The sequence below is a fragment of the Pedobacter cryoconitis genome, from assembly GCF_014207135.1.
Taxonomy (GTDB): Bacteria; Bacteroidota; Bacteroidia; order Sphingobacteriales; family Sphingobacteriaceae; genus Pedobacter; species Pedobacter cryoconitis_D.
In genome coordinates, this window is sequence record NZ_JACHCC010000002.1 from 288,357 (window position 1) to 403,699 (window position 115,343).

A 115,343-nucleotide genomic window follows, 5' to 3' on the forward strand; every position below is an offset into this window, starting at 1 on the left:
ACACGAAGACCCGCGTAAAGGAGGAGCGCACAAGGCACCCTTCCTTTACAGCTTCGATCCTCATCAATATCATGAGTCGCTACAGGGACTCGACTGGTAGCTGGTTATTTCCAGCCACCACCTAATGCACGGTAAAGATTAACTACAGCCTGTAATTTCTGCAGGTGATCGCTTACACCACTTAATTGCGCTGCCAGCAAACTCTGTTCAGAAGTCAATACATCTGTATAATTAGTCGCTGAGCTATAGCGTAATAAATCCTGTGTATAATCTACAGCTTTAACTAATGCGGCTATTTGTTTTGCTCTTGAATCTTGTTTTTCTACTGCTGTTTCATAAGCGTAAAGCGCATTGGAAACTTCCTGACCGGCTACATACAGGCTTTGCTGAAAGTTATTCATAGCCTGTATTTGCGCAGACTGTGCTGTCTTCAAACGTGCTTTATTCTGCCCCTGGTTGAAAATTGGCTGAGTCAAACCACCAACTAAATTATAGAAGACAGAATGGTCAAAGAAATCTTTCAACTGCAAATTAGAAAATCCGCCAGTGGCACTTAAAGTCAAAGTCGGATAGAAATAGGTCCTGGCCAGGTTCGTGTTCTCAAAAGCACTTCTGAAAGCAAATTCTGCCTGCTGAACATCAGGACGGTTCTGCAATAATTGCGCAGGAACACCTACTGTCAATGTAGTTGGTACAGTCTGCTGATCCATTGTACTTCTGTCAATAGAACCTGGATTCTGAGCTAATAAGATACTCATGGCATTCTCTGTCTCGCGGATACTTCTCTTTAAATCAGGGATAGTTACTTCAGTCGCGTAACGGCTGGCTTCACTTTGTACCACGGCTGCACCGTTAACAACAGCTCCTTCTTTTAAGCTTTTCATGGTCTCTACACTTGCAATCCTGCTTTTAAGGGTTGCCTGCGTAATTGCCAGCTGTTGATCCAGAGCCAGTAAATTATAATAATTATTAGCAATATCGGCGATTAACTGAGTCTGGATAGCCTTTTTAGCTGCATCAGTCCCCAGGTACTGAGCCAGGGCCGCTCTTTTAGAGCTACTCAGCTTACCCCATATATCAGCTTCCCATGAAGTAGTCATGGAGAGCTGGTAGGTATTGGTCAAAGTATTGATATTGATCCCCGGAGGAAAATTCAGACCAGCCGATGATTGTTTACTTCTGGTGTAATTCGCCCCTGCACTCAAACTAGGTAAAAAGGCCATTTTAGCCTTTTGTACAGTCGCCTGAGCCTGTAAAATGTTTTGTATCGCATTTTTCAGGTTGATGTTCTGATCAAGACCTCTCTGAATCAAAACTTTGAGTTTCTCATCAGTAAACAAACTCTGCCATGGCTGGGTAGCTATGGTTGCAGAATCTGTTGAGTTTTGTCCGCGATACAGACCATCGGTCTGCATCTTAGGTTTTTCATAAGTTTTCGTCACCGAGCAAGCGCTGAAAAGGGCTGCGGCCGCCAGGAGTGCAAAAACCTGTTTGTTATATTTATGAGTCATTTTCTTCTGTTCTATGTGTTAAAATCAGCTATGCCTTTGGTGAATCAATCGCTTTTTGCTCTTCTGTGCTATTTAATTCTTCTTCATCATCATAGTCATAACTTGCTCTGGCCGGACCACTGATCTTCTCCTGTAAAGTCTGGAAGATGATAAACAATACGGGAATTACAAAAACCCCTAAGATTGTTCCGATCAACATCCCACCTACTGCACCAGTACCGATAGATTTATTACCGATCGCACCAGCACCACTAGAGAACATCAAAGGCATCAATCCAAAGATAAAGGCAAATGAAGTCATCAGAATAGGTCTCAAACGGGCAACAGCTCCTTCAACAGCAGATTGTATAATCGGCATACCTTTTCTTCTTCTGTCCAGTGCAAACTCTACAATCAAAATACCATTCTTGGCCAATAGACCGATAAGCATGATCAATGAAATCTGCAGATAGATATTACTGTTCAGTTTAAAGATGATTGAGAAAATATAGGCTCCCGCCAATCCAAACGGAATAGATAACAATACCGCAAAAGGAAGGATATAACTTTCATACTGCGCACTCAATAAGAAATACACGAAAACCAGACAAAGGATAAAGATAAATACGGTCTCACTTCCTGAAGCCAGCTCTTCACGGGTAAGACCCGAAAAGTCATATCCATATCCCTGAGGCAGAGACTGTGCTGCTACTTCCTGAATAGCCTTGATGGCATCTCCAGAACTATAACCCGGATTCGGTGCACCGGTGATACCAATTGAACTGAATAAGTTAAACCTCGAAATAGATTCAGGGCCATATACCCTGGTCATTTTCACAAATTCAGTTATCGGTGCCATATTACCTGCACTATTACGTACAAATATTTTATTCAGCCCTTCAGGATTAGAACGGTATTGGTCAGCTGCCTGAACCATTACCCTGTACTGCTTACCATATTTGTTAAAGTTCGAAGCATATAAACCACCATAATACCCCTGCATAGTTTGCAAAACCGTGCTCACACTCACACCGGCATCTTTACATTTTTCCAGATTTACATCCATCATATACTGAGGGAAGTTAGGATTGAAGGATGTCGTTGCGTACTGAATCTCCGGACGTTTACTCAGGTTAGCCAGGAACTCATTGTTGATTTTGAAGAAATCGGCTGTGCTATGTCCACCTTTATCCTGTAACTGGAATTCAAATCCACCACTCTGACCAAAACCCTGGATGGTTGGTGGAGAAATAAAGAAGATACTTGCTTCGCGGATTCCGGCAGTTTTACCAAACAGCTCACCCACTACATCATCAACTGTACGTTTACGCTGATCCCATGTTTTCAGTTTCAGGATAACCATACTATAAGCACTACCGGCACCAGCTGTAAAGTTCTGTCCTACTATACGCAGTGTATTCTGTACCTCTGGTATCGTATTGGCAATACTATCTACTTTCACAGTTACTGCTGCTGTCCGCTCCATCGAAGCAGAAGGCGGCAAACTGATATTGGCAAAGATAGTACCCTGATCTTCCGCCGGAACAAAGGCCGAAGGTGTAGTTTTCATCATATAATACAACCCTGCACCAGCAATTACAATTGCGCCCAGAACAATCCATTTCCTACCGGCAAGGAATTGTACCGAACGTTTATACCGGTTAGTCAGGCTCTCAAAAGCTACGTTAAAAGCAGTATAGAAGCGTTGCAGGAAACTCTTGTGTTTATGATCGTCTTTATGTGGTTTAAGCAACAGCGCACATAAGGCCGGACTTAAAGTTAAAGCGTTAATTGCAGATAAGATAATCGCTACTGCAAGGGTGATACCAAACTGCTTATAAAACACTCCTGTAGAACCAGTAATGAAAGTTACCGGGATAAATACAGCAGCCATAACAAGAGTGATAGAGATAATCGCCCCAGATATCTCATCCATAGCATCAATTGTGGCTTTACGGGCAGATTTATAGCCATGATCTAATTTCGCATGGACTGCCTCGACCACTACAATCGCATCATCGACCACAATACCAATGGCCAGCACCAGTGCAAAAAGTGTTAACAGGTTGATCGTAAAACCAAATAAATTCAGGAAAAAGAAAGTACCTACAATTGCTACCGGAACAGCGATCGCTGGTACCAGTGTAGATCTGAAATCCTGAAGGAAAATAAATACCACGATGAATACCAGGATAAAAGCTTCAATCAGGGTATGGATTACTTTATCAATAGAAGCATCCAGGTTTTCATTCACGTCTACCAATGTGGTATACTGAATTCCCTTAGGGAAGGTTTTGGCAGCTTCTTCAATGATCTTTTTAGATTGATTAATTACATCCCTGGCATTGGATCCTGGAGTCTGACTGATCGCCATCGCTACAGATTCTTTACCATTGGTCTCAATCGTAGAGGCATAACTTAAAGAACCCAGTTCAACTTTAGCCACATCTTTCAAACGTAATAACTGTCCGTTACCAGCCGATTTAATGACGATATTCTCGAATTCACTGACCTGGCTTAAACGCCCCTTATAACGGATAACATACTGGAAAGACTGATTACTGTTTTCTCCAAACTTTCCGGGAGCAGCCTCCACATTCTGTTCTGCCAGGGCAGCCGTAATATCACTGGGAATCAATCCATACTGCTGCATCAGATCTGGTTTTAGCCAGATACGCATCGAATAATCTTTAGCACCGAATACCGAAGCATTACCTACTCCCGTAACACGTTGTAACTGTGGCACTAGGTTGATCTTGGCGAAATTCTGCAAAAAGGTCTGGTCATAAGCTTTATTGTCACTATACAACGAGAAAATCAATAAGTTACTACTCTGACTTTTAGTTACCGTTACACCAGCCAGTGTAACCTCGGCAGGTAATAAACTGGTAGCCCTTGAAACTCTGTTCTGCACGTTTACAGCTGCCAGATCCGGGTCGGTACCTACTTTAAAATAGATACTGATACTCACCGTACCATCGTTGGCAGAGGTCGAGGTCATATAAGTCATGTTCTCTACCCCATTAATCTGTTCTTCGAGTGGGATAACCACACTTTTTAAAACCACATCGGCACTTGCTCCAGTATAACTGGCAGAAACGTTAACCGTAGGCGGCGCAATATCCGGGTACTGCGCAATGGGCAGGGACGTGAGCCCCAGGATACCCAGAATAACAATAATCACAGAGATTACTGTCGAGAGAACTGGTCTCTGTATAAATATTTTAAACATCTGTTCTTATTTTAAGTCTGCGTAAACAGTTTCTGGATTCTCGGCATTCGCTTTAATCTGCGTGCCATCTTTTAAAGTTGCGACACCTTCTAATACGATCTGATCACCGGCTTTCAGACCAGTCTGCACTACATAGAAGTTACCAGCAGTATTCTCCATGATTGATATGGCTACATTTTTGGTTTTACTATCTGCCCCTACTACTACCACAAAACGTTTATCCTGCAATTCAAAAGTTGCACTCTGAGGAACCAGTATAACGTCTTTTAAAGCGTTCGGAATTCTAACCGTTGCACTGCTTCCACTACGGATAATACCTTTAGGATTAGGGAAACGTGCCCTGATATTCGCAGAACCTGTAGCTGTATTAATTAATCCGTTTACTGTTTCTATACGACCTTCTTCAGTATAAGGAGAACCATCAGAAAGTAATAAAGAAACTTTAGGAAGTTTAGCTAGTTTCTGCGCAAAAGTTCCACTGCCGTCTTTTGTAAAATCAAGCAATAATTTCTCATTTAATGCAAAATAAGCATATACATTTCCTATACTCGAGACAGTAGTTAAAGGATCAGCGGTTGTGCTGCTTACCAGACTTCCTAAACGATAAGGGATTGAACCTACTACTCCGTTAACAGGACTATAAACAGTAGTATAACCCAGGTTGGTTTTAGCATTTGCTAAAGCAGCCTTTGCCGTATTTACCGCTGCCTGAGCTGATTCATAAGTGTACTGTGCAGATTCCAGTTCATATTTACTGACAATGTCCTTTTCCACTAAAGGTTTTACCTTATTTACAGCCAGTTTTGCCGCATTTAACTGTGCCATCGCATTCGCAATACTTGCATTTGCCGTTCTCACATCCTGTTCATATTGTGGTGCATTGATTTTAAACAATGGCTGACCAGTCTTAACAATAGCCCCCTCATCTACAAAGATCTTATCGATATAGCCATCAACTCTCGGCCTGATTTCAATATTCTGCTGTCCTTGTATACTTGCAGGATAATCGGTGTTTAAAGTAGCAGATCTTGGCTCCAGTTTCAGGACTTTAAATTCCTTCACCTGACCAGCTGCCGCTGCAGCCTGTGCGGCTTTGTTTTTATTGTTGCCACATGAGGCGAGGGTCAATCCTGTCAAAAGCAGGAGCCCAATCTGTATTGTTGTTTTCATATTTATTCTAATGCTGAGGGGTTTCTATATTTAATTATTACGATTTATTTATTCGGATAGATCATTTCAAAAATCAGTTGCTTTCTTTGTTTCATCATCTGTATATATTCATGATCGCTTATTCTCATAAAGCCTTTACTTAAGGTACTTGCTAACAAAGGATAAGCCATTAATGAAAAAAGATTAATCATAAACTGCCGGGGGTCCATGACGGTAATATTTCCTTTGTCCATCTCTTCTTTGATATCGGCCAGAAAAGGTTTAACATGCGTATCATGTACCTGGTCCTCAAGCCCCTGGTTATGTCGGTTAGTTTCCGTAATCAGGAACAATTCCCGATATGGCAGCGCGCTCGTTTCATCTATAAAAACACTGATCAGTTTTTTTAATTTTTCTTTAAAGCTTAGTTTACCAATAAATATAGAAGACATAATCTGGCGCAGCTCTTCTAATGCTTCTTCGGCAACCTGTTCGAACAAAATTTTTCTGGAGCGGAAATAGTAATGAACCAGCGTTCTGTTGACACCAGCTGCATCAGCTATATCCTGCGTAGTTGCATGTAATTTCCCTTCAGCAAAGAATATTTTCTTAGCAGTGTCCTTAATCAATTGTTCCGTGCCCTTATCCTTAACCATTGTCTTCAATATTTTTAATATTAATATTTAACATTTTTGTTAAATAAAGATATCAGGAGACCTATTAAATTATATCATTTCAATGCAATCTAAATGTGGCCTTTATTTCAATATAAACTGAGTGTAGTCCGAAATTACCAAAACAGTATCCATTAAAAAAAAGAAATTGACCAGGAGGCCAAACACACCGACGAACAGCAGGTTTAACCAGATTTACGTTTTTCACGTTTTAGCAGCTTACTCACATGACTTTCATCGGTAAGTCCAAATTCGGCAGCAATTTGTTTCAGGCTGTAATGCCCGCTTTCCATACGTTTACGAATTAGAGTTTTGCGGTAATCACCGATATAATCCCGGAGTGTCAAACCAGTATTTCGCTTAAAATAGGGTCCGATATAATCGGCGGTGGTATGGAACTGTTTAGCCATTATTTCCGCTTTCAATTTACCGGGGTTATAAATATATTCATGAATATAAGCAAATACTGCTTCCATTTCCCTGTTTTTCTGAGGAGTAGCAGTAATTTCAGGTAAATTTCTTTTCAATAAGGTGGCGATTGCCATAATCTGGAGCCAAACTAGGCGCTCATTAGCTACCAAAGAGTGCTTGAGTGAAATGATCACTTCGTAAATCTGGCCTATAACCAGCTGATCTTGCACATTGAGTTCAAATCTGGACAAACGGGTTTCCCTGTTTTTGATCAGGTATTCCATCTCCCGCACCCATTGTTCTTTGAACTGCTCCTCTCCATGCAGATAAAGGTCAGTAAACTTCAAAAAAACAAAATGTGTACTTTCCCTGATTTTGAAATAATGTTCATCTTCAGGCCCCAGCAAAAACAGGTTTCCCTGAGCATAGGTAATAATCTCTTTATTGAGATAATGATCTCCAGATCCTTTTTTAATATAGATCAGTTCGTAATGATTATGATTATGTACCGGATGCGCCCATTTCTTCACTTCAAAAGAAGAGATAATGACAGGTTGAAACTGGCGGTAACGTTTCATAACGGAAAGATACAAAATCTTGTTAGTATTCTACCTATAACCACCCCGAGATTCTGCCCAACTTTGGTCTATAAAACAGATACAAATGAAAACAGCATTGATTGTAGGTGCCAATGGCGTAATTGGAAGTAACCTGATTAAACATCTATCTGGTCTGGACGACTGGCATATCATAGGTCTATCCCGTCGTGGTGGAATAAATAAAGACAGACTGAAGTTTATTTCCGTTGACCTGCTTGATCCCCAGGACACCCTCAGAAAGCTCAGTAAATTGAGCGAAGTAACACATATTTTTTACACCGCTTATCAGGACCGTCCCAGCTGGGCACAAATGGTAGCCCCAAACCTGGCTATGCTGGTCAATGTAGTAAATGCAATAGAACCCGTAGCCCTAAATCTCAAACATATTAGTCTGATGCAGGGCTACAAAGTATATGGTGCCCACCTGGGCCCTTTCAAAACCCCGGCAAAAGAAACTGATGCAGGACATATGCCTCCTGAATTCAATGTAGATCAGCAACACTTCCTGGAACAACGCCAGCAAGGGAAGAGCTGGACCTGGTCGGCGATCAGACCCTCAGTAGTAGGTGGAACTGCACTGGGCAATCCGATGAACCTCGCGCTGGTTATTGCTGTTTATGCTTCTATTTCAAAAGAACTGGGTATTCCTTTAAGATTCCCTGGCAAACCTGGCGCCTACGATAAGTTAATAGAAGTCACAGATGCGGGTTTACTGGCAGATGCAACAGTATGGGCGGCTACCCAGCCTCAGGGTGCAAACCAGGCTTTTAATATCAATAACGGTGATTTATTTCGCTGGAATGAACTCTGGCCAAAAATCGCCGCTTTTTTTGAAATGGAGACTGCCCCTCCTCTTCAACTCTCCCTGCAAACCGTGATGGCAGATAAAGCAGATTTATGGAGCAGTATTCAGGAAAAATATAGCCTGCAAAGACATGATTACGCTGATTTGTCATCATGGGCTTTTGGCGACTTCGTATTTTCCTGGGACTATGATTTCTTTGCAGACGGCTCAAAAGCCCGTCGTGCCGGATTTCACCGGTATGAAGATACTGAAGAAATGTTCTTCCGTTTATTCAGGGAACTTCGTCAGCAAAAAGTTATTCCTTAGATTTTAATAAATTCGGAATGAGCAATTTATTCCAGATTTGATAACCAGTGGCATTCATATGCAGCATATCCTCTTTAAAGAGTTTAGGCTGCATATCTCCCTTACTATCCAGCATAGGCTGATAAACGTCAATGAAGGTTGTATTTTGCTCCCCCTTTAAAAACTGCTGCACCAATAGATTAGCCCTTTTTCCCTTTTCCAGATATTTTGCTCTTGAAGGACTTGCTTTAATAGCTAAATAGACAATAGGTATAACTGGTAGTCTAGCTCTGATATCAGTGTACATTTTTTTGAAATCCTGAAAAACGGCGTCACCATCAGGAGCCTGAATCAGATCATTTTCGCCTACATAAATAACCAGCTGTTTTGGATGATATGGAAATACGATATCTTCCAGATAACGATCCACGTCGGCAGTTACCGCACCACCAATCCCGCGGTTCAATACCGTATAATCTTTAAAAGCTTTATTAAAATCAACCCACAAACGAATAGAAGAGCTTCCTATAAACAAAATAGGATTTTTTGGAGGGGCATAAATCTGATCATATGCTTTTATAGTTTGAATATCGTTCCAAAATGCAGGTTTGTCCTGTGAAAAGGAATTAAAATTAAATAATAAAAGAAATGCAGAGCCAAGCGCAGCTGTTTTAAATACTTTTAACATATTTTTTATCAGTATATATTGTTTTTTATAAAATTATGAACTAAGACCGGTAAAATTAAAGTATCAAATTATATTTTGCGCGTGATTAGTACTATTTCTCTTAAAGACAGGGGCTAATTACATTTAAAGCAGTATTCTTTGCTATTAACTGTTTAAACAACCACATCATTGTTTTGTCATTTTAATGTAATCCAACTTGTGAATATTCAGTGATGTATTACATTTGGCCAAAATGCAGCCTTAACAGGATACAAAGCAAAAACAATTTGGCGTTTTTGTTGCTTTCATATAAATGGAATAAATAAATCCTGATTTAAATTATATTTGGCTGCATCAAACCTTAAGAATGGATCCTAACACAGAAAATCCGAATATCACGCCCCACAAATATGTCGTCTCTAAAAGACTCGACAATATGTTCTTCAGTATTTATCATGCCTACCAGTTTGTACTTCGTTTTTTCAAGGAAGTTTTAGTGCCTCCCTACGAGTTTAAAGAAATCATTCATCAATGTTATGAGGTGGGTTATAAATCATTACCCCTGATTTCACTCACAGGTTTCATTACCGGAGTGGTGTTCACCAATCAATCCCGACCTTCACTGGCCAATTTTGGAGCAACTTCCTGGTTACCCTCACTAATTTCTATTGCGATTATACGGGCACTGGCACCGCTGGTTACCGCATTAATTGCTGCCGGAAAAGTAGGTTCCAATATGGGGGCCGAACTGGGTTCCATGAAAGTTACCGAGCAGATTGACGCCATGGAAGTATCAGCAACAAATCCATTTAAGTATCTGGTAGTCAGTAGAATATTAGCTACCACCTTTATGATACCTATACTTGTGATGTATACTGCCTGTGTTGCACTGATGGGTGCTTTTTTAAGTGTTCATAGTAACGAGCAAACCAGTTTTGCTATGTTCTTCTCACAGGTATTTGATACGATCAGTTTTCTTGATATATTTTCTACTACCTTTAAGTCTACCGTATTTGGTTTTACTATAGGTGTAGTTGGATGTTATCATGGCTATAACTCTTCAAAAGGTACAGAGGGTGTAGGAAGAGCGGCCAACTCGGCTGTGGTTGCAGCCATGTTCCTGATCTTTGTGGAAGAAATTGTTATTGTTCAAATTGTAAACGCTTTCCGTTAAGATGGTCAAAAAACAGAAGCTGATTGACAGGACAAACGCTGTTATCTCAATCAAGGATTTAAAAAAGTCTTTTGGTGATCTTGCTGTATTGAGAGGTGTTGACCTTGAAGTTTATCAAGGTGAAAACCTGGTTGTTCTTGGCCGTTCTGGTACAGGAAAATCAGTATTGATTAAAATTATATCAGGCCTGCTCCTTCCCGATCACGGGGATGTGGATGTTCTGGGACAAAGTGTTGAGCATTTAAGCACTAAAGAACTAATGGAACTCCGTCTTAAAGTAGGTTTTTCTTTTCAAAACAGTGCCTTATATGATAGTATGACTGTCCGTCAGAACCTTGAATTTCCTTTAGTAAGGAACTCCAGAAATCTGAAACGTAAACAGATCAATGTTGAAGTAGAAAGCGTACTGGAAGCAGTTGGTTTATCACAAACTATTGAGCAGATGCCTTCGGAACTCTCCGGTGGACAACGTAAAAGGATTGGTATTGCAAGGACTTTAATCCTTCGTCCGGAAATTATGCTTTACGATGAGCCTACCGCCGGTCTTGACCCGATAACCTGTATTGAAATCAACAACCTGATTAATGAAGTTCAGGAAAAATATAAAACAACTTCTATCATTATCACACACGATTTAACCTGTGCTAAAGAAACTGGCGACAGAATTGCTATGCTTCTGGATGGTCAGTTTGCTATACAAGGAACATTTGATGAGGTCTTCGCCAGCCAGGATGACCGTATTCAATCTTTTTACAATTATAATTTTACACAATAAATGAGCGCTACAGAAAACAAAAGATCCATAGTTGTAGGAATTTTCATCTTTATCGGACTCCTTATCTTCATTGCCGGGGTACTTACATTGGGTGGGAAGCAAAAACGGTTTGTCAGCAGTATTACACTTAAAGCTATTTTCAATAATGTCAATGGTATACAGGCGGGTAACAATATTTTCTTTTCAGGAGTAAAAATTGGTACTGTCAGCAAAATTAACTTTTATGGGAATGCACAGGTCGAAGTGACCATGCATATTGAAGAGTCTGCCCAAAAATATATACACAAAAATGCTTTAGCCAAACAAGGCTCTGAAGGGTTCATTGGTAATAAAATGATTGAGATCATAGCTGGTAGCGGTGAAGCTCCGGAAGTAGAAGACGGCGACCGCTTAAATGTAGTTTCTGCCCTGGGCCCGGATGACATCATGAAAACATTACAGGCTAATAATAAAAACATCCTGGCTATTACTGATGATTTTAAAAAGGTAACCACTAATATGCTTCAGGGAAAAGGTACTTTGGGTACTTTACTGGCGGATACCGCGATGGCAGCCCGCTTACGTCAGATGACCGTTAACCTCGAGAATGCTTCTGCAAGTACAGCAAGAGTCACATCTGCCGTTGCTTTATACACTTCTAAATTAAATACTAAAGGGACATTGACTAATGAACTGTTAACTGACACTACAGTATTCGCTAACCTTAAAAAAGCAGTGAAAAGTCTGCAAAACACAGCAGCTTCAGCTTCAGAAATGACCAATAACCTGAAAGTAACCAGTAATAAACTGAATTCAGATAAAAACGCTGTGGGTGTATTATTGAATGATGAACAGACAGCAACCAAATTGAAAAATACAGTAAGCAACCTTGAATCGAGCACTAAAAAACTGGATGAGAATATGGAAGCCTTACAACATAACTTCCTGTTAAGAGGCTTCTTTAAAAAGAAAGCTAAAACAGAAGCTGCCGAAAAAGAAAAGGCACAGCAGCAGCAGGAACAAAAATAAAGCTGAGGATAATCAGCACACAAAAAAGCCCGTTTATCAAATGATAAACGGGCTTTTTATATTATATAAAAGCTTATTCAGGAGAATAAACGATAGTACCAACGTGTTTGTCGATTTGCCATCTTCCTGTACCCTCTTCACCAATAACGTCAAATAATTCCAACGCACGTCTTGCTTTGTATTCTTCTTCACGTTGCTCTTTAAAGAACCAGTTCAGAAACTCTACAGTTACAAAATCTTGTTCTTTGTAACAGTTAGCAGCGATATTTTTCAAGGATTGTGTTACACTGATCTCTTGTTCAAGGGCTTCTTCAAAAACCTCTCTGAAAGAGTTATACTCAATTTTGATATTAGTTACTTCAGGAGAAATCGCTGATCCACCCATATCTAAAACATATTTGTAAAGTTTTAACTGGTGTTGTCTTTCTTCGTCTGATTGTTTAAAGAAGTAATCAGAAGAGAAATCATAACCATGCTGGTTACACCAGGCTGCCATTGCTAAATATGCTGATGCCGATTGAGCTTCTTTTTTTATTTGTTGATTTAAGAGTTTTTCTACATCAGTAGAAAGCAAACACTTAACACGAGTGATATCTTTCATATGGTTGAGTTTAATTAATACCTATTTGAGTAAGACAAAAATAGTGCTATAAATTAACTTCGTTGCATTTAAAAGAAATATGGAAAGATTCTAAGTCTAAAGAAAATTAAACAGTCAGGCGGTACACCCTGTCGTGGATAATACGGTTAAGTTCAAGCATTACAAAAGTACCTTCTATCAGTTCTTTAAAAGCAATGATCTCCATTAGAGTTAATACGTAGCAATGATCACAGGCACAGATAAAAACAATTTCCAGATCCGGAGCTTTATCAGAATTGAGTAGTAAACTCTCGATATCGATGCCGTAGATAGCTTTTCTGAGCTTCATCATCGAGCGGTAATCAAATCGGTTATTTCTGCCTGCAAAATCAACATACCAGCAATTTTCAACGTCTGACTGAAAAACAGATCCATTTTTGGTTTGGAATACTTCTAATAAATCTACTGAAGGTGCTACGGCTACGTTTTGCATTAACATGTATTTATATTACAAAGATTGGGATTATTTAGACTTGATACAAATAAATTAACAAAATAATTTTATTTTTTTTCAAAAGGTCATCCAGGAATCTTCTTTAAACAGGTCAGTTAGGAGCTAAATTATATACATCTCTTCGGCTATTTAAAAACAATTCGACATTTTTCGTTTAGTTGTCGAAATATTATATATATTTGTATCATTAAAAACTCTACATATGTCGAACAGCGGTCCTACTAAAGAAGATTTAATACAGCAGCAGATTTTGGGAGAGGCTAAACGTCTCTTTCAGGTGTATGGCTTAGCTAAGGTGACTATGGATGATGTAGCTAAAGCTATTGGAAAAGGCCGAAGCTCGCTTTATTATTATTACAAAAGCAAGGATGAGATTTTTGATGCGGTTATGATCATAGAAATACGCGAAATGCTGACGGCAATGACCCGGGCTGTTGATCAGGCAACCGGTACTGAACAAAAGCTTCATGCCTTCTTTCTCACCAAACTTGAAGTGGTTCGTGAAAAAAGAGCTTTTTTTAAAATGCTCGATGTAGGTATGGATGCTGATACCTTATCAGATTTCAACAAAACTAAGATCGTTCATCATCACCAGATCATCAGGCAGGAAAGCGCTTTACTGGAACGCTTGTTTAGCGATGGCATGAATAAAGGCGAAATACGTAAAATGCCCGCTTCAGAGCTGGAGACACTCATCTTTGTTCTGCTTAGTGGTCTGCGTGGATTAAAACGCGAACTGGAACTGGAAAGTCATTCTGAAAAGCTTGCCCCTGCAGTTGATCTGTTTACCCACTTGACTATGTACGGGCTGAAATACTAATTTTTTTTGCCCTTGTTTCGACAAATTGACAAATTTTGTCCAAAAGAAGAATATGAGAAAAGAACAAGCCGCGGATACTTTCCGCGCATTCCGGAACCGAAACTATACCTTATTTTTTGCAGGACAGTCTGTTTCCCAGATTGGAACATGGATGCAACGGACGGCCGTCATCTGGGTCATCTATTCGCTAACCCATTCGGCCGCCATGATTGGTTTCACAGTATTTGCACAGCAATTCCCTTCCTTTTTATTGTCGCTGGCAGGCGGTGTAGTTGCCGACCGTTACAGCCGTTACCGGATATTACTGATTACACAAACAGCCTCCATGCTGCAGGCTGTTTTGTTAGCAGTCCTGGTACTGAGTGGCCACCATGTTATCTGGGAAATACTTTCGCTGAGTGCGATTTTAGGTGTTATCAATGCTTTTGACGTTCCGGCCCGGCAGCCGATGGTGCACGAGATGGTCGATAATAAGGAAGATCTGGCAAATGCTATTTCGCTCAACTCGGCTATGGTAAATCTGGCCCGGCTGGTAGGCCCCGCCCTATCAGGAATCGTTCTGCAGCAATTTGGTGCTGGCATTTGTTTTATTATCAATGCTCTGAGCTTTCTGGCGGTCATCACATCCCTCCTGCTGATGCATTTTGCACCTTTCAGTCCGCCAGCCATAAAGAAAAAAATTACCGCTGAACTGGCCGAAGGATTACGTTACCTGAAGCAAACACGCAGTATTACCATACTTATTTTTCTTCTGGCATGTCTTAGCTTACTGATTTTGCCATATGACACCATGATACCAGTTTTTGCCAAAACTATTTTTGAAGGCAATGCTGCTACCTATGGCTACCTTACCGGCGCTATCGGGCTGGGTGCACTGGGTGGTACTTTTTTTCTCGCTTCAGCCAAAAGAGGTGCTGATCTCCGGAAGTTCCTTTTGGGCAGTATAGTCGTGCTGGGCATAGGACTAATTCTGTTTTCACGCATTGCTTATTTCCCAGTTGCCCTTCCTTTTGCCATTATTATAGGCATAGGGTCCATCACCCCTATGGCAGCCAGTATTACAGTCATCCAAACAGAAGCTGCTATCCACATGAGAGGTCGTGTCATGAGCTATGTGGCAATGGCATATTTTGGTATGATGCCCATGGGCAGTCTGCTAATCGGCAGCATCTCACAGAAAATAGGTGCCCAACTCACTATGTTTTGCCAGGGCATTCTGGCGATATTAATCGCCCTGTTATTTGGCAAACTGTTATATAAAAAACCAATTAAAGAAACAACCGACTATTCATCAATAAATTAATCAAAATGGAACAGCAAAATAACACCGCCCTCCTGGTTATGGACATGCAAGTAGGTATCATCGCCATGTTACCTGATGCAGCAACTATTCTGAACAACACAGCCAAAGCTATTGCGAAAGCCCGCGAGCAGAAAATCCCGGTTATCTATGTAGTCGTTGGTTTCCGACAAGGTGCACCAGAGATCAACCTGAACAATAAAGCCTTCGCCTCCAGCAAGGAACTATTTGCAGGCATTAATATGACTGAGTTTATGGCGGTACATGAAAATTTAAAACCGCAGGATGATGAAGTTGTTGTTATCAAGCGACGTGTCAGTGCATTTACTGGCAGCGATCTGGAAGTTATCTTACGTACCTACGGTATCCAGCACCTGATCCTAACCGGTATAGCTACCAGTGGAGTAGTTTTGTCCACCTTGCGGGAAGCAGCCGATAAGGATTACAGATTAACTGTATTAGCCGACTGCTGTGCAGATGGCGACGAGGAAGTACACCGTGTACTGACCACCAAAGTTTTTCCGCGCCAGGCCGATGTACTGACCCTTGAGGAATGGCATACTGTGTAGTGGTATAAGTTTAATTCTGTACAACCGTTTTTAGAATTTTTAAAATATTCTGGTTTTGTGTATGATAAAAACAAATTTCCTTATATTGAAAGACCTAAACAAAAACCGGTATTTATTGGGATTCAGGTCCCACTAAACAGAATGAAGAACAAAATTTAAACCCTTACCCCTATGTACCGTAGTATTGAAGACTTCGAAAATGACTGGAAAAATGAGGAGAATAGTACGCTTCAGATATTCCGAAACATTACGGATGAAACTAAATCGATCAAGATCCATGACAATGTAAGATCCCTGGGAAGGCTGGCCTGGCATATTACCCAGACTATGCCCGAAATGGGACATCATGCCGGATTAATGACCGAGAACCTACTTGAAGGTCTACCGATTCCCGATAGTATGGAAGAAATTATCAGAATTTACCAGGATTATAACAAGACCCTGCTGAAAAGAGTAAAATCAAAATGGACCGATTCTACATTGAGTGACCCTGTAGAGATGTATGGTCAACAATGGACAAAGGGCCAGGTACTTTCTGTATTTATCGCCCATGAAGCACATCATCGTGCTCAAATGACGATTATCATGCGCATGGTTGGTTTACCTGTACCAGGTGTCTATGGTCCCTCCAGAGAAGAATGGGTGAATATGGGGCTGCCCGCGATGGACTAAAAAAACAAAAGAGGGTGTATCCCTATAATGATACACCCTTCTATTTCATTCAATTCGTTTTACAAACAACCCTGAGATCATGGAGACATCTGATCAGAACGGAAGACTACATCTGCCAGATCCATCACTCCGTGAAATTATCAGTCATTTCTATCATATTTATAACACAGCTGACACCATTCCGGTCCTGAAGCATCTCTCTCCTAACCTTGAAATGCTGTTGGCATTCAATTTTGGTTCTCCCATATCCATCTCTTTTAATCATGAGCAGCCTGGAAATTTTATAGTTAACCGGGTCGTTATAATTGGCCCACTCCGCAAAATGCTGAATTATGAGCTGCATGCCGGAGCAGATGCCATCATCGTTAATTTCAAACTCGATGGTTTCTACCGCTTGTTCCATCAGTCATTAGATGAGCTAACTGGCGATGGAATTCTCGACCCTGTCATTTTAACCAATAACAATTATCTCAATGAACTCTGGGAAGAGCTGGCAACATTGCCTGATCTCAAAGAGAGATTACAAATGCTGAATAATTATATCAGTTCTCTTATTCACACACCTGAAGAAGCTGCTAAGCCCTTACTAGCCGCTGAGCCTTATTTTCACAATCCCCGCTTGCAACCTGTAAAAGCTATTGCGGCAGATACCAATCTGACAGAACGCAGTATCCAGTTAAGATTTAAAAAATACACGGGTTATTCACCCAAAGAATTATTACGGTTTCTGCGATTCAAAGCTGTCATCCATGAAATGCTAAAACAACCTGCACAACACTTAACCGTATTTGATCTGATCAATAAATACAATTATCACGATCAAAGTCATCTGATTAAGGATTTTAAAACCTTTTTGGGCACTACCCCACTTAAATTCATCAAAAGCTTAAAAAACAATCAATTTTGTGTTTCAGGTCAGGCTGAACCCTAATAATTACTGGACAAAAGCTCCCGAATAATCCCTCACAAATGATTTAAAGGAAAATGGGTCTTTACCAGTCACCACTTTAATTGCCGAAGTTATGACAGCTGCTTCCCCTCTTGAATAATGTGCAAAATCTTCAATTAGTCCATCTGCTTGCCATTCCGGCATACCCACAGACAGTACAGCCTGCCTCATTTCTTCTGGTGATACATTAACGAACTGAATATTATTTCCGGTTGCTTCAGAAAGGTAAGTTGCCATCTGACTATGTGTCAATGCCTCAGGACCGGTAAGATCGTAGATTTTCCCCTCATGTTTATCATCTGTCAATGCTATAGCTGCCATTGCGGCGATATCACGTATGTCAACTATACTGATTTTTGCATCACCCACTGGAGCAAAGAATTTACCTTGATATTTAATGGCATCCTGAAGAAGTAATAACCCCTGCATAAAAAGATTGGGGCGCAGAAAAGTATAGGAAATGCCCAATTCGATAATCCTTTGTTCAACAGCAGCATGATATCGTAGGAAACGAACCGGTGAGTCTATACGTGCTGCAAACTGGGAGAGTTTAACAATATGTTTTACACCCGCTTTTTTTGCAGAATCTACAAAAGTCAGCTGTTGTTTTTCGGCCATTTCAGTTGAATTGGTCAATAAGAAAGCCCGTTCAACCCCTGCCAGCGCACCGGCAATACTTTCAGGATCATTAAAATCACCCTTGACCAATTCTACGCCAGGTAATTGAGAAATAGAACTGATATCAGCACCCGCACGCACCATAGCGCGGAAAGTGAACCCTTTTGCGGAGAGTTGTCTGGCCAGTTCAGAGCCGATAGTACCGGTCGCACCGGTAATTAAAACCGAAGATCTTCTTTGAGTGTTCATGATATAAAAATTTAAAAGGTGAGATTATTGTTTTTCAGCAGTGGCTTTAAGTGCCCCCAGCCATTTATCCAGCGATGTATCCAGTCCGGTTTGAAATTGATGTGACAGCACACTGACCAGCCAGCCTTCCATACTTTCCTCTACATCGACTCTTGTGCTACCGTCAATCAGCGTAGTAAATGTCCAGATATGTACAGCAAATGCTCCCAGTGCCGGTCCGCACCAGCCAATTTTTGTAAGAGGTGTTGCAATCTGTATATCCGACCGGATATTGAGCCCGCCACTTTTCCAGGTAAAAGAATGACCTGGGCGAAAAGCCCCCTTTAACTCAGGATTTTTGATGTCGCTTTGCCATTCTGCCCAATGGTTAACATCGGCCAGAATTGTCCAGACTTTCTTTTGGTCTGCATGGATAACAATCGATTTTTTGGTTTGAACCGGTGCATCAAGGTGGATACTTATTGAGGGTTTATAAGAACTGAAGAGCTCCAGTCCGCCTACTAAAAGGCCTATCGAGACAACAAAAACGATAATGGAATAAATTAACTTTTTCATATAAAAAAATTATTAGTGTTTTTCTATAATCCAAAATTAGGTCTTTGGTTATCCCGGAAATTGTAAGAAAACGAAAGGCTCTTTAAACTTAGATCTATCTCCTCCCCACTCTGTCTTTAGTAATTTCTATAGCATTTATATCACTAATTTAAGCCACTTTATACGGATCTTTGAAAGATACATAGAACCTAAACCAAAAAAATATTCTGTCAGTAAATGACATGAGAAAACTCAGTCCTTTCAATTTTTACTAAAATCAAACACTTCTGAAACGTCCGGGAGTATAAGCCGTTTGCTTTTTGAAAAAGTTATTGAAGTGTGCTGCCTCTTCAAATCCCAGGCAATAGCCAATTTCTGAAATGTTCCAGTCAGTATGCTTCAATAAAGACTTAGCTTCTGTTAATACACGCTCAGAGATTAAATCTGTGGTCGTTTTACCAGTAGTTATCTTGATAGACCTGTTTAAATGATTTACATGCACCGCAAGCTTCTCAGCGAAGTCTTTAGCAGAGCGAAGTGCAAATCTTTGAGAAGGCGTTTCAATTGGAAACTGACGCTCTAGTAATTCAGTGAATACAGCAGTTATTCTGGATTGTGCATTTGGATGTTGATACAGATTTTCTGATGGTTCTGATTTCAGTGCATAATGGGTTAATTCAGTTACATAATTACGTAGCAAATCATATTTGAATACATAATCAGAATTGATTTCCTCCAGCATTTTTTCATATATCGTAGCAACGAATTGCTCCTGCGTATCATTTAAAAAGTAAGCAGGCTTCCCTCCTATACTAAACATCGGTAGTTCATTGAGGCTTCCACGGATTTTTTCCGTAAAAAAAGACTCAGTAAAAATGCAGAAGTACCCCGTAGTATTATCAGATAATGCCTGAACGGTATAAGGAACATTAGGATTGAAAAATATTAAGGTTGTGCCCTTGATCACTATACTTTTATCCGCATAATGATACATATAATCACCCCGTACCAGACTAACTTTATAAAAGTCCCGTCGGCTGTAGGTTACAGGAACTGCACTCGGCCCATGGCAATCCTCTATACGAAAAACATTAAAATGACCAACCTCATTTTGCAGAGTTTGTGGAATACTGTTAAATTTTTGCTGATAAAAGTTTTCCAGCGTTTGGGTCTTATCCATGATGCGAAATATTTACAACAACAAAAGTAACATATGCTGTGTTTTCAGAATTACGTTAATCAAACTGTTAATTGCAAAATTCAAACAATTCATTTTGTAACCCAATCATCATATTAAAATTAGTAAAATCTATATTCATTACTTTCACGTTTATGTTTATATAAATTATAATGTTATGAAACAGACAGTTAGTATAGCAGTTATAGCCCTGATGAGTTTAAGTGCATGCGCACAACAGCCAGCGCCTAAAAAATATCCTATTACCAAAACAAACACAGAGTGGAAAAAGATCCTGAGTCCTACTGCTTACCAGATTATGGTGATGCGAGGAACAGAGACTCCATATAAAAATGCCTATTACAATAATCACCAGAAAGGCATATATGTGAGCGCAGCCACAGGAGAACCCTTGTTCAGTTCGGACGATAAATACGATTCGGGAACCGGTTGGCCAAGTTTCACCAAACCCATCAATAAAGATGCAGTCGAAGTTGTTAAAGACAATAGCGACGGCATGTCAAGAGATGAGATTGTAGAGAAAAAAACAGGATTACATTTGGGCCACGTTTTCGATGACGGACCTGCTGACAGAGGTGGTCTACGCTATTGTATGAACTCCGGAGCCTTTAAATTCATCAAAAAATAGGTTTTTAAGCAGTTTTTCAAAAAAAATACAATTCATAATGAGGGGATTAAACAATAGTTCATCCCCTTTGTTTGTAGAAATGAACATTATTTGTACTTTTGTCTCGGAGAGTTGTCAGAGTGGTCGATTGAGGCAGTCTTGAAAACTGTTGACCTGTCAAAGGGTCCGCGGGTTCGAATCCCCCACTCTCCGCTAAGTATAAAAACCTACAAAAGTCCTGCAAATCGAAAGATTAGCAGGACTTTTGCATTTTTAAGGGTTACAATTTTCACACGAATTCCAATTCTACACCTTTTTATCTGCGATATAGGTCTGTAACCTGTCCCTCCCCCTTTTTTCGAACTGGTTTAGGAGGCGAGAATTCAAATAGATTCAATGCTTCTTTATTGTGATTCATTTTAGGATGAACATAGGGAAATATTCCTTAAATTTAATTTCAATAAATATCATAAAAATGATGAAACAAGCATTACTCGGTGAATTCATGCATGAAGCAGAAAGCACAAGAAAGTTATTATCAATGATTCCGGACAGTGCATTAGAATACCGTCCGCAACCACATCTTTGGTCAGTAGGTCAGTTAGCTTCGCATATTGCCGAAGTATACAACTGGTATGGACCTACATTTACCCAGGATGAATTTGATATGGGATCTTATAAATATGATAAGGGTGATATCACCAAGGCCTCAAACATTCTGGAAAAGTTTGAAGAAAACGTTGCAAATGCAAAGACTGTAATAGAAAATTCTGATGAATCACAGTATATGAATAACTGGACAATGTCTGCAGGTGGTACCCCTCTTATGCCACCAATGCCGAAGGTTCAGGTGATCAGGGGATTTCTTTATAATCATTTGTATCATCATCGTGGAGAACTTATCGCACACCTCAGAGCAACGGGAAATAAAGTGCCGTCTTTATACGGCCCTAATTATGAAGAATCCCAACGCTCCTAAATTTTGTAAAACGAAGTTGAATTGTCTAACTTTTTGCTGGAGATTGGTAATCCCTGCTTTTTCACCCCCACTCTCCACCTCCTCATACAACAGCCTGGGCAACAAAATTTGATATGACCCGCCAAGCAGTATCAAAACATATTAAAGTATTGCACGAATGCGAATTGATTAAGCCTGAGCAGAGTGACAGGGAGATTATCGACAATTAAAGAACAGAAAAAATGTTTTATTATTTATAATGAATCCCGTATCCGCATGGAAAAGATGATTGACATGGGATTTAAGATCGGGTTTACCATAACATTAAAAAATCTGGAAGATCTGTTGACAGCGCTATCGCAGAAATTATAAGAAGGAAAGTGTCAATCACATTGACAACGAAATGTTGAATAGCGTGAGCAGAAAAAATTAAAAACTTAAAAATAAAGTTATGAGAACAATCAATCCCTGGATCAACTTCAATGGAAATGCTGAAGAAGCATTCACTTTTTACAAATCAGTTTTTGGCGGAGATTTCGCAAAGATCATTCGTTTCAAAGACCTATCAAGCTCTGAATTTCCGGTAGGAGAAAACGAAGCAAATAAAATAATGACCATTGCTTTACCTATAGGAAAACACAATGTGTTAATGGCCAATGATGTTCCGGAATTTATGGGACGAGTAAACGAAAACGAAAACAGGTCTAAAATATCTATTAGTGCAGAAAGTCGTGAAGAAGCAGACCAAATATTTAACGGATTATCAGCAGGTGGAGATATTGAAGGCCCCATCGGCGACAGCCCCTGGGGCACTTACGCCGGAATGTTTAGAGACAAATATGGTATTGAATGGATTGTGGAATTTGACCCAAATTATAACGGGAAAATTTAACCAAAGAAAAAAGCGGTCCCTTACATGGTGCCGAATCCAATGCCGTAAAGTTAAGCCAACAATTTGCGCGTAAAGATTGAATTTACGGTAATATCACACTTAAAATTAATAAGATCTGATTACGGCTTTAAATCCGATTTAAATTTTTAAAGTCTCTAAAAAAGTCAAAAATGGTACAAGTTGTTCGATTGGAATCCCCCCCTGAAAAGCCTTTAATAGAGTAGAGGAAATTTATAGTACACCTGTATTAAAGACTGGATATAGAAAAGGGCATCCAATTTGAATGCCCTCTTTATGCTATTATTTGATAGTTTCTGCACGGTGATAAAACTTTGCAGCAATTGTCCATTTCCCATCTACCTTTAAAAGATTGAGGTAATCAACCATTACATTCTCATTTAAGCGTAAACGTACTTTAGCGAATGCAATTTCATCCGACAGTACATCTATCATTAATACCTCATCCTTACGCGGAGAACCAAGTTCCTGCGGGGATTTTCTTCCCTTTACAATTTCCCTGTATTCTGCTATTGGACGGACAACTACATTGTTATCCTGCGATGTATATAGTACGGATCCAGGATGAAATACCTGGTCAAATTTCGTAAGCTCTTGTGTGTAGATTACATCAAAGTAATCATTAAGCATCAATTGGATTTCTTCTGTTACCATCATTTTGTTTTTAAATATTTAGTTAGTAATGGTTAAGGTAAAATATAAGATTGATCTGCAAGGTTTTCCATTGTCATAAGAAGTATTATTACAATTAGCTAACTAATGACCTTAAATACTAATGAAGATTGTGAAACAAACTGTTTTATATAAAAAGATGAACAAGATGAATAGGTACTACTTCCACTGTATAAAAGTGGTTAATTTCAACACATACACTAAAACAAGCCTGTTTTTTCGTGAAAAGTTAGCAATCTATAGTCATAAGGTAAAATTTTCACATTATAACATAAATATATTTTTAGATTATCTTCAAAATAGTAATTTTTAAATATAATCTAAATTCTATGCAAAAAACAACAATTAACTACTCTCATTTATTGTTATGTGCCCTACTTACGCTTGGTGTGTTCGTTGGGTGTAAAAAAGACAATGTTGCTCCATCAAAACCAGAACCACCAGTACTTTCTATGAACCAGTTATACCAAAATGCCATACTGGATGCAATGGTTGCTGATAGTTCAGAAAGAATTGATACGTTATGGGCATTAACCCCCGGAAACACTTCTTTAAAATGGAAAACAATTAATGGTAAACCGTATGTTTTACTGGCTAGCTTTATGCGTTATCCATCCAGCTATCCAGTTGGTGATTCAATCACCAATTCATGGGGCGAATCGTGGCTATTCATCCCACAACAAATGAAAGCACGCATAGGTGCTTCTTTCACTGCAACAAGTGATACAACAATGCGTATCTGCCAGCTGTTGGGCCTACCTCCTGCTAATAAACAAAGTAATACGCATATCGCTGAGGTTTGGGTAAACCCGGAACGTTTGTATAGGCCAGCAGGCAACCCAGCCATCACAACTACAACAACTGGTGCGGCACTAATTAATAATAATCCTGGAACTTACACCTCATGGTTTAATAGTTATATTGTTTTTGCCTATTATCGAACATTATCAACTACTTCAGATTACCATTACCCCTGGACGCGGTTGGGTTATACCTATGACTGGGCCCCTAAAACAAATCATGTGGGAATGAGTGAATACGTTTTACAATCCAGTTCAGGCGCTTGGGTGAATAATGTATCGAAAGTGAGTGACTATTTTAAAAAGGCTTTATAAGCTAGGTACGAAGCCCCAAATCAATAAATTAATAACATTTAATCTAAAAAAACATGAATGCTTTAATTATTATCGATGTACAATATGATTTTTTACCAGGAGGCGCTTTAGCCGTTAACCATGGTGATGAAATCGTCCAAACAATTAATGAGTTACAGTCAAAATATGATCTGGTAGTAGCCACGCAAGATTGGCATCCAAAAGGTCATAAAAGTTTCTTTACTTCCCACCCAAATAAAAAACCATTTGAGGAAATATCGTTAAACGGACTAAATCAGGTATTATGGCCTGAGCACTGCATACAGGGAACAAAGGGAGCTGAATTGGTTCCAGAACTTTTAACAAATGCTATTGAGGCTATTTTTAGAAAAGGGATGGATAAAGAAATTGATAGTTACAGCGGATTTTTTGATAATGGTAGAAAAAAATCTACAGGCATGGCCGATTACCTCAAAGGAAGAGGGGTTACAGAAGTAGCAGTTTGCGGAGTGGCAGCCGATTATTGTGTGTATTATACAGCTAATGATGCGTTAGACTTAGGTTTTAAATCAAGTATTATAGAGCGCGCTTCTAAGCCTATATCTTCAGAAAGATATGAACGTGTTAAGAAAGACTTTCAGTCTAAGGGGGGAACTATTATTTAGCTAAATAACACCCTGTTTTCCTTAAAACAAATTAAAACACCTTGATAAGTCAGTTTATTTCCCTCCGTTAGATAATAAAGTGCTATTTTTCAGTACGAAAAAGAAGTTATGAAGAAAATAGGATTTTTATCGTTTGGGCATTGGTCTAACCATCATGCCTATAAAACCCGTACAGGGAGTGACACATTACTTCAATCTATTGATTTGGCTGTCGCTGCAGAAGAAATTGGCATAGACGGCGCTTATTTTCGCGTGCATCATTTTGCAGCTCAATTGGCATCGCCATTTCCTTTGCTTGCGGCCATCGGTGCCAAAACAAGTAAAATAGAGATTGGAACGGGTGTAATTGATATGCGTTATGAAAATCCGCTGTATATGGTGGAAGATGCGGGATCTGCGGATTTAATTTCGGGAGGGCGATTACAATTGGGAATCAGCAGAGGTTCGCCGGAACAAGTAATCGATGGGTGGCGTTATTTTGGATATGAACCAACCGAAGGAGAAACTGACACAGATATGGGACGCCGTAAGGCGTTAGAATTCCTGGATAAGTTAAAAGGTGTCGGATTTGCCCAGCCTAATCCGTACCCGATGTTTCCGAATCCACCAGGTTTGTTACGCCTGGAGCCATATTCGGAAGGATTGCGGGAACGTATTTGGTGGGGGGCCGCTTCTAATGCTACTGCTGTTTGGGCTGCCGAAAACGGAATGTATCTGCAAAGTTCTACTTTGAAGTTTGATGAAAGCGGCAAACCTTTCCATATACAGCAAGCCGAGCAGATCAGATTGTACAAAGATGCCTGGAAAAAAGCGGGGCACAATCGGGAACCGAGGGTTTCGGTGAGCAGGTCTATTTTTGCATTGGTGAACGATCAGGATCGCAATTACTTTGGGCAGGAAACCAGCAGGGTTGATAAAATTGGAATGATTGAACCTGACAAACGGGCCATTTTCGGAAGAAGCTATGCCGCAGAGCCAGATCAACTCATCAAGGAGTTAGCTGAAGATGAAGCGATTCAAGAAGCAGATACGATTCTTTTGACAATACCCAATACATTAGGAGTCGATTACAATGTACATGCACTGTCTTCTATTTTAGAGCATGTAGCACCCGGATTGGGTTGGCGCTAAATTTCAAAAAAACAAAAAAGCCTGAAAATCAAATAATTTCAGGCTTTTTGCATTTTAAAGGGTTAAAAATTGCTCATAATTACTTGCGTTTTCTGCGGATTAATAAAACTGTTCCGATCAGAAACAACGCTCCTGGAATCACGCCATAATATAATACTTGTATCATTCTCACACTTGACTTGGTCAGCGTCGTGGTATTATCTTTAGGTCTTCTGCGGCTCACTTCTACCGGAAATTCCCCGTAGGTGAACCAGCTAAAGATTTTCATAGCAAAATAGCTATTAATCGTACCCATATTGCCCCTTTCCAGCTCCCCATTACTAAAAAAATCTGCATCACTGGTCACTACAATCCGCTGTTCCTTGTTTTTCACTTGCCGGGTCAGCATCAGTGCAGTGGGAAAACTCCCCTGCCGATCTCCTGCTTTAGCATCTACGGTTAAAGCTGCTGAATCGACTGTAAATTTCCCCATTTTAATCCAGCTGGTTTGTTCATCTGTAATTAAAAGCGGATGCACAATAAAAGGCCCGGAATTTTCATAACTTAAAGCACCGGCACCTGGCATAGATACCACTGCCTTTTGCTGGAAAAATGGCTGCAGTCCCGGAGCCATTGCTACAGACCCGGCCGCCAGTACTGGCGTAACCAGATCAAAAGAATAATCTCTACTACGCTGAACCACAGTTCCATCAAGCATTTTAACACCAAGCGGTTCCAGTAACGGGTTAACAATACTTTGTTTACCAGGCTCGCCGGCAATAATCAGGTTGCCCCCATCGTCAATATATTTTTCGAGTTTAGCTTTGGCGGCAGCACTAAAAGCCACCTTAGGATCGCCAATCACCAAAGCACTAATGCCAGCGGGAATCTCTCCATGTTCCAAAGAAACACTATCTATATCAAACCCCTGGTTGATCATCGAACTGCTGATTAGTTTCTCATTGGCCAGCGTTCTGTATTCCCTATCACCTAATTTATCTATACCACACTGATAACCATCTGTTGCAAAAACAATTTTAGGTACTGCCTGAATCAATCTTTTCAATGCAGCATCTTTTACATCTTCCTGCGGCCAAAAACCCTTATCGGGTGGAGGAAACGTCCTTAAAAAAGTGGTCTTGCCCTTATATTTTAACTGCATCACCAATCTCCCGTTTTCACCGTTCAGGTTTATCTGTTTCCTGATCTCTTCCGGCCTTAAAAATTTCCGGAGATTTAACTTCTGCAGCTTTGCCATATGGATAACAAGCTCTTCAAAGGTCTTTTTACTTTCTGCGAGTATTGCTCCCATACCAGGAACAGTATCGTTATAATAGACCCATTTCAACTTGATATTGGGTTTAAAACGCAAGTAAGGTTCCCAACGGGCGATATCTTCAATACGCTGGCTGGGCGTAGACCCCCAATAAGAACCTTCCATCCCATTGATATACTCCGTTACCTCAATCGGTTCATCCCCCATTTTTTTAAGAATCTCCTGACTGGTTTTAGTAATCGTATTCTCCTTGGTCTCTGTAGCGTCATAATAGCCAATCATTGGCTGACGGGAACTAATATAGGTAATGCTTAAGCCAATCAATACAATGAACATGTATCTGAGTACCTGCTGTAAAACCGGTTTGGATACCCTTTCCAATTCCAGCTTTGTAATGGTAAAAGCCAGGAACATTCCAATAATTGCAAAGTAATAAATTACATCACGTGTATTTAATAAACCAGCCATCAGACGTCCCGCACGACTCGGCATGGAAAGACTATACATTAAGTCCCGTACAAAATCAATCCCCTGCCCGACTGTTCCAATATAATTCATGAAAGCCAGTACCACAAAAGTACTAATGGCCGCTACAGCCTGATAGGTGGTTAGACTGGATACAAAGATTCCTATAGCCGAATACGCACTTAACAGTAAAAAAGCAGCAAACAGAGCCACCAGAATATGCGGGTAATCAAAGTACGGTATAAACGTGGCACCTGCCAGTACAAACAAGCTCATGACACCTATAATCACCAGATTATAAGCCAACATGGCGGCAAATTTCCCATACACCACCTGGCTTAGTTTTACAGGAGAAGAATAAAGCAGTTTGATGCTCCCGCTACTGCTTTCTCTGCTAATAATTCCCATCGTGATCAATGGAATATACAGATATAAGCTCGTCAGAATTTTGGCAAGAATACCGATGGAATTCGGATTTGTAAATAGTTCTCCTGTTAAAAAGAGAAAACTTTTTCCCTTTTCCAATTGAGGCAAAACTGAAGTGAAGCCCACACTCATTTGTACAAAAAGTACAATCATCAGCAACCAGGCAATTGGGGAATAAAATAGCAGACTGAGTTCCAGCCTGGCTATTTGTATGATTTTCTTCATATTTTAAAACGTTATTTTTTTTCTGGCATCAGGACCAGCCTGATGCAATTCTTATCCTGAATAAAAGAAGCTGCAGCTTCCTGAACTGACTTCACTGTAACTTTATTCAATGCTGCATCGTAGTCAAAAAACTCAGTCAATGACTCTTTGTTCATTTCCTGACCAAGAAGATAATCTAACCAGAAATCATTGTTTGTTGATCCTGTTTCCAGACCAACCTTACGCGCTGCCTTAAACTTCTGCAGGTTTTCGGGCGATGGCCCGGCTATTTTCATTTTATTCACCTCATCCTGGGCAGAAGCAATCAGCTTCCCGACATTCTGCGGAGCACAATCAAAAGAGATCGTCAGACTAAACCTTTGTTTTAGGTATTTGGTTAAGCTCAGTCGTACATTCGGTGTATAAGTACCTCTTTCCTGGTTACGAAGACGCTCGTTCATGCTGATGTTCAGCGCATCTGCAACAGCGTTCATTTTCATCGTATTTTCAAAATTATAATTGAAATCACCCGAATACACCAGGATTACACTTGCCTTTTGCACTGCACCACTATAGACCGTTTTGGCTATCCTGCCCGAAGGAATATTAATCCCCAGGTCACGGGGGTGTTCCTGCAACCCTTTAGAAGGCAAAGAGCCAATGTATTTTTCCAGTAAAGGTCTAATGGTTTTTAAATCTAAGTTACCTACAAAAAGGAAGGTGAAACCAGAAGCATCAGCAAAGCGTTCCTGATAAATTTTAAAAGCCTTATCCAGGTTAATCGATGAAATACGACTTAAACTTTGCGGCGTCCTCCGTACATGATAATTCCCCAATACCAAATTTACCGTATCAGTAAATATCTGGTTGGGGTCATTCGTTTTAGTGGCCAGCGCTTCCCGGGTCCTGCCGATCAGCGTTTGATAAGACTCCTCACTTTTACGCGGTTCGGTAAAATAGCCATACATAAGTTCCAGTGCAGCAGGCAGGTCTGCTTTCGTTGTATTACCGCTAAAACCCTGATAATTATCTACAATGAAGGGACTCACCTGTACCTGTTTTCCTGCTAATAACTTACCAAGCTGCTGTTGATCATAATTGCCTGCACCAGCAGCAGCTATAATATTTGCCGCATGAATTGCGCTTTCGTAATCGGCATCTGTGGCTAAAGAAGCTCCCCCCTCAGCAAATCCACTGAACAGGATCTGGTTATTTTGAAAATCAGTTTTCTTCAAGATAACCTTTACCCCATTGCTAAGTGTAATCTTTTGCAAGCCAACTGCTTTGATGTCTTCAACAGTAATGATCCTTCCTGATTTTGGTTCTTTTTTGAGCAAAGGAAGATCAAGTGCATCATCTACAAATGGCGGAAGATCTTGCGTATAAACATTTTCAACCCATTCTGAAATTGCAGCCTCAGTTGGCAAAAACGCCTTGTTAGCTGCTGATGATTTCACGATGATATCCCTATCTGTATTTTTCAGGTAGATCTTCATTTGCGCATTCATTTCCTTTAAACTAATATCAGGAAGCAGCTCATTGGTTAATTCGTAATCTTTAACTATTCCAGGTGCAATAGTCCCCGTTAAAAAATGCTGTAAATACGAATTAATCAGCGTTTTAGAAGCCGTTTTATCTTTTTCCCTAAGTGCCTCAGACAGCTTTAATAAATAATTTTTCTTAACCCTGTCCCACTCTGCCTGCGTAAACCCCTGCTCTTCCATTTTACGGAGTTCCAGCCATACGCTTTTCAATGCAGGCTCTGTTTCGGCCGGTTTGGTCGTAATATTAACATAAAAAGAATTCAATCCGCCAGTTAATGGTACAAGACCAACAATGGGCAATTGCCTGAACCGGGCAGCGACCATTTCTCCGAAAAGATTTTTCAACAGGTTGGCGCGGTAATCTGTTACCGTAACAATAGCACCAGTCTCCTGCTTCATGGCCATTTCAACAGAAATACCTCCCCATTCAGGATCTATAAACTGCATATACTGATTTTTCCCAGTCAGTTTTGCCTGGTAAACCGGCCGGTTCTTCTCCTTTTCCGGGTTTTTGAGGTCAGAAAATTTTGCCTTGATCTCCTTTTCCATCTGATTGATATCAATATCTCCTACAATCAGTAAAGCCTGTAGATCAGGTCGGTACCAATCTTTGTAAAAACTACGGATCTCTTCGGGGCTTACCTTCAACAGCACTTCCTCCGTTCCGATCGGCAAACGGGAACCATAACGGGACCCGTTGGTATAAATTGAAATACTTTGTTCCTGAAAACGTTGTAAAAGCCCTTGCCGAACCCGCTTTTCTTCTAGGATTACATGGCGTTCATGTTCCACATCCTCTGGCTCAATATTGGCATCCTGTGCCCAGTCGCGCATAATTTGCAGACCATTGGCCAATAATTCGGGACTATCAGAAGGTAAAGGCAGTTGGTATACCGTTTCATCAGGAGTAGTATTGGCATTGATATCTGCGCCAAAACGTACCCCTGAACGCTCCAGATAATCTGACAGTTCCTTTTTAGGGAAATGTTTGGTTCCGTTAAAACTCATATGTTCTACAAAATGAGCTACCCCCCTTTGCTGATCAGTTTCCAGAATAGATCCCGCCTTAACAGCCAGGTACATCATCACCTGCTTTAAAGGGGTTTTATTTTTACGGATATAATAGGTAAATCCATTGGGAAGTTTCCCCATACGGACTTCCGGATCCATTGGTAAGGATTGCGTATCCAGCTGGGTTTTACAGGCCAACGGCAAACAAAGCGCGGCCATAGACAAAAAACCTAAAAATTTATATTTAACTAACATATTGCTTTGCTTTAATGATCTCTACGATCTTTTCATTTTCAATAATGATCATGCCCTGCCTGTCGCTGGTAATTCCATCTGACAGGGTATACGGATAAGTGGGCATACCATCTTTCATGACCGTTGGCAGGAAAGAGAACTGCAGGTTATCACAGGCTTTGCCCAAGGCTTCTCCCACCTCAATAATATGTGTAGAGACGACAAAAAAGCTATTCCGGTTTGCTGCAAAAGCTTTAATTACTGCAAGGGTTGCATCATAGGCATCTTTCACATTGGTTCCTTTGAACAATTCATCAAATAATACATATAAATCGAGCGATTCACTAACCGCCTTTGCTACCGTTTTAGTACGCAGTACCTCGGCATAAAAATGGCTATAGCCCATATCAAGATTATCCGAAACATTGATAGAGGAAAATATCCCATCCTTAACTGAGAACTCCATCCTTTTTGCCGCCACAGGAAAGCCCATATGGGCCAGGTAAACGGCAATCCCCATCGATTTCATCAAAGTTGATTTACCAGCCATATTCGCCCCTGTTAAAAACAGTACGTTACAATCACGGGTTAAATGCAGGTCATTGGTCACCCCTTTGCTTAGTCCAGGGTGGCGAAAACCTTCCATATCCAGCCGCATCTGGTCAGCAGGCAAAGCTTTTGCATATACAAAACCCTGATCTGCCGCCACCGCAGCGATACCAACAAATACATCCAGCTCATAGATAAGTTTCAATAAGGCCTCCATATGATTAATCATGGCATGACGAATCAAATAATCATTGCGGATCAGCTGCATTAATGATGGCTGTCCCTCAGATGAATTTAAGATCCCCTGGAGCCTGGAATCCTGTAGAATTTCCTGGACCATATCCAGATCCTTTTGATAAACCGCGATACCTTCTTTTGCTGACAATTCCCTGAAAAAATCCCGGAAAGCCTGTAAAACTTCAATCGTAACCGATTGTCCGGCCTGTAATTGCAGAAGTTCGGCATTATGAAAAAGTACTTGTTTAAACTTCTTCGCTAAGACACCCGAGGCTACCACCAGCAAAGCTGCTCCGGCACCGCCAGAAAGATAATCTTCCATAGATTCTATCTGCGATCTGATCACTGGAAAAATCACCCGCTGCTGCTGGAAGAACGCAAAAAGCGAACTTCTTTCGTTAATTTCCCCTGGAGTATTTAATGGCCTTGCAAACATACCTTCAAGTACCTTTTCACCGCCACGTGTATTTAGTTTATTAAACAGTCCATAAACCGACTGCTGTTTGAATTTACCGAGCAGGTTCAGATCTTCTATGGTTTGCTTATCGGCAAGCAGGTTTTCCGGGGATTGTTTGATCTCTTTTTTATGGTTGATCAGCTCCAGAACCCTTTCATTGTTGATGATAATCATCCCATGCCTGTCATCGGTAATCCCTTCCGTAAGTGTATAAGTATACACCGGTTTTCCCTGTTCCATACGTGTTGGGAGATAGCGAAAGATCATATTGCTGCATTTCTTTTGCAGCACTTCTCCGGCCTCCATAATATGGGTAGAAATTACAAACAGCGAATGGGGTTTGCCGGCAAAGGCCTCCATAATGGAAATCGTGCCTTCGTAAGCATCCTTTACATTAGTACCGCGGAAGAGTTCATCAAAAATCACGAACAGATTCTTTCCTGCCCCCAATTCTACGGCTACTTTTTTCACCCGTAATACTTCTGCATAGAAATGACTGGCCCCCATTGTCAGATTATCTGGCAGATTGATAGTGGTGTACATCCCGTCACATACCGAAAATTCCATTTCTGCTGCAGCCACTGGAAAACCGAGATGAGCCAGGTACATGGAAATACCCAGTGATTTCATAAAGGTAGATTTACCTGCCATATTCGCCCCAGTCAGGAAAACAATATTTCCATCCGGATTCATCTCTAAGGTGTTAGGGATTGCATTGCTTAGCAGCGGATGATAGAGCCCTTTTACCCAAAGGCGGTTCTCATCACGCTGTAAAGCCTTTGGAAAGATATACCCACGCTCAGTAGCCACCCCGGCGATAGAAATAAATACGTCCAGGTGGTATACGTAGCCCAGGATATTTTCCAGGAGAGCCCGGTGCAAAAACCGCAAAATATTATCGTATTCTACAATTTTGCCCGAAGAGATCTTTCCCTTTCCGTGATCCAGGAAGAGAGGTTCCAGTTCTTTGGAGTTCAGCAGGGCTAAAGCCGCAATTGCTTCTTTGTGATAAGCATTGGTATCCACATCGTTAAGGATACCTGACAGGAAGGACTTTAGTCCCTGAAGGATTTCCATTAGTGCGGTGACACTTTGTGTAGCCGTTTTAAAGTCGGCCATACTAAAGCCCTGATTAGAAAGCCGGCTCCGTGGGTCGGTATTGGACAAATACCTCTCGGCCTCTTCAAAACGATTGCCTTGCAGAGGGAAGACAGTTTTACTTTCCTGAAAATACCGTAGAATTGCTACGCGTTCGTTGATGGCCCGATGTTCTGAAAGTGGACTTCGGAACATTTCCTCCAGCAGGGTCGCACCACCCTGCGTGAAGGTCTTGTTGAAAATATGGTAGATCGAATCTCCCCCCGATTTGGCGAAGATATTCAGATCATCGATCGTTTGTTTATCGGTTATAAAGCTCATAATTATTTACGTTTTCTACGGGTTAGCAAAACAATTCCAAGCAGCAGTATTGCGCCAGGGATTACCCCGTAATACAAAATTTGTAAGATCTCCACTCCTGTTCCATTCAGTTTCAGCGTATTGTCTATAGGATCAGTTTTGATCATCTGTACGGGGAATTCTCCATAAGAAAACCACTTGAATACACTTAATGTAAAAGGGTTATTTACTTTTACCATATTCCTCCAGCCTTCTTTGTTGCTAAAGAAATCAGCGTCCCCAGAGACTATAATCCGCTGCTCCCTATGGTTCAGTTTCCTGGTCAGCTTCAATACAGTTGGAAATGCACCTTGCTGATCACCAACCCTTGCATCAAAAACCAATGCTGCCGAATCCAAAACAAATGATCCCTGTTTGATCCAACTCCGCCTCATATCGGTCATTAACAGTGGATGAATGGTAAAAACACCTTCTTTTTCATCACTTAAGGCAGAAACCCCAGGCATAGTGACCACACCTTTATGCTGATATATGTCAGTTAAGCCTGGATCCATAACCAATGCCCCGGGAGTAAGTTTTGGTGTAACTAAATCATAAGAATAATCTTTACTGCGCTGAACAACAGATCCCTCCAGCATTTTAACTCCCAGCATACCCAATATTGGATTAAGCACACTTTGTTTGCCTGGTTCTCCGGCAATAAACAAATTTCCGCCTTCAGCAATATATTTTTGGAGCCTGGTCAATGCAACCTTGCTAAATGTAACTTTAGGATCACTAATCACCAGTGTCGCAATGCCCTTAGGAATCTCACTGTTTTCGATAGAAACACTGTCAATATCGAAGCCCTGATTGATTAATGCAGACCGCGAGGTTTTAACGTTGAAAAACAACTTATAGTCACGGTCACCAACCTTATCTACACTACGTTGATAACCGTCTGTTGAAAAAACAATTTTAGGCGGAGTGCATGTCAGGCGTTTCAATGCCGCGGCAATTTCAGCTTCCTTAGCCCAAAAATCAGCGTCTTCAAAAGTTCGTAACCAGGTAGTTCTTCCCTTGTATTTAAGCTGTATCACCAATCGCCCGCTTTCTCCGCTCAGGTCTACTTGTTTGCGTGTAGCCTCCGGACTCAAAAAATCAGCAGTATCTACCTCTAATTGCTTCGCTCTTTCTTTAAAAGCCTGCTGATCAAAACTACCGTTATAGTACACCCAGTTTAACTTGATATTGGATTTAAAGCGCAAATAAGGTTCCCATCTTGCAATCCCAAAAATGCGGTTAACAGGTGCACCACGATCATAAGTATTGTCCATAACATTGATATACTCTGTCATTTCTATAGGGGCATCCCCCATTGCTTTAAGTATTTCCTGTGTATTTTTAGTAATTGTATTCTCCTTAGTATAGGTAGCATCATAATACACAATCAGATGCTGGCGCGAACTGATATAAGCTATTGCCAGGCCGGCAATTAAAATAATTACATACCGTAAAACCTGCCGCACTATTGACTTCGATACCCTTGCAAATTGCAGCCGGGCAATTGTAAAACCAAGGAAAATTCCAGTGACCACCAGATAATAGATCACATCACGGCTGGTTAACAAACCTCCAACCAGACGCTCCGCCCGACTTGGCATGGAAAGACTATAGGTCAGATCCCGTACAAAATCCAATCCCTGGCCAAACTGCCCGATATAGTTCATCAAAGCCAGTACTGCAAAAGTGCCTATCGCCGCGATCACCTGGTAAGTAGTGAGGCTGGACATGAAGATCCCTATCGCTGAATAGGTACATAAAAGTAAAAAAGAAGCCAGCAAAGCCACCAATACATGAGCGTAATCAAAATGAACCACAAATAATGCCCCTAAAACTACAAACAGGCTCATTAAGGTCACAACTACCAAATTATAGACGACCATAGCCAAAAACTTTCCATAAACAATCTGGCTCAGTTTTACCGGAGAAGAATAGAGCAGTTTTATAGTTCCGCTATTCAGTTCCCGGCTAATGATACCCATCGTAATTAGCGGCGTATACAGATATAAACTTCCTAGGATGGCAAAAAAAATACCTACGGGAAGCGTCCCCATGCTGATACTTGTCGTAAATAATTTATCTGTAAGACCAGATAAATCGACCTTCAATCCCAGCAGATACTGCAGATCTTCAATTGCTGATAAATTTGCAAGTGCCATCTGCATAAAAAGTACCAGGATGAGCAACCATGCAATTGGCGAATAAAATAGCAGGCTAAGCTCCAGCTTTGCTATTTGTATAATTTTTTTCATCAGAGTCATAATCTTTAATTCGGGATTTTGGACAGCTGAGCAAAAGTTTCATCCAGCGAGTTTTTCTCCATATTGAGCTCACGCAAGCGCCATCCGTACTTTACACTTTCAGATACCACTTTTTCAGAGATACTACGATCTCCATTAAAATAGATCCGAAATTGCTTTTCAGTAAGCATTTCTATCCGGATAACACCCTCTATCGCCACAAGCATTTCTGCCGGGGGCGCATTTTCCAGGATGACCAGCATGCTATGCGGAGCGATATAATTATCAAAAGCTTCCATGGTGTCGGCAAATACAATTCTGCCACTTTCAATCATCACGATGTCTTTGCAGAGGTACTGCACTTCGGTCAGGATATGCGTAGATAGAATTACCGCACGTTCTGTAGCAATGTCTTTGATCAATGCACGCACTTCCAAAATCTGATTGGGATCAAGACCATTGGTCGGCTCATCAAACACCACTAACTTCGGATGATGGATAATCGCCTGGGCGATACCAACCCTTTGCTTATATCCTCCGGATAAATTTTTGATCAGTCTTTTGCTGATCTGTGTCAGGCCGCAGCGCTCTTTCACTTCCTCCATTGCTGATTTTAATTCTGCCTTTCCTACCGAGCGCAAAATCGCAGTATGCCTCAGATATTCATCGACTGTTAAATCCATATACAAAGGCGGAGTTTGCGGCAAAAAGCCAATTTCCTGTTTGGCACGCTCCGGCTCCTTACTCAGGTCTATGCCATTGATGGTGACCGAACCCATTGTTGGGGTAAGCACACCGCAAAGAATATTCATAGTGGTTGATTTACCTGCTCCATTAGAACCTAGCAAGCCTACGATCCCGCTCCTGGGGATCTCAATATTGATGTCACGAATAGCCCAGCTGGTACTATAACGGTGTGACAAACCGCTAATACGAACGATTGGTTCCATAGTTTAAATTGGATTAAAATGTGTATTCGGAAAATGCTGTACCCAGAGACTAATACCCTGGATTCTGAATCAGGTTCTGATTGGCTATAATCTCAGGTCTGGGAATTGGATAAAGCAACTGATAGTCACCCGTCCAGGGTTGTTTTATTTTTACAGCCGAAAGAACATCATGTGCCCTTCCTGTTCTCTTGAGATCGAAGAACCTGTGGCCCCACTCTGCAAAAAGCTCTATCTCCCTTTCATGCTCAATAGCACTGATTACCTGATCCCTGGATAGCGTTCCTGGCAAATCATTCAGACCTGCTCTTTTTCGGATCACATTCAAATCAGTAATTGCCTGTCCCAAAGATAAGTTTCCAAGTGTCTGGGCCTCCGCTCTGATCAGGTATTGTTCTGCCAGTCTAAACACTACAGAATACTCTGTGATGGTTCCATTGAACACGGCATTAACCTCTCCGATTTTATATTTATAAGGATGATAGCGTGGTTGCTGAGATACCGTATCAATGAGGCACCACGCTTTTTTTCGCTGATCATTCTCCTCAAAATCACTTTTTAAATCCTCTGATAAATAGGCAAAAACCGGATTCGAAAATAAGGTATATCCTTCTGGAGTTGCGTTTTTATTGATTCCCTGATTAGTTTGTTTTAACTGCCAGATTGCTTCCTGACTTGTTGATAAAAAGACAGTATTCAAATCCGAAGGAAGATTAAATAAGGCGGTTTGACCAATCAGTTCACTGGCCTGAGCTGAGGCATTGACATAATCACCAACATATAAATAGACCCTTGCCAGTAATGCCGTTGCCGCCCATTTGGTTGGCACTATGCGTTCACCACCTGCTCCGGAAAAATCAGAAGGCAGAGTAGATTTCGCATCGAGAAGATCTTTAATCATTTGCGCATACACTTCACTTTTAGGCGTTTTTTTCATGGAGGCCGTTTGATTAAAATCGACCGTGAGCGCCAGAGGTACATCACCGAAAAAATTCACCAGGTAGAAATAGGAAAATGCACGTACAAATTTCGCCTCTCCGGTGAGTCGTTGTTTAATGTTATCATGCAGCTTTGGAGAAACAGATGCAGCAACTCCTTCTACAACAGCATTACAACCGTAAATAGCATTATAAGCCGTTTTCCATATCATCAGTGCCTGGCCGTCGTCGGCCAAAACCCTGTTCAGGTTATACAAATAATAACTACTGGAGGTTGAGCTGCCAACTAATTCATTAGCCGAGAAAGCTCCAAAAATGGTAGACATACCAGTAGCAAACCCATTCAGACCAGTAGCACCATCAGCACTATAATTGATTAACTGCGTATAGACACCTGCCATAGCCGAGCTCGCCTCGCTGTCATTGGCAAATACTTTTGCGGTAGTGATAGAACCTGTTGGATCTGGGATACTGACCAGCTTTTTACAGGAAGAAAAAACAGTAAGCATCATGATCAGCGTAAAGCTGTATATTTTTAGATTTCTTTTGGTCATCATCTGATTATGAATTAAAAGTTTAAGGACATACCACATATAAATGTCCTGGCCGGTGGAAGTGAGCTAAAATCCTGGATATTAGGATCCAGGCCTTTAGCTCCGCTCAGGACAAAAACATTTTGTGCCCGCATATGGATATTCATTGATTTTGCGCCTATCTTTTTGGCTAGTTTTTCATCAAACTGGTAACCAACGGAAAGATTGTTCAGCCGTAGAAAGGAAGCATCCCGGTACATACCGTCTGAAATAGAAAAGTTACTATTGCTGATATCGCCTGTTAGCGTAGTCGGTTTTGGGTATAAAGCATGATCACCTGGTGATTTCCAATAATTCCCAAATACATCGGCAGGTTGGTTTCCTAAATTACCCAGTAAATTTGCAGCATTGAAATATGGGTTAAAACCTATTTGTTTTGTAAAATCAAAAAAACAGCTGACATTAAAGTTTTTAAAGCTAAAGGATGTACCAAATCCACCTGAAAATTTAGGGCTCAGATCAAGGATTACATGCCGGTCGTCATGGCCTGTACCGGTTGGGCCGGTATTGTCCACACCTATCACCCCATCATGGTTATAATCTTCAAATGCGTATTTACCTGTAGCTGGATCTACTCCGATATAATGCAATAGATACAGCGAATTAACCGAATAGCCTACTTTGTAGGTATTGGCGTAAGGCGAAAACTCAATCCCCGGATAACTCGCCAATATATTGGAATTCCTGCCAATATTAAAGTTGACCGACCAATTCATTTTGTCGGTTTTAATAAGCTTGGCATCTGCGCTGATTTCCAGTCCCTTATTCTCCACCATTGCCGGCCAATTGGCTGTAACAGAACTAAATCCGGTATAAACAGGTGTTGTGTATTGAGTGAGTTGGTTGCCACAGCGCTCGCGGTAGAGGGAAGCCTCCAGATTGATTCTGTCTTCCAAAAGACCAAGACTTAGTGCAAACTCCAATTTCTTGGTCACTTGCCACCTGTAGTTTGGATTTACAGCTAATAAACTGACTAATGGCGAAACACCATTATAATTTGGCAGCGTCTTAGCAAGTCCGGGATCTTTTGCCCACTGGGTAAGATATTGATAATCCCCAACAGCATCACTACCAGTAATCCCATAGCTTGACCTGAGCTTAAGGAAGCTGATCATAGAAGGAAGCCAGCTTTTCATCCAGTTCTCCTGAGATAAGATCCATGCTCCCCCCAGGGACCCAAAATCCCCAAACTGATTTCCTGGCCCAAAACGGGACGAACCATCTCTCCTGCCACTAAGATTGACAATGTACTTGTTTTGCAGGTTATAGCTTAGTCGTCCAAATACTCCTGCATATTTGTAATAACCCTTATTGTCAAAGGTCAACTTAACAGGAGCCATCGTTACGGATTCAATAAAATCATCGTTATCATATCCAAGCCCAAAAACACCAGAGGTTTTTGTAACAGTTTTCTGTAAGGATGCCCCTACTAGCGCACTAAGTTCTCCACCCAATAAATTTATTTTATAATCCAGCTTAGGCTCTATGATCCAGTTAAAATTGTTCGTGCTTCCCGAAAAGGCAGTACCCGTTGGGTTACTTAGGGGATCCATACTAGAAATCGGATTGTAATTTCGATTGAAATTCAAAGTCGTATTAAATCCAAAATTGGTAGAAAAAAAGAGGCTCTTCGCCATCTGATAACTTAAAAGCACATTACTGGTAAGCGCATGTGTATCTGAATAGTACCTGCTTTCTAAAGTTGAAAATGGAAAATAAGAAGTATTATAATCACTCCGGCCCCAGCCGGCAAAGTTCAGGTTTCCGGCAGCATCGTAGATGTCTGGTGCATTTGGAACTGCAGTTACCGCATTAGGGGTAGTCAGGGTATTCACTGCAGAATAAGAGTACATCACATTGGCCTGTATTTTAAACTTTCTATCTTGTGTGCTATGCCCAAGACTAAGAGATACAGACGCGACCTGATTGCTTCCGCTATTGGTCAAAATCTCTGCCGATCTGCTATAATTACCACCGATTCTAAAATTAGTTTGCCCATCTCCCCCCGATAAATTCATAGAAACATCTGTCTTTTTCCCAATGTTTCCCCATAGTTTTTTCTGCCAGTCTGTATAACGAGTAGGATCATATAACATTAAATCAGGTGCATTGGTAACGGTAGGCTGGATATTATCATTTTTAAAAGCATCCCTTCTCATTTGCAGGTATTGCTGGGTATTGAGCATGTCATAACCTTTGGCAACATAATTTAAACCTTGTGCTACATCTACTGAAAAGGCCGTAGGTCCTGGTTTACCTTTTTTTGTGGTAATCAGGATAACTCCATTTGCACCTCTTGAACCGTATATCGCTGTCGCATCACCATCTTTCAGTATTTCTATGCTTTCAATATCGCTGGTCCTTAAATTAAATAATGGACTCTGTCCCCCCGTTACAGAAAACCCATTTTGGACTACTCCCGCCGAACCTTTATTGTAATCAGATCCAACTCCAAGATCCAGGTTATTGAGTGGAACACCATCTATAACGTACATTGGATCAGATACGAATTGCGAGCCCATCGTTTTTCTTCCCCGGATCTCTACTTTTACAGGACTGGCCTCGTACCCATTTGTCTGCACTACAGTCATCCCCGGAACCCGGCCAACGAGAGCTAGTAAAGGGTTCATAACAGGTTGTTTTTCCAGCTCTTTCGAAGTAATAGTTACAATATTCCCTGTAGACAAACGCCTGTTGGTTGTTCCGTAGGCCATCACCTGGACTTCATCTAATTTAGAAGTACTCAGTTCCAGTTTAATACCCAAAAGGTTGGCACTTGTCTTAATTTCTTTGGTTACATACCCCATAAATGAAATCTGCAAAATCGCATCTTCGGGAACATCTTTTAATTTGAACTGCCCTAATGCATTGGTCGTAGTACTACGGTTTGTTCCTTTAATCGTTATAGTTGCACCGGACAGCAAATTGTTTTCAGCATCTAATACGATCCCAACAACCTCATTGCCAGTAAAAACGGACACTACCCGATCAATAAGGCCTGGTGCTTTAGCCTGTACAACAATTGATTTTTTTGTAATGGAATAGGTTAAAGGGAGCCCTTTAAAAAGTTCATTTAATGCATATTCTAAGGGAGCATTGGTTAATTTAACATCGACTTTAATTTTGTTCAGGTCTTCATTTTTCCAAAAGAAGCTATAACCAGTTTGATGCTCTATGAGCGAGAAAACATCAGTTAATCTGGCCCTGTTTTGTTTAATATTTACATTTTGTGCATATCCGGTAGCCGATACCTGCATGCAAGCAATGGTTATGATGAAAAAAACGAGTTTCATTACCAAAATGGTTTTACGCATCAACCGGCCTGTTATCCAGGGGATTTTTGCATATGAGTATAAATTCATACGTTTGTATTGTTTGGGTTTGGAATGGTTTTCAAGAATTATTTATCAATCCGATTTTATCGGATCTGGTTGACCCAAACGCAAGTCCGGAGAAAAGTGTCGAAGCCTTCTCCGGGCCTTTTGCAAAGTCAACCTTTGATCTGCCTACCCGCTTTTTTGTAGAGATTTTTTCATTTTGGTTGGTTTGGTTTTTAGGTTATTTAATTAGTTGATTTTCTGATTTAAGCAAAGGCCCAGTTAAGGGGTTACTATAATTGTTCTTCCCTCCAGTCTAAAATGCACTTTACCAAGTTCAAGTACCTTCAGTACTTCGGAAAGGCTATAACTTCTTTCAATTTTTCCAAAAAATTGCTCGTTATTAACAGCACCTTCGTACACAACCTCTACATTATACCATCTGGATATTTGCCGCATTAAGGTTTTAATGTCGGTGTGGTCAAATTTAAACAGGCCCTCTTTCCATGCCACCACATTTGCCGCGTCAACATTAATTATACTGAGCTGATGATCCGGACTTAAAACAGATTGCTGGTTTGGTTTAAGAATAATCCCATTTACGTTAACACGACCTTCAAGGAGAGTGGTTTTAACATCCGGTTCATCAGTATAAGCGTTGATATTAAAATGAGTTCCCAATACTTCAACAACCTGACCGCTCGTGACAACCCTGAATGGTGATTCTTTATGATGAGTAATTTCAAAATAAGCCTCTCCATTTAATTCAACACGTCTTTCTTTCGTTGAAAAGGTTACAGGGTATCTTAAACTTGTTAAAGCATTTAGAAATACTTTCGAGCTGTCTGGTAGAATCACCTGCCATTGGCCACCACGAGGTACTTCTAAAGTATTATATTTTTGTATGCTTTTACCGGAACTTGTTCCTGTTAAATGGTAAATGAGTTGACCATTTGCATCTTTACTGATTCTCACGCCAGCCTGTGCAGCCACATCACCGTTAGTAGCATCGGTGAGGCTTATTTTGCGCCCGTCGGCCAAGGTAAGCACTGCTTTATTTTGGCCTGGCTTAACATCATTTTTAACGACCTGCGATTCAATTTCATTTCTATGACTAAAATGAAATAATGCAACTGTTACAGAAATTAATAATATCACAGCAGCAGCAGCAGCTATCCTGAAATTAAAGCTTACTTTTTTCAGCGTGTGTCCAATACGCCGATCAACATTTAGCCACATGCTTAGTTTTATACTTTGATAATCTAAATCAACAGGAGCACGCTGCTGGATTTCAGATTGATTCACAAACCAGTTTTCGACAAGACGCATTTCCTCCTTTGATGCGCTGCCTTCGTTATATTTCCTGATTAATTCTTCTGCTTGTTCCTCGTTCATTACAACTTATCAGTTTATCCTGATTTATAAGTAATAGCCATGAAATGTGCTCAGGGGGTAGGCCCAATTAAACAAATTTTGCAACAAACTGATATTCAGACAGATTATTTTTAATCTCTTTTCGAAAGTTCAAGAATAATAAGTCCTAAAGGTGCGTAAATGGACAGTTTTGCCCGCAGGACTTTGAGTGCATTATTGATTTGTTTTTTTACAGTTTGATCTGAGAGTCCAAGTTTTTTGGCGATTTCAGCATGTGAAAGATTATCTTTACGACTCAATTCAAAGATAACCTTCATTTTTGCAGGCAAGTTATCAATCTCCCTTTGCACTATAATTTTCAGTTCACGCTCATCGATATCTTGCATGGTTTCCAAGCTTACATCTGAGGCGTATTTGGCCAAAGAAGTGACATGGTCATTTTTTAGCTTATTTCGCTGAATAAATTTCAATACACGGTTTCTGCCAGCGATATAAAGATAGCCAGATAGGTTATTGTTCTCCTGAATCAACTCTGGCTTATCCCAAAACCCAACAAATAAATCCTGAACAAGGTCTTTTGAGGCTTCTTCATCTCTGATCATTTGATTTATCTTATAAAAGATCAGCATCGCATATCTATTATAGATCTCCGAAAATGCTGCGTGGTCCTTATTTTTTAAAAGGATGACCAATTCGGAATCCGTAAATTCAGAATACATTTTCATAAAACCTTAATTGAACGTTTTTCAGCAATTTTCTAAAGAAATAAAAACAAATTAATTAACAATTAGACCCTGGCACTATTTATTAATACGATATTACTATAAAAACTGCTAACAAACCTACATATTGATAAAAAAAACCTGCATCAAAGCGATATTTAACTCATTGAATACTGATAACAAACACTCTGAAAGAATCTTTGACCAATTTGAAATATCTAATCTTCAAAACATAGGCAATGTTCCCCCACTCTCCTTCATGGTACCGGCAAGCACAGCGAACTAACCATATTTAAAAGATTAAGAAATACATTCGGAATCACCAAAATGCCCCAAAACAGATCTGATATAAAAAACATTTAAGAGAATGCAAGAATAAATAGGTATTATTCTCTAGTTTTAGTCCGGCATAATAATTTAATAAAAAACTATGAACACACTCCGTCTAATTGCAGCTTCCGCCCTCTTATCCTGCCTGATATATTCTTGTTCGACTTCCAGAAATTCATCACCTGAGAAGAAAAAGAAACGCAATAAAATAACCACCCTTACTCCTGGCATTGAAAATCCAAGTCAATCTGTGATTAATGCAAGTGGCGACGGGCTGTCGACGGGAATTAATCAGCCAAGGGGTAATGGATCAAGACAAAATGCAACAAACATTGCAAGTGATGCAATTGAAAGAGCGAATGGACTAATTAAAGACAAACAGCAAATACTCGAAACACCTACAGATACAGAACTGATCAATCGAATGATAACAGCACAGCTAATGGAAATTAGTGTGAGTAGCAATGTCCGTCGAACAACCACGAATGCCAAAATTACGGATTACGCTAACCTCATTATTGGGAATCATAAAGAGATATACAAAGAACTGACAAATCTTTCGTCACAAAAAAACATAGTAATTGATGCAGAAATACCGGGAAAAAGCGCTAATAAAACTGATTTAGATTTTGTTAAAACGATGATAGAAAGCAATCGTAACCTTATCACGCTTTATACCTTTGCCAGTAATAATGCTAAAACCCCTGAACTAAGAACATTTGCACTAAAGCAATTACCATTATTGAAAACGCACCTGGAAGCAGCTCAGGAACTAACTAAAGAAGTAAAAACGAATTCCAACCAGTAATTCTATAGTTTTTACGAATGAATAAGCGGGTAGTATTTCACCCAGTCTATTTCCATTTCTACTGGTAGTGTTTTTGGATCTATAGTGCCAACCCATGAACCTCCTAATTGCATATCAAGTAATAGGTAATGCTTTACATCAGCAAATGGAAATTGATTAATTGGCGTCCTTAAATAAGCAAAGGACCTTTTATTGTTCACATAAAAAACAACACTGTCCTGATATTTTTCAACTGCAAACGTATTAAATTCATTTTCATTGAAAGTAACATGTGCGAAACGTTGCGGAACATTTGGGTTGCCATTGGCTAGTGTGTAAGCTGTATGTATTGTCTGATAAACAGCCTTGTCGTAATTCAGATGTTCCATCATATCGATCTCACCGCCTGAAGGATACGTACCCGTTGATTGTACCATCCATAAAGCTGGCCATGCTCCTTTCCCAGAGCTAAATTTTGCTCTGATCTCGATACGGCCAAGATCAAAGTCAACCTTACCTTTTGTAGATATTCCTCCTGTTAAATATGGTCTCGGGTCACGCTTCAAATCTGGATTTACGAAGCCACGTAAAACAAGTTTACCATCACGTATGGCGTAACACTCACTTCTATCACTCATATGTTTATCCCAATCCGAGGTTCCGCCTGAAATTTTTGACCATTTGGAAGTATCAAAGCTACCTGTTTGATTAAAATCCTCTACCCAGGCTGGATGTTCAGAAATTTTCAATGAGTTAATTACAGTCAATCGCTTTCCACCTGATAAATTTGTAACCGGACGCTTCCAGCAAGCAGTAAGGGCAGGCAACAGGAGTAGCATAACTAAAAACGGCCTCTGTCTTAAAGTGATTGACTTCATAATTATTAAGATTATTTTCTGCAAAATATTCATAAAAATAATAGTCGCGTTTTTTTTTCATGCGCAAACGATTGAGCTGTCACCTAAGAAACTTCAATGCCATTTAAACTCGGGGATAGTAAAAATGAGACCTAAAATTTTTTTCCTGCAAAAAAACAGATGGAGTTACCTGCATATACTGTTTGAATTCTTTTATGAAATGATTCTGATCGAAATAACTATTGTCTAAAGCGACAGTAAGGTATTTTTTGTTACCAGTTAACAACAAGGGCTTTATCGTTGCATGGAATCGCGATAATTGCTGAAACTGCTTGGGTGCAATACCTGTTTGTTCTATAAACTTTCTGCGAAAATGTCTGTAGCTGATATTTAAATATTTAGAAAAACGCGCTGATACTATATCACCCTCACTTTTGTATAATTCATTAATGACATGATCCCACAAAGGATTTATGTTGTTGTTCATCGCCAGTCTATTAGTCAGGAACTTTTCCAGTATGCAAATTTTATCCGACAATGGAACGCAGTTACTTATTTTTTCAAATACTTCTTTACCCTGATGGCCCCAGATATTTTGCATATTGATAAAGTGTCCGTTTAATTCGGCCAAAGGAATGTCAGTAAAATGCCTGAACATCCCCGCCCTGAACCGAACAGCGACAAAACCTACATTCTGGGATGGTAGAATAGCTGAAGATGTTAACGAGGAGAAGAAAAGAACATCTGGGGATAATTTCCCCTTATGATCGATGACAAACGGATCTTTATGATGGATGAAAAGTTCAATGCCAGTAGCTGGAGGAATAACAGGCATATAAACTTCGTTTTGCTCTCCATTGTTATCCCAACTCCAATACCTATCGATATAAGGCTTAAGTTCTGTAGACGGAGAAAAAAAAGAAATATTCATAAATTCCGATTCTATCTGCTGTTTCTTGCTACCAAATCTTAGTAACCGACAGGGTTAAGTATTCTTCAAATTTATAGAAATAATTTTTAAGCGAGAGCTGCAATGTCCCCTTTTTACTATCATAGATATTTAACTATATCCAATTTTGCTACAGTAATTAAACAATTTAAAAAAGCAATTCATGGAAACTAATCTAACATTAGAAAAAGAATTCATAATCTCTCAGAAGACATTCTTCGAAGCATTACTTAATAAAAATGCCTCATTTATGAATGAGAATCTTCATGAAGATTTTATTTTCACCAGCCCCCGGGCAGTAATCTTGAATAAAGAGGGCTTTATTCAAAACTTTTGCTTTAATCCAAATCTTACCTTCGAGGTTTTTCAGTCATCAGATGAAAATGCGATCATTATTGATAGTACTTCAATTCTTTATTGCCTGGTACAAGTAAAAATTAGTGAGCAGACAGAATTTTGGGAAAGGATAACATTTGCTTTGATCAAAAAGGATGACAAATGGCTAACATTAACCATGACAGCAACATTTGTACCCTAACAATGATAGCTTCTATTTAACAATTCCACTATAAAACAACTGGCCCAAGTCATAGTTCTAGTCGGTTTCTATTTTATGTTGAACTGGGTTTGAAGAGAGGTTGAACAGGGGTTGAACTGCCTAGACCTAGATCAACCCCTGTTCAAACTCAGTTCAAACCCACTAAAACAGAGATTAGAAACTAAACTTGGTTACAATTAAGTTCATTCTGTCCTATACAACATCAAGATTAATATTTTCTAATAAATTAAAAATCACCGGGTTTAAGACAGACCTTCTAATGATTTTATTTACATTTGATAGCACAATATTGATTAATTCTTAATGATGAGAAAAGCTACCAGAGAAGATAAAAGTCTGATCGTTGACATGCTATCAAAATGTTTTGACGATAATCAAAGCGTGAATTATATAGTTAAACAGGATCACAAAAGAAAACAACGCATCATTTCATTAATGCACTACTCCTTTGAAATATGTCACCTATTTGGAGATGTATTTATATCAGATGACAAAAAAGCCTGTGCTTTAATACTCTATCCCGAACAGAAAAAAATCACTTTAAAAGCGGCAGTCTTGGATCTGATGCTATTGTTGAATTGCATAGGTATCAATAATGCAGGTAAAGCAATGAGCAGAGAGGGAAAAATCAAAGGTCAATATCCAGATGAACCTATTTATTATTTATGGTTTTTAGGTGTAGACCTTGATGAACAAGGCAAAGGCCTGGGAAGTAACCTCCTGAATGAATTAATTAACGATAGTGAAAAGAAGCAACGTTCAATTTACCTCGAAACATCGACCCTAAGAAATATACCTTTTTATAAAAAATTCAACTTTTCTATATTTCAGGAGCTCGACTTTGGTTATAAATTATATATGTTAAAAAGACCAAAAAATCAATAAAATGAAGGTTTTTGGCACAGACATGGACTTGGTGACATTTGTTTTTATAATCCTGGAAACAATCATGTTTATCTGTCAGCTTCTATTTTTCATTCAGAAACCATCTGAAAGAAAGCGTCGCTATTATATCATACTATTAGGCCTTTTAATCATTTATAATATCTGTGGAGGATTATTTCCAGATCCAAATAATAGTGTCCCCATTGTCATCCAAAATATCCTGGCTTATGGAAGCGGCTTTATTATGGCTTGTTATTTACCTTATTACTTTTTTAAAGCTTTTGAGCTTGATAGCTTAAAGTTTCATGCCAGATATGGTGTGACATTATTCCTTTTTACCCCATTTTTATTATTTATCGTAATTGAATACTCATTATTCAGAAACATTGACCGGGCAGTAGATCATAGCGTTATTATTCCTGCGGTTTATTCTGTTATTGTGCTCTGGGCTATATTGCGGGCCATCAGGTTAAAATATAGAGAAGATTACAGACACAAAACTGAAATGCTGTTAACCTATGCCGCAATAGTCCCCTGGGTCTCGATGCCAGTTTTTTCTTTTTATAAGGTTAATCAATTAACCGAAGTCTTATTTACAAACTGTGGTTTTATTATCATTACCGTATTATTTATTTGGGAAGTGATCAAACAATCAAGAATGGATAACCTGATATTACTGGGACTCAATAATGGATCATCCAATAAAACTGAAAACATCAACAACGGACTAATCAGTTCCTTTAATGTAAATTGTGAAAACTACAGATTGACTAGCAGAGAAATTGAAATAGCCATCCTGATTTGTGAAGGTATTAAATATAGAGAAATAGCTGAGCAACTTTTCATTTCCGAAAGAACAGTTACAAAACATGTTCAGAATATGTTTTTAAAAACTAAATCCACAAATAAAACACTCTTGATAAGATCTTTAAGAGGATCTTGATCCCTCATTAAATATAAACTACTCAAAATAAGGTACTTATATAATTACGTATAATTTACGTACTATATAAAACAGTAGCTTCTTAATGAAAAATACTAAATTTTACGTATTTACTGGTTTCCAGTTTCTATACATCTTTGGCATAGACTAATCTATGTTCATGAACAGTAAAATTGATATTCATACAGAAAAAATAATAGAAAGTTACGATGTGCATACTTCGCTGTTTTCTAAAATAATTGAAGGAATTATTGAAAGAGATCTCCATCACTTTATACCCGGCTCTAATCAAATCCCCTGGCTGATTGGAAGTCAGGTTCAACTTCGGTACGAAGCAGCAAGCTGGATGGGTATTAACAAAAAACAAAAGGCAGAAGCCCTGTTTCGTAACAACAAAGAAGTTCAGCATGATATAACTTATCCATCTGTTACCTCCTTCAACGAAGATTGGAAAAGAATCAGTCCTATTTTAAGAAATGCAATCCTGGAGTTAGACGATGAAGATCTGTTTACCTATTCAGAAAAAGAGCCAGGAAAAAGAGGAACATTCTATGATCTTCTTTCACATATTATTCAAAGAGAGACTAACTGTATTGCTATGATTACCTTATGGCGAGGGATACTCACATAAAAGCCTCCGTTACGGCATTACCTTATTGGCGATTTTGTTCTCATTTCTTCGTCAGTTTATAGCTCAGGTGTGTTGTCAAGTCTGATGGTATTACTTCTACAATTTGAATATCATATTTGTCTTTGTCAATATCATCAAACAGCCGGATACCACTTCCTAAAAAAACAGGAGCGATGTGAATGAAAAATTCGTCCACAAGCCCTGCATTGAGAAATTGTTGAATGGTATTGGCACCACCTTGTATTCTTATGTCCTTTCCGTTGGCAGACTGCCTTGCTTTTTCTAATGCACTTTGTATTCCGTCATTGATGAAATAAAAAGTTGTTGTCCCTTTTTGAACCCAGGGTTCCCGTTTTTCATGTGTCAGCACATAAACATCTGCTTTATATAAATCTTCTGCCCAATGGACTTCCCCTTCTTCAAACATTCGCTTTCCCATAATGTAAGCACCTGTTCTTGCAAACACATCATCAATTAATTTACTGTCTGCACCATACTCTTCACCGCCTTCCATATTGATGTGTTTCCAAAATGCTTTTTGTTTAAACATCCAGCTGTGGATTTTTGGTGAAACACCACCCATTGGGTTGGCTGGACTTCTGTTATCACCTGCGAAAAAACCATCTAATGATATTCCGCTGTCAAAGATAATTTTGCTCATAATTTTTATTTATCGTCTGTTAAAGTTGATTTGTTAAGAGACTGTAATATTTAAAATTTCATCCTGTTTAACGTTGATCTTTTTTTCAGAGGAGATAATTAAAGATGTTCCCTCCTGAGTAAAACTAACCGGGACTTGCACAGTACCACATAACATCAGCACTGACTTTACCTTTCCCTTGTTCATTTTTTCCAATGAAATTTGCTGAATTTGTAATTCCCCGTATTTCATTTCCAATTGATGGACCTGTTTAAGTCCCTCCTGTTTCTGCATATAAGTTCCCCAGCCGCTAGCTGACGTAAACGGCGCTTTGAAATCCTTACTGTTCCATTTTGGCGCAAAGCGGATGTACCCCTTTGGGCCATGATATTCAAACCCACAGGCTGCTATAAAAGTCCCGTAACTCGCCATAGCCCTCGCATAATGATCGCTACACTCAATTTCATTAAATGGGTTTCTCTTTGCAGCATGATAGCGCTCCTGAATGACCCGGGTTAAAATAAGGCTCTCTTCAACCAGGCCTTCAGCCATCAAATGTGCAGCGACCTGATGTTCAAAACCGCTCATACACTCATGAAAGTAACCTAATTGCCAACCTACATTCTCACCAAAAGGCTTCGCCTCATTATGTGGATTAGTATTCATCACCATCCCTCCTTCTCCCGAAAGCGCATACGGACGTCCGCCAATATGAGTTTTAATATAAGGTCCTACATCCATCGTAAAATTGTATTTCCATAACGCTTTTAAAGCCGATAAGGTTTTTTCTTTATTCAATACCCTTGGCAACCCAACTTGAAAAGCCCAGCTTTGTCCATATACCTGGTCGATATGACAAGTATTATAAGATCCTAATTTTTGGCGACCCTGAACAGAATCCGGACGATGGATAAAGTATTCTCCATTAAAAAGCTCCTTTTCCATATTGCTACGCCCCTTTGCTACATAACGCTCGCAAATCTGGGCAAATCTGGCATCATTCATTTCTACCGCCATAGCATGACCAGCACTTGCAGCAGCAATACATAAACCTACAATCCAGGCAATTTCCCCTTCCCAGACAGCATCCAGTGTATTTTCCATCGGCGTGTCTGTCATCCCGTCTCCGTTTTTATCCTGATCCAGCATAAACTGTATAGCTTTCTTGATCTTAGGCCAGTTTGTACTTAGAAAAGCATCATCTTTACTCATCTGATGTTCACGGTAAAAACGCAATACTGTTCCGGCCTGTCCATCAATTGCAGGACTGGTTTCATTCTCACCCCTAAAGAGTATGGCCCCACTTTCTTCTTTAAAACCAAGTCCAATATCTACCCGCTCACGAAGATCTCTTTCCAGTTCCGGAAAGATCCGTGCTACGGCTTGCGCATACTGCCACACGTGTGTACAGGTCCCGGCACATGCTCCGACTCCTTCCCAGCTCCAGAATCTTCCATCTGCAAAGCGGTAGGTATTAGCTGTAGCTAAAGTTCCAATATTGACAAACGTGCGTTCCAGAAACCAATGGGGTAAACTCGAATTATTCCATGTAGTGCACCACAACTCTGTGTTGTCTGTTAATTTTTGAAAATTGTTTTCCAGATACTGACTTACCTCATTCGCATCTTTAAATCTTACAGCATAATAGTATCCGTCCTGTGCATCCTTCACCAACTTTTTAAGCTTAAGATTCAGGTTGTTAAAATGCCAGCTGATCGAATAATCTGCATAAAAAGATTGACCAGGATCAATTTCACCAGATAAGCTTAATCCACCCACTAATTTTTCAGGTGCTTCAACTGTAGCCACATCAATAAAATTCAGTCCAAAATGTTCTTCAGTCACAGGCCAGACATTGATTGCTGACTGAGCTTTTGCCTGCTTATGGTGCAATGTAAAACACATTGTCCCGGTATCGGTTGCATCTTTAATTGTCCCTTCAAATTCAGAGTGAATTTTGACTGCTTTTGAAGTAGAAATAACTGTGTTTTTACGTTTCCCAGTATTTTCTTTGCCTGATAGCTTATTTACTCCATTCTCCATCCAGCCTAATATTGATACAGTCACTGGACTATGGGTTTTGTTTTCCACTTCTAACCTCAATATAGTTGCAGGTAATGAAGAGCTTTCTTCGTCCAGCGGAATAAAAGGTGAGTATATCTTTAAACTAACAGCAACAGGAAAGTCTTTACTGATATAACTGATAATCGCCATTGGATAAGCCGGTTTGAAAATAACTTCATCCCAGTCGGCTTCCTTCAGTTCTTTGAGATAGGTCTTTTTATTGACCACAATTTTTACGGCAAACCCCTGTTCCAGAATCCGAAGATTATCAGCTATTGCCGGCTCTATATAAGCTGATCCATCCCTTGAACGTATTTTCCTTAAAGATGTACCATCATTCCAACTGACCGTCTTTGGTTCTATTCCTTCATTTGAGTCTTCAAAGGTTTCATTATAGATTTGCCAGAGCCATAACCTGCCATCGCCACCAGCATAAACAGTACCCGCATGCAGCCCCCCGGCTGGCATACCAATATATTTAAGCTCGTTTTTACTTTTATAGTAAGCAGTAGCCTCGCCACGATTATAAAGGGAACTAACCCATAATGGGTCAAGATTTTTGTTTTCAGGGATGTTATGTAATGGATATCCGTGGGCAAAAATACTTTTAGCCCAGACAGGGAATTGCAAAGCAAAAATACCCAGGCTTAAGAGTCCGGTTTTCTTAATAAAATCTCTGCGATCAATCGAATTCTTATCCATAATTAAATATAGTACTAAACTAAATCAATTTAATTATCCGATAATGAATATGCCAAAATCACATACTATTACAGTTAAATCATAAAATGAAATATCTTAATGTAAGACTGTTTGTACACCAGCCTTTCTATTCAGTTTTTGGATGCCAGGATTGGCCTGAATAATTGCCCAGTAGAATGGCGCTGAGGAAAGCCCCCTATTAATAAACATATTATCAATAAGTCAAAAACACATTGACTTATTGATAATACTCTGGTTCTTTATTTAAGAACACCGAATAAATTTTGTGTAAGTGCACCAAGGCCTGATACAAGTCCAGCTAAGCCACTAACGATTGTTTTTCCGTATAAATCAACAACATTATATAATGTTGTGAATAAACCTCCGTTAGCATAGTATCCGCCAGCGATATTTACTTGTTCTTCAGCGGTCAATTCCTGTAATTCATTTAATTCAATCTTTTTCATAATCGTTAAATTTAATATTAGTGCTTACTCTATCAGCTTTTCAGCATCCGCTAGGTTAAAACGACAGAAAGGCATATTTAAGGCATCTATTTACCAGTCAGCCATATATATACCAAAATATCATTTTTTAAAATTACAAATAACACATCATCAATTTCTTTCACAAATCAAAATGGATAAAATGAATGAAATGTGTGAACATTGTGAATATCTCTGCCAGATTTACAATAAACGGCTGTTAAGATCCCTTGCTATCATTAAAAAATCCTTATCTAAATTAATAGATAAGGATTTTCTAGAGTAAAATTATCCAAATGTATCAGGAAGCTACAATCTCGTACCTTTTTCCCTTCCACATAATATACATTGATAATTTTGCAGTATCATAAAACACTTCATTGATAACAATATCATTATATAAAATGGGAGTCTGGAAAAAGAGACTGTTAACTGTCGGCCCCCATTTTGTCGTTTGCTTTTGACTAACACCTTTACTATCTGTATAAATCAGTGTAAATGTTCTGTCGTTGTCCTTATCGGTGACGATAGTACATTCCGGATTATGGGTTGCATCAATGGCTAAGTTTAGTTTTTTGCCCATGATTGACGTTGAATAATTAATCAAAGCGGTTTTGAACACTTGTAAACCATCTTTTTGGTAGGCATCATACTCTGCCGCGGTTGCTTTAATCAAAGTCATCGGAGTTTGATTAAAATTACCAGTAAACCTGATTGTATCAGATGATGCGCTCGTAAAAGAAAACTCAATATCTGAACTATATCCACTACCCCTAACCCCATTCTGAGGATCAGACAAGATGCTCAGTGAAGAATAAGTATCAAATATAAGCGAAGTACGTTGCAATGATTTGAGTTGATAACTACTGATCCCCGGATCACCATAAGCAGGTGAAATCAGCTTTAAGGAAGGATCAGGATAAGTTTGCACTTGATTTTGATCATTAAATTTAAAAAAGAATCCTCTACCAATATCAGATCCCGGGAAAATCACAGCCTTCCATCCATAGGGAGCAGATGTTAACAATAATTGATCTTTTTTAAGATCGGTTAATGCACGTTGCTGTGCTGCATTCCCAAAAACTAAGGATTCATCTTTTTTACTGCAACCAAATAAACCGGCTAGCAGGAACAATATATAGGTGTAAAAAAAATATTTTTTCATTACGCTGTTTTTTATAAAAAATTTATACTCCGAAAAAATTTGAATTGCTCTTATTTGGTCGCATTTGCAAGAGACTTTTGTACATTAGTTTGTAAGCTATAAAAGTCAATGTTATAGGCCGATTTAAAATAAGCTACGACAATGGCTTCTTTTTTTCTTAGCTTGGCTACACCTGCAGAATAATCTGGCTTAACCAGTTCCTTAATAAAAAAGGGAGAAATTGATGCTAATGTACCATTGTAAACTTTTAGAATCGCAGGAAGATCTGAAACCTTATAATACTGTCCTGCATTGGGATCATAAGTGTAATAAGATCCTGCCGGGTACAAAGCCGGGTCAGGAAATGGGGTACTTTGTTTAAGGTAAGTATTTTCATAATAGTCCTTACCCCAGGTTAGCATCCACGAAACTGTCTCAGCGAAATCTTCTACCGGCTCTTTCCTGGCGTATCCGGAAATAAACCCCAGTGCAAGCGGGTTCACCGGGGAATTATACCAATCAGCAATATAATCTGATGGAGTGATCACATTGAAATCTGTAGTATAGGCTTTTTTCTGATTAAGAATGTGTGTAAATTCATGGTGAATTAAATGCAGCAAATCTGATACTTTAGCCTTGTCTTTAGGATCTGTACTATTAATATCACTCAATAATATGTCCAGGCCACCTTCTGCCAGTCCATTGATCCCATTTCCGTCTTTAGTTAATATTGGACTGCCTGCAAGGATTAACTGTTTAGGAGAGTAGGTCTTCATAAACAGATCACTTCCCGTTTCTGCATTGTATGGATCTATCCACACTTGTTTTAAACTTGTCATAGCTGGAAGTACTTTGTCTACTCGGGGTGGTACAATGGTATACTGCTTGTCAAATTGCGACTGATCCCACTTATATTTCACCTCAATATTATATGGTTTTACTAAAAGAACATTTAGTGCAGAATCAAGGGCCGTCTTTCCTGATACCTCACCACCAAGGTAATTATCCTGAAGGACCAGTTTATCATTCTTTTTACAGGAAAATATAGAAATTGCAATTGAAGCAAGCAGGATCAGCTTAATGTTTCTAATTTTTAGAATTGTTTTCATATTATTTAATAATATAATTGATTTTCGATAAATTTCATTGTACTACCTTGGATTTTCTGCCAGGTTGCCAGCAGTTTGTGCGGTCTGTGGGATTTGCAATACCCGTCTTGGATCGTTAGCAGTCAATACAAACTGTCTTTTGTTTTCATCAATGTGAGTAACAGGCAAATGGTAACGAAGTATATCAAACCATCTTAAGCCTTCCTGCATAAATTCGACTCTTTTAAAATCAAGAATGGTATTGATTAATGCCTGCTTTACATCTGCAGTTTTATAATAAGTTGTTACTTTATCCGTAGTTAGATGATTAACAGTGGCATTATAACCAGTAATCCGAGTACTCAGATATGTGTTAAGATCAGTAATTGCAGTGGCATTATCGCCTTGCATCACCGAAGCTTCCGCTTTGTTAAACAACACTTCCTCAGCGCTTAATAAAGGAATGTATATGTAATAATTACCTATGGCAGGAGTTATATTAACAAAATTTCCCCGCCATTTATTGATCCCCATCATTTCTCCGCTCGAACCGTATCCCACTGCCTTATCAGCCCAGCTGCCACCTGTAACATTTGGCTGATTATAAATTTGACTTTGAATACTTGCATTAAGACCATATCTGTAATTTTGCCAGCCTATAAACCATGTTGAACCTGTAGTTGCGAGCAAAAGGTTTGCTTTTTCGGTTGAACTAGTATAAATAGCTGCTTTTGCAGCGTCACTTAAGGCCAAATAGCTTGAATTCCATGGTCTTAAATAGCTGCCGATATTATTCGGGAAAGCAAGATTTGCATGTTCTACTACTTTGTTATATTGTTTTTTAAACAAGTAAAATCTTGTTGCAAAAGCGTGAGCTGCTATTTTCGTAAAACGATAAACAGGAACTTTATAGGCATTATCATTTAATAAAGGTATTCCTTCAGTCAGATCCTTGTCAATCATATCATATACATAGGCAACCGTTTTCCTGTCATAGGTTTGGTACAACGTTTTTTCTGGTGTTGTTACATAAGGAATACCTAGATCGGTTGCAGCAGTCGCCGGATCATATGTTTTGGCGAAAAGAGAAACCAGCATAAAATGAGAGTATGCTCTGGTAATTAATGCTTCTCCTCTATAAGCACTATAATCTGCCTGATTTTTCGCTGTATTACAAGCCTGAAGTGCCTGGTTAGCAGCAGCAATTGCTCGATAGCATGCATTCCAATAGGTATCTACAGCGCCACCATCTGTAGAGGCGTAATCAGTAAATCTGTAAGGATTATCATTTAGTATAGGGTTATTATAGACCGTTTTGTAACCACGATCGGCTGCATTATCGGTCATCGATTCGCAAAAAGTGATGTAATCTTCACTGGGATAAGCCGAGGTCAACAACTGAGATACCTTATCAGGGCTATCCAGTTGTGCCCGGTTATCCGGTAAGGTATCCAGCATTTTTTTACAGCCTGATAATGGTATAAACCAAACCAATATGACGAGTATCCATACCAGTATATTATGATGAATGTATCTTGTTTTCATGTCAGATTTCATTATTTATATTCCAATTTTTAAAGAAATAATTACTTGTTTTTGTAGTGGCTGTGCTACGCCGCCGGCATTAAAAAATTCGGGATCCTGTCCTTCCAGTTTTTTGTCTGCAAAAAATAAGCAAAGGTTTGTTCCTGCTGCCGTTATGGACATTGTGTTCATCCCAATTGCTTTTGCATATTTTACAGGTAATTGGTAAGCCAGTGAAACGTATTTTAACCTGGCAAAACCGCCATTGGCCACTCTTTCTGAAGAAAGATTATAGTTATTGTAGGGATAACCACTTGATGGCAGGTTGTAATTAGTTATGGCATCGATGATTGAAGGAACGTTAGTTTTTGTTTCATCACCAGGCAACATCCATCTGTTTCGAAATTCTGTTGGCATGGCATCAAGATCTGAATAGGTTTGTTTAAATGCAGAGCTCAATCTTATCTTGTTCCCAGCCTGGTAAATTAATTGCGCTGTTAATGAAAAAGCCTTATAACGAAAAGTGTTGGTAAAACCACCCGAAATTGGCGGATCGACTGGCCCTTCATATTTAAGATATTTTGTTTCAATATCCTGCAAGTTTACCACCTGGCTTACTACTCCCTGTTCATTTACCACAAGTGGAATACCTGAATTGTGATCAAGACCTTTAAAATCAAGAGAATACAGTGAACTAACCGGGTGTCCTAGCTGATTGGCGCCACTTGGCGCCAACATATCAAATATAATAGGCTGGTCTTTGTCGTTGGTAATCTTATTAGTAGCATAAGAAAATATAAGTGTAGACCTCCATCCCCAATCTTTTTGTCTGATGATCTCGCCTGAAAGTGAAAACTCAACTCCATGTGATTTCAGGTCGGCATAATTTCCAACTTTAACTAACTGACCACCTACCCCGCTGCTTCTCAAATTCCCAATCAGGTCGAAACCTCTCTTGTTATATACATCGGCAGTGACATTCAACCTATTATTAAAGAATCCGGCATCAACGCCAATATTACCAGAATACTGTTTTTCATAGGTGAGATTTGAGTTTTCAAGATCATTTATAAAGATGCCGGATTCAATTTCTGAAGAATATGGTCTGGCCGTATTCTGTGTGCGTAAAACAAGTGCCGAATTCGTAGCATTACCTGTACTTGCTGATAAACCGTAACTAGCTCTTAGTTTTAAAGTACTGATAGCTGGGATATTCTTAATAAATGTTTCCTGGTCCATATTCCAGGATCCGCTGAAACTCCAGGTAGGTAACCATCTTGCGTTTGGCGATTGGCCTAACTGGTTGGATCCATCATATCTGACTGCCCCACTCAGGTTATAACGATGATCAAAGGTATAACCCGCGGTAGCATAAAAGGAAGCAAAACGGTCAGCAGTTTTACCCATTCCATAATATTGCCTGTTTTGCTCAACACCTTGTTTAATAACTTTATAATCAACCAGTGGAATACCACCATTATCATATTGATAGCCAAAACCATTACTAAAAGAATTTTGTCTGTCAGCCGACCTCAGTTCCTGACCGACAAGAATGTTCAGATCGTGCTTGCCAAAACTTCTGATATAGGTCAGGTTATTCCTGAGATTGTAACTACCCAATGAATTGTCTGTACGGTTGTATAATCCACCAGCTGGCATCACTATTTCAGGTAACGCATTTGGGTTATCAGTATCTTTATAGAGATAGGTATTATCATTTGCGATTGTAGAATTATAGTCAGCTCTGTAAGCATTTGCTCTGTTGGAATTCTCGTTCACCAGATTTTCCTGAGTCGTTTTAGCGTAACGGACAGCTCCGAGAAACTCGTATTTGAAATAAGGATTTATTTTGTAAGCAAGATTTAACTGAACCTTGACGTCGAGATCTGTCAGTTTAATCTGATTATTTTGCAGCTCATTGATAATATTAAATGGTGCATAATTCATTGTAAAATACTCCAGATTACCCTGGGCATCATACGGAGTGAGCGCACGGCTTGTATTTAAAGCATAGCTATACGGATTAATATCAAACTCTCTGCTCAGCTTTCCAAAAACCGGATCCGTTGTACGATTGATAGTTCCAGGTGCCTGTTGATCCCTGAAAGAAGCGGTCGTGATGATTCCTCCACTCAATTTATCAGAAAAATTATAAGTATTCTGCGAGTTAAAAGTATAACGCTTTACCTTATCCGCAATAGTCCACCCATTATCATTGTAATAACTTACAGAGGTATAATGCTGCGATTTATCAGTTCCACTGGAAATACTAATCGAATGTTCCTGTGTTAAGGTATTGCGAAACAGTAAATGAAACCAGTCTGTATTCGCACTGGCATATCTGCTTAAAAAAGCATTACGCGCATCTGGTGTATTTTGCAGATAGAACTGCCCTGTAGCCGGATTAATGGTTTGAAGTTCACTGTACATTTTTCCATATACACCTACATTAGACATGTTACCAATGTCTTTAAGGTTCAACATACCTTTACCATACATCTCTGAATAGATCGACATCTGGTCTGCTGAATTTGAAATATTGAAGCTATTATAGCTGGGGCGTAACTGCGAGCTAAAATTACCAGTATAATTGATCTGTAAAGCTCCGCTTTTTCCTTTTTTGGTGGTCACAACCACTACTCCATTCATTGCTCTTGCCCCGTAAAGTGAGGTTGCAGCGACGTCCTTTAAAACATAAATATCTTCGACATCATTCATGTTAATACCAGCTACTGAAGAACCTAACAGCGTACTTGCATCCCCGCTCGAAAGCTGATCGTTAGTTACATCTATAACATCCTCCAAGGCAATACCATCCACCACCCATAAAGGTTTATTTGACCCCGTAAGAGAGGTTACGCCCCTTATCCTGATCTTTGGCGCAGAGCCAAAAGTCCCTGAAACATTCTGAATAGAAACCCCGGCAACTTTACCTTCCAGCGCACGTCCAATATCTGTAGATCCGGTTTGTCTGAGTTCATCACCTTTTAATTTCACAGATGAACCCGTAAACTTTTTCCTGTCCAGCTGCTGATAACCTGTGATTACCGTCTCCTTCAGATTAGTCTGGTTCTCTTCCAGATGAATGAATAAGGCTGGATTATCATCTGTTATTCTAACTTCATACGGTTTATAACCGATTTTCGTAAACACCAATATGGCACCTTTCTGAACACTAATACTGAACTGCCCATCAGTCCCCGACTGTCTGACATTACTGGTGCCTTTTTCAGTTATATTTACACCAAAAACTTTCTCTGTGCGTCCATCTGGCTGAGTAAAGGTTATGGTTCCTCTGACAACAACCGGATCAACTGTACGACTGGAAAGAGCGTCCATAAAAGATTTCTCCTTTTCCTTGATGACAACCGTTTTATCAATGATTTCATAAGAAAACGGCTGATCCTTGAAACATAATTTCAATGCATCATCTATGGTACCGTTATGAATAACTATATCTACTTTTCTCGCTTTTTCGAGTAAACGTTCATTATAGAAAAACTGGTAGCCGCTTTGTTTACCTAAATCGGTAAAAACCTGAGGTAAGGCGCTGTTTTTTCGGTTCAGATTAATGTTTTGGGCTATTCCGGAGGCACTTACATGCATTAAAACCGAGAATAGAAGAACGAAGGTTACCTTCATAGTTCGCCAAATTTGGTTATAGCCCCTCAATTTTTTAGACAGCAAGGGGCGATGAATAATATTATTCATATTTTTGTTTAGGTTGGGTTGTTGATTAAACTGTTTGCAGAAATATTTTAAAGGACCCGGCCAATCATTTCAGAAGTTCCGATCGCCATCGGGACTTCTGTTTTTAAATGGGAGTCCTGTAGTTTAATACCGCCCGTCGTCTCTGTAGATTTTTTTCATATGTTTTGGTTTAGTTAGTTGATTTAGCTTATTAATTGGTTGATTTTTTAGTAGATGATCATTTTCCTGCCTTCAATACTGAACTTTATATCACTCAGCTGTAGCATCTTGATAAATTTACCCAGAGAAACACTTTTCGGAATTTTTCCTGTAAAACGATCCGCTGGGATCTTCCCTTTATATACAATTTCCAGATCATACCATTTTGCGGCTTCCTTTAATACATCTTCCAGGCTGCTACTGTGGAAATAGAAGAAGCCTTCTGTCCAGGCTACAACCTCTTCTGTATCCGCAGGAAGTATAGTAAAGGAATTTGCTTTCTGTACGGCCTGTTGTCCAGGTTTTAGTAAAACTGCAAATGAGGCCAGGGCGGTTCTATCCTGTCCATTGGCAAAACCTAATGGTGAAACTTTAACAGATCCTTCCAGTAAGGTAGTTTTGGTACCAACATTATCCGTATAACTATTAATATCGAAATGTGTCCCCAATACTTCAACTTCCTGACTATGGGTCTTAACTTTAAAAGGATGATATTTGTCTTTAGCCACTTCAAAATAAGCTTCCCCCTTCAGTTCAACACTGCGTTCGGCAGCAGAAGAGAAAGATGCCGGATATTTTAACGATGAGATTGCATTGAGTTTAATTTTTGAACCATCCGGAAGAATAACCTGATAGTTTTCTCCTGCAGCAGTAGAAATGGTATTGTAGCCCGAATTACCTATATAATTGCCGGATTTTTCAGTAATACGATAGATTATCTCTCCGTTTTCGGTCTTGATGATGTTTATCCCCTGCTCCTCAGCCAGTTTCCCCTGAACTGCATCGGAAAGTATGATTTTCTGGCCGCTAGCCAATGTCAGCGTTGCCTTATTCTTACCTCCGGATATATGATCGGCCATCTCCATTGGGTTTGAGGGACCATTTGCGAAATGATATCTGATCAATAAATAACCAGAGCCCGCAACCAGCAATGCTGCTGCAACTGATAGACGGTACCATCTTTTTGAATAAAAAGGTACAGTTTCCCTAAAGATCACGACTTCCTCTTTAAGATTTGCCCGCTGCAATGTACCTTCCCAGATTTCTTCTTTCAAATGTCCAAAATCTGCCTCTGCATCAGAAAGCTTTTGTCTCAGACTTTCTGCACTATACCAGTTTTCTAAAAGTTTAATTTCGTTTGCTGTCGCTGTACCTGAATTATATTTATCAAGAAGTATTAGTGCTTCTTTCTCATTCATCTTTATCTGGTTAGTGTGTTTATAGATAAAACCGGCCAGAATGACTTTGGGGGTAGAAGAATTTGAAATTATCTGAAAATACTTATAAACCCCGACATCTGAGGTCAGGGTTTATAAGTTGATAGCTTGTTATGGATATCCCTAACAGCCTATAATATTAGTTATTATTAGGCCCTAATGCTTTAACAGCGTCAACTACTTGCTGCAAAGTCATCCCTGGCGCTGTAACCGTCCCGGTTTCACTCAAAGAGTTTCCAATAAGACGTGTTTGCGAAGGATTTCCGTATAATCCAAAAAGCGCAATACAATCATATGGGCTATATTTATGTGCAGGGTTAAATGCATATGCCAGCATAATAGAAATCGGATCTGTAGCTGGTGCATTTGCTCCATAAACAGGAGATAGTGGTGTACCATAAATATGTGTTGCATCTGCATTTTTACCTGCTGGATTACCTTCATTCATTGCATCACTAACTTGCTTCTTTAACGTTGCCTGATCAGCGGCTGTTTGCTGACTCCATGTACCTTTGCCATACTTGTTGTCTACCAGTTGTTGTGTAAGCTGAGTAATATACTTGTCTTGACTTGCAGGATCAGTATTTTTACCATTTGAAGTAAGTGCCGAATATACTCTATTCTGGTAATCTGTATGCCTCAGACCTATTGCATGTCCAAATTCATGTCCTAATAAGCCGGTAATAAACGTTCTGCTACTATTGTTTATTCCTGCGTCTGCATTGCTGTTCAGATATATATATCTTCCAGGATTCCCTTTAGCATTGACAAAATCTCCATCCTGTCCCAGCGTTGTTCCAGAAGGAGTTTTTCCACCAAGATCTTTAAAAAGAGTAATGATGTCAGCCTTAGCTGTATCGGCCACCCTTACAAACTTTAAGGGTAATTTTATACTATTCAGTTCCGATAATGTTGAATCTAAAGCTTCACTAACAAGAGCAGATCCCGTAGCATTATAGAGACCTACATTAATGGTTCTTACAACGGACAACGGATATTTTGTTGAATACTGTCCCTGTTGTTGTGACAAGACAGAAAAACTTTCATCGAGATTCTTTTTAGTTAACCGGATATCCCCTTCTACTCTATAACCACCTGGTATTACCTCTACATTTAATGGGTCAAATCCAAGACTTTTGATCTTCTTCAGATCACTGACAACATTATCCAGAGATACATTGCCGGAAATAATTTTCGACTGGGGATCAGTTACTGATGATTCACTTTTCTTACATCCCGTCATGGTCATAAAAAATGTCGCGCCTAATGCTGCAACGAAATAAAATAGTTTTTTGTTGGTTACCTTTTTCATAGTGTAAATGTTTAGTTAATTGATTTAGCTTTTTGATTAGTAGATAGATTAATTGGTTGATTTTTTAGTTGATGATCATTTTCCTCCCTTCTATGCTGAGTTTTATATAGCTGAATTGTAGCATCTTAATAAATACTGGTATATGATTCGCAATCACTGCTGAATTTACCTGGTTGTACATTTATAGACAAAACCAGTCAGAATGACTTTGGGGGTAGAAGAATTTGAAATTATCTGAAAATAATTAAGATCGCCAGGCTGAAACCCAAATTACTTATTTTTGGCTTAATAATTTTGAGGGCATTCTGGACTTGTTTTTTCACCGTCTGATCAGAAAGGCATAGTTTTTCAGCAATTTCTTTGTGAGAAAGGTTTTCTTTACGGCTCAATTCAAAAATCTCCCGCATTTTAGGGGGTAAATTTTGTATTTCCTGTTCTACGATTTTAATTAGCTGTTTTTCATCGACCCTGTCTAGCGTATCAGGATCTGTTTCTGAGATAAAGGTGGCAATAGATGTTGCATAATCACTCCTTATCTTACTATGCGCAATTAAGTTTAATACTCTATTACGTACAGCAGTATATAAAAGGCCAGCTAAGTTATGGCTTGACTTAGTTTCGGCAGCTTTAATCCATAGTCTGCTAAAGACCTCCTGGATTACATCTTTAGCTTCATCTTCATCCCTAAGCATTTTATAAGCCTGAGCATACATTACACTCCAATAGCGGTTGTAAATCTCCGTAAATGCAGAACGGTCACTAAATTTCAGCAATTCGACCAATTCATTATCTGAATATTTACTATATATACTCATAAGACTATAAATTCGCCTTTATTTCCATCAACCACTACCTTTACAATCGTTAAAAACACTAATTAAATAGAATTTCAATAAAAATTACCGCTATAAACCAAAAACAACAGAAGTAAACATAATTAAAAACTATTAACTTTTTAATATTCCAAAAAAATAATCGAAAAACACAAGGAATACAAAAACACGGTTAAAAAAAAAGGTGAATTTTGACGTATACAGAAACACTTAATTTAAAAAACACAATTATATGTCATACGGATTAATTTCGGCATCTTATAACCCCATTAAAGTATAAATTTTATTAAAGAACAGCAGGTAATATAAATTCTTCAATCATCCGGTCAGCTTGCCGATGCGCATAGCCGTTGCCATAGGCTGTTGCAGTAATTACAACCACCAGAGGAATATCTTTGAAAATATAGATCTTATTACCACCATTACCTGAACAATAATATGCTTCATATTCTTTGCTTCCATGATGGTAGATTTTATTCCAAAACAAATAGCCATAATACTCATCCTTTTTACCTGTAATAGGAACCTGATGAGAAAGCGTTTCTTTCACCCAGCTTTCAGGTATAACTTGTTGTCCTTTCCAACGTCCCTTGTTTGCATAAAGCTGACCATATTTAGCAAAATCGAGTGAATTCATCTGGATTCCACCAGCAGTACTCGGTGCCTTCTGCGGTGTATACTGCCATCGGTAATTTTTGATACCTAAAGATTTAAAAAGTTTTTCATCTGCATATTTATCCAGTCCACCTGGTATTACCTTATCCAGTGTACTTCCGAGCAACATCACTCCAGAGGTAAAATAATGCCACTGTCCGTTATATTTTACGGTATCCAGAGGAAGATCGAGCGTAAACTTTACCCAATTTTCTGTTGGATACATGTTCTCTTCATTCCCAGGTGAACCAGCGTCATCATCATTACCATCAAAACGGGAGCTCATTGTCAGTAATTCTTTAAGCGTAACTCTGGCCTTGGTAGAAGAATAATTCTGATAATCTTTCAATACATAAAAATTATCAAGTCTTTGCTGCACAGACTTGATATAGCCGTCCCGCATAGCCATCCCTGTAAGTGTCGAAGCAAATGACTTACCCACAGACCTAACATCATGCAAACTATCGCGGGAACTACCATTAAAATATTCCTCCAATAGAATTTTTCCATTTTTTAAAGCAACCACACTCGTTACGTGACGAAAAACATCCGCCTCTATATATGATTTCAGCTCCTTAATCTTTTCCTTGTCAAATACATCAGCAGACACAGGTAAACCTTCATATGATCTTACCACAGATAATTGCGTCTTTTTTGTATTAATGTCAGGATTCCGTTTCACAATCAACGCTAACTGGCCTTCGGCAATAATATCGCCGACTATTAACGTTTGTGTTTTAACATAGGGCCTGATACTAATCTTTAACAGATGCGGGCCATCAGTCAATGCACTGTCTCCCCCATTAAACATAAACCGGTTCCATGCTGACTGACTCCACCATCCACCTTCATGCTGATTATCAATAAGTGGTTTACACCAGGTTACATCAGTTTGTTGTTGAATAGCCCGCGGTGCACCTGGCATGAGTTCAGTCCGATAAATTAGCCGGTCATCTACAGTAAAAGAGAACTGATAATTACCAATCTTAGACAGAGAATCAGGATTTAAAGATGGGGCTAATTCCTGAAGATAACTGCTTAGTGTCTTTTTCAGGAAGACTGTGATAAACAAATTCGTTTTATTTGTCACTAACAGTTTCTGCAGCGCTTGCTTCTGCCCAATCGAATCAGTTATATCCAGTTGCTTTTCAGTAAAAAGAATCCGGCCAGCGTAAGGCTGCTTTAAGGTTTGGGCAGATAGATGATTTATAGTCGCTGCGATAATCAATAACAAGACCGACTTTCTAAATGATTGATACATAAAACAAACCTAAAAGAAAAGTACAGTTAAAAATAGAATCCTGTTAACATCTTTTCATTAATTTCCGGAAAGCCAGAGGTGTCATCCGCTGATTCAATTTGAAACTGCGAATAAAATGGCTCTGATCTGCAAAACCGCATTCCGCTGCAATAGCGATGAGTGTATTGTTATCGTTAGCGAGCAAACCCAATGCCTTTTGCAGTTTGATCTGACGAAGGTAATCGCCAAGATTGCAACCAAAATAAATTGAAAAAGCTCTTGAAAGATGAATTGGATGTACACCTATACGATGCGCAAGCTCGCTCAGGGAAAACAAATAACTATTTGGTTCTTCATGAAGCAACTGCTCAAGTAATTTTACCCATTGCGGCCTGTCTTTCGTTTTTACAAAAGTAGAACCCGAGGCTACTGATAACAATTCTATCAATTGGCTGTCTATAGCTGCCACTGCTATTCCATCTTGTTTTGTTGCCGCAAAAATACGGTACATCATCAGTTTAATAACAGGCTGCTGTATATTTATACTACCTTCGATCAGATTATTCTTAAGATCGTAACGATCGAACCAGTCCTGGTTTAACTCGATATGAAATCCGCGGGTAAAACCTTTGGGTTTGCGATTATAATGGGCATCCTGCCAGTTGTGAAAAAGAAGATCTCCAGCCGAGCAATGATAAACCTCTTTTTTATTTCCTTCCATAACATTTCCCTGTAGAAGGAAAGTAAAATAGGCATTCTCGTGATAATGCCAGTCAACGACCGGATGCGTATATTCTGTATCTGTTATCGTCAGACCATCCAGTTGTAAAATCTGATTTGTAGTACCGTAAAATTGTCCCGTTTTAAGCGTATTCATGCGTACTCTTTATAAGATACAGTAAGATAGATAAAAATTGGATACTATCTGTTAACTTAGCTATAGTCAAATGATTACAGCTGCACTATTAAAATCTAACGCTATGGAACATAAAGGCAAATCAATCAGACCATTCATCGGTGCTAAGGACTTTAACCTATCCCGAAGTTTTTACCGTGACCTGGGATTCAAAGAGGGTGTGATAGACTCAGAAATGTCCGTTTTCCAAACTGGTTCTTTATCTTTTTATTTACAGAATTACTACGCGAAGGAATGGATAGAAAACACCATGATCTTTCTGGAAGTTGACAGTGTTGACCGTTACTGGAAAGAGCTTGTGGCTTTAGATTTACCTGCTAAGTATGAAAACGCCAGATTAACCCCTATTCGCATCGAAGACTGGGGTAAAGAATGTTTTCTGCATGATCCTTCAGGAATCCTCTGGCACTTCGGGGAATTTTTCATTTAACGTACTCTCTGAAATACAAATTTTGCCTTTTGATAATCTACCGGAACACTCTTTTTGAAGAAGGTTATATTCATGAAAACTTCCATCTCTCCCACGCCCATGACTAGTTTATGATCCTTTTTCAATAAAGCTATCGGAATCCTTCGCTTTGTTCCTTTTCCATAACGCTGATAATAAAAAGTTCCTTTTAAAGTATCTCCTTTTACAATTCCGGATACATCACCGGAATCTTTATATAATCCGCCATAATTAACTTCTAATTGCCCATAAAACTCTTTCTTCTTGAGTATGATTTTAAGACTGGCTGTATCATTTTTTGCCACAGCCTGATAAGGTATTTTAATTTCATCCGAAGCATGACTACAACCGGTTGCTGCTGCAGCTATCCAAATAAAAAGCAGTTTTATAGTATATTTCATTAGTAGAGTTTGTTCTTTCATTTAACCTAGATAATCACGCGGATAAGTTTGTTGTCCATATTTCTCATCAATCCCTTTCAACAAGATCTTTCGTTTCTCAGTCATTTCAGGTACCGGCAAAAACTCGCCAGGCTGAGCTGGTATGCCAATTTCTCTGAAAACATCTTCCAAACCCGCCGGTACAACTGTACAAAGCATCCTGGCGGCTTCTTTTGAGATATTTCTAAAGCAATGAATAGCTCCTCCAAAAGGAATATTCACAAACCCTCCCGCTTTAATAATACTTTTACCCGCCTCCGTCTTAAACTCTAATTCGCCCTCCATCAGATAAAACATTTCCTGTGTATTGATATGTGCATGTGGCGGCGGACCACCTCCCGGAGGAACAAGCATTTCAATAACAGCATAGGCACCATTGGTTTCTTTACCTGAAATAACAATGCGGTAATTACCTCCGGCAACGCCAAAAATTTCTCCCTGCAAATGATCAAAAGTTCTAATATTGGTTTCCATATTTTAATTGTGGATGATGATGAAACAGACGTTTTCTTCGAAAAAAATCACATGATCAGGTTCAACGTCTGAAAATAAAGAAAATGTCCGGTTTTTTTTCTATTATCTTAAAACACAAATGCAACTTTGTGTTAATTACTGTTAAAAACATTGTTAATTCTGCTGATAACTTATATCTTAGTTGGCACACACAAATTAATTCCTGATTATGAAAATATTCGCACTATTTGCAGGCCTGGTTTTATTATACAGCTGCAGTAAAGATCCATTAGATGTCAACGACAAAACTGTCTACAAATGGCAAAGATCGATGTACCGGCAAGCACTTCCAGCGCCAACTTCTTCAAATTTCAGTTCCACACAGCTGAACAATTACACTATTCTGCTTAAAACTGATTATGTGTTTTTGACCAGTTTACAAGCCAAAGCGCAAAAAGATAGCATTAAAAATGCTTCGGGTTCACTTTTCACCTATACATATCAAAAACAATAATGAGATTAAGATTTACCCCCGTTTTATTACTACTGACAAGCCTGACCGCTTTTGGCCAGGAAAACCTCAGTTATCAAAAACCGTCCAAAGAGATCCTGGACCTGGCAGACTATCAGCGTGCTCCATCTGTTTCCATGGATACGAAAAAGGAATATATACTCCTTTCCTACAGGAATACCTACAAAACACTGGCCGATTTAAACCAGGACGAATTGCGTTTGGGTGGATTAAGGATAAACCCGGTGACAAACATTTCCAGTTCTGAGGTTTTTTTCAATAATTTAAAAGTTAGAAAAGTAGCGGATAAAGAGCCTGTTCAGATAGCTGGTTTACCTGCAAACCCTAAAATTTCGAACATTTCCTGGTCTCCCGATGAAAAGAAGATTGCCTTTACCCAGACTACTGATAAGGGAGTAGAATTATGGATTTTAGATATCGCTAACGCACAGGCAAGAAAGCTGACAGAAGCTACCCTAAATGCCAACTCAGGTAATCCTTTAAGCTGGTTTAAGGATAATCAAAACCTTTTGGTGAATATGCTTCCCAAAAACGGTTCTGTTTTGATTAATCCTAAGAATGATCTTCCAACAGGGCCAACTATATCAACTTCTGGTGGCACAAAATCCCAAAACAGAACTTATCCCGATCTGCTGAAGAATAAAACTGATGAAACCAACTTCGAAACGGTTACTACTTCCGAGTTATACAAAGTAGATCTTAGCGGAAAGACGACCTTATACAAAGGAGCAGATATGTATGTCGAGAAAAATTTCTCTCCTGATGGCAATTACCTGATGGTAACTGTCCTTAAAAGGCCCTTTTCTTACCTGGTTCCTTTAAACCGTTTTCCTATGGAAACTACGATCTATGACCTGAACGGGAAAGAAATTAAAAAGGTAAATGATATCCCATTGAATGAGAATATGCCAAAAGGTTTTATGGCTGTCAAAAAAGGGAGAAGAGAAATGGACTGGAGAGAAGATGTTCCGGCAACATTGTATTTCGTAGTCGCGCTTGATGAAGGTAATCCTGCAAACAAAGTTGAGTTCAGAGATGAAGTATTTTTATGGTCTGCTCCATTTACGGCAGAACCGACCTCCTTATTGAAAACCCAGCAACGCTTCGCGGGCATTAGCTGGGGTAACGAAAAAAATGCGGTAATAACCGAACAGTGGTATGATACCAGAAGTGAGAAAACATTTTTATTCGATCCCTCTCAGCCTGGTCATAACCCGAAATTGATCTGGGATAGAAATTCTCAGGATATTTATTCTGATCCGGGAAAATTTGCGACCACAAAAAACCAATATGGCAGACACGTACTGGCATTCGAAAATGGTAAAGCGTATTTACTTGGAGATGGTTATACCAAAGATGGCCAGTTCCCTTTTGTGGATGAATTTGACCTGAAAACCTTAAAAACAAATAGATTATATCAATCAGGATATAAGGACAAAAAAGAAGGGATCTTGTCTTTTGTTGATATCAAAAAAGGAGATGTCCTTGTCAGGATAGAATCAAAATCGGATTTTCCGAATTACTACATCCGGAATATTAGAAAGAAAGATGCATTAAAGCAACTCACTGCATTTAGTAACCCTTTCGTAAGTCTTAAAGACGTATATAAAGAAGTTATCAAGTACAAGAGGAAAGATGGACTGGAGCTTTCAGGAACACTATACCTCCCTGCCGGGTATGACAGAACAAAAAAGGAAAAATTACCTTTATTAATCTGGGCTTATCCAGAAGAGTTTAAAGATAAAAACAGCGCAGGACAAAGCGCCAAAAACCCTAATGAATTCACCTTTCCTTTTTATGGTTCATTCGTGTATTGGGTAGCAAAAGGTTATGCAGTTTTAGACGATGCTTCATTCCCAATCGTTGGGGAAGGAAAAACAGAGCCTAATGATAACTTTATATCTCAATTAGTAGACGATGCAGAAGCTGCAATCAATGCAGTGAATAAACTTGGTTATATCAACCCTAAAAAGGTTGCTGTAGGTGGCCACTCTTATGGTGCATTTATGACAGCTAACCTGCTTACCCATTCTAATCTTTTTGCTTGTGGTATAGCCAGAAGCGGTGCATATAACAGGACACTTACTCCTTTTGGTTTTCAGACAGAGCAAAGAAATTACTGGGAAATCCCAGCTATTTATAATGCTATGTCACCGTTTATGAACGCTGATAAAATGAAAACACCTTTGTTACTGGTACATGGTGATGCAGACAATAACCCAGGAACTTTCACTTTACAAACAGAAAGATATTTTCAGGCTTTAAAAGGACTTGGTGCACCAGTAAGAATGGTTCTTTTACCGAAAGAGAGTCATGGTTACGCTGCTAAAGAAAACATTCTCCATTTACTCTGGGAACAAGATCAGTTTTTAGAGAAATATCTAAAGAATTAATGCGAAATCCCTGTCTGTTCAGACAGGGATTTTTTTGTTATTTAAAATTCCAAAGCCAGTTTCATTTACAAACGAAATGCAAGCATCTCTTCAATACCTTCGCCATCCTCCAGGAAAATTTCATTTTTATGATGGATCTTATATTCGATATCCCGCATAGATTCAATTGAAATTATTTCACCCCCGGCTTCTTCAATTAATGCAGTTATTTCTGATCTCATATGTGTATTAAATTTTCCTTCGACATACTTACCAACTATTTGCAAACACCTCTGATGTTCTTCTAAACCTCTTAGAGGGACACTTTCCTCAGAAAGTGTGAAATCCATTATAAAAACATTACGTTTATCGGCTGTTTTAAATTGTCTTAATATAGAGCGGAACACCTCATCCGTAATATAATGAATAACCCCTTCAAAAACTATAACAGTAGGAACAATAGACCTGTATCCTGATAAGGTTAGCGCTTTTATTAGTTTTTCATGATCCATCAGATCACATTCAATAAAATGCAAAGAATTGCATTCGGGCATAATATTTTTATAAAGGATTGATTTTTCGACCATAGAAGCCAGATCAACTTCAAAAATATCCTGTATCAGCATAGGATACTGTTTGATGAGGTGGAGAGATGTTGGATCCCAACCAGCCCCTAAACTAACTACCTGAGGATAAGCTTCATCAGCGTAAATACGCTTAAAAAAATTACGGACATACAATTTCCTAAATAAAATTATTTTATCAAGATTCTTACAAGACTCAGCTATTGATTTTACTAATTCGTCAATATTGTTAAAATCAAGTTGGTCTAAATATTCCCTTTCCAAACCTGTATCATGAACAGAATCAGCATAGTGTAATACCAAGGTAGAGGTGGCGGGAACTTTCAACTTATTAATAAGTCCTTTCATAACTATATTTTAGTGGGTAACCGCTGTTAACTGATTAAACGTTGCTTCACCAAATGTGAATTTATAATTTTCGCATAATTAAAAATAGCTATCAAATTATTATATATAACGATTCATTTTGTTCAAGTTAAGCAAAATACCTCCTTATCTTATTGTAAGAATCATCGTTTAACCAGAGAACAAGCACGCCGGAACAAGCCGGACACAGTTTGTTCCTGGTAATCAGTTAAAAGCCTGACGAAATTCCAGCGGCGATAAATTCGTCTTCTTTTTGAAAAGCGTGCTAAAGGATTGCGCGTGCTCAAAGCCCAAGGCATAGGCGATCTCGCTGACCGAAAGACTGGTCGTGGAAAGTTTTTCTTTGGCTTTCGCGATCAGTTTCTCATGAATATGCTGCTGTGTGTTCTGCCCGGTATGAACCCGAAGCAGGTCACTCAGGTAGTTCGGCGACAGGTTCATCTGTGCAGCAATATATTGTACCGTGAGCAAACCCTGTACGTCGCTGTTAAAGTAGTCATCGATCAACTGCCCGAACCTGGTCAGCAGCGCTGAATTATTATTCTTGCGGGTCAAAAATTGCCGTTCATAAAAACGGTTGGAGTATTTTAGCAGGCTCTCGATCTGCGTCAGAATGATTTCCTGAGTATGCTTATCGATATGCTGACACTCCTTATCAATTTTATGGAGGATCGTGATCAGGTCATCTTCTTCCTCGGCCGACAAGTGCAGTGCTTCGTTAACCGCGTAATCGAAAAAACCGTAGTGATGAATGCTGTTCGCCAGAGTATGCTGTAACAGGAAGTCCGGGTGAAAGATCAGGAGATAACCAGACCCGCATTCCATATTTTGCAGGTCCAGTTGTTGCACCTGGTTAGGCGCAGTAAAACTCAATACTCCTTTATCGTAATCATAATGCTGCTGTCCGTACCTGATCTTGCCTTTGGCTTCGCGTTTGAGCGCCACGCAATAAAAGCAGTTAACGAAACCTTTCCAGATCTCGTCTTCCAAAAAAACACTTTCCGCCAGATTGATCACGCTCACCAACGGGTGGTGAGGCTCCGTTAAGGATAACAAACGGTGAAATTCCGATATTGAGTTAATGGCGTTCATAAACAAAATTAATCAATTAAGCCCATACTGAACTCATCATAAGGTGCGCCGGTATCCATACCTAAAGGCACAATGCTTTCCAGTTGTGATAGATCCGCCTGAGTTAATACAATAGTTGTTGCCGCAATGTTTTGCTCCAGGTACCTCCGACGTTTCGTTCCCGGGATCGGCAGGATGCCTTTGCTCATGACCCAGGCCAAAGCCAGCTGCGAAGAAGTGACGTGCCTGGCTTCAGCCATTACTTCGATAGCTTTCACCAATTCAATATTCTTGTCGAACTGTACGCCCTGGAAACGCGGGATTGCCCTGCGGAAATCATTCTCAGGCAGGTCATTGATGCTTTTGATCTGTCCAGATAAGAATCCACGGCCCAGCGGTGAGTAAGCTACAAAACCGATACCCAGTTCCTTTAAGGTTGCCAAAACCCCACGTTCTTCTACCGTCCGCTCGAACAAAGAGTATTCGCTTTGTACGGCAGTGATCGGGTGCACGGCATGCGCCCGCTTAACCGTTTCAGACGAAACTTCCGACAAACCGATATAACCCACCTTACCTTCTTGAACCAGCTCAGCCATCGCCTCAACCGTTTCCTCGATCGGCGTATTTTTATCCAGGCGGTGCAGGTAATACAGATCGATGTAATCCGTATTCAGATTTTTGAGCGAACGCTCCAAAGATTTCTTTACATAATCTTTCTTACCATTGATGGCCCAGGTTACCTTATTGTTATCATCGATCTCCCAGCCAAACTTGCTCGCCAGAATATATTGATCACGTTTACCACTGATCGCTTTAGCGATCAACTGCTCATTCTTCAGCGGTCCGTACAGATCGGCAGTATCTAAAAAATTACCACCCAACTCAAGCGAACGCTGGATCGTCGCGATGGCTTCCTGCTCATCCGCAGGACCATACATATGCGCCTCTTCAAAACCCGTCATGCCCATACAGCCCAGGCCGATCACCGGCACAACCAAACCCTGGCTGCCCAATGCTATTTGCTTTATTTCCATGATCCAAAGGTCGGTAAGCCAAATCGCACGCATGTATGCAAACCCCTTAAGCTTGTAAGCAAATCAAGGAATGATTTTTAAAAGTCTATGAACGTTTCGACTTATGGGAGAATCTCACTTATTATGAAATAGATTTAATTGCAGGTTTGACAAAATAAATCTTAATTTAAATCCACGGAAAAATGATTAAAAAATGCGGTATTATGAATGTATCAGGGTCAAGACCTTTACTTTTCTTCTCGACAACTTATTTTATGTATATCGGTAATGCGGTAGACACAGTTGTTCACGAACATCATGCCATCCAGATTGTGATTAGTTTCGATGGACCAATAGATATCATACAGTCCGGTTCGATAACTAAGCTAAAAGCAGCGATCATTGATTCTGACCAGGAACATGAATGCAAAACCTTTCAGTCACCTTTTATACTCTTAAATATTGATCCAGAAAGCAAAATTGGCAGTGGATTGAAAAAGACTTATTTGGATAAGCAAAAAATAGCTGCATTACCGATTATCTTATCAGAAAATTTTCTTGTTGAAATCGAACCATTTCTATTAAACAATATCGATAGCACAAGTATTTATAAACTTGTGCAGAGGTTCCTGCTTTCACTTTCTCATACAACTGCAATTGCAATTAGTGATGATAGAGTTACAAAGGTGCTGTCTTTATTGAATGAGCCCGGTAAAGACATAGTTAAGATCAAGGAATTGGCCGATGCCATTTACATTTCGCCGGGTCGCCTGATTCATTTGTTTACCGATCAGGTTGGTATCCCCATTCGTAAATACGTTTTATGGCGAAAGCTGTTAACCACACTTCATCAATTAATGGAGACAAAAAACCTGACAGTTGCAGCCCTTGATGGTGGATTTTACGATTCTCCTCACTTTAACCGGACCTTTAAAAAGATGTTCGGACTTTCTCCTTCTCTATTACTTCAAAATAGCCAGATCATACAAGTTTACAAGGAATAGGATTGCCATTTTTGCCTGGTAAATTAAATTTTATCTTATGTATGCAATCAATCATGCCGCAACTGCTTTGTTGCTAAAAAAGAAGGGATCAACACTACCGTTGTTGCCTTTGCTTATCTCCGTTCAGCTCGTAGAAATTTTATGGGTGTTTTTTAACTATTTCGGATGGGAATATTTTTCTGTATCCGGAGGCAAGTTACACCTCGACTATTTGCCTTATTCCCATTCTGTACTATCAGGTATTGTAGCAGCAGCAATTTCATTTTCGATCATTAACTGGGGATATAAAAACAAAAAACTGGCAATTGCCTTTGCAATTGGGGTGCTATCCCATATTGTTCTCGATATAATCTGTCACGAAAAAGATATAAGATTATCACCATTTTCGGCTACGCCTGTATGGGGTTTTGGAATTATCGATCATCCTTTTTTAAATTTTGGGGTAGAATTTTTTTATGGTATATTTTGCTGGTGGTATTTTAAAGGAAGCAAAGCACTGCTTGCCGTCATTGTTATTTTCAATATTTTTGATCTTCCTCTTATGTTTGCAGGCGCCAGTTCGCTCGGTCCCATCATGCATTATCCCTTTATATTGCCTTCTGTAATTCTATTTCAAATATTGATAACGTGGTATTTTATCTACCGTTATGCCACCAGATAAATTATTATAATTATATATTTGATTTCCACAAGAAACAATGATGAGTAACATAGGAATGAAATCAAAGTATAGTTTGGTCATTGTAATATTGGCATTATGTTCTGCTATTCATTTACAGGCACAGCCGACACAAAAAATGGTAGCACTTAAACACTACCTGGGTGTGGTGCAAGGGGATCATGTAGTTTTTTTTCAACAGCGCAAAAACGGGGTTACTCCTGATAAAAAAACGCTTAAAGGCTCCTGGGTAAACAGCATGGAATGGGAAGAAACAGCTCCTGGTTTCCACCCCTTGTTGCCAGTAATTGAAATAACTGCTGGAACCAAACAAATTATTGCCAGCGAAAATATGTATGCCCTGATAAGTGACAGTATGATCAGGCTTCAGGGATATGATCCAAGGGTTAAAGACACAGCATTTGTTTATTCTATTCCAAAAGATAAAAAGTATCAATTTATTTATTTGCTTTCAACATCAACACTTGCAATAGTCGCTGTTTGTGACAATCAATTGGTGTTTACAGATTTTGAACATCCTTTTGAACCTTTTAATATAGCTGAGAATAATACGTTTCGTATTCCTGATCCTTTTACTCATGTTCTTCTATATGACGGAAACGGTGACCATAGTTTCGGTTTATTGGTACAAACTAACAATATCCTGCAGTTTTACGGTAAAGAAAGGGGCATTAGGGAAGGTCTTGATTACAAACACCTGGTTGAATATGATTTTCCCCTGCCAGTTAAAGTTGATGAGGTATTTACCTATGATAAAAAGTACCTCGGACTAAGGACAGGCCGTTTAGTAAAATTCTATTCATTAAATGAAGAGAAAAAAAAATGGGAATACGACAAAGACCTTGACTTTTTGATCCCATTAGAGAGGTAAAAGAGCCGTTCCATTTTTGAACGGCTCTTTTATAAACTACAATTTAATCAGTTGTGTAGCTCCTTCATTGATACGATATTCATATACCTTACCCTTTTTCCTCACGCTGATCAGCAATTTTTTATCCGTTAACCTCGAAATCTCCAGATCGAAAACATTTCCAAATGAATGGATATTTCTCAAAGCCATTTCGTTCCATCCTTTCGGCATTCGGGGCGTACAATTAAAACTGTCAAAACCTATAGGACGCATCCCAAATAATCCTTCAGTAAATACCCGGCAGTACAAACCGCTTTCGGCCGACAAATGGCGTTGCCCCCCTTCCGGATAAGCCTCAACAGGATATGGCACATGTTCTCCCAATAATCTTCTTCTGGAATAATATTGCAGATAAGACATCGCAGCATCTGTTTCTCCAGCAGCCAGGATACCTCTTAAAGCATATAAGGTTGACCGATCCCAAAAGGTCTTATCACCGGCTTGCGTTAATAACCCATCCGGAGTAAACAACCTTGGAGAGAAAAGTGCTTTTATAGTCCCTTCCTTATGTTCATCTATTCCAACGGTAAGCGGCATACATATCCATGAACGCAATATTGTATTCCCTTTGTAATAACGATAAGTATCAAAACCTTCTACATCAGCAGCAAAATATTTATCAATCGAGAGCCTCAGCGCTTTTGCCTGGTTGAAGTAACCTTCTGTTAATTTTGAAGGCTTACCAAGTAATTCACCTAACTTACTGGCCGAAATCAAAGCATCATAATACAATGAACTGGTAGACAAATTGGCTTCACCTGCAGGAAAACGCCCCTCAAGTTCATCACTTTGAGAAGCCACCACTCCTTCTGCATTCAGTTTTCTTCTGGAATACTCCAGGCACCATTCAATTAAGGGCCACAATACACGTGCAGAGTCTATATTTCCATTTGCCAATGCATAACGTGAGGCACCATAGGCGATCATGGCCTGGTCACCACGGTCACCTGCCCCATTCCAGAAACTTGCCCCTTCAGCCACAATAGAACTTGGAATAGGTTTATATTCTGGATTCATATAAGCGGCAAACATCCGGTAAGCATTCATTGCCGACCGGTTTGCCAGATCATCACCCAAAAAGGCAAAAAATGGATTCACATACTCTGCCTCATCGTTTGCCCAGATGGCTGCATAATAAGAAAGTCCGCCTGGGCCGTGCATCAGTCCTCCTTTTGTTTTAAAAATACTCTCAGCAGCCCTGATTTTTGCAAAAGCGAAAGCCGTATTCAGGGTAACATCCGGTGTATACAATTGTAATTGCTGAGAAATCTGCCTGATACGTTCCTTACGCGCATTTTCTTCCGGCAACACAGCCGCATTCATAACAGACTGACGGTCGGGTACCGCCTGGTAAGAAACAGCAAACAATAGCGAATCTCCGGGCTGAACAAGGTGCGAACCATCACCCGTAGTCTTCAATATCAGACTATGCGGCACCTGATAACTCCTTGAAGTATCTATTCGAATTTCACGGTCCTGACCATCCATTGAAATCAAAGCAGGCAACGCACCAGTATTAACGAAAACCAGTTTTTCTATAGCCATTGCCTTATCTACTGAAGGAAACAAAGATCGTTTCAGACTGATCGTTCCATGATTGCCAATCTTACTATATATTTCCATGATCCCGTTCTGTCTGATCCCGGTAACCTGTTCCTGCAAACCAGCTATCCGATGACCATTGATCAAATCGTCCTTCAGCGGTTTGCCATTGATAAAAATCTTTGGCAATTCATCATCACTGATTACCTGCATCAAACTCGCATGCGTATCATTAGGTTTCATCCTGAAAGTTGGAAAAACAACCGTACGCTTTAAATGTAACCTGCGTAAGCTGTCTACTTCATATTGCACCCATATAGAGACCTTCTGACCACTCATTTCAATGTGATCGGCATGAGGCAGACGGTCACCGATCTTCCAAAATATACTTCCATCCTGTTGAATAGCCCAACGGTCAATCTGTTGGGGCAGCACATTTTGCTGCGCGTAAAGGGCATTACTTATAAAAAACAGCACAACACTTAAGACTGCGACCTGCTTATGAAATATCTTCATATTGATAAATAAGGTAGATTACTTTGTTAATTTAAGCATAAGCACATCATGACCAGCAATAGTAGTGACCATGTTATCTTTGGTAGACCCAATATCTTTATGTTTCCAGAGATCCCTGACGCGGTAAGAACCATCTATTTTATACTGCTTTATAGTGGCCTTCAGATCCTGGTTGATGGTAACTGGCTGATTACTTCTGTTAATGATACAATAAGCATAATTTCCGTCACTTAATGGCTTAAACCAAACTTCAAAATCCCTGTATTTCATCCACCTTGTGGCAGATACACCTAGTTTATCCTGATCGACATCCAATACTTCCTTATTGGTCAGGATTTTCATCGTTTCGGCAGACATGTTCCGGATATCATTACCTGCAATTAAAGGCGCCGAAAACATAGCCCACATACTCATATGTAACCTTTCTTCGTTTGGTGTCAGGACACCATTACCAATTTCAAGCATATCCGGATCATTCCAATGTCCGGGACCGGAAAAATCTCCAATTGCAGTATGCAAATCAATGATCTGCAATACACCTAAACCTCCCCAGTTATTTGTACAATCGAAACAATTAATAATGTCTTCGGTAGTTCTCCATAGGTGACCTACACTCTTTCCCCATTCCCATGGTTTGGTTGTTCCCCACTCGCAGATACTAAACACCATCGGCCGTCCTGCCTTATTAATTGCATCTCTCATTAAAGTATAAGAAGCTTCGGCACTTTGTTTACCATGGTTGCACCAATCGTATTTTAAAAAGTCAACACCCCATTTTGCATATGTTCTGGCATCCTGAAATTCATATCCCCTGCTACCTGGCCGGCCCTGACATGTTGCTGTTCCGGCATCCGAATAGATGCCAAATTTTAATCCTTTGCTATGGATATACTCCCCAAGACTTTTCATCCCTGAAGGAAAACGTTCGGGATCTGCCAGGATATTTCCTAAGCTATCCCTGCCTATCTGCCAGCAGTCATCAATGATAATATACTCATAGCCAGCTTTTTTCATCCCATTACTTGCCATGGCATCTGCTACCTCTCTGATGATAGTTTCATTAATTTTACACTCAAATTTGTTCCAGCTATTCCATCCCATTGGTGGGGTTTTAGCTAATTCTTCATTTTTTTGAGCGCGCATAGAAAGGCATGACATGCTCAATATCAAAAGCAATATTAATCTCATAATAATTGATGTATTTTGAATATTCTATTTATTACTCCCCTGTCTTAGTGGGAGTTCAGTAAGTTTAAAGTGAATTGCGCCTTTTTAAAACGGTGGGAATGATCTCCTGAATCTTTTCTTGTGTACGTACAAAATGAGCCGCTTTTTGTGCCATTAAAGTAAAATCTGCAGAATAGGTGGTTATCCCATCGCAAATGATTTCCTTCACAGGATCATCGTCTTGCGAAAGAATGCCTATATCCTTTCCCAGTTTAATGTTTTGCGCTATACAGTCTTTCAGCAGCATCCAGGTTTGCGTATCATTACATACAAAATAGACTTTCCCCCGCTCTACAGAACCCTGGACATATTCTTTTTTAATCGAATAATTGATCTTATAATCCTTTACAAATTTTTTGAATGCCCTGACAATTTCAATCGGAGAATCAGAATTTGGCCGGGAAAAGAAAACCATTTCATCAAATTGCCTGATGGTATCGAGTAATTCCACAAATATCCGGTAGCTCGATTGCTCAAATTCCTGGATGACATAAGAAAAGTCACCTGGCATTGGTTCGAAACGGTCTGTCATTAAAAATTTATGAGGAGGAAGAACTTTTAATATTCCGGCAGTTTTTGGATGTGGCATCGGCGTAACGATGTACACATTATATTTTCCGTTGATATTATTAATGATAGTTTCAAAAATTTCGATATTCTGATGATGGAAAAAAACATCAATATGCATGTCTGGTCCTACGGCAGCCCTGAATGCATTATGAAAAGTCTCCTGGATAGAATCAAATGCATACATAACCAAAGCTACTTTTGCCATCTGACGTGTATCTATATTGGACAGATAATAACCCATCCGGTTTTTTGATTCTATAATCCCTTTTTCAATCAGCTCTTTATACCCTTTCACAATAGTTTCTCTGGCAAAACCAGTTTCTTTGATCATGGTATTTACCGATGGGAGCCTGTCTCCCTTCACTAAAATTTTCTCATCAATTGCATTAATAAAGCCCAATACCAATTGTTCATGCTTAGAATATCCTGGATTTGCTTCCAATTCCTGTATTTTTTCAAAAACGTTCCTCATATATCTTATCTAATGCCGGGCTGATTGTAATTAACAAAGCAAATCTAACATTCAAATCATTAAAAACAGTATGGAGTTATCAAACCCCATACTGCCCACCTATCTGTTAATATCCAGGGTTTTGTGTTAAAAGATTATTTTTTTGTATTTCGTACCTGGGCACAGGAAACAAATAATTTGCATCTATAAATTTTCTTTGCTGTAAGGCGAAGTAATTGTAAGTAAATGAACCATCCGGATTCTTACTAATATTCACTGCCATTAATGGTTTGTTATCTGTAATATTAGCTATTTTCCATCTGCGCACATCATAAAACCGCAAACCTTCAAAACAGAATTCAATTTCACGTTCGTGACGAATAGCATCCCGAAGTGCTGTCGAACTGGCTGTCACCGGAGGCATGTTTACACTCGACCGGCTGCGTACAAGATTCAGATATGTTGTAGCCAGATCCATATTTCCTAACTCATACTCAGCTTCTGCATAGTTTAAATAAACTTCGGCCAAACGAAAGATGATCCAGTTCTGATTACTGCCGGTAGCTGCCATATCATGTGTTTCATCTGCATATTTACGCCAGTTATAGCCAGTTAAACTAGCATTCCAGTTTTCTACCTGACTCTGCGGACTATCCAGTCCTCCTTTAAAATATTCAACCGGTCTGCCCCTGAATGACGTACCATTATAAAGAATTGCAGCATTAAAACGTGGGTCGCGGTTCTGATAAGGATTAGCCGGATCATATCCCGATGCAGGATCACTAATCATCTTCCCATTCTTCATCTCGAAATCATCAACCAGGTTTTGAGAGGGCGCATATACCGACCAGCCATGATATCCGTTTGGTGCAATCATGACATCCAGCATAGAATCCCAGTAAGTACTGTTCATACCATAACACAAAATCACCTCAGAATTAAATTTTTCCAGGAAAAGCTGTTTATAGTCTGCTCCAGAATATAACTTATAAGTTCCCTTATCAATTACCGCCTTAGCAGCGTCAGCCGCAGCTTGCCATTTAGTGTTATCATTTGATACATTATTCAAAGGGCTTGCAGCGTACAGCAAAGCTCTTGATTTCAATGTCAGTGCTGCTCCGCTGGTTACACGGCCAAGATCGCTGCCACTGTAACTGTCAGGCAACAATGCAGCTGCATCATTCAATTCCTGAATCACAAAGGTCATACACTCCTGATAAGAATTTCTGGGTGACAGCACATTCGCATCAGTCAGACTATACACCTTGGTAACCAATGGCACACCACCATACCGTGAAATCAGATTAAAATAGCACCAGGCTCTGATAAATTTCATTTCTCCGGTCAGCCTCTTTTTCATCGCCGCATCACCCGGGACTGCTCCTATATTTTGAAAAAAAACATTGCAATCCCTGATAAAACTATAATCAGGTGACCAGCTGTCCATAGAAAGGTTATCAGGACTAACCTCTGCTTTATTCCACAAAAAGACACTTTCATAATTAAATTTAGAATATCCTTCATCGCTGGCAGTTGACAGACCAGGTCCGTTCGCCGCAGCTCCCCAGTTATAGAAATGAGGCAGCGCCTGATATTTCGAATTTACAAACGTTTGTACAAGATTCAGATCTGTCCATACATCTGTCTCTGAATAAGCATCCAGAGGTTTTTTCTGCAGGAAATCCTTTTTGCAGGAGCTGATTCCGACTAACAGGCTTAAGCTCAAACAGCATATATATAGCTTAATTTTCATTTTGTTCATTTTAAGATTGAGATTAAAGGGAAACATTGATCCCGGCATTTAATATTCTGGTTTGCGGATAATAACTCCCCGTTACAGCATTTAATCCATTCCCCCTTTTTAGAGTCGCTGTCACATCACTCAATTCAGGATCATAGTCTTTAATTTTACTGAACACCAGTAAATTACTGCCGTTTACAAAAACCCGAAGACTTTGTAGTTTCAACCGGGATACAACCGCTTTGGGAAAAGTATAGGAAACCTCTACATTCTTAAGTCTCAGAAATGTGGCATCACGAAGCCAGAAATCAGAATAACGATTATTTATAGGATCATTACGGTCAAAAGAAGCAGGATAAGTTCCATTCACATTCGTGGGAGTCCAGCGATTATCAAATAACCAGGTAGGTGGTGTAATTGCATTACCTTGTTGTGGTAAAACCAGCTGTTTCGCTTGCCCTTGTCCCTGTAAAAGCACATTTAATCCGAAACCTTTATATTGCACACCAAAATTCAGTGCAAATACACTCTGAGGTGTCGGAGAATCAAAAACCCTGACCATATCATTAGCGGTAATCTTATGATCTCCATCCACATCCACATATCTGATGTCACCTGGTTTTGTACCCGCCAGGTGTACAGAATTGTCAATCTCGGCCTGTGTATGATAAATACCCGCAGTTTTATAAACTAACCAGGAATCCATTGGATGACCTTGTATTTTTTGCCAGTCGGGAACATTAGCTGCTTCATCCATATATACAACCTCATTTTTAGTATGCGTATAATTTCCACCGATACTAAAGGAGAAATCCTTGTTCAGGGAATGTTTGTAAAATACCTCCAGTTCAATTCCCCTGTTGTTTACCTTGCCAATATTCTCTGACGGGAGTTTACCTGGTAATCCGGTACTGGAAGGAATTGAGGCATTTCTGGCAGTCAGGATATTGCTACGTTTAGAAATAAAGTAATCCGCATTTACATTCAGATCGCCTTTGAAGAAAGATGATTCCAGCCCAACATTACTTGTATTGGCTACTTCCCAGGTTATTCCCGGATTAGGGGCTACTCCCGCAGACAGTCCCTGCTGCCGGTCACTATTGGCACCAAAATAATAACCAGAATCAAAGTAATATTGCTGCAGATTCTGGTAAGGTGCTATTTTATCATTACCCAGTTTACCCCATGAGGCTTTTAGCTTTAACTGGTTCATAAAAGAAATACTGTTTTTAAAGAAGTCTTCTTCAGAGATCCTCCATCCAAGAGAAAGTGCTGGAAAAGTGCCCCATTGTTTACCCTTCGGAAAATTAAAAGAACCATCATGTCTTAAAATAAACTCTGCCAGGTATCTGTCTTTAAAACTATAAGTCAATCTTCCGAAGAAATTCTGGCGGGCAGATTGTCCGGCTACACTTCCGTTATCTTTATCAATATCACTTCCTACAAAAATCTGATCAATTTTACTACTTAAATAACCCGTCCGATAGGCAGAAATACCCTCATAATAATTTTCACTTTGTTCATAAGCCACAAAAGCATTGACATTATGCTCATCAAACCTTCGCTCATAACCTAATTTCAGATTATAGGTTTGTAATTGATAATTCGTAAAATTCTCATTCAATGTAATTGGTCCTTCGGTATTACGCAGGTTGTCATAATTATTAGTCGTTTGATTATAGCGAAAGGCATCCCAGTTATCATGCAGCGTTTTCCCATTGTTAAAATGAAAATCAAAAGCAGCCATCCCACTGATATAAAGCCCTTTGGTTACTTCTGGCAATTTAAGATCGAATGATAAATCAGACTGCAGGAAATAATCCTTAATTTTATTATACCCGGTTGCGCCCGAAGCCATCAGCACCGGATTACGCCCTTCAGACAATCCCGGGCCAGGAAGACCATTCGGATAATAAGCCGGTAAGGTTGGATAAGCAGACAATACTTCCGAAAATATAGTACCGCTGCTATAATTAGAGTAATGCCTGTCCTCAACTCTTCCCGAAACATTTAACGAGACCTTAAAGTCTGATGTAACCCTGGCAGTAATATTAGAACGCAGGTTATATTGCTTATAATTCGTAGCCGAATTGCGGAAAATACCATCCTGATTCAAATATTCTCCTGATATAAAATGATCTACCTTATCATTCCCCCCGCTTAAAGTAAGCGCATGACGATATTGCGGGGAAAAATTCTTGATCACTTCATGGTACCAATTGGTATTGGGAAAATTAATCGGATCGCTACCATCAGTATACTTCTGAATATCACTGGCCGAATATTGATGAGGCTGCCCCAGGCGGTCATTGACCTCATTAATATAAGTGGCATACTGCCCCGCATTCACCAATTTAGGTAACATAGTGGGTTGCGTAAAGCCATAACTACCATTATAGGTAATAGTTGGTTTTCCTGTTTTTCCTTTTTTTGTTGTCACTAATATTACCCCATTTGCAGACTGAGCCCCATAAATAGCAGCAGATGCATCTTTCAGTATACTGATACTTTCTATATCATCTGGATTCATCCTTTCGAAGGCTCCGCGATTAGCTACTCCATCAATAACAATCAGTGGACTATTGTCATTCAGGGTTCCCATACCACGGATCAGTAATGAAGAAAAATCGCTCCCAGGTTCACCTGAACGATTGCTGGCGATTACGCCTGGTACCCTGCCGGCAATTGCATTAGTCAGGTTAGCCGCTGGACTTTCCCTTAAAACATCACCCTTTAAAGTTGCAACAGAGCCTGTTACCGTAACTTTCTTTTGTACTCCATACCCCACTACAACTACTTCGTCGAGTGCCTTTTGATCCGTACTGAGCTGAACATTGATTTTTGAATTGCCATTTACAGGAACTTCCTTAGAGAGATAGCCCGTAGAAGAGAAAACCAATACTGATTTATCCGAAGGAATATTGATCATGTAATTACCTGATCCATCCGAAGAAATACCTGTGGTTGTTCCTTTAACAGTAATCGAAATGCCGGGAAGTCCCTCACCCTTTTCGTCTGTTATCTTACCTGTAATCCTATGAACTTTCTGCACAACAGACTGGGCATAGAGATCGTTCATAAAACCCATCTGCCCCCCACCTACAGATAATAGCATTACTACTTTGAGAGTCATTTTTAATTTCATACGCGTTTTTTGGTTAGTTTATTTGGTTTAGGTTTATTTCAAATTACATACATCTGTTCTATTCTGTTCTATTCTATATCAAACATAAGAACATTTTTATATACCCAGAATTTTATTTTAAGAGATCCGTCTCTCCTTAAGGGAGTTGACGCAGTTTTTTAAACCAAAAAAGTGGTTACATTATCGTTTCAGAAGGGACTAACAGAGGTGGTAGCGGTGTCCGGAATCTTTATTAAAAGATAATTTCCTGCTAACAATGGATAATATATTGAAGGATGCGAATCGGGTTATTAAGTAATTTTAGATCTCTATAACTTTATTTCTATGCGTTCCTATTTATACTCATCCCTTTTTATGCTCTCTGCCTTTTCAATAACAGTGGGATATGCTCAGCCGGCAAAGACTACATCATATTTACCTAATCATCAGCAGGTAATACAATCCTATATCAATGCAGATAAACTGGATTCGACGCTGAAGAAGTTGGCAATTAATTACAACATTAAGCCTAACTGGCAGCCAAATAACAAACAATTTTGGTACACTAAGCGGATAAAAAATAACGAGACCGGTTATTATCTGGTAGATGCTGAAAAAGGCTTAACACACCAAATTTTTGATAACAAACAAATGGCTGATGCCATTAGTGCAATCCTTGGCAAACCAGTTCAGGTGAGCAAGCTGCGTATAACTAAAATGTTCTTCAGTGCAGATGAAAAACAGATCACATTTAAAACAAATGACAACTGGCTTAAATGCGACCTGAATAATTACCATTGCACAACTACAACCGATACATTATTTAAAAGCTATGATGCCTATGGACCTTTACAAAAACGCAGGTATCTGTGGGAGAAATTAATGACTGATTCTATCTCGCCGGATAAACAATGGGCCGCTTTTGTAAAAGATGGTAATATTTATGTAAGGTCATTAAAAGGCTCTGCCGAAATCCAATTCACTACAGATGGTAATCTGGATAAACCTTATGGTGAGCTATCATGGGCACCCGACAGCAAACATCTAGTGGCTTATCATATCGACCCTAAAAAAATAAAGGAGGTATATTATATTCTAAGTTCGGTACCTGGAACAACACGTGGTCAACTCAAATCGCATGAGTACGATCAGCCGGGAGATGAATTTACTTCTTATGAGCCATTTATTTTCAGCATGACCGACAAAAGCAAGTTAAAGGTTGATGCAGAAAAAATTGACTTTTTTGGCGCACCGGCATTGAATTGGCGTGATGGAAACAGCCGGTATTTTACTTATGAAAAAGTTGATCGGGGCCATCAGCGTTTCAGGGTAATTGAAGTGGATACACAGACTGGAAAAACGCGTAATATCTTAGATGAAAAAACAAATACATTTATTTATCAGCAAAGAACCTACACAAAGTATTTATCTAAAACACACGAGATTGTATGGGTTACCGAACAAGACGGATGGCGTCATGTCTACCTCGTTGATGAATTAACAGGAAAGGAAAAACTGATTACCTCCGGTGACTGGGTTGTGCGGGATATTGACAGTGTAGATGTTAAAAAAAGAGAGATCTGGTTTAATGCGAGTGGTAAAAATCCAGACGAAGATCCTTATTTTATCCACTATTATCGCATAGGTTTTGACGGCAAAAATCTGTTTGACCTGACTCCGGAAAAAGGCAATCACAATCTTACTTTTTCACCCGACAGGAAGTATTATATTGATACCTATTCAGCAATAAATATAGCGCCACGTATTGTCCTTAAAAACACATCCAGCCTTAAAACAATAACTGAACTGGAACACCAGGATCTGGGTGAGCTGTTAGCTACGGGAATTAAATTGCCTGAGGTATTTGTTGCCAAAGGCCGTGATGGTAAAACAGCTATCTGGGGTGTCATCTATCGCCCGGCCAATATGGAGCCCAATAAAAGTTACCCTATTATTGAAAACATATACGCCGGCCCACAGGATTCATTTGTTCCCAAGAATTTTTCACCCATTAACGAAATGCAGAGCATTGCACAATTGGGATTTATAGTTGTACAAATTGACGGTATGGGCACAGCTAACCGGTCAAAAGCTTTTCATGACGTCTGCTGGCATAATCTGGCGGATGCCGGTTTTGACGACCGTATTTTATGGATGCAGGCAATGGCTGCAAAATACCCGCAGGCTGATATCAGTCGCGTTGGGATTTATGGCACATCGGCCGGGGGGCAAAATTCTGCCGGTGCACTATTATTCCATCCGGAATTTTATAAGGCTGCAGTATCGGCCTGTGGATGTCATGATAACAGGATAGATAAGCAATGGTGGAATGAACAATGGATGGGCTACCCGGTTGGGCCACACTATGATCAGCAATCAAACATTACCAACGCTGGTAAATTAAAGGGTAATTTATTGTTGATTGTGGGTGAAGCAGATACCAATGTTCCGCCAGAGTCTACTTATCGTTTTGCTGATGCCCTGATCAAACATAACAAGTATTTTGATCTGTTAACTATCCCGGGAATGGGTCATAGCGACGGCGGTCCTTATGGCAGGAAAAAGAAAAGAGATTTTTTTGTAAAGCATCTGTTAAACACTGAACCTCCCGCCCGTAATACAGATGAGCTTAAACCTGAAAATACCGGGCAATAATATTTCCCGACAATTATTGTATATTAGTTTTATCACACAAATTAAACTTAAATATCATGAAGTATTCAGTAGACATTAAATCAGTTATGATTGGTCTTTTTATTACAACGCTATTATTCGGCGCTTTTAGTTTCAAACAGGAAGGGTCTGAACCAGTTGGAAGATATCAGACATCTTTAGGAGAAAAGGGAGTGGTTATTTTAGACACAAAAACAGGTGCATATATTACCAACACTGACGCCACCAACGCTAAATGGCACAAGGGTACCTTTTCTCATACTTTTGAAACAGCTGCAGATACAAAGGATAAAAATCTTTAATCAGGGAACATATCAATTTGATTGGTCATTCAGCAGGCCCAACTTTTCCTCCAGATCACTTAAGGAAATTTTACCACAGGCAAAATCAATCTCTAACAATGCACCTTGTTCTTTTTTCGTCAAGGGCCTGTCCTGTATGATCCTGATTAACTCATTCTCGCTGGCAAGTGGTGCCAGAATATTTTTCTTTTCGTATAATGATTCAAAATACCGGATTCCAAATCTGCGCTGCGATATCGCGTCAAAATGAAGTCCATCCGCATTAGCCGTTAATCCATGTGCCGTTACAAAATAGCAGTTAGGATTTGTTTCAGCGAATTTCTGAAGGGCATCATTAACCTGACTATATTCAGTAAAATATTTACCATACCTACCACCGCTTAAGAAATCGCCAAGGCCGCCTGTAATAAAAGGAATATCTGGTACATCAAGCTCACGACGAAATGCATCCACGATAATACTCAGTTTATCGTAATAAAGAGCGGAAAGCCCGCCAAAACTATCATTTTCCCCCTGATGCCATAAGATGCCACTCAACTTACTGATCTTTTTAGCAAGCTTTGCCTGGAATACCGCGTTTTCAAAGAGTGCACCTCCAACAGCCCAATCATCCAGACTGGTCCCCCCGTCAGAACACGGTATCAAACCGATTTCTTCCTGGTCATTTTTTAATCTCCAGGCACCTGCGAATGATGCGGCAAGTCCTATACCGGATGTAGGTCTGTCAAAATTAATTGGTTCTGTCATCGTTTGCCAGCGACCATTCACCAGCATTTTGATCTTTTCATCATAGATCTGCTTAACATCATTCAAATATCCCCGTCCCGCCATATTTGACTGGCCTACCATCAAAAAGGAATTTATCATATTTTTTATATTATAACAGGCCAAATACAATCGACCAGTAAACATCAAGACTCAAATAATCTATTCAAACCACTTATTGTGCCATCTAAGACTAAATTTAATTTTCCGTGCCGAAAATACTCAGTTTCGTGTAATTATCAAAATCTTTCCAGAAAACAGGATGTTCAGGCACCTTCAATTTATCGAATTTGTCTTTTGGTAAAAAAACACCCAATATTGTTCTTCTAATAGTTCAATGTCTTTTTTGTTCATCCGCATATTTATTGAAGGCCTCATGATAACTATAGCATCTGTTTTGTATGATAATTTATCCAGGAAGGTGGTCGAGTCTAAAGGTCAGTAACGAAAAAACAATTATACAACACAATATTATAAGCGCATTTAACAGCACAAATCCACAGGTTTTTAATAGTAGTTTCCTATTACTGGAATTCACAGCCCAGCTCACTAACAACACAAGTAGTAAAACAATATTTATCCAAAAAAGAATGGAGTCAAAACCACTATGAATAATTTGCATTAATATTGTCGTAATATTCGTCCATGCTAGTGATGATGAAATATAGTATAATATGAACTTAAATACTACGATCGAAGAAGATACTAAAGCTATTCGTTTGCTGTATGTTGAAAATTGTTGTGTAGTCATTTTATTCCCATTGATCCATTTACAATCTTTATCTTAAAGCTACTAATATAAGTGCTTGAAGTCGTTTACTCAAAACACGTGCAAATGTTATATTTCATTTAACGAGTCTCCTCTCCCTCAGTATTGCCAACCATTTGGATATTATCTAAAAGTAAAGAATTGTTGATAGGATTTATCATTTGCTTATCTTAGTGTTAACGAAGGTTAGTTAGCCCTATCAATTACTATGAAATTCTTTATTACAGCTCTTGTCTTCTTTATCTGGTGTTTGCCAGCAATTGCTCAAACGCCCCTTAGTAACGCAAAAACAGACACCCAAAAATATCTTCTTAAATATGATTCAGCTGTATTACGTATAAAAGGCAATTCATTGCCTATCGGTATTTTGGCCATATCCGATAAGGGGCAAAAAACACAAACCAAAGGTTTTTTAAATGGCCTTGATAATTGGTCGAAATATAAAATAGAAGTAGATAGCGGCAATTACTCAAATGGAAAAATCAGAATAAAAGGAAGCGGAAAAGTATATAAAAAAGGTGATTCACTAACAGTGAATGTCTACACAAAAAAATGGTTTTTAGGCGGGAAAGATAAATGGTTATTCATGCAAAAAATACCCTATAATTATGAAACAAACATAAATATTCTGACCACAGAGAATTTTCAGAAAGCACCTGGCGACCATGTTCAGTTTGGTGTGCGGGAATACTTTGATAACAAAATGTTTATTGACAAATGGACACCGGTTAAAAAGAATTTAAAAGATTTTGTTTTCCTATTTAATGGTGTTCATATTTCGAAATCAAAAAGCGATTTAAAAATTGATAACGACCCAACCAAAATTAAAAACAATAAAATACAGTTGATAACTTTATTAGCTAAAAACACCACTATAACTGATACACTTAACGTTTTACTCGATTATGTTGCAAACTATCAGTTCAATACACAATCGAACGGAACAGGCTATGATTTAAATGTTACGGCAGATATTTATCACGATCCGCTTATTAATGCTCAATTATTGAAAATTAAGATAGAAAATGAGGCAACGCATAAAACCTATAATTATTGGATTAATACAAATGGAGGTTCGATTGCTATTTCAAGTAAAGGTGGAAATGGCAGCGACGGTATAAATGGCACGGATGGTTCTTCGGGCACACTGGGATCACCTGGAACAGTCTCGACTAATATGGTAACTACACCCAATAGCGATGGAACGACTACCACTACTACCAATACAGTCACCGGCCAGGGTGGAGATGGCGGAAACGGTCAGAACGGCTCAAACGGCCAGGACGGTGATGCAGGTGGTAATGGTGGAAACATTATCATTAATTATTCGCCCGCTGTTACACCATTTCTAAACCTGATTAAAGCATCTAGTATCCCGGGGCAAGGTGGATCCGGAGGTAAGGCTGGCAAAGGTGGTGCAGGCGGAAGTGGAGGCATTGGAAACCCGAATGGGAATACTGGTTTTAATGGACTGGATGGCCGGCCTGGTTCGGATGGCTCTAATGGGCGCAAGGGAAATGTGACTTTTACAAAAAAAATGATTTAAGTAATAAAGCAAGAAGGTCCTTAAAATCACTGATTCCGAACTCTAATTTATACTAAATATGGAACCTCTAATCATCAAAAAAGCAGCCACAAATCTTTATGGTTTATTGATTCTGTCGGTATTATCATTTATCGCTTTCATCTACATTGCCGATTTTCGACGTTCTACATTACTACAATTCCTCCTCATGGCAGGGATTCCAATTGCTCTCATTGCTTTACCTCTTTTTATCTATTCTCTTCGGGAGCTGATCAGGAAACCCGCTCAACTGACCTTTACAGAAGAAGGCCTGGAAACCAGGATGAAAAAGTTTTATCCCTGGAAAAATATGGAGTCTATATCGTTTAGTATAGAGAAAGTAGCAAGCGATAATGCCGGAACAGTATACGGGAACTATATCACAATCCAGTTAAATGATACAAATCTTGTAAAATTTCCCGTATCCCATCTTGACAGAAATCCTGAGGATATCATGTATTTATTAAAGCAATTCAAGATTAATTGGGACAGAGCAAACGAGTTTACCCACCCGGGTTGATGAAACCTCACATTTCATCTCTATGCTTTTTTAAAAATTGATTACAAAGCGCCAGAATTTCATCAGGAGTTCCGTCTAATCCTATTATAAAAATAGCGAAAAGTTTAAAATTTGTTTAATGGAAATGCGATACGGATTCTATCTTTATTAAAAATCGGATGGGCAAAATGGAAATAAAACAAAGTGGGAATATTGAACTGAATGGCTTTACCATTACCAGCAAAACCAGAATTGACGAACTTCCTGACTACTTCACCAATACAATAGTGACACAGGCTCAGGTGCTGGATGAGATCAGGCCAGTTCAATTTAGTACAGGCGAAGTAGAATTAACAAAGCACACGATCCATTTATCCTTAAGGTTTGAAGAAGATATTCTGGTATCTGTATATATTACAATTAAAGAACTTGACAATCAATATAAAACCGCAGATGACTTTTATAACAATTTGGACAAAAGACGATCTCAATACACAAAATGGCTAAAAAACCATGTAAGTTTTAATCTACTTGATTTTGCGGAAGGACAAATTGGTGTCGGAGAAGATAAAAACAGCAATGTATTTATCTACCTTCACAATCAGAACAATCAATGGGCAAATCCTAAGTATTAATAGATTTTTTTTTTGCTGGCTGAATACGGACCTCATATGGAATATGCTGTTTACCCCAGTTACAAAGCTCATGCATAACCTTAGTTAAATCAGATCCGCTTTTAGTAATATGATATTCAACTTTCAAAGGAACCTGCTGGAATATTTCCTTTTTTACGAGTTCAGATTTTACAAGTTCGTTGAGGACAGACGATAATACATTATCTGAAATCCCATTTAAACATTCTTTTAATTGTGAAAACCGGGAGATATCCTGCCCTATCAGAACCAGTATTTCTGACACCCATCTTTTTCCTATGATTTTCAGCACCTTGTTTAAGGTACATCTTTCATCAAGATAAAATTCATTTATAGAGTTTGTTGAATTTGTTTTTTTTTGACTCACGCTCATTTATTTATTAGTAACTCACAATTGGCAACACATTGATGTGCAGGACTATTTCATCTTATTTTTGTTCTATAAAAATACAGCTATTATATATAAATAAAATGAAAACATATCAAATTACCGAAGGATACAGTATAGCTTCTCTTGCCCTGATAGAAAAGGATTATCCTAAACTTCAACCTCACGAGGTACTGGTAAAGATCCATGCAGCATCCCTTAATTACAGAGATCTTCTGGTGATTAAAGGTGTAGCCGACTGGAAACCTCCTGTTGGAAGAATACCACTCTCGGATGGCGCAGGAACCGTTGTAGAAACGGGAAGAGAAGTAACCACAGTTACCAAAACCGATAAGGTAGCCGGGCTCTTTTTGCCTAAATGGATATCAGGTAAGCTCACCGCGGATAAAAAGTTCTATTCATTGGGTGGCAGGATAAAAGATGGTTTATTACAGGAATACGCAGTGTTTCACGAAAGTGAATTGATCAGAGTACCTGCATTTTTAAGTCATGAAGAAGCAGCAACACTTCCTTGTGCTGCACTTACAGCCTGGCATGCTTTAATAGAAAAAGGAGGCATTAGAGCTGGTTCTACAGTACTTATTCAAGGTACAGGGGGAGTATCATTGTTTGCTATTCAGTTTGCACAGATGGCAGGTGCCGAAGTTATCCTGCTTTCTGGCAGTGAAGAGAAATTGGCACTGGCAAAACAATTAGGCGTAAGTCATCTGATTAATTATAAACAAATACCCGACTGGGAAAAAGACGTGATGCAAATTACTAATGGTATAGGCGTTGACCATGTTGTCGAAGTGGTTGGAGGAAGTCATATAAATAAATCTATGGATGTTATAGCCCTGGACGGGACCATATCTGTAATTGGTTTAATTGGCGGATTAAGTGGCGATATAAACACCAGTAAGATCATGACTAAACAAATTAAACTGCAAGGTATAGAAACAGGTTCAAAGGAGATGTTTGACAGGATGAATAAAGCAATAGCAATAAATAAACTACACCCTGTTATAAACAAGTTATATTCATTTGAAGAAACCAAAGAGGCTTTGTTCTCACTGGAACAAGGTTCGCATTTTGGCAAGATCTGTCTGACCTTTTAACAAATAAATCAGATGAGATTTAACCTGTCAAACTATGGTCATGTCTGTTAGGAAAATACAACAATAAACTGTAGTTTCACCCCCACACTAATGGATCGCAAAAACAGAATCGGCATTTTCATCTTCACCTTTGGGGTGTTGATGCTTCTGCTACGTCCCTTTCTGATCTATCAGGTGGCCTCAGCAGAAAGCTCCAAAGCCAGTCCGGCGCACACCGCTAGCCTGTTACAGCGTCAGATCAAGAAAAAAGACGATAACCACGACCATCTGGCAGATGTATCTGTGATGAGGATGCTTACTGAAAAGATCACAGCACATTCCGTCCCTCGCATACTTCATCATATTATACAGGCTCCATCAGTATATTACACCCCATGGTGTCAACTGGTGTTACATTACTGTTTCCAGCCAGGCGCACCATAAACTCCTCCCTTATCAGTGACAATACCGGAAAATAATCCGGATGATAATGATTTTCTACACGAACTAAATTTATACTCATTTCCTATTTTATGAGAACAATTCTCAAAACCCAATTTCTTTTACTGACTGTTTTCAGTCTGGCAAATGCACCGGCATTTTCACAAATAAATAAGGTAAAACACGTTGTGGTCATCTACATGGAAAACCATAGCTTTGATAATTTGTACGGACAATTCCCTGGTGCAGATGGTCTGGCACAGGCCAAGCCAGAAAATATTATCCAGCTGGACCATGAGAATCAACCTTACAACACCTTGCCTCCTATTCCCCGCAGCAGTGCCTTCCCAACAAACCTGGCCAATACTTATTTCAATATTGACCAATATATAGCTGCTGACCAGGTCACTCCGGATGTGACACACCGCTTTTACCAGGAGCAATTACAGATAAATGGAGGTAAGATGAATAAGTATGCCCATTATAACTTTACCAAAGGTTTCGCTATGGGCTATTATCGTACCAAAGATCTGCCCTTATACGATCTTGCAAAGAAATACACCTTATGCGATCATTTCTTTCATAGCGTTTTCGGAGGCTCATTTTTAAATCACCAGTGGCTTGTCGCTGCCGCCTCACCCCTGTTTCCCAATTCGCCTGCAAGTATCACAGCACAGGTAGATGCTGACGGCAAACTCATTAAAGATGGTACCGTAACACTAGACGGTTATGCAGTGAACACAATCAATTCGATCAATCTGCACCCGGCAAAAGGGAACCCGGATTTTCTTCTACCGACGCAGACAGGTCCCAATATTGGTGACAGGCTGTCGGACAAAGGTATCTCATGGGCATGGTACTCTGGTGGCTGGGATAATGCTATCGCCGGCAAACCTGATCCTTCCTTTACTTATCATCACCAGCCTTTTGCCTATTTTACCCGCTATGCTGAAGGAACACCAGGCCGGAAGGAACACCTGAAAGATGAGACTGAATTTTTGGATGCTGCTAAAAAAGGAACATTGCCAGCAGTTTCCTTTGTTAAGCCCATTGGATTGGAGAATGAGCATCCTGGTGAATCGACCATTACCGGTGGAGAAAGCCATGCTGTCGATCTGATCAATGCAGTGCTGAACGGCCCAAATGGTAAGGATGCAGTCATTATTCTGACCTATGATGAAAATGGTGGCTTCTGGGACCATATAGCCCCTCCGCAAATCGACAAATGGGGACCTGGCACACGCATACCCGCCTTGATTATTTCACCCTTTGCAAAAAAAGGCTATGTAGACCATACCAGTTATGAAACTGTAAGCATCCTTTCTTTTATTGAAAAGAGATGGGAACTGCAACCACTTAATAACCGTGATAAAGAAGCTGATCCTTTGAGCAATGCGTTCGATTTCTAAAATTATCACCCTTGGTCTTTCGGTACTGTTAGTTGTACCCCTTCTTTCCCTTCAGCAAGAGGATACGCCTGCGGAGCAGATTAAACAACGATTAATTTGTCAGACAGATAGTTTACTGGGTGCAATTCAACTGCTGCAAACGACAAAAATGGATATTACCCAAAGTCTTACCTTACAACAACGTTTCCGTAAGGTAAGACTAGCCTATAAGCGTCTTGAGTGGGCCACAGAATATTTCGTCCCACTCACTGCAAGGCAAGTGAATGGACCGCCTGTGCCAGAAACTGAACTCAGCGGGCTGGTCATCCAGCCCAAAGGATTACAAGTCATTGAACAGTTCATTTTTCCACGTTTCGCTCAGGATAAAAAACAAGAACTGAAAGATTTATTGGCCCAGATGGCAATTAATACCGCTGAATTCAGCGCATATTTCCAGCAGGCAGAATTGCAGAACTGGCAGATTTTCGATGCAGTAAAGCTTGAGGTCTTTCGCATAGAAACACTCGGACTCAATGACTTTGATGATCCGCTGTCAAAAAGATGTTTCCCCGAGTCGGCCACAGCATTGCAAAGTTTACAGGAAGTTACCCGTCATTATGGCACGGTGACCGAATTTGATCCGGCCATCCGCTATCTGCAACAACCTACAACATTTGATCTTTTTGATCGTGCCAATTTTATCACCAGTTATGCCAACCCGCTGACCCGGTCACTTAAGGTATTAAAGGCCCGGATAAAAATGCCGGATGTCCGTTATAATCGCCTGCTTAATCAGGATGCCGCAACATTGTTCGATGCAAATGCTTTTAACCGCAATGCCTACACAGCCGAACCAGGGGATTCCGCAACTACCGAAAAGATAGTTTTAGGAAAAAAACTGTTTTTCGACCCCATACTTTCTGGCAATGGCAAACGCAGCTGCGCTTCCTGCCATAATCCCAATCTGGCTTTTACCGATGGGTTGGTCAAAAATCTGAATATTACAGGTAGAAAGATGATCCAGCGTAATACCCCTACCCTGATCAATGCAGCTTTACAACCTGTACAATTTTATGATCTGCGGGCACCTTCACTAGAAGACCAGGTTATGGCTGTGGTACGGAACCCTGAGGAAATGCATGGTGATATGAAGATCGCGATCCGTAAACTCTGGTCAGACAGCAGCTATCACAAGCTGTTCAGTCTTACTTATCCCAAGCGCGGCCGTGCAGGAATTGACACCTTAGAAGTAATGAATGCACTGGCCAGCTACATACGGAGTTTAACTGCATTGAATAGCCGTTTTGACGCCTATATGCAGGGTGATAAATATGCTTTAAAAAATGCGGAGATAGCTGGCTTCAACCTCTTCATGGGCAAAGCACGTTGCGGAACCTGTCATTACTTACCGCTGTTTAATGGCGTACAGCCACCGCGTTATATGCAAATGGAAGCCGAAGTGATCGGCGTACCACAAAAAAAGAACAGCAAAAGCATCGACCCAGACCTCGGTCTGTATAGCATTCAATCCGGAGATTTTAACAAACATGCCTTCAAAACAACCACCGTTCGTAATGCTGCCCGGACTGCACCTTACATGCACAATGGCGTATTCCAGACCTTAGAAGAGGTCATTGATTTTTACAATAAAGGCGGTGGCTTGGGGGCAAAGCTTAAAGTTCCAAACCAAACGCTGGATGCAGCACCTCTGCATCTGAGCCAAAAAGAGAAAATTAAACTCATCGACTTTATAAAGTGTCTGGATAGCCGTCAACTAAATCCATATTAATACCTTTTGTACTCAGGATTGTTTCCGCATACTCTGCTTAATTTTTTCCCTGTGCTGCTCACCCCAGGTGCTTAGTTCACCTATCACACTTTTCAAAGTCCGGCTGTATTCTGTTGCTTCATAAATAATACTTACCGGTGTCGTCGGATATACATTACGCTTGATAAAATCATTCAATTCCAAATCTTTTAGCTCCTTCGCTAATACCTTCGAAGATATACCAGCCACTTCATTCTGAATTTCATTAAAACGCTTTGAGGATTGCACCAGGCAAAGGATCAAAGCCAGCTTCCATTTTCCATTGAGAACATACAGCGCATCAAGAACGTTTTTAAGCGAACCTGCACATTCTTCATTACTCGGAAGCACCTCATTGATAACTATTTTCATAGCTATAAAGATAATCACTTACTTCAATGTAAGCGCTTTCCTTTAGGTAAGTAATAACTTTTGATCACTTGCTTACCCTACTTTTGACTTGGAATTTAAAATTGATAAGATTATAAATAAACAAATTTATTATGAAACACATCCTTCATTTAAAATCAAGCATACAAGGCAAAGAGTCGTACAGCATTAAACTGGGGCACACTATCGTTAAAAAAATTCAGGACAAATATCCAGGTAGTACGCTGGAAGAATTAAACCTGGTCGATATCGAAATCCCACATCTTAACCCTGCTGTGCTTCGTACATTCTTTATTCCTGGAGATCAGTTGACTGAAGAAGAAAAAGAATCCATTCGCTTTTCCGACGAGGTGGTTAAACAGCTATTGGCCGCGGACATCATTGTGATTGGTGCGCCACTGATCAACTTTACTATCCCTACAGTATTAAAGGCCTGGATTGATCATATAACCCGGGCCGGAATAACTTTTGGATATGGTGAAAATGGTCCTATTGGAAAGGTAACAGGAAAAAAAGTATATGTGGCCATGTCTTCCGGTGGTGTTTATTCAGAAGGGCCGGGTAAAGCCAATGACTTTGTTGCCCCTTATTTGAAGGCCTTCCTCGGCTTTTTAGGGATGACCGATCTGACCGTATTCCGTGCTGAAGGATTAAAAGTACCCGGAGTAAAGGAGCACGCTATGGAGAAAGCAATTGACAGTATAATGATTGATTAAAATACGCTGTCAGATTAAAAAGCGGAAAGCCAGTTTTAAAACAGGCTTTCCGCTTTTTAATAATATATATATCCCTGGCCTGACTTAACTAATTTTCAGTCATTGATTTCATATTTATTATTTTTTTAATCGCGATTGATCAATTTGTTATTGTGTAAAAAAATTCCGTAACTTTTACAATCATTACAAATAATGAAGAAGCAAAAATACAACTAACTATAGATAATGAATCAAGCTCCTCTTTATGCTAAACCCATTCAAATTACAGATCATCAAGTTGAGTATCTTTCTTCATTAACAGCTTTACGTGGCATAGCTGCGTTGCTGGTGGCAGTATTTCATTTTGAGATGGCTATCGCCCGGTTTGTCCCAGCCGCGCAAACCATGTTTTTCGAAAAATGCTACCTGATGGTCGATCTGTTCTTTATCATGAGTGGCTTTATCATGATGCATGTTTATAGCAGCCATTTTAAAAACAACATCCAGACAAACTCACTAAAAAACTTTCTTGTTGCCCGATTTGCCAGAATCTATCCGCTGCACCTGTTTTCGCTTCTGTTGCTAGTCGTAATTGTGCGTTGGATCACCAATTGGGGCAATCCACCCATTATCTTTGAACAGCCATCAGACATTCTGCCGAATATTTTTTTGCTCCAGTCCTTTGGATTTACAAAGATCTACTCCTGGAATATCCCTTCCTGGAGTATCAGTGCTGAATGGGCCGCTTACCTACTTTTTCCGGTAATTGCGCTTAGTATTAATAAGAGAAAGGCTATTTCTGTAATACTTTTAGTCATACTTATCGTAACCGCATACTATGCGATCATGTATTTACTCCCGCGAAAAAATCCCCTGCACCCTTCTATACCAGTCCCTCATAATCTAAATACAACATTCGATTATGGATATCTCCGGGGAATAGCAGGATTTACAGCAGGTATTCTCGTATACTTAGCCTACCAGTTGCAGACTGTCAGAAGAGCTTTTTCCTCTGATACAGTATCCCTCCTGACACTTTTTGCAGTAACTATGTCTATGCACTTTTCATTAAATGATGGAATAACAGTTTTCCTGTTTGCAATCCTTGTGCTCAGCATTACAGTTAATAATGGCAGGATAGCTAAGCTCTGTAACCGGAAAATTTTACAATTCCTGGGCGATATTTCTTATTCGGTCTATCTCATGCAGATCTTTCTGCAAGAACCATTTTCTCATGGTATTTATCTGCCAGGTATTACCGGAATTGGAAGAGGTAAACAGAACATTGATTTTTCCAGTGGAATTACCTATTGCCTGGCTTATCTGATTCTACTCGTACTGATATCTTATATTACTTATCAATGGGTGGAACGTCCCAGCCGGAGATTTATAAACCACATCTGGAGAAAATAATATTTTATGACAAATTTTCCTGTGCCCATTGTCTGACATCCATGGTTTCTATCTGCTGTTGCGCGTTGAAAGTTTTGCTTTGATCCCAGGCAACTCCTTTTCCCCCTGCAAAAGCCAGTCTATATTTTTTTATAGCATTATCAGGGTCTTTCAAGAGTTCGTCTTCCAGCTCTGGCAAACTCCAATCTATCCGCTGTACCTTCCTGCCTGATACAGCGTCTATCGTGTCTGCCAGCTCTTTGTAGGTAATGGTATCACCGGCTGTATATACCACATTGTCTACTATCCGTGGTTCGGCAAAACATATTTCTGCTGTTAATCTGCCAATATCTTCAGGGGTAGTGACAGTTACAGCGGTGTCCCAGCTTCCAAGCGCGTGTACAGTGTTTTCCGCCAGGTTTACTATGCCGAAAGAAGGCTCAAACAGGAAACTGGTGAACATTCCTGTCGAAACGATAACCCATTCCGTTTGGTTTTGTGAACGCAAAAGATCACGCACGTCCATCTGCTCATCGAACAAGTCCTGTGCACTACCTCTGCCAATCAAATCATAATCAACTCCAAATTGCCAGGGAAAATAGCGTTTCACTCCTGCATTAAGAACCGCATGACTGAGCTTTAACTGAAAGCCTCCACTACCTGTTACATAACCAGTACAGGATATAACCGTATGAAAATCTTTGAAAATAGTCGAGAGTTCGGTCGTTGAGGCCGAAAGATCGCCCGAAAGAATGTGGATACCAAGAGACTTAATTTCTGCGATGGTCCGTTGTTTGTCAGCGTTATGGGAATCAATTGTTGAAGGACGAAGAAGTACAGTAATAGTTGTACCTGAAAAACGAAGTGCTTGTTTAGCCAGATTGCGAAGAACAGGCATTCCAAGTTCTCCGGCACCTAAAACCAGGATTGAAGTATTATGCATATTTATTTTGATTAAACTTATATTTGAAACGAAGGTAGAGTCCCTAGTTTTATTTAACGATAAGGCACTTTATTGTTCCATTGTTACCTAAAGGTTAGTAAACTGATCTTTAATGACATTAATTTTGAATTGTATTTATAACTGACAAATAAATGACTGATAAAGAAATTATTAGCGCATCTCAGGCTATCTGTGAAGCACTCAGTGAGGAGCAAGATGGACTTAAAAGGGATGTATTGAATCATGTAGGAAACACATGGTCGTTATTTGTTATTCATTCACTTGGCGTTGACGGGCGAATGCGTTTTTCAAGATTACAGGAACGGGTAACTGGAGTAAGCCAAAAAATGTTAACGAAAAGCCTGCGCGAACTGGAAAGAGATGGACTGATTAGCCGAACCTCCTATATGGAAGTCCCTCCCAGGGTAGAATATGAGCTTACTGAGTTAGGCCGTGGGTTATTAGTCCAGATTATTCCACTATGGACCTGGATAATCGCACGTTCAGACACTTTCAGGGAGGCCAGAAATAAGTACGATCAGATTAAAAAAGGAAAGACCAGCGAAGGGCTTATTTAAATAAAAAAGCACACGAGAAAATCGTGTGCTTTTTAAAAACGTCGTATGATACAACTACTTTAAATCAAATCTGTCCAGGTTCATCACTTTATTCCAGACAGTCACAAAATCTTTGACAAATTTACCCTGAGAATCTGTGCTTCCATAAACTTCTGCAACAGCTCTCAACTCCGAATTAGAGCCAAAAAGAAGATCTGAACGGGTACCAGTCCATTTTAATTCATTGCTGACACGGTCACGCCCTTCATAAACTTCCTTAGTTCCATCTACAGCTTTCCATGCGGTGTTCATGTCCAGCAGATTGATAAAGAAGTCATTAGTCAGCTGACCAGGCCTTGAGGTGAAAACACCCTGTTTAGATCCATCAAAATTCGTATTCAGTACACGCATACCACCTAGCAGTACTGTTAATTCAGGAGCTGTAAGTGTAAGTAAATGAGCCTTATCTATCAGTAATTCTTCGGTAGATACCGGAGCTTTTGTTTTGCGGTAATTACGGAACCCATCAGCCGCAGGCTCCAGATAACCAAATGATTCTACATCAGTTTGTTCCTGTGAGGCGTCCATACGGCCTGGTTTGAAAGGAACCGTGATCGCATGCCCAGCATCCTTAGCTGCCTTCTCAACACCAGCGTTACCAGCCAGCACGATTAAATCAGCAAGCGACACCTTTTTACCATCTGCTTGCACATTATTGTATTCCTTCTGAATGTTTTCCAGTTTATCCAATACTTTTTGCAATTGCGAAGGGTTATTCACCTGCCAGTATTTTTGTGGAGCCAGGCGAATACGGGCACCATTGGCACCACCGCGCTTATCAGTACCACGGAAAGTCGATGCTGAAGCCCATGCAGTAGAAACTAATTCAGCTACACTCAGACCCGATTCCAATACTTTGGTTTTCAATGCCGCCACATCACTTTCAGTGATCAGTGCATGATTAACTTCAGGAATAGGATCTTGCCACAGCAATTCTTCCTGTGGTACATCCGGTCCGAGATAACGGGCAACCGGTCCCATGTCACGATGTGTTAATTTATACCATGCACGTGCAAAAGCATCTGCAAACTTATCCGGATTCTCGAAAAAGTGCCTTGATATTTTTTCATAGGCTGGATCAAACCTCAAAGCAAGGTCAGTTGTAAGCATCGTTGGCAGATGTTTTTTTGAACTATCATAAGCATCAGGAATAATGGCTTCAGCATCTTTAGCTACCCATTGATGTGCACCTGCAGGACTTTTAGACAATTGCCACTCAAAGCCAAACAGATTTTCAAAAAAATTATTGCTCCATTGCGTAGGCGTTTTGGTCCATATAACTTCCAGTCCGCTGGTAATGGCATCAGCACCTTTACCAGAACCATGTCTGTTACTCCAGCCTAAGCCCTGCAAATCCATATCGACCAATTCCGGCTCTTTACCTACATTATCTGCAGATGCAGCACCATGTGTTTTACCAAAACTATGACCACCAGCTATCAGGGCAACTGTTTCCTCATCATTCATAGCCATCCGGCCAAATGTATCGCGGATATCTTTAGCAGCAGCCACAGGATCAGGATTACCCTCCGGGCCCTCCGGATTCACATAAATCAGCCCCATTTGTACAGCTGCAAGTGGTTTTTCCAGATTGCGGGAATGAGCATCACCACTATCATCGTCCGAGACTAATACGCCATGTCCCTCTTCCACCCCGGGTGAGCCGCCCTGTGCATAACGCAGATCTCCACCCAGCCAGGTAGTTTCAGAACCCCAATACACAGATTCATCTGCTTCCCATACATCCTGACGTCCACCGGCATAACCAAAGGTTTTAAAACCCATAGATTCCAAGGCAATATTACCCGTCAGGATCATCAGATCGGCCCATGAAATATTGCGTCCATATTTTTGTTTAATTGGCCATAACAACCTGCGTGCCTTGTCAAGACTGACGTTATCGGGCCAGCTGTTAAGCGGCGCAAAACGTTGCAGTCCTGCACCAGCGCCACCACGGCCATCGCCTACACGATAAGTACCTGCACTGTGCCAGGCCATACGTATAAACAAACCACCATAGTGACCAAAATCTGCAGGCCACCAGTCCTGTGAATCGGTCATCAATGCATGAAGGTCTTTTTTCACAGCCGCGAGGTCAAGGCTTTTAAAAGCATCCGCATAATTAAAGTCCTCATCCATCGGATTTGATAATGAAGAATGCTGACGGAGAATATTCAATTTTAACTGGTTGGGCCACCAATCGTAATTCCGGGTGCCACCACCTCCGACATTGTTTTTCATACTTCCGTTATGAAACGGACATTTACTGATGTCATTTGAGTCTTTTTCCATATTTAATAAGCTTATATATTATAACAATCTTTGTTCCTGATAGTTGTTAACCTCTATAAATTTAACACATTAGATCAAATAATTATAATCGATTAATTCTATGCGGGATAGTTAAAATCTATGGGAATGCAAAACAAAAAGTGCCGCTTGTCTTTCGGCCAGGCAGCACTTTTTATATTAAAAATATTCTTCAAAAGGATTTATCCCCTGCCTCTGCGGTCACCGCCGCCGCCGCCACGCGTTCCTCCTGTCGCCCTTCCACGTTCATCAAAGCGCTGGCCTCCGGGTGCACTCATACTATGTACCGCAGGCTTCGGATTCGTATTATGGAACTGCCCTTTTTCATTACGCATATTCTGTTCATGACCTATTTGTTCCTTACTAGCCGGAGTACGGGTCACATTGGTAACTTTCATTTCATTGTTATTAGGACGATAACGAACTCCTCCATTACCGTTAAAGCTGGCTCTGTTTCTGTTATTGTTATTGATGGTTACTTTGTTCACATAGGTATTATGAATGTTTCTTCCTACACGCCATACCGAAGTATTATACATGAAATGTGATCCTTCCCATCTGCCCCCAAAGAAGCCGGTGCCGAAGTAGCCAAATCCATAGTTGATTCCACCATAATAGCCCACCTGTGCACCCCAGTAACCAGGGTGCCAACCGTAAAAGCTGTTATAAAAACCCCAGTATCCAGGAGTCCATAACAAACCAATGCTAGGTGGCAATACCCAAACCCCCGGCACCCAGTAATAACCATCACTTACCCAATTCCAATACCCGGGAGTCCAGATATACCCATCTCCGGGACATTCCGGCTGAACATAATCAGGTAAAGCAGGCGGTGCTTCCTGCGCCTGGACAGTAACAGAAGACTGATCGTCCATATAGCCATTGTCCTGAGCAAAAACCGAAGTAATAGCAAAGAAGCAAATAACAGGTACCATCATCATTACTTTCCTCAGAAATTGTTTCTGCAGAAAGTTGTGTTTGTTCTTTTTCATAACAGTGTTTTAAAATTTAATAATTAAGGTCTAATTTGCCTGTGTGGCAATTTGAAAATTTCGGAAAAGACTAAACCGGAAGGATAAATGAAATTGAAATGTTGAGTGCGCTTTTTTAATCTTTCATGAATCAATAACAATATTGCAAATAATAAGTTTTAATAGAAGAAATATAAATGAAAGCATGAGTACCCAAACGATATACCAGAAAACTATAAAATTCGCGACCTTAAAACATCTGGAAAAAGCTCAGACCATTCCCGGAACGAATATGCCTTACGTAGTACATCTAAGCAATGTGGCTATGGAGATCCTGATCGCTGCACAGCATTCAGCTGATTTCGATCTGGATTTCGCCGTTCAGCTTGCACTTTTACACGATACACTCGAAGATACCTCTACCACATTGGAGGAACTGACAGAAAGATTCAGCCTGGAAATAAGTGAAGGAGTACTGGCCCTGACAAAAGACGATGATTTACCTGCGGAAGAAAAAATGCGGGACAGTTTAAACCGGATCAAAAAACAGAGAACAGAAGTCTGGGCGGTAAAACTTGCCGACCGGATTACAAATTTGCAGGTTCCGCCAATGCATTGGGACCAACAGAAAAAAAAGAAATACAGAGAAGAAGCCAAAGTTATATTAGAGACCTTAAAAGGGGGAAACTCCTATTTGGAAAAGCGCCTGGCTGGTAAAATTGAAGAGTATGAAAGCTATATATAGGAATTTGAACCTGGTACCTAAATTAATTCTATTTGTCCTTTTACTGACAGGCCTTGTTTCCTGCAAATCGAAAAATGCCATTGATTTTAAAAGAGAAATTGTCCGGAAAGAGAAAAGTACAATGGACGAATTGTTGCGTAAAGGAGGTCCGCAAGAAGAGAAATTGAAGTATCTGATGCAGAAAGATTTCAGGAACGCAATGCTGACTGCCGATAAACAGGAACAAGTATTTAATACCGTTATTAAGCAGATCACGACATTGCCTGCAGATGGAATCAAACAAGGCAAGGAGGTAAAAGCAGCTGCGACAGCTTATTATACCAGCATGAAAGATTTATACGGCTTTGACCGGAAGGAAATCAGCCAGATGGAAATAACATACAGTAAAGACACAGAGAAAGTCAAAATAGCTCAGGATAGCCTGCTTAGCCTGAATAAAGAAAAACTAAATCTATTCGAAAATATAAGAAAAAAAAACGAAGTGCTTCAACATAACCTGGAGCTATTCGATAAAGCCAATAATTTATAAAAAGCCGGAAGGATAATCATATTATCCATCACAGAACTGTAAAATAGGTATAGATATTCTCTATGCGGGATCAGAATTAATGATTTTCTTTAGGCCTGATGCAAGTATACTTTTGGAATTCAAAACAATAATATAATACATTATATGAATTTCAAAAATCTTACAGTCTTACTCCTATCCGGCACTGTGCTTTCTGTATCTGCCCAGCAAAAAAATTTAACAACCAATAATGGTGCTCCGGTTGGTGATAACCAGAACTCCAAAACTATAGGCAATAATGGCCCTGTATTGCTGGAAGACATTAACCTTATTGAAAAACTAGCCTCATTTGATCGTGAACGTATACCGGAACGTGTTGTACATCCTGTAGGTGCAGGGGCCTTTGGAGAATTTGTCAGTGCTGATAATTTCTCGGCCTTTACAAAGGCGGCTCTATTTTCAGGAAAAGGCAAGATAACACCAGTTTTCACCCGATTTTCTACAGTAATCAACAGTAAGGGCTCACCCGAAACTTTAAGAGATCCCCGCGGATTTGCAGTAAAGTTCTATACCGAACAGGGTAACTATGATATTGTTGGCAATAACCTTCCCGTATTTTTTATCAGGGATGCTGTGAAATTCCCTGACATGGTACACTCCTTAAAGCCCTCTCCCATTACTAACCGCCAGGATGCAACCCGTTATTTCGATTTCTTTTCACATGTTCCTGAATCTACCAACATGCTGACCCGTCTCTACACCGATCTTGGTATTCCTGCCAATTTCCGTCAGATGGATGGATCAAGTGTACATGCTTTTAAATGGATTAACAATAAAGGAGAAATCACTTACGTGAAGTATACCTGGAAGACACTTCAAGGTGTAAAAGGACTAAACGCCGAAGCAGCAGCTGGTATCCAGGCAAAAGATTTCCAGAGTGCCACTCACGATTTATACGATAATATCAAAAAAGGGAACTTCCCTGCCTGGGAATTATATGTTCAGATGATCAAACCTGCCGATATGGACAAAGTTGATTTCAATCCGCTTGATCCTACTAAAGTATGGCCTGAAAACGAAGTTAAAATGGTATTATTAGGTAAAATGACTTTAAACAAATGGCCTGACAATTTTTTCGAACAAGTAGAGGAAGCTGCTTTTTCGCCTGCTGATCTGGTTCCAGGTATTGAACCTTCAGAAGACAAATTATTACAGGGACGTTTATTCTCCTATTTCGACACACAACGTTACCGCATTGGTCCAAATTTCCAGTCTTTGCCAGTTAACAGCCCTAAAACACCTGTAAACTCTAACAATCAGGATGGGATCATGAGTAACAGACAAAAAAACACTGATGTCAATTATCAGCCTACTGTTGTTGCTTATGGTTATCAAGATGATAGTAATTTCAAACCTTCTTCGACTACTTATAGCTCTCCTGCAACTACCCAGCACAAAATTGATAGAGCAAATGACTTTAAACAAGCTGGTGATTTCTACAAGGCATTACCAGAAAAGGATAAAGCAGAACTTGTAAAAAACCTTACGGACGATCTCTCTACGGTAACCAACCGCACGATCGTGTTAAAGATGATTGCTCATTTTTATATGGCCGATGCAGATTTCGGAAAAAGACTTGCTGCTAATCTTAAAGCAAGCAGACAGGAAGTTGAATCAGTGCTTACACATAATTAATTTTCATCTGTCGAGCTACCAGGGAGAAATATTTCTTCCTGGCTTTTTTATAACACCCCCCGTTAGAAACCCCGCAAAAATGAATAAATTATTTTTAGTGTTATTGCTGATTACATTCGGACTAGGCTCCCGCGCACAGGATATCTTTAATGCAGCCCGGCAAAATGATACCACTGCACTTGCCCAAATGATCAGTAACTCGGTCAGGATCGATACAACTGACAACCGGGGTTCCACTCCGTTAATTATTGCTGTTTATAATGATAACGAAGCTGCTACCCGGTTACTACTGGCTAAAGGAGCCAATCCCAATGCCCGGGATTTTTCAGGTAATACCGCGTTGATGGGTGCCTGTTTTAAAGGTTTGCTAAATATGGTCACTGATTTATATCAGTATAAAACCGCTGTTAATCAAGTAAATTACAATGGAGCAACCGCCCTGATTTTTGCAGCAACCTTTGGTCATGAAGACATAACCAGAATCCTGTTAAAATATGGAGCTGATAAAGCCATTAAAGACAAATTCGGAAAAACTGCCCTGGATTATGCCATTAACCAGGAAAACAAAAATATAATTGACATCCTGAAAGATTGATATTTCCAAACAACTTTGTTTTATCTTTGTTAATCTGTGGCAAAACCGATTTTATTTTGCTGATAATTTAACCTGATATCAAATGAAACGCTTAAAAAACCTATCAATCCTTGTATTGATACTTGCTTGTAGTATTACAGCATTTTCCCAGAAAAAAAACACATCAGAAACCAAGCCTTCTCTGGACAACATCATCAAATCTGCGGATGAGTATAGGACTAATCACCAATATGACAAGGCCATTGAACGTTACACCGCCGCAATAAAACTAGACCCCAAAAATCCGGACACTTACCTGAACCGGGGGCTGTGCTACGATACTAATAAACAATATGATCTGGCAATAAAAGACTATAATACGGTGATGCGCATTAATCCTAAATATGCTGACGCCTACTATAACAGAGGTATATCATACTATAGCCAGAGCCAATATGACCTGGCTATTAAAGACTACAGCACTTCAATAGAATTAGATCCAAAGAATGCAGATGCCTATCTGAACAGAGGTCTGTGTTATTATGATAAACAACAATATGAACTGGCGATAAAGGATTATAATAGTGCTTTACAGATCAACCCGGATAATGCCGATGCCTATTATGACCAGGCACTGAGTTATTATAGCCTGAACCAACTCGATATAGCTGTAAAATACTATTCGACAGCCATAAAGTTGAATCCTAATTATTCAACCGCTTATTACGGCAGAGGTTTGTGTTATTATTATCAGAAACAAACTGATTTAGCTATCAATGACTATACTACAGCTATACAGTTAGACCCCAGTTATGCGTTCGCCTATAATGGCAGAGGGCAGTGTTATTATCAGAAGGAACAGTATGATCAGGCTTTAGATGATTATAATAAGGCTGTAAAGCTTAACCCGAAAGATGAAGGGACATATATCAACAGAGGAAATTGTTACGACGATATGAAACAATATGAACTGGCATTGATGGATTATAACACTGCGATACAAATTGACCCGACAGATGCCATTGCCTATTATAACAGAGGACTTTCTTATGATAACCAGAAGATGTACGATCTGGCCATCAAAGATTATACAGCTGCTTTAAAGATTAAACCAGATTATCAGATTGCAATTGACAACCTCGAAATTGCCAAAAAGAATAAAGAAGATCATAAATAACTGCATTACCAGGGTTACTCAAATTAATTATTTCAGTAACCCTGCTGCTAAACTGTCTATAGACAAAGTAAACCTTGGCGAACGCATGTTCTTCAGCCCTTCATTAAAGATTGCCTTGCCATATAACAGTTGCCCCTGGTAAGAGCCAAGATCTAATTTACCTGTACCTAACCCTTCCATAACCTCCTTCAGATTTACATGCTGCATCTCAGGATCATGAGCCGTACCAGGAACTTTAGATGAATCTGCCAGTTTAAACATCAGCATGGCATAAACGATGTTAGTGATCTGCCTCATGATAAAAAACCGGGAGCTGTTATACTCACTTAAACTATCTCCAAAATAACCTTGTAAAAGCTGTTCTTCCTGTTCAGCCGTGTGTACAAAAAAGTTCGCTGCAATAGCCAGGTCTACATACCGGTCATTCTTAAATGCCGCATCCCAGTCAATAACCCATATTTTTTGTCCATCACAAACCATATTATTAGGATTGAGGTCATTATGACTCGAGACCTTGTCTTCATCATGCCATGGATAGTGTTTTCGGATTATTCCATAATAGTGATCACACTCATCAAAGACCGGCCCCGACAACATTTTCGATATTTTGAACCCACCAATCAGTCCATCGACAGTTTCCAGCAGGTTATTTTCTTTTGTAAAAAGCGGGATTGCATGTATAGCACGTATAGTTCCGGCAAGTTCCTTTATTAACAAATCAGAACTAGTATAAGCAGTCCTTAATGGTATAGGATTTACAAAACCAGTAACAGAAATACCTTCTGCATGATTCAGATAATAAATTGGCGGGGATACACCAGCCCGGGCAGCAAGCTCCGCACAGGTTGGTTCCATAGCTGAATAGGGATTAATCTCTTTATCCAACTTTAATACATATGGCCTGTCATTCACGATAATCTTATATACCAATGAAGATGACAATCCACCTGTTAATTGGATAATGTCTGATACGGTTGCCGTATTAAAAGCCTGAAGTAAGGCTTGCTCAACTAGAGTTAGTTTTTCTTCCGGAATAAGTGATTGTATCATGAAATTTTAATTAATATTACCACCAAGTTCAATCAGTATATCGATGAAAGCGCTTACATTTTTCTTCTTTGAAACTGACATAATTTCATCGGCCAGGTAATTAGCTGTTTTCTTTGCATCTTCAAATAAAGATTGACCAGTCTCCGTCAGGACAACATAACTCACCCTTGCATCTCTTTCATTAGACTCACGGGATACCAGCCCATTTTTTTCCATAGGTAAAAGCATTCTGGTAATGCCAGAGGCAGTTATCCCTATTTTCTCAGCCAGGTCTACCCTACGCATCCGTTTATCTGCTGCCAGATCTAACAGATAGAGGATCATAAAATCACTAAAACCAATACCATGAACGTTCAGCTGATCAAAACGTCTGGAAATTACAGCCTGGATCTTAGCCAGGTTCATCAATGCTTTAAGGGAGGTATTTATTGTTGACATATACTTGACTACTCAATGATTATACAATGATAATACATTTTACTGAAGAAACAAAACAGCCGACTTAACTCCCTGTTATTTAGCTAAAAATATTAACTCTGCCTAAAGTATGCCCCGGAAGAAATACCAGATAAATTGCTGATTCAAAGTTCAATTCTAAGAATTTTTACACCCGGATTCCCCCCCTGACATAGGGTTGTCACAACCAGGGCTTTTATTTGTACTGATAACAGAACCCATACTAAAATGGATACAGAAACATTTTGTCCTGCAAGCCGGAAACAATGGCGATTATGGTTAACCAAAAATCATGGCCATAAACAAGCTGTCTGGCTTGTTTATTATAAAAAAAAGGCTGATACCGCACCGATGTCCTGGAGCGATGCTGTTGATGAAGCCCTATGTTTTGGATGGATCGACAGCAAAAGAGTGGCCCTGGACGAAGAAAAATTTATGCAGTTTTTCAGCAGACGAAAAACAAATAGTACCTGGTCAAAAATTAATAAGGAAAAAATCCGGCAACTCATAGAAACAGGACTGATGACCCAGGCGGGTTACCAAAGCATCGAGGCTGCCAGACAAAATGGTTCATGGACAATGATAGACGATGTAGAAGAATTAACAATACCACAAGACCTGGAACGGGCATTCAAAACTAAACCAGGTTCAAAAGACTTCTTTTTAAGTTTAAGCAAATCTGTCAGAAAAGCTCTTTTACAATGGATTGTGCTTGCCAGAAGAATTCAGACCAGAGAAAACCGAATTCATGAGATCGCAGACCGCGCAGCTCAAAAACTAAAACCGAAACAGTTCAGTTAGGAGAAAACCGCTTCCCTTTTCAGAAAAGCGGTTCATGAAAATTTATTATTGATATATCAGTTTCCGGTTATAAAATAAATTAGATATCGCCGAGTAATTTGCTAAATCAGTTGCTTTTACATCGAAGTACATCATAAATTTATAGCTATTATCTTTTACATATTTTGCTGCTGCAAGTCCGGATTGTGTTGTATTAAGTTTATCTGCAAAGTCAACCCCCAGACCTAATCTGGCCTTAGTCATTCCAGCTTTTTCATACATACCTAACCTGGATGAAGGTGAGCTTTGATAACCCATTTCCCATCCGTAATCCAAAAGCCCTGAAAGAACAAATTTACTTCCCTCAACCGAAATAGAAGCCTGAAAATCTGCATTATCAACCCATAATGCCTTTGAAGTAATCAAAACTTTTCCCGGATGTCTGCTATCTTCAGCCTTCCATAGTTTTTTCAGTTCGTATAATACCCTTAACATAGACTCATTGTAAGTTGTACCCGAGTAGCTTGCCCACTCTTCGTCAATATCAATCCCATCGTACTGATAAAGATTGATAGACTCATTGATCTGCACCGCAAATTTACGGGCAGCATCCTGCGTTGCAAAACTTTTCCAGCCAGCATTTTCATGATCTGGCATAATGCACATCAGAACCGTAGCCCCAGTAGCTTTGACATCCAGGATATCCTGCTTCAATTCATTATTCATCGTTAAGGAATACCTTCCCGCATCACCAGTGGTAGTTTTAACCCCGCTTGAATTATAGAGATCATTTGGGTTCAGTGCTTTGGCCGAAGGCGAAAAACTTGCAGAAGAGCTCCATTCTTTATAAGCAAGCACATAATCTCCCAGATCAGTACCTGTTTCACCCCTAAGTTTTTTCGATTTGGCAGGTATGATCTTTGCAGACTCAAATACAATGGCAATATCAAAAAACCGCTGAGCATCGTTTGTCTTTAGCTCGGCCGGACTAAGCTCAAATTTGAATTTGCCAACGTTGGTAATACGGCCGGAATTTACCTTCAGATAAGCAACTTGTTTCAATTTTTCATCTTTTACGACAAGTATCGGATTGGTACTTGCTACCGCTTGCCTGTTGGCTGCAGCATCATTTCCCTTTGCAGCTCCCTTGTCTTTCCGACAAGCATAAAAGGATAAACAGAGGGCTAATAATAATGAGCCTGAGAGCAGTTCTTTTTTCATTGGTTTCTAGTTTTTAAGGTTATCTTAAAATTAAGAATTTAAAAGGAAATTTGCTATCTTGTCAAGTATGAAAACCAAAAAACCGCTAATCCCAGCACCGATACTTATGGCTATCGGATTACTATTCGTCTCATTACCTCTTATAATTAATCACTATCTGAAAATACCAGATTTTTTACGCGGTTCTTTGATAGGAATAGGATTAGGACTTGAGATCATTGCGCTCATTCTGTTGACACGGAAGAAAAAATCTGGTACGCCGATATTTTAATCCTTAAAAACTGCTGCACATAAAGCCATATTCATAGCTGCACCAGCAACTGAACCAGTTGATACTGCCACAGACACCGAGCGCATAGCCGAATTATCGCCGCAGGCATATAATCCTGGTATTGTAGTCTGTTGGAAATCATCAACCTTCAGCAAACCCCGGTCTGTGAGTTCGCAACCTAATTCAACAGGTATTTTACAGTGTTGCTCAAAAGGTGGTGTAGTGTAGATGGCGTTCAACAGATGTTCA

The 115,343-nt window shown here is 39.6% G+C and carries 100 protein-coding genes and 1 tRNA gene (2 of these 101 cut by a window edge); 46 read left to right on the forward strand and 55 right to left on the reverse strand.

Annotated features, from left to right (window positions below; genetic code table 11):
• Positions 1–100: the end of an NUDIX hydrolase gene (locus HDF25_RS04225; RefSeq protein ID WP_184623100.1), read on the forward strand. Its footprint begins 638 nt before the window's first position; the window shows 100 of its 738 coding nt (coding positions 639–738); its start codon lies off the left edge, out of view; it ends in the stop codon at positions 98–100.
• Positions 101–104: 4 nt separating this feature from the next.
• Here HDF25_RS04225 and HDF25_RS04230 read toward each other — a convergent pair whose 3' ends face one another.
• The 5 genes from HDF25_RS04230 to HDF25_RS04250 form a co-directional block, all read right to left on the reverse strand.
• Positions 105–1,511 carry an efflux transporter outer membrane subunit gene (locus HDF25_RS04230; protein WP_184623102.1) on the reverse strand — a complete coding sequence of 469 codons (1,407 nt, stop codon included), beginning with the start codon at positions 1,509–1,511 and terminating at the stop codon, positions 105–107.
• A gap of 28 nt (positions 1,512–1,539) precedes the next feature.
• Entirely contained in the window at positions 1,540–4,722 is a 3,183-nt protein-coding gene (locus HDF25_RS04235) for an efflux RND transporter permease subunit (RefSeq protein ID WP_184623104.1), read from the reverse strand.
• Positions 4,723–4,728: 6 nt separating this feature from the next.
• Complete coding sequence (locus tag HDF25_RS04240) at positions 4,729–5,892, reverse strand: efflux RND transporter periplasmic adaptor subunit (protein WP_184623106.1); 1,164 nt, start codon at positions 5,890–5,892, stop codon at positions 4,729–4,731.
• 44 nt (positions 5,893–5,936) lie between these two features.
• The gene (locus HDF25_RS04245) at positions 5,937–6,527 is read right to left on the reverse strand and encodes a TetR/AcrR family transcriptional regulator (RefSeq protein ID WP_184623108.1); all 591 of its coding nucleotides are present in this window, start codon (positions 6,525–6,527) and stop codon (positions 5,937–5,939) included.
• A gap of 203 nt (positions 6,528–6,730) precedes the next feature.
• The gene (locus HDF25_RS04250) at positions 6,731–7,534 is read right to left on the reverse strand and encodes an AraC family ligand binding domain-containing protein (RefSeq protein ID WP_184623110.1); all 804 of its coding nucleotides are present in this window, start codon (positions 7,532–7,534) and stop codon (positions 6,731–6,733) included.
• A gap of 85 nt (positions 7,535–7,619) precedes the next feature.
• Here HDF25_RS04250 and HDF25_RS04255 point away from each other — a divergent pair, with 85 nt between their 5' ends.
• Positions 7,620–8,666, forward strand: coding sequence for an SDR family oxidoreductase (locus HDF25_RS04255; RefSeq protein ID WP_184623112.1), 1,047 nt, complete (start codon positions 7,620–7,622; stop codon positions 8,664–8,666).
• On the opposite strand, the gene HDF25_RS04260 is transcribed toward HDF25_RS04255, so the two are convergent.
• Complete coding sequence (locus HDF25_RS04260) at positions 8,656–9,333, reverse strand: GDSL-type esterase/lipase family protein (protein ID WP_184623114.1); 678 nt, start codon at positions 9,331–9,333, stop codon at positions 8,656–8,658. The genes HDF25_RS04255 and HDF25_RS04260 overlap by 11 nt on opposite strands.
• Before the next feature lie 346 nt (positions 9,334–9,679).
• Between HDF25_RS04260 and HDF25_RS04265 the strand changes: the two genes are divergently transcribed.
• The 3 genes from HDF25_RS04265 to HDF25_RS04275 are packed head-to-tail and all read left to right on the forward strand — an operon-like array spanning position 9,680 to position 12,269.
• On the forward strand, positions 9,680–10,486 hold the full coding sequence (locus HDF25_RS04265) for an MlaE family ABC transporter permease (RefSeq protein WP_184623116.1): 807 nt from the start codon (positions 9,680–9,682) through the stop codon (positions 10,484–10,486).
• A 1-nt stretch (position 10,487) separates the two neighbouring features.
• The gene (locus HDF25_RS04270; protein ID WP_184623118.1) at positions 10,488–11,261 is read left to right on the forward strand and encodes an ABC transporter ATP-binding protein; all 774 of its coding nucleotides are present in this window, start codon (positions 10,488–10,490) and stop codon (positions 11,259–11,261) included.
• Positions 11,262–12,269, forward strand: coding sequence for an MlaD family protein (locus HDF25_RS04275; RefSeq protein WP_184623120.1), 1,008 nt, complete (start codon positions 11,262–11,264; stop codon positions 12,267–12,269).
• A 73-nt stretch (positions 12,270–12,342) separates the two neighbouring features.
• Here HDF25_RS04275 and HDF25_RS04280 read toward each other — a convergent pair whose 3' ends face one another.
• Together HDF25_RS04280 and HDF25_RS04285 are read right to left on the reverse strand one after the other, a co-directional pair.
• Positions 12,343–12,870, reverse strand: a complete 528-nt coding sequence (locus HDF25_RS04280; RefSeq protein ID WP_184623122.1) for a ferritin — start codon at positions 12,868–12,870, stop codon at positions 12,343–12,345.
• Positions 12,871–12,976: 106 nt separating this feature from the next.
• Positions 12,977–13,342: a hypothetical protein gene (locus HDF25_RS04285; protein ID WP_184623124.1), complete on the reverse strand. Its 366-nt coding sequence runs from the start codon at positions 13,340–13,342 to the stop codon at positions 12,977–12,979.
• A 223-nt stretch (positions 13,343–13,565) separates the two neighbouring features.
• Between HDF25_RS04285 and HDF25_RS04290 the strand changes: the two genes are divergently transcribed.
• The 5 genes from HDF25_RS04290 (at position 13,566) to HDF25_RS04310 (ending at position 17,655) form a co-directional block, all read left to right on the forward strand.
• Entirely contained in the window at positions 13,566–14,183 is a 618-nt protein-coding gene (locus HDF25_RS04290) for a TetR/AcrR family transcriptional regulator (protein ID WP_184623126.1), read from the forward strand.
• Positions 14,184–14,235: 52 nt separating this feature from the next.
• A complete protein-coding gene (locus HDF25_RS04295; protein WP_184623128.1) occupies positions 14,236–15,486 on the forward strand; it encodes an MFS transporter in 1,251 nt (416 codons plus the stop codon).
• A gap of 5 nt (positions 15,487–15,491) precedes the next feature.
• A complete protein-coding gene (locus HDF25_RS04300) occupies positions 15,492–16,052 on the forward strand; it encodes a cysteine hydrolase family protein (protein WP_184623130.1) in 561 nt (186 codons plus the stop codon).
• Between the two features lie 171 nt (positions 16,053–16,223).
• Positions 16,224–16,724: a DinB family protein gene (locus HDF25_RS04305; RefSeq protein WP_184623132.1), complete on the forward strand. Its 501-nt coding sequence runs from the start codon at positions 16,224–16,226 to the stop codon at positions 16,722–16,724.
• 79 nt (positions 16,725–16,803) lie between these two features.
• Positions 16,804–17,655, forward strand: a complete 852-nt coding sequence (locus HDF25_RS04310) for an AraC family transcriptional regulator (protein ID WP_184623134.1) — start codon at positions 16,804–16,806, stop codon at positions 17,653–17,655.
• A gap of 3 nt (positions 17,656–17,658) precedes the next feature.
• Here HDF25_RS04310 and HDF25_RS04315 read toward each other — a convergent pair whose 3' ends face one another.
• The 3 genes from HDF25_RS04315 to HDF25_RS04325 form a co-directional block, all read right to left on the reverse strand.
• The gene (locus tag HDF25_RS04315) at positions 17,659–18,540 is read right to left on the reverse strand and encodes an SDR family oxidoreductase (protein WP_184623136.1); all 882 of its coding nucleotides are present in this window, start codon (positions 18,538–18,540) and stop codon (positions 17,659–17,661) included.
• A gap of 24 nt (positions 18,541–18,564) precedes the next feature.
• On the reverse strand, positions 18,565–19,095 hold the full coding sequence (locus tag HDF25_RS04320; RefSeq protein ID WP_184623138.1) for an SRPBCC family protein: 531 nt from the start codon (positions 19,093–19,095) through the stop codon (positions 18,565–18,567).
• Between the two features lie 256 nt (positions 19,096–19,351).
• A complete protein-coding gene (locus tag HDF25_RS04325; protein ID WP_184623140.1) occupies positions 19,352–20,254 on the reverse strand; it encodes a helix-turn-helix domain-containing protein in 903 nt (300 codons plus the stop codon).
• A 175-nt stretch (positions 20,255–20,429) separates the two neighbouring features.
• Between HDF25_RS04325 and msrB the strand changes: the two genes are divergently transcribed.
• The 4 genes from msrB (at position 20,430) to HDF25_RS04345 (ending at position 22,729) form a co-directional block, all read left to right on the forward strand.
• Positions 20,430–20,900: a peptide-methionine (R)-S-oxide reductase MsrB gene (gene msrB, locus HDF25_RS04330; protein WP_184623142.1), complete on the forward strand. Its 471-nt coding sequence runs from the start codon at positions 20,430–20,432 to the stop codon at positions 20,898–20,900.
• Between the two features lie 105 nt (positions 20,901–21,005).
• Positions 21,006–21,092 (forward strand) — tRNA-Ser (locus tag HDF25_RS04335).
• A 262-nt stretch (positions 21,093–21,354) separates the two neighbouring features.
• Entirely contained in the window at positions 21,355–21,858 is a 504-nt protein-coding gene (locus tag HDF25_RS04340) for a DinB family protein (protein ID WP_184623144.1), read from the forward strand.
• A 430-nt stretch (positions 21,859–22,288) separates the two neighbouring features.
• On the forward strand, positions 22,289–22,729 hold the full coding sequence (locus HDF25_RS04345) for a VOC family protein (protein ID WP_184623146.1): 441 nt from the start codon (positions 22,289–22,291) through the stop codon (positions 22,727–22,729).
• A gap of 300 nt (positions 22,730–23,029) precedes the next feature.
• Here HDF25_RS04345 and HDF25_RS04350 read toward each other — a convergent pair whose 3' ends face one another.
• Positions 23,030–23,404: a nuclear transport factor 2 family protein gene (locus tag HDF25_RS04350; RefSeq protein ID WP_221450847.1), complete on the reverse strand. Its 375-nt coding sequence runs from the start codon at positions 23,402–23,404 to the stop codon at positions 23,030–23,032.
• Between the two features lie 344 nt (positions 23,405–23,748).
• On the opposite strand from HDF25_RS04350, the gene HDF25_RS04355 reads away from it, so the two are divergent.
• From HDF25_RS04355 to HDF25_RS04365, 3 genes are all read left to right on the forward strand, one after another.
• On the forward strand, positions 23,749–24,534 hold the full coding sequence (locus tag HDF25_RS04355; RefSeq protein ID WP_184623148.1) for a hypothetical protein: 786 nt from the start codon (positions 23,749–23,751) through the stop codon (positions 24,532–24,534).
• Positions 24,535–24,587: 53 nt separating this feature from the next.
• Positions 24,588–25,178, forward strand: a complete 591-nt coding sequence (gene pncA, locus HDF25_RS04360; RefSeq protein ID WP_184623150.1) for a bifunctional nicotinamidase/pyrazinamidase — start codon at positions 24,588–24,590, stop codon at positions 25,176–25,178.
• 108 nt (positions 25,179–25,286) lie between these two features.
• Entirely contained in the window at positions 25,287–26,309 is a 1,023-nt protein-coding gene (locus HDF25_RS04365) for an LLM class flavin-dependent oxidoreductase (protein WP_184623152.1), read from the forward strand.
• Between the two features lie 79 nt (positions 26,310–26,388).
• Here the strand turns inward: HDF25_RS04365 and HDF25_RS04370 are convergent, their stop codons facing one another.
• From HDF25_RS04370 to HDF25_RS04410, 9 genes are all read right to left on the reverse strand, one after another.
• On the reverse strand, positions 26,389–28,680 hold the full coding sequence (locus tag HDF25_RS04370; RefSeq protein ID WP_184623154.1) for a Gldg family protein: 2,292 nt from the start codon (positions 28,678–28,680) through the stop codon (positions 26,389–26,391).
• Positions 28,681–28,691: 11 nt separating this feature from the next.
• Positions 28,692–31,469, reverse strand: coding sequence for a M16 family metallopeptidase (locus HDF25_RS04375; protein ID WP_184623157.1), 2,778 nt, complete (start codon positions 31,467–31,469; stop codon positions 28,692–28,694).
• Positions 31,459–34,110, reverse strand: a complete 2,652-nt coding sequence (locus tag HDF25_RS25805) for a MutS-related protein (protein WP_260409316.1) — start codon at positions 34,108–34,110, stop codon at positions 31,459–31,461. The genes HDF25_RS04375 and HDF25_RS25805 overlap by 11 nt, the downstream gene beginning before the upstream one ends.
• 2 nt (positions 34,111–34,112) lie before the next feature.
• Positions 34,113–36,383: a Gldg family protein gene (locus tag HDF25_RS04385; protein ID WP_184623160.1), complete on the reverse strand. Its 2,271-nt coding sequence runs from the start codon at positions 36,381–36,383 to the stop codon at positions 34,113–34,115.
• 14 nt (positions 36,384–36,397) lie between these two features.
• Positions 36,398–37,321: an ABC transporter ATP-binding protein gene (locus HDF25_RS04390; protein ID WP_184623162.1), complete on the reverse strand. Its 924-nt coding sequence runs from the start codon at positions 37,319–37,321 to the stop codon at positions 36,398–36,400.
• A 49-nt stretch (positions 37,322–37,370) separates the two neighbouring features.
• Positions 37,371–38,813 carry a RagB/SusD family nutrient uptake outer membrane protein gene (locus tag HDF25_RS04395; RefSeq protein WP_184623164.1) on the reverse strand — a complete coding sequence of 481 codons (1,443 nt, stop codon included), beginning with the start codon at positions 38,811–38,813 and terminating at the stop codon, positions 37,371–37,373.
• 11 nt (positions 38,814–38,824) lie between these two features.
• The gene (locus HDF25_RS04400; RefSeq protein WP_184623166.1) at positions 38,825–42,211 is read right to left on the reverse strand and encodes a SusC/RagA family TonB-linked outer membrane protein; all 3,387 of its coding nucleotides are present in this window, start codon (positions 42,209–42,211) and stop codon (positions 38,825–38,827) included.
• 237 nt (positions 42,212–42,448) lie between these two features.
• Complete coding sequence (locus tag HDF25_RS04405) at positions 42,449–43,561, reverse strand: FecR family protein (protein WP_184623168.1); 1,113 nt, start codon at positions 43,559–43,561, stop codon at positions 42,449–42,451.
• Positions 43,562–43,671: 110 nt separating this feature from the next.
• Positions 43,672–44,265, reverse strand: a complete 594-nt coding sequence (locus tag HDF25_RS04410; protein ID WP_184623170.1) for an RNA polymerase sigma-70 factor — start codon at positions 44,263–44,265, stop codon at positions 43,672–43,674.
• 427 nt (positions 44,266–44,692) lie between these two features.
• Between HDF25_RS04410 and HDF25_RS04415 the strand changes: the two genes are divergently transcribed.
• A complete protein-coding gene (locus tag HDF25_RS04415) occupies positions 44,693–45,400 on the forward strand; it encodes a DUF4142 domain-containing protein (RefSeq protein WP_184623172.1) in 708 nt (235 codons plus the stop codon).
• Positions 45,401–45,411: 11 nt separating this feature from the next.
• Here HDF25_RS04415 and HDF25_RS04420 read toward each other — a convergent pair whose 3' ends face one another.
• Together HDF25_RS04420 and HDF25_RS04425 are read right to left on the reverse strand one after the other, a co-directional pair.
• Complete coding sequence (locus HDF25_RS04420; RefSeq protein ID WP_184623174.1) at positions 45,412–46,257, reverse strand: glycoside hydrolase family 16 protein; 846 nt, start codon at positions 46,255–46,257, stop codon at positions 45,412–45,414.
• A 103-nt stretch (positions 46,258–46,360) separates the two neighbouring features.
• Positions 46,361–47,167, reverse strand: a complete 807-nt coding sequence (locus HDF25_RS04425; protein ID WP_184623176.1) for a helix-turn-helix transcriptional regulator — start codon at positions 47,165–47,167, stop codon at positions 46,361–46,363.
• Between the two features lie 181 nt (positions 47,168–47,348).
• On the opposite strand from HDF25_RS04425, the gene HDF25_RS04430 reads away from it, so the two are divergent.
• The 4 genes from HDF25_RS04430 to HDF25_RS04445 all read left to right on the forward strand — a co-directional run bounded on the left by HDF25_RS04430 (position 47,349) and on the right by HDF25_RS04445 (position 50,203).
• Entirely contained in the window at positions 47,349–47,723 is a 375-nt protein-coding gene (locus HDF25_RS04430) for a nuclear transport factor 2 family protein (RefSeq protein WP_184623178.1), read from the forward strand.
• A 324-nt stretch (positions 47,724–48,047) separates the two neighbouring features.
• The gene (locus HDF25_RS04435) at positions 48,048–48,629 is read left to right on the forward strand and encodes a GNAT family N-acetyltransferase (RefSeq protein ID WP_260409317.1); all 582 of its coding nucleotides are present in this window, start codon (positions 48,048–48,050) and stop codon (positions 48,627–48,629) included.
• Between the two features lies 1 nt (position 48,630).
• Entirely contained in the window at positions 48,631–49,572 is a 942-nt protein-coding gene (locus HDF25_RS04440; protein WP_184623181.1) for a response regulator transcription factor, read from the forward strand.
• A gap of 160 nt (positions 49,573–49,732) precedes the next feature.
• Positions 49,733–50,203, forward strand: a complete 471-nt coding sequence (locus tag HDF25_RS04445; RefSeq protein WP_184623184.1) for a DinB family protein — start codon at positions 49,733–49,735, stop codon at positions 50,201–50,203.
• Between the two features lie 40 nt (positions 50,204–50,243).
• Here HDF25_RS04445 and HDF25_RS04450 read toward each other — a convergent pair whose 3' ends face one another.
• From HDF25_RS04450 to HDF25_RS04505, 12 genes are all read right to left on the reverse strand, one after another.
• Entirely contained in the window at positions 50,244–50,864 is a 621-nt protein-coding gene (locus HDF25_RS04450) for a dihydrofolate reductase family protein (protein ID WP_184623185.1), read from the reverse strand.
• 33 nt (positions 50,865–50,897) lie between these two features.
• Positions 50,898–53,609, reverse strand: coding sequence for a GH116 family glycosyl hydrolase (locus HDF25_RS04455; RefSeq protein WP_184623186.1), 2,712 nt, complete (start codon positions 53,607–53,609; stop codon positions 50,898–50,900).
• 260 nt (positions 53,610–53,869) lie between these two features.
• Positions 53,870–54,076, reverse strand: a complete 207-nt coding sequence (locus HDF25_RS04460) for a hypothetical protein (RefSeq protein WP_184623187.1) — start codon at positions 54,074–54,076, stop codon at positions 53,870–53,872.
• Between the two features lie 319 nt (positions 54,077–54,395).
• Positions 54,396–55,259 carry a DUF4302 domain-containing protein gene (locus HDF25_RS04465; RefSeq protein WP_184623188.1) on the reverse strand — a complete coding sequence of 288 codons (864 nt, stop codon included), beginning with the start codon at positions 55,257–55,259 and terminating at the stop codon, positions 54,396–54,398.
• Between the two features lie 50 nt (positions 55,260–55,309).
• Complete coding sequence (locus HDF25_RS04470; protein ID WP_184623189.1) at positions 55,310–56,347, reverse strand: substrate import-associated zinc metallohydrolase lipoprotein; 1,038 nt, start codon at positions 56,345–56,347, stop codon at positions 55,310–55,312.
• Positions 56,348–56,389: 42 nt separating this feature from the next.
• Positions 56,390–57,871: a RagB/SusD family nutrient uptake outer membrane protein gene (locus tag HDF25_RS04475; RefSeq protein ID WP_184623190.1), complete on the reverse strand. Its 1,482-nt coding sequence runs from the start codon at positions 57,869–57,871 to the stop codon at positions 56,390–56,392.
• A gap of 15 nt (positions 57,872–57,886) precedes the next feature.
• Positions 57,887–61,492, reverse strand: coding sequence for a SusC/RagA family TonB-linked outer membrane protein (locus tag HDF25_RS04480; RefSeq protein ID WP_184623192.1), 3,606 nt, complete (start codon positions 61,490–61,492; stop codon positions 57,887–57,889).
• A 275-nt stretch (positions 61,493–61,767) separates the two neighbouring features.
• Positions 61,768–62,958: a FecR family protein gene (locus HDF25_RS04485; protein ID WP_184623194.1), complete on the reverse strand. Its 1,191-nt coding sequence runs from the start codon at positions 62,956–62,958 to the stop codon at positions 61,768–61,770.
• A 157-nt stretch (positions 62,959–63,115) separates the two neighbouring features.
• Positions 63,116–64,288: a M57 family metalloprotease gene (locus HDF25_RS04490; RefSeq protein ID WP_184623195.1), complete on the reverse strand. Its 1,173-nt coding sequence runs from the start codon at positions 64,286–64,288 to the stop codon at positions 63,116–63,118.
• A 230-nt stretch (positions 64,289–64,518) separates the two neighbouring features.
• A complete protein-coding gene (locus HDF25_RS04495; protein WP_184623196.1) occupies positions 64,519–65,103 on the reverse strand; it encodes an RNA polymerase sigma factor in 585 nt (194 codons plus the stop codon).
• Positions 65,104–65,407: 304 nt separating this feature from the next.
• Positions 65,408–67,036 (reverse strand): serine hydrolase domain-containing protein, encoded by a 1,629-nt coding sequence (locus tag HDF25_RS04500; RefSeq protein ID WP_184623197.1) that lies wholly within the window; start codon positions 67,034–67,036, stop codon positions 65,408–65,410.
• A 43-nt stretch (positions 67,037–67,079) separates the two neighbouring features.
• On the reverse strand, positions 67,080–67,892 hold the full coding sequence (locus tag HDF25_RS04505) for a helix-turn-helix domain-containing protein (RefSeq protein WP_184623198.1): 813 nt from the start codon (positions 67,890–67,892) through the stop codon (positions 67,080–67,082).
• A 103-nt stretch (positions 67,893–67,995) separates the two neighbouring features.
• Between HDF25_RS04505 and HDF25_RS04510 the strand changes: the two genes are divergently transcribed.
• Entirely contained in the window at positions 67,996–68,361 is a 366-nt protein-coding gene (locus HDF25_RS04510; protein WP_184623199.1) for a glyoxalase, read from the forward strand.
• Here the strand turns inward: HDF25_RS04510 and HDF25_RS04515 are convergent.
• The gene (locus HDF25_RS04515; RefSeq protein ID WP_184623200.1) at positions 68,358–68,780 is read right to left on the reverse strand and encodes a hypothetical protein; all 423 of its coding nucleotides are present in this window, start codon (positions 68,778–68,780) and stop codon (positions 68,358–68,360) included. The genes HDF25_RS04510 and HDF25_RS04515 overlap by 4 nt on opposite strands.
• Positions 68,781–68,801: 21 nt before the next feature.
• Complete coding sequence (locus HDF25_RS04520; RefSeq protein WP_184623202.1) at positions 68,802–69,293, reverse strand: cupin domain-containing protein; 492 nt, start codon at positions 69,291–69,293, stop codon at positions 68,802–68,804.
• A gap of 208 nt (positions 69,294–69,501) precedes the next feature.
• On the opposite strand from HDF25_RS04520, the gene HDF25_RS04525 reads away from it, so the two are divergent.
• Together HDF25_RS04525 and HDF25_RS04530 are read left to right on the forward strand one after the other, a co-directional pair.
• The gene (locus HDF25_RS04525; RefSeq protein WP_184623204.1) at positions 69,502–69,786 is read left to right on the forward strand and encodes a hypothetical protein; all 285 of its coding nucleotides are present in this window, start codon (positions 69,502–69,504) and stop codon (positions 69,784–69,786) included.
• Positions 69,786–72,197: a S9 family peptidase gene (locus tag HDF25_RS04530; protein ID WP_184623207.1), complete on the forward strand. Its 2,412-nt coding sequence runs from the start codon at positions 69,786–69,788 to the stop codon at positions 72,195–72,197. Before HDF25_RS04525 ends, HDF25_RS04530 begins: the two co-directional genes overlap by 1 nt.
• A 65-nt stretch (positions 72,198–72,262) precedes the next feature.
• Here HDF25_RS04530 and HDF25_RS04535 read toward each other — a convergent pair whose 3' ends face one another.
• The 3 genes from HDF25_RS04535 to HDF25_RS04545 all read right to left on the reverse strand — a co-directional run bounded on the left by HDF25_RS04535 (position 72,263) and on the right by HDF25_RS04545 (position 75,231).
• The gene (locus HDF25_RS04535) at positions 72,263–73,108 is read right to left on the reverse strand and encodes a class I SAM-dependent methyltransferase (protein ID WP_184623209.1); all 846 of its coding nucleotides are present in this window, start codon (positions 73,106–73,108) and stop codon (positions 72,263–72,265) included.
• A gap of 222 nt (positions 73,109–73,330) precedes the next feature.
• Positions 73,331–74,218: a helix-turn-helix domain-containing protein gene (locus tag HDF25_RS04540; protein WP_184623211.1), complete on the reverse strand. Its 888-nt coding sequence runs from the start codon at positions 74,216–74,218 to the stop codon at positions 73,331–73,333.
• Positions 74,219–74,226: 8 nt separating this feature from the next.
• Positions 74,227–75,231: an aldo/keto reductase gene (locus HDF25_RS04545; protein ID WP_184623213.1), complete on the reverse strand. Its 1,005-nt coding sequence runs from the start codon at positions 75,229–75,231 to the stop codon at positions 74,227–74,229.
• 182 nt (positions 75,232–75,413) lie between these two features.
• Between HDF25_RS04545 and HDF25_RS04550 the strand changes: the two genes are divergently transcribed.
• Genes HDF25_RS04550 through HDF25_RS04560 form a run of 3 tightly spaced genes read left to right on the forward strand, consistent with a single transcriptional unit; the run spans position 75,414 to position 77,764 of the window.
• Complete coding sequence (locus HDF25_RS04550) at positions 75,414–76,214, forward strand: AraC family transcriptional regulator (RefSeq protein WP_184623215.1); 801 nt, start codon at positions 75,414–75,416, stop codon at positions 76,212–76,214.
• Positions 76,215–76,251: 37 nt separating this feature from the next.
• The gene (locus HDF25_RS04555; RefSeq protein ID WP_184623217.1) at positions 76,252–76,875 is read left to right on the forward strand and encodes a hypothetical protein; all 624 of its coding nucleotides are present in this window, start codon (positions 76,252–76,254) and stop codon (positions 76,873–76,875) included.
• 37 nt (positions 76,876–76,912) lie between these two features.
• Positions 76,913–77,764 carry a hypothetical protein gene (locus HDF25_RS04560; protein WP_184623219.1) on the forward strand — a complete coding sequence of 284 codons (852 nt, stop codon included), beginning with the start codon at positions 76,913–76,915 and terminating at the stop codon, positions 77,762–77,764.
• Between the two features lie 36 nt (positions 77,765–77,800).
• Here HDF25_RS04560 and HDF25_RS04565 read toward each other — a convergent pair whose 3' ends face one another.
• The 5 genes from HDF25_RS04565 to HDF25_RS04585 all read right to left on the reverse strand — a co-directional run bounded on the left by HDF25_RS04565 (position 77,801) and on the right by HDF25_RS04585 (position 86,983).
• Positions 77,801–79,861, reverse strand: coding sequence for a hypothetical protein (locus tag HDF25_RS04565; protein WP_184623221.1), 2,061 nt, complete (start codon positions 79,859–79,861; stop codon positions 77,801–77,803).
• A gap of 18 nt (positions 79,862–79,879) precedes the next feature.
• Positions 79,880–81,004, reverse strand: a complete 1,125-nt coding sequence (locus HDF25_RS04570; protein ID WP_260409318.1) for a glycoside hydrolase family 27 protein — start codon at positions 81,002–81,004, stop codon at positions 79,880–79,882.
• Between the two features lie 109 nt (positions 81,005–81,113).
• Complete coding sequence (locus tag HDF25_RS04575) at positions 81,114–82,130, reverse strand: GntR family transcriptional regulator (RefSeq protein WP_184623226.1); 1,017 nt, start codon at positions 82,128–82,130, stop codon at positions 81,114–81,116.
• 106 nt (positions 82,131–82,236) lie between these two features.
• Positions 82,237–83,862, reverse strand: coding sequence for a RagB/SusD family nutrient uptake outer membrane protein (locus HDF25_RS04580; protein WP_184623228.1), 1,626 nt, complete (start codon positions 83,860–83,862; stop codon positions 82,237–82,239).
• 22 nt (positions 83,863–83,884) lie between these two features.
• Positions 83,885–86,983, reverse strand: coding sequence for a SusC/RagA family TonB-linked outer membrane protein (locus HDF25_RS04585; RefSeq protein ID WP_184623230.1), 3,099 nt, complete (start codon positions 86,981–86,983; stop codon positions 83,885–83,887).
• Between the two features lie 336 nt (positions 86,984–87,319).
• Between HDF25_RS04585 and HDF25_RS04590 the strand changes: the two genes are divergently transcribed.
• Complete coding sequence (locus HDF25_RS04590; RefSeq protein WP_260409319.1) at positions 87,320–89,629, forward strand: S9 family peptidase; 2,310 nt, start codon at positions 87,320–87,322, stop codon at positions 89,627–89,629.
• A gap of 56 nt (positions 89,630–89,685) precedes the next feature.
• Positions 89,686–89,949, forward strand: a complete 264-nt coding sequence (locus HDF25_RS04595) for a hypothetical protein (protein WP_184623232.1) — start codon at positions 89,686–89,688, stop codon at positions 89,947–89,949.
• 12 nt (positions 89,950–89,961) lie between these two features.
• On the opposite strand, the gene HDF25_RS04600 is transcribed toward HDF25_RS04595, so the two are convergent.
• Entirely contained in the window at positions 89,962–90,816 is an 855-nt protein-coding gene (locus HDF25_RS04600) for a sialate O-acetylesterase (RefSeq protein WP_184623234.1), read from the reverse strand.
• A gap of 875 nt (positions 90,817–91,691) precedes the next feature.
• Between HDF25_RS04600 and HDF25_RS04605 the strand changes: the two genes are divergently transcribed.
• The 3 genes from HDF25_RS04605 to HDF25_RS04615 all read left to right on the forward strand — a co-directional run bounded on the left by HDF25_RS04605 (position 91,692) and on the right by HDF25_RS04615 (position 94,181).
• Positions 91,692–93,029 (forward strand): hypothetical protein, encoded by a 1,338-nt coding sequence (locus HDF25_RS04605; RefSeq protein WP_184623236.1) that lies wholly within the window; start codon positions 91,692–91,694, stop codon positions 93,027–93,029.
• A 58-nt stretch (positions 93,030–93,087) separates the two neighbouring features.
• On the forward strand, positions 93,088–93,567 hold the full coding sequence (locus HDF25_RS04610) for a hypothetical protein (RefSeq protein ID WP_184623238.1): 480 nt from the start codon (positions 93,088–93,090) through the stop codon (positions 93,565–93,567).
• A gap of 167 nt (positions 93,568–93,734) precedes the next feature.
• Complete coding sequence (locus tag HDF25_RS04615; RefSeq protein ID WP_184623240.1) at positions 93,735–94,181, forward strand: hypothetical protein; 447 nt, start codon at positions 93,735–93,737, stop codon at positions 94,179–94,181.
• Here the strand turns inward: HDF25_RS04615 and HDF25_RS04620 are convergent.
• Positions 94,171–94,491: a winged helix-turn-helix transcriptional regulator gene (locus HDF25_RS04620; RefSeq protein WP_184623243.1), complete on the reverse strand. Its 321-nt coding sequence runs from the start codon at positions 94,489–94,491 to the stop codon at positions 94,171–94,173. The two genes, HDF25_RS04615 and HDF25_RS04620, sit on opposite strands and share 11 nt — an antisense overlap.
• Positions 94,492–94,670: 179 nt before the next feature.
• On the opposite strand from HDF25_RS04620, the gene HDF25_RS04625 reads away from it, so the two are divergent.
• The 4 genes from HDF25_RS04625 to HDF25_RS04640 all read left to right on the forward strand — a co-directional run bounded on the left by HDF25_RS04625 (position 94,671) and on the right by HDF25_RS04640 (position 99,281).
• Entirely contained in the window at positions 94,671–95,684 is a 1,014-nt protein-coding gene (locus HDF25_RS04625; RefSeq protein ID WP_184623245.1) for a zinc-dependent alcohol dehydrogenase family protein, read from the forward strand.
• A 90-nt stretch (positions 95,685–95,774) separates the two neighbouring features.
• Entirely contained in the window at positions 95,775–96,107 is a 333-nt protein-coding gene (locus HDF25_RS04630) for a hypothetical protein (protein WP_184623247.1), read from the forward strand.
• 89 nt (positions 96,108–96,196) lie between these two features.
• Complete coding sequence (locus HDF25_RS04635; RefSeq protein WP_184623249.1) at positions 96,197–97,513, forward strand: alkaline phosphatase family protein; 1,317 nt, start codon at positions 96,197–96,199, stop codon at positions 97,511–97,513.
• Complete coding sequence (locus HDF25_RS04640; protein ID WP_184623251.1) at positions 97,497–99,281, forward strand: cytochrome-c peroxidase; 1,785 nt, start codon at positions 97,497–97,499, stop codon at positions 99,279–99,281. The genes HDF25_RS04635 and HDF25_RS04640 overlap by 17 nt, the downstream gene beginning before the upstream one ends.
• 12 nt (positions 99,282–99,293) lie before the next feature.
• On the opposite strand, the gene HDF25_RS04645 is transcribed toward HDF25_RS04640, so the two are convergent.
• Entirely contained in the window at positions 99,294–99,671 is a 378-nt protein-coding gene (locus HDF25_RS04645; RefSeq protein WP_184623253.1) for a winged helix-turn-helix transcriptional regulator, read from the reverse strand.
• Between the two features lie 131 nt (positions 99,672–99,802).
• Here HDF25_RS04645 and HDF25_RS04650 point away from each other — a divergent pair, with 131 nt between their 5' ends.
• A complete protein-coding gene (locus HDF25_RS04650) occupies positions 99,803–100,405 on the forward strand; it encodes an FMN-dependent NADH-azoreductase (RefSeq protein ID WP_184623255.1) in 603 nt (200 codons plus the stop codon).
• Positions 100,406–100,630: 225 nt separating this feature from the next.
• Positions 100,631–101,797, forward strand: coding sequence for an acyltransferase family protein (locus tag HDF25_RS04655; RefSeq protein ID WP_184623257.1), 1,167 nt, complete (start codon positions 100,631–100,633; stop codon positions 101,795–101,797).
• 4 nt (positions 101,798–101,801) lie between these two features.
• Here HDF25_RS04655 and HDF25_RS04660 read toward each other — a convergent pair whose 3' ends face one another.
• The gene (locus HDF25_RS04660) at positions 101,802–102,719 is read right to left on the reverse strand and encodes an aromatic alcohol reductase (RefSeq protein ID WP_184623259.1); all 918 of its coding nucleotides are present in this window, start codon (positions 102,717–102,719) and stop codon (positions 101,802–101,804) included.
• A gap of 152 nt (positions 102,720–102,871) precedes the next feature.
• Here HDF25_RS04660 and HDF25_RS04665 point away from each other — a divergent pair, with 152 nt between their 5' ends.
• Positions 102,872–103,297 carry a winged helix-turn-helix transcriptional regulator gene (locus HDF25_RS04665; protein WP_184623260.1) on the forward strand — a complete coding sequence of 142 codons (426 nt, stop codon included), beginning with the start codon at positions 102,872–102,874 and terminating at the stop codon, positions 103,295–103,297.
• A 54-nt stretch (positions 103,298–103,351) separates the two neighbouring features.
• On the opposite strand, the gene katG is transcribed toward HDF25_RS04665, so the two are convergent.
• Together katG and HDF25_RS04675 are read right to left on the reverse strand one after the other, a co-directional pair.
• Positions 103,352–105,628: a catalase/peroxidase HPI gene (katG, locus tag HDF25_RS04670; RefSeq protein WP_184623262.1), complete on the reverse strand. Its 2,277-nt coding sequence runs from the start codon at positions 105,626–105,628 to the stop codon at positions 103,352–103,354.
• Positions 105,629–105,828: 200 nt separating this feature from the next.
• On the reverse strand, positions 105,829–106,638 hold the full coding sequence (locus tag HDF25_RS04675) for a YXWGXW repeat-containing protein (RefSeq protein WP_221450848.1): 810 nt from the start codon (positions 106,636–106,638) through the stop codon (positions 105,829–105,831).
• Between the two features lie 184 nt (positions 106,639–106,822).
• Here HDF25_RS04675 and HDF25_RS04680 point away from each other — a divergent pair, with 184 nt between their 5' ends.
• The 5 genes from HDF25_RS04680 to HDF25_RS04700 all read left to right on the forward strand — a co-directional run bounded on the left by HDF25_RS04680 (position 106,823) and on the right by HDF25_RS04700 (position 111,316).
• Positions 106,823–107,362, forward strand: a complete 540-nt coding sequence (locus HDF25_RS04680) for an HD domain-containing protein (RefSeq protein WP_184623264.1) — start codon at positions 106,823–106,825, stop codon at positions 107,360–107,362.
• Positions 107,346–107,891 carry a hypothetical protein gene (locus tag HDF25_RS04685; RefSeq protein WP_184623266.1) on the forward strand — a complete coding sequence of 182 codons (546 nt, stop codon included), beginning with the start codon at positions 107,346–107,348 and terminating at the stop codon, positions 107,889–107,891. The genes HDF25_RS04680 and HDF25_RS04685 overlap by 17 nt, the downstream gene beginning before the upstream one ends.
• Positions 107,892–108,035: 144 nt before the next feature.
• Positions 108,036–109,565 (forward strand): catalase, encoded by a 1,530-nt coding sequence (locus tag HDF25_RS04690; RefSeq protein ID WP_184623268.1) that lies wholly within the window; start codon positions 108,036–108,038, stop codon positions 109,563–109,565.
• 79 nt (positions 109,566–109,644) lie between these two features.
• Positions 109,645–110,160 carry an ankyrin repeat domain-containing protein gene (locus HDF25_RS04695; RefSeq protein ID WP_184623271.1) on the forward strand — a complete coding sequence of 172 codons (516 nt, stop codon included), beginning with the start codon at positions 109,645–109,647 and terminating at the stop codon, positions 110,158–110,160.
• An 82-nt stretch (positions 110,161–110,242) separates the two neighbouring features.
• The gene (locus HDF25_RS04700) at positions 110,243–111,316 is read left to right on the forward strand and encodes a tetratricopeptide repeat protein (RefSeq protein WP_184623273.1); all 1,074 of its coding nucleotides are present in this window, start codon (positions 110,243–110,245) and stop codon (positions 111,314–111,316) included.
• Between the two features lie 27 nt (positions 111,317–111,343).
• Here the strand turns inward: HDF25_RS04700 and HDF25_RS04705 are convergent, their stop codons facing one another.
• Together HDF25_RS04705 and HDF25_RS04710 are read right to left on the reverse strand one after the other, a co-directional pair.
• Complete coding sequence (locus HDF25_RS04705; protein ID WP_184623275.1) at positions 111,344–112,366, reverse strand: phosphotransferase; 1,023 nt, start codon at positions 112,364–112,366, stop codon at positions 111,344–111,346.
• Positions 112,367–112,372: 6 nt separating this feature from the next.
• On the reverse strand, positions 112,373–112,804 hold the full coding sequence (locus HDF25_RS04710; protein ID WP_221450849.1) for a MarR family winged helix-turn-helix transcriptional regulator: 432 nt from the start codon (positions 112,802–112,804) through the stop codon (positions 112,373–112,375).
• 246 nt (positions 112,805–113,050) lie between these two features.
• On the opposite strand from HDF25_RS04710, the gene HDF25_RS04715 reads away from it, so the two are divergent.
• Positions 113,051–113,623, forward strand: a complete 573-nt coding sequence (locus HDF25_RS04715; protein WP_184623277.1) for a YdeI/OmpD-associated family protein — start codon at positions 113,051–113,053, stop codon at positions 113,621–113,623.
• A 45-nt stretch (positions 113,624–113,668) separates the two neighbouring features.
• On the opposite strand, the gene HDF25_RS04720 is transcribed toward HDF25_RS04715, so the two are convergent.
• A complete protein-coding gene (locus HDF25_RS04720; protein ID WP_184623279.1) occupies positions 113,669–114,823 on the reverse strand; it encodes a glycosyl hydrolase family 18 protein in 1,155 nt (384 codons plus the stop codon).
• Between the two features lie 267 nt (positions 114,824–115,090).
• A protein-coding gene (locus HDF25_RS04725) for an NAD(P)/FAD-dependent oxidoreductase (protein WP_184623281.1) crosses the window boundary here: on the reverse strand, positions 115,091–115,343 show its 3' portion. 686 nt of this gene lie beyond the right edge of the window; 253 of the gene's 939 nt are visible here — the last part of the coding sequence; its start codon lies off the right edge, out of view — the gene reads right to left on this strand; the stop codon is at positions 115,091–115,093.

Excerpts from the sequence above, each read along its gene's own strand:
- HDF25_RS04230 (WP_184623102.1), bottom strand. The coding sequence starts at position 1,511 with ATGACTCATAAATATAACAAACAGGTTTTTGCACTCCTGGCGGCCGCA.
- HDF25_RS04235 (WP_184623104.1), bottom strand. The coding sequence starts at position 4,722 with ATGTTTAAAATATTTATACAGAGACCAGTTCTCTCGACAGTAATCTCT.
- HDF25_RS04240 (WP_184623106.1), bottom strand. The coding sequence starts at position 5,892 with ATGAAAACAACAATACAGATTGGGCTCCTGCTTTTGACAGGATTGACC.
- HDF25_RS04245 (WP_184623108.1), bottom strand. The coding sequence starts at position 6,527 with ATGGTTAAGGATAAGGGCACGGAACAATTGATTAAGGACACTGCTAAG.
- HDF25_RS04250 (WP_184623110.1), bottom strand. The coding sequence starts at position 7,534 with ATGAAACGTTACCGCCAGTTTCAACCTGTCATTATCTCTTCTTTTGAA.
- HDF25_RS04255 (WP_184623112.1), top strand. The coding sequence starts at position 7,620 with ATGAAAACAGCATTGATTGTAGGTGCCAATGGCGTAATTGGAAGTAAC.
- HDF25_RS04260 (WP_184623114.1), bottom strand. The coding sequence starts at position 9,333 with ATGTTAAAAGTATTTAAAACAGCTGCGCTTGGCTCTGCATTTCTTTTA.
- HDF25_RS04265 (WP_184623116.1), top strand. The coding sequence starts at position 9,680 with ATGGATCCTAACACAGAAAATCCGAATATCACGCCCCACAAATATGTC.
- HDF25_RS04270 (WP_184623118.1), top strand. The coding sequence starts at position 10,488 with ATGGTCAAAAAACAGAAGCTGATTGACAGGACAAACGCTGTTATCTCA.
- HDF25_RS04275 (WP_184623120.1), top strand. The coding sequence starts at position 11,262 with ATGAGCGCTACAGAAAACAAAAGATCCATAGTTGTAGGAATTTTCATC.
- HDF25_RS04280 (WP_184623122.1), bottom strand. The coding sequence starts at position 12,870 with ATGAAAGATATCACTCGTGTTAAGTGTTTGCTTTCTACTGATGTAGAA.
- HDF25_RS04285 (WP_184623124.1), bottom strand. The coding sequence starts at position 13,342 with ATGCAAAACGTAGCCGTAGCACCTTCAGTAGATTTATTAGAAGTATTC.
- HDF25_RS04290 (WP_184623126.1), top strand. The coding sequence starts at position 13,566 with ATGTCGAACAGCGGTCCTACTAAAGAAGATTTAATACAGCAGCAGATT.
- HDF25_RS04295 (WP_184623128.1), top strand. The coding sequence starts at position 14,236 with ATGAGAAAAGAACAAGCCGCGGATACTTTCCGCGCATTCCGGAACCGA.
- HDF25_RS04300 (WP_184623130.1), top strand. The coding sequence starts at position 15,492 with ATGGAACAGCAAAATAACACCGCCCTCCTGGTTATGGACATGCAAGTA.
- HDF25_RS04305 (WP_184623132.1), top strand. The coding sequence starts at position 16,224 with ATGTACCGTAGTATTGAAGACTTCGAAAATGACTGGAAAAATGAGGAG.
- HDF25_RS04310 (WP_184623134.1), top strand. The coding sequence starts at position 16,804 with ATGGAGACATCTGATCAGAACGGAAGACTACATCTGCCAGATCCATCA.
- HDF25_RS04315 (WP_184623136.1), bottom strand. The coding sequence starts at position 18,540 with ATGAACACTCAAAGAAGATCTTCGGTTTTAATTACCGGTGCGACCGGT.
- HDF25_RS04320 (WP_184623138.1), bottom strand. The coding sequence starts at position 19,095 with ATGAAAAAGTTAATTTATTCCATTATCGTTTTTGTTGTCTCGATAGGC.
- HDF25_RS04325 (WP_184623140.1), bottom strand. The coding sequence starts at position 20,254 with ATGGATAAGACCCAAACGCTGGAAAACTTTTATCAGCAAAAATTTAAC.
- msrB (WP_184623142.1), top strand. The coding sequence starts at position 20,430 with ATGAAACAGACAGTTAGTATAGCAGTTATAGCCCTGATGAGTTTAAGT.
- HDF25_RS04340 (WP_184623144.1), top strand. The coding sequence starts at position 21,355 with ATGATGAAACAAGCATTACTCGGTGAATTCATGCATGAAGCAGAAAGC.
- HDF25_RS04345 (WP_184623146.1), top strand. The coding sequence starts at position 22,289 with ATGAGAACAATCAATCCCTGGATCAACTTCAATGGAAATGCTGAAGAA.
- HDF25_RS04350 (WP_221450847.1), bottom strand. The coding sequence starts at position 23,404 with ATGATGGTAACAGAAGAAATCCAATTGATGCTTAATGATTACTTTGAT.
- HDF25_RS04355 (WP_184623148.1), top strand. The coding sequence starts at position 23,749 with ATGCAAAAAACAACAATTAACTACTCTCATTTATTGTTATGTGCCCTA.
- pncA (WP_184623150.1), top strand. The coding sequence starts at position 24,588 with ATGAATGCTTTAATTATTATCGATGTACAATATGATTTTTTACCAGGA.
- HDF25_RS04365 (WP_184623152.1), top strand. The coding sequence starts at position 25,287 with ATGAAGAAAATAGGATTTTTATCGTTTGGGCATTGGTCTAACCATCAT.
- HDF25_RS04370 (WP_184623154.1), bottom strand. The coding sequence starts at position 28,680 with ATGAAGAAAATCATACAAATAGCCAGGCTGGAACTCAGTCTGCTATTT.
- HDF25_RS04375 (WP_184623157.1), bottom strand. The coding sequence starts at position 31,469 with ATGTTAGTTAAATATAAATTTTTAGGTTTTTTGTCTATGGCCGCGCTT.
- HDF25_RS25805 (WP_260409316.1), bottom strand. The coding sequence starts at position 34,110 with ATGAGCTTTATAACCGATAAACAAACGATCGATGATCTGAATATCTTC.
- HDF25_RS04385 (WP_184623160.1), bottom strand. The coding sequence starts at position 36,383 with ATGAAAAAAATTATACAAATAGCAAAGCTGGAGCTTAGCCTGCTATTT.
- HDF25_RS04390 (WP_184623162.1), bottom strand. The coding sequence starts at position 37,321 with ATGGAACCAATCGTTCGTATTAGCGGTTTGTCACACCGTTATAGTACC.
- HDF25_RS04395 (WP_184623164.1), bottom strand. The coding sequence starts at position 38,813 with ATGATGACCAAAAGAAATCTAAAAATATACAGCTTTACGCTGATCATG.
- HDF25_RS04400 (WP_184623166.1), bottom strand. The coding sequence starts at position 42,211 with ATGAATTTATACTCATATGCAAAAATCCCCTGGATAACAGGCCGGTTG.
- HDF25_RS04405 (WP_184623168.1), bottom strand. The coding sequence starts at position 43,561 with ATGAACGAGGAACAAGCAGAAGAATTAATCAGGAAATATAACGAAGGC.
- HDF25_RS04410 (WP_184623170.1), bottom strand. The coding sequence starts at position 44,265 with ATGAAAATGTATTCTGAATTTACGGATTCCGAATTGGTCATCCTTTTA.
- HDF25_RS04415 (WP_184623172.1), top strand. The coding sequence starts at position 44,693 with ATGAACACACTCCGTCTAATTGCAGCTTCCGCCCTCTTATCCTGCCTG.
- HDF25_RS04420 (WP_184623174.1), bottom strand. The coding sequence starts at position 46,257 with ATGAAGTCAATCACTTTAAGACAGAGGCCGTTTTTAGTTATGCTACTC.
- HDF25_RS04425 (WP_184623176.1), bottom strand. The coding sequence starts at position 47,167 with ATGAATATTTCTTTTTTTTCTCCGTCTACAGAACTTAAGCCTTATATC.
- HDF25_RS04430 (WP_184623178.1), top strand. The coding sequence starts at position 47,349 with ATGGAAACTAATCTAACATTAGAAAAAGAATTCATAATCTCTCAGAAG.
- HDF25_RS04435 (WP_260409317.1), top strand. The coding sequence starts at position 48,048 with ATGATGAGAAAAGCTACCAGAGAAGATAAAAGTCTGATCGTTGACATG.
- HDF25_RS04440 (WP_184623181.1), top strand. The coding sequence starts at position 48,631 with ATGAAGGTTTTTGGCACAGACATGGACTTGGTGACATTTGTTTTTATA.
- HDF25_RS04445 (WP_184623184.1), top strand. The coding sequence starts at position 49,733 with ATGAACAGTAAAATTGATATTCATACAGAAAAAATAATAGAAAGTTAC.
- HDF25_RS04450 (WP_184623185.1), bottom strand. The coding sequence starts at position 50,864 with ATGAGCAAAATTATCTTTGACAGCGGAATATCATTAGATGGTTTTTTC.
- HDF25_RS04455 (WP_184623186.1), bottom strand. The coding sequence starts at position 53,609 with ATGGATAAGAATTCGATTGATCGCAGAGATTTTATTAAGAAAACCGGA.
- HDF25_RS04460 (WP_184623187.1), bottom strand. The coding sequence starts at position 54,076 with ATGAAAAAGATTGAATTAAATGAATTACAGGAATTGACCGCTGAAGAA.
- HDF25_RS04465 (WP_184623188.1), bottom strand. The coding sequence starts at position 55,259 with ATGAAAAAATATTTTTTTTACACCTATATATTGTTCCTGCTAGCCGGT.
- HDF25_RS04470 (WP_184623189.1), bottom strand. The coding sequence starts at position 56,347 with ATGAAAACAATTCTAAAAATTAGAAACATTAAGCTGATCCTGCTTGCT.
- HDF25_RS04475 (WP_184623190.1), bottom strand. The coding sequence starts at position 57,871 with ATGAAAACAAGATACATTCATCATAATATACTGGTATGGATACTCGTC.
- HDF25_RS04480 (WP_184623192.1), bottom strand. The coding sequence starts at position 61,492 with ATGAAGGTAACCTTCGTTCTTCTATTCTCGGTTTTAATGCATGTAAGT.
- HDF25_RS04485 (WP_184623194.1), bottom strand. The coding sequence starts at position 62,958 with ATGAATGAGAAAGAAGCACTAATACTTCTTGATAAATATAATTCAGGT.
- HDF25_RS04490 (WP_184623195.1), bottom strand. The coding sequence starts at position 64,288 with ATGAAAAAGGTAACCAACAAAAAACTATTTTATTTCGTTGCAGCATTA.
- HDF25_RS04495 (WP_184623196.1), bottom strand. The coding sequence starts at position 65,103 with ATGAGTATATATAGTAAATATTCAGATAATGAATTGGTCGAATTGCTG.
- HDF25_RS04500 (WP_184623197.1), bottom strand. The coding sequence starts at position 67,036 with ATGTATCAATCATTTAGAAAGTCGGTCTTGTTATTGATTATCGCAGCG.
- HDF25_RS04505 (WP_184623198.1), bottom strand. The coding sequence starts at position 67,892 with ATGAATACGCTTAAAACGGGACAATTTTACGGTACTACAAATCAGATT.
- HDF25_RS04510 (WP_184623199.1), top strand. The coding sequence starts at position 67,996 with ATGGAACATAAAGGCAAATCAATCAGACCATTCATCGGTGCTAAGGAC.
- HDF25_RS04515 (WP_184623200.1), bottom strand. The coding sequence starts at position 68,780 with ATGAAATATACTATAAAACTGCTTTTTATTTGGATAGCTGCAGCAGCA.
- HDF25_RS04520 (WP_184623202.1), bottom strand. The coding sequence starts at position 69,293 with ATGGAAACCAATATTAGAACTTTTGATCATTTGCAGGGAGAAATTTTT.
- HDF25_RS04525 (WP_184623204.1), top strand. The coding sequence starts at position 69,502 with ATGAAAATATTCGCACTATTTGCAGGCCTGGTTTTATTATACAGCTGC.
- HDF25_RS04530 (WP_184623207.1), top strand. The coding sequence starts at position 69,786 with ATGAGATTAAGATTTACCCCCGTTTTATTACTACTGACAAGCCTGACC.
- HDF25_RS04535 (WP_184623209.1), bottom strand. The coding sequence starts at position 73,108 with ATGAAAGGACTTATTAATAAGTTGAAAGTTCCCGCCACCTCTACCTTG.
- HDF25_RS04540 (WP_184623211.1), bottom strand. The coding sequence starts at position 74,218 with ATGAACGCCATTAACTCAATATCGGAATTTCACCGTTTGTTATCCTTA.
- HDF25_RS04545 (WP_184623213.1), bottom strand. The coding sequence starts at position 75,231 with ATGGAAATAAAGCAAATAGCATTGGGCAGCCAGGGTTTGGTTGTGCCG.
- HDF25_RS04550 (WP_184623215.1), top strand. The coding sequence starts at position 75,414 with ATGATTAAAAAATGCGGTATTATGAATGTATCAGGGTCAAGACCTTTA.
- HDF25_RS04555 (WP_184623217.1), top strand. The coding sequence starts at position 76,252 with ATGTATGCAATCAATCATGCCGCAACTGCTTTGTTGCTAAAAAAGAAG.
- HDF25_RS04560 (WP_184623219.1), top strand. The coding sequence starts at position 76,913 with ATGATGAGTAACATAGGAATGAAATCAAAGTATAGTTTGGTCATTGTA.
- HDF25_RS04565 (WP_184623221.1), bottom strand. The coding sequence starts at position 79,861 with ATGAAGATATTTCATAAGCAGGTCGCAGTCTTAAGTGTTGTGCTGTTT.
- HDF25_RS04570 (WP_260409318.1), bottom strand. The coding sequence starts at position 81,004 with ATGCGCGCTCAAAAAAATGAAGAATTAGCTAAAACCCCACCAATGGGA.
- HDF25_RS04575 (WP_184623226.1), bottom strand. The coding sequence starts at position 82,130 with ATGAGGAACGTTTTTGAAAAAATACAGGAATTGGAAGCAAATCCAGGA.
- HDF25_RS04580 (WP_184623228.1), bottom strand. The coding sequence starts at position 83,862 with ATGAAAATTAAGCTATATATATGCTGTTTGAGCTTAAGCCTGTTAGTC.
- HDF25_RS04585 (WP_184623230.1), bottom strand. The coding sequence starts at position 86,983 with ATGACTCTCAAAGTAGTAATGCTATTATCTGTAGGTGGGGGGCAGATG.
- HDF25_RS04590 (WP_260409319.1), top strand. The coding sequence starts at position 87,320 with ATGCGTTCCTATTTATACTCATCCCTTTTTATGCTCTCTGCCTTTTCA.
- HDF25_RS04595 (WP_184623232.1), top strand. The coding sequence starts at position 89,686 with ATGAAGTATTCAGTAGACATTAAATCAGTTATGATTGGTCTTTTTATT.
- HDF25_RS04600 (WP_184623234.1), bottom strand. The coding sequence starts at position 90,816 with ATGATAAATTCCTTTTTGATGGTAGGCCAGTCAAATATGGCGGGACGG.
- HDF25_RS04605 (WP_184623236.1), top strand. The coding sequence starts at position 91,692 with ATGAAATTCTTTATTACAGCTCTTGTCTTCTTTATCTGGTGTTTGCCA.
- HDF25_RS04610 (WP_184623238.1), top strand. The coding sequence starts at position 93,088 with ATGGAACCTCTAATCATCAAAAAAGCAGCCACAAATCTTTATGGTTTA.
- HDF25_RS04615 (WP_184623240.1), top strand. The coding sequence starts at position 93,735 with ATGGAAATAAAACAAAGTGGGAATATTGAACTGAATGGCTTTACCATT.
- HDF25_RS04625 (WP_184623245.1), top strand. The coding sequence starts at position 94,671 with ATGAAAACATATCAAATTACCGAAGGATACAGTATAGCTTCTCTTGCC.
- HDF25_RS04630 (WP_184623247.1), top strand. The coding sequence starts at position 95,775 with ATGGATCGCAAAAACAGAATCGGCATTTTCATCTTCACCTTTGGGGTG.
- HDF25_RS04635 (WP_184623249.1), top strand. The coding sequence starts at position 96,197 with ATGAGAACAATTCTCAAAACCCAATTTCTTTTACTGACTGTTTTCAGT.
- HDF25_RS04640 (WP_184623251.1), top strand. The coding sequence starts at position 97,497 with ATGCGTTCGATTTCTAAAATTATCACCCTTGGTCTTTCGGTACTGTTA.
- HDF25_RS04645 (WP_184623253.1), bottom strand. The coding sequence starts at position 99,671 with ATGAAAATAGTTATCAATGAGGTGCTTCCGAGTAATGAAGAATGTGCA.
- HDF25_RS04650 (WP_184623255.1), top strand. The coding sequence starts at position 99,803 with ATGAAACACATCCTTCATTTAAAATCAAGCATACAAGGCAAAGAGTCG.
- HDF25_RS04655 (WP_184623257.1), top strand. The coding sequence starts at position 100,631 with ATGAATCAAGCTCCTCTTTATGCTAAACCCATTCAAATTACAGATCAT.
- HDF25_RS04660 (WP_184623259.1), bottom strand. The coding sequence starts at position 102,719 with ATGCATAATACTTCAATCCTGGTTTTAGGTGCCGGAGAACTTGGAATG.
- HDF25_RS04665 (WP_184623260.1), top strand. The coding sequence starts at position 102,872 with ATGACTGATAAAGAAATTATTAGCGCATCTCAGGCTATCTGTGAAGCA.
- katG (WP_184623262.1), bottom strand. The coding sequence starts at position 105,628 with ATGGAAAAAGACTCAAATGACATCAGTAAATGTCCGTTTCATAACGGA.
- HDF25_RS04675 (WP_221450848.1), bottom strand. The coding sequence starts at position 106,638 with ATGAAAAAGAACAAACACAACTTTCTGCAGAAACAATTTCTGAGGAAA.
- HDF25_RS04680 (WP_184623264.1), top strand. The coding sequence starts at position 106,823 with ATGAGTACCCAAACGATATACCAGAAAACTATAAAATTCGCGACCTTA.
- HDF25_RS04685 (WP_184623266.1), top strand. The coding sequence starts at position 107,346 with ATGAAAGCTATATATAGGAATTTGAACCTGGTACCTAAATTAATTCTA.
- HDF25_RS04690 (WP_184623268.1), top strand. The coding sequence starts at position 108,036 with ATGAATTTCAAAAATCTTACAGTCTTACTCCTATCCGGCACTGTGCTT.
- HDF25_RS04695 (WP_184623271.1), top strand. The coding sequence starts at position 109,645 with ATGAATAAATTATTTTTAGTGTTATTGCTGATTACATTCGGACTAGGC.
- HDF25_RS04700 (WP_184623273.1), top strand. The coding sequence starts at position 110,243 with ATGAAACGCTTAAAAAACCTATCAATCCTTGTATTGATACTTGCTTGT.
- HDF25_RS04705 (WP_184623275.1), bottom strand. The coding sequence starts at position 112,366 with ATGATACAATCACTTATTCCGGAAGAAAAACTAACTCTAGTTGAGCAA.
- HDF25_RS04710 (WP_221450849.1), bottom strand. The coding sequence starts at position 112,804 with ATGTCAACAATAAATACCTCCCTTAAAGCATTGATGAACCTGGCTAAG.
- HDF25_RS04715 (WP_184623277.1), top strand. The coding sequence starts at position 113,051 with ATGGATACAGAAACATTTTGTCCTGCAAGCCGGAAACAATGGCGATTA.
- HDF25_RS04720 (WP_184623279.1), bottom strand. The coding sequence starts at position 114,823 with ATGAAAAAAGAACTGCTCTCAGGCTCATTATTATTAGCCCTCTGTTTA.